Genomic DNA, 84,781 nt, shown 5'->3' with positions numbered 1-84,781 from the left:
CGGGAGGCCCCAGAGGGTGGGGGGGCGGTGCGGGGCGCCGGGTGCGCGGGGCGTCCGGGGGACGGGGCCCCGCCCGAGGCGTTCCCGGGGGGGGGGGCCCCCTTCCCCGCACACCTCAGACGCCGTGCGGAATGGCGTCCCAGCCCTCTACCTCCTGCGGCTTGCGCGAGGCGGGGCCGACGTACGTCGCCGAGGGGCGGACCAGCCGCTGCAGCTTCTTCTGCTCCAGGATGTGCGCGGACCAACCGCCCATCCGGGCGCAGGTGAACATCGAGGTGAACATGTGCGCCGGCACCTCGGCGAAGTCCAGCACCACGGCCGACCAGAACTCGACGTTGGTGGCGAGGACCCGGTCCGGGCGGCGGGCCTGCAGTTCGGCCAGCGCGGCCTTCTCCAGCGCCTCGGCGACCTCGAAACGCGGCGCGCCCAGCTCCTTGGCGGTCCGCCGCAGCACGCGGGCGCGCGGGTCCTCGGCCCGGTAGACCCGGTGGCCGAAGCCCATCAGCCGCTCGCCCCGGTCGAGGACGCCCTTGACGTACCCCTCGGCGTCGCCGCTGCGCTCGACCGCCTCCAGCATGCTGAGCACCCGGGACGGGGCGCCGCCGTGCAGCGGGCCGGAGAGCGCGCCGATGCCGGAGGAGATGCAGGCCGCGGCGTCCGCGCCGGTGGACGCGACGATCCGGGCGGTGAAGGTGGAGGCGTTCAGGCCGTGTTCGGCGGCCGAGATGAAGTAGGCGTCGACGGCCTTGACGTGCCGCGGGTCGGGCTCACCCCGCCAGCGCTTCATGAACCGCTCGACGATGGTCTCGGCCTTGTCGATCTCCTTCTGCGGCACGGCCGGCAGGCCCAGCCCGCGCGCCGACTGCGCGACGAAGGACAGCGCGGTGACCGAGACCCGGGCCAGGTCCTCGCGGGCCTGCTCGTCGGAGATGTCGAGAAGCTGGCTGAGCCCCCAGTACGGGGCCAGCATGGCGACCGCGGACTGCACGTCGACGCGGATGTCGCCGGAGTGCACGGGCACCGGGAACGGCTCGGCCGGCGGCAGGCCCGGCCCGAACCGGCCGTCCACCAGCAGCGCCCAGACGTTGCCGAAGGAGACCTGGCCGATCAGATCCTCGATGTCCACGCCCCGGTAGCGCAGCGACCCGCCCGCGCGGTCGGGCTCGGCGATCTTGGTCTCGAAGGCTACGACGCCCTCCAGGCCCGGTTTGAAATCGGACATGTAGTCTCCTGCTTCGGCTCGGTGCGCCCGGCGGGCTGATCGAGCCCCGCAGCTCAGGCGACCCTCAGGGTGTGTGGTTCGGAACATCTTGCCCGGTCGGTAACAAGCTGCGCGACCCACAGCCACTGTGCGCCACACGACATCCGCGCCGGTGCGCGGTGGTGCGGGTGGGTGAAGACTGGGTGCCGGGGCCTGGCCAGCGTCGGGGGACGCCGGCACACCCGGGAGAGGGGCGAGCACAGTGACAGGCGACACACCCGCCCCGGCCGGTATGCGTAACGAGTACGCCGCCGACCTGGGCCTGACCGAGACGGACCTGGCACCGGACTGGCACACCCAGTTCGCCCGCTGGTTCGCCGACGCGGTGGCCCGTCCGCTCCCCGAGCCGAACGCGATGGTGCTCGGCACGGCCGACGCGGCGGGGCGGCCCAGCGGACGCACCGTGCTGCTCAAGGGGTACGACCCGGACGGCTTCGTCTTCTTCACCAACCACGGCTCGCGCAAGGGTGCCGAGGTGACCGCGAACCCGTGGGCCAGCCTGGTCTTCCCCTGGTTCTCGATGCAGCGTCAGGTCACCGTGACCGGCCGGGTCGAGCCGGTGGACCGGACGGCGACGGAGGCGTACTTCGCCAGCCGACCGCGTGGTTCCCAGCTCGGCGCGTGGGCCAGCACCCAGTCGTCGGTGGTGCCGGACCGGGCCGCCCTGGACGCCGCGTACCGGGCGGCGGCGGAGAGGTTCGCCGGCGTCGACCCGATCCCCGCGCCGCCGCACTGGGGCGGCTTCCGGGTGCGCCCGGAGACGGTCGAGTTCTGGCAGGGGCGGGCGAGCCGGCTGCACGACCGGCTGCGTTTCCGGCGTACCGGCGACGGGGTCTGGGCGGTCGAACGGCTCGCACCGTGACGCAGGCCAAGCAGGCCCGGCCGCGCGGGCCGCGCGGCTGGGCGATCGACCTGCGCCCGTTGGGCGTGCCCGCGTACCGGCGGGTGTGGCTCGGCAACGCGGTGGCGATGTTCGGCTTCCAGTTCACCGCCGTGGCGGTGCCGGTGGAGATGTTCGACCTGACCGGCGGCTCGCTCTGGGTCGGTCTGCTGGGCATCGCCGGGTTCGTGCCGCTGCTGGTGTTCGGGCTGTGGGGCGGCGCGGTCGCCGACGCCCGGGACCGCCGCCGGGTGCTGCTGGCCGGCGGCTGCGTGCTCTGGGCCTCGACGCTGGGGCTGCTGGTGCAGTCGCTGGCCGGGGCGCGCAGCCCGCTGCTGCTCCTGCTGCTGGTGGGCCTCCAGTCGACCGCCTTCGCGATCACCTCGCCGGCCCGCAGCGCGATCCTGCCCCGGCTGGTGCCGGCCGAGCTGGTGCCGGCGGCCACCACGCTGAACTTCACCACGTTCACCGCCGCCGCCGTCTTCGGCCCGCTGGCCGCGGGGCTGATCTTCGCCGGCTGGCAGGTCGAGACGGCGCTGCCCATCGCGTACGGGGTGGACGCGCTGCTGTACACCGCGGCGCTCTGGGCGACGCTGCGGCTGCCGGCGATGCCGCCCGCGGCGGACCCGGACGGGGGCGTCCGCAAGGCGGGCCTGGCCAGCATCATCGACGGTTTCCGCTACCTGGCCACCACACCGGTGCTGCTGCTGTCCTTCGCCATCGACCTGATCGCGATGATCCTGGCCATGCCGCGGGCGCTCTTCCCGGAGCTGGCGCAGGACCGGTTCGGGGGCGGTGCGGCGGTCGGCTGGCTCTACAGCTCCATCGCCATCGGCGCGATGCTCGGCGGCCTCACCTCCGGCTGGATCGGCCGGGTACGCCGGCAGGGGCTGGCGCTCACCGTCGCGGTGGTCGCCTGGGGTGTGGCGATCGCGGGCGCCGGTCTGGCCGGGCAGCTCTGGCCGGTGGTGGTGCTGCTCGGGGTGGCCGGCGCCGCCGACCTGGTCAGCGCGACGCTGCGCCAGTCGATGCTGCTGGTCTACGCGCCGGACCGGATGCGTGGCCGGCTCCAGGGCGTGAACACGGTGGTGGTGGCCGGCGGGCCGCGCCTGGGCGACCTGCGGGCCGGGGCGATGGCCGCCGGCTTCGGCACCGGATTCGCCATGGTCGGCGGTGGTCTCGCCGCCGCGGTGCTGGCGGTGCTGCTGGTGACGGCGTTCCCCGCGTTGCTGCGCTATCGCGCCACCGTCACCGCCGAGGACCGGCGGTGACGGTAGGGTCGCCGAATGGGGATCGACGTGCAGGCACCGTCCGGGACACAGTGGACCATCTCCGGTGACGGCCACCAGGCCGTCGTGGTCGAGGTGGGCGGTGGGCTGCGGGCCTACCGGCACGACGGGGCGGACTACCTCGACGGGTACGCCGACGACGAGGTCTGTCCCGGCTCGGCCGGTCAGGTGCTGGCGCCGTGGCCGAACCGGATCCGCGACGGCGCCTACTCGTTCGGCGACCGCTCGTTCCAGCTCGACCTCACCGAGCCGGACCGGCACAACGCCCTGCACGGCCTGGTCAACTGGGTGCGCTGGCACCTGGTCGAGCAGTCCCCGCAGAGCGTGACGGTCGGCTACGACCTGCCGCCCACCCCCGGCTACCCGTGGGCGCTGCGGCTGCGGACCCGGTGGAGCGTCGGCCCGGACGGCCTGCGCGCCGAGCACGAGGTCACCAACGTCTGCGCGGAACCCGCGCCGTTCGGCTTCTCCGTGCACCCCTACCTGCAACTTCCGAAGGTCGGTGTGGACGAGATGACGCTGCGCGTCCCGGCCCGGCGGCGGGTGCTCGTCGACGGTCGGCTGCTGCCCGTGGCGGTGTCCGAGGTGGCCGGCTCCGAGTACGACTTCACCACCGCCGGCCCGATCGGTGACCTGGTCATGGACACCGCCTTCGGCGACGTGGTCCGGGACCCCGACGGCGGTTCGGCGGTGGCGCTCGGCGCGCCGGACGGCTCGGCCGGCCTGCGGATCTGGGCGGACCGCGAGTTCGGCTGGTGGCAGGTGTTCACCGGCGACACGTTCGACGGCGAGCGGCGCCGCCGTTCGGTGGCGGTGGAACCGATGACCTGCCCGCCGGACGCGTTCCGCTCCGGGCGGGACCTGATCACGCTGGAGCCGGCGCAGACGTGGCGGGGCGCCTGGGGCGTACGGCCGGGGGTCTGAGCGTGGAGTTCGCCGAGGTGGTCCGGCGACGCCGGATGGTCCGCAACTACGACCCGGGCCGCCCGGTGCCGCCGGAGGTGGTGGACCGGCTGTTGGCACACGCGGTCCGGGCACCGTCGGCCGGGTTCGCCCAGGGCTGGGGTTTCCTGGTGCTGGAGGAGCAGGCGGACCGGGACCGGTTCTGGGCTGTGGCCACACCGGACGGCGGCGGCCGGGAGCGGTGGCTGGCCGGGATGCGCCGGGCACCGCTGATCGTGGTGCCGCACGCCAACCGGGACGCCTATCTGGACCGGTACGCCGAGCCGGACAAGGGCTGGACGGACCGCGCCGAGGACCGCTGGCCGGTGCCGTACTGGTTCGTGGACGCCGGTTTCGCGGCGCTGTTGATGCTGCTCACGGCCGTCGACGAGGGGTTGGGCGCGTGCTTCTTCGGCATTCCCCCGCAGCGGCTCGGGGCGTACCGGGAGGCGTTCGGGGTGCCACCGGAACTCCGGCCGGTCGGTGCGATCACGGTCGGCTACCGGGCGGTCGACCACAGGTCACCGTCGCTGCGCCGGGGGCGTCGCCCGGTGCAGGATGTAATCCGGCGGGGGCGATGGAGTTGAGCGCTCCGCAGCGTACGGAAACAGACACCCGGGAGTAAAACGAGAGGTGCCGGCTGCGGCTAGGCTGGCATCCACATGTCAGCTCGGCCTGGGGGAGGAGAGCACGCCGTGATCTTCAGGGCGGTCCGGGACGGGCGTCCCTACCCGGAGCACAACCTCACGCTGAAGCAGTGGGCCGAGATCCCGCCGCGACCGCTGCGGTTGGACCAACTCATCACCACCAAACGGGAGTTGGCGCTGGACAAGTTGCTCGCGGAGGATTCCACCTTCTACGGTGACCTCTTCCCGCACGTGGTCCAGTGGCACGGTGGCCTCTACCTGGAGGACGGCCTGCACCGGGCGCTACGCGCGGCGTTGCAGCAACGCAACCAGATCCACGCCCGGGTGCTGGTCCTCGGCGACCCGGGCGAGTGACGGCTGCCTGAGTCTTGGTTAAGGTGACGCCATGACTGCTCTCGACCTGCTCGACATCGATGCGTCGCTGAGCGAGGAGGAGCGGCAGATCCGTGCCGTCGTGCGCCAACTCGTCACCGACCGGGTGCGCCCGCACGTCGCCGGCTGGTACGAGGACGGCGAGGTGCCGGCCCGCGAACTGGCCCGCGAGTTCGGCAAGCTCGGCCTGCTCGGCATGCACCTGACCGGGTACGGCTGCGCCGGCGCGTCCGCGGTCGCGTACGGGCTGGCCTGCCTGGAACTGGAGGCCGGCGACTCGGGCGTGCGCTCCCTGGTGTCGGTGCAGGGTTCGCTGGCCATGTACGCGATCTGGCGGTTCGGCAGCGAGGAGCAGAAGCAGCGCTGGCTGCCCGCCATGGCCACCGGCGAGGCGATCGGCTGTTTCGGGTTGACCGAGCCGGACCACGGCTCCGACCCGGGCTCGATGGCCACCCGCGCCCGCCGCGACGGCGACGACTGGATCCTCAACGGCAGCAAGTTGTGGATCACCAACGCGCCGATCGCCGACGTCGGCGTGGTCTGGGCGCGTACCGAGGAGGGGGTGCGTGGTTTCGCCGTACCCATGGACACGCCGGGGGTGACGGCGCGGGAGATCCGCCGCAAGATGTCGCTGCGCGCGTCGTTGACCGGCGAGATCGCCCTCGACGACGTGCGGCTGCCGACGGACGCCCTGCTGCCCGAGGCGATCGGGCTGAAGGCGCCGCTGGGCTGCCTGACCGAGGCCCGGCACGGCATCGTCTGGGGTGCGCTCGGCGCGGCCCGTGACTGCCTGGAGACCGCCCTGGGGTACGCCACCACGCGCACCCAGTTCGGCCGGCCGCTGGCCGGTTTCCAGCTCACCCAGGCCAAGCTCGCCGACATGGCGGTGGAGTGGAACAAGGGCCTGCTGCTGGCGCTGCACCTGGGCCGGCTCGCCGACGCCGGGCGGCTGCGCCCCGACCAGGTGAGCGTGGGCAAGCTGAACAACGTGCGCGAGGCGCTGGCCATCGCCCGGCAGTGCCGCACGATCCTCGGCGCGAACGGCGTGTCCGGCGAATATCCGGTGATGCGGCACGCCAACAACCTGGAGAGCGTGCTCACCTACGAAGGCACCTCGGAGATCCACCAGCTGGTCATCGGCCAGCGGCTGACCGGGCTCTCCGCGTTCGCCTGACCTGCCGTTTCACCCAATCGGGTCGCTCGGCGCGCGACTGTCGCACGGTAGCCGTACCGTCATTGGCAGTCGATGTGTCGGACGAGGACGGTGAGGGCGATGGCCCGCGACGGTGACATCAACGAGCCCACGAGGGAATTCCCGGATTACCCGACGACCGGGTCCCTGCGTGACCGGGCGGAGGAGGCCCCGGCCGACCCCACCCCGGGCGCCCCGGCGTCGGGCGGTGGTGCCGCGCGGGGTCTGCTCTGGGTGCTCGGCGCGGCCGCGCTGGCGGTGGTGGTGCTGCTCGGCGTGCAGGCCACCGGCCTGCTGCCCGACTTCCGCAACCCGTTCGCCAAGGAGCAGACCGACCGCAGTCAGCCGCCGCTGCTCAAGTCGATCCGCGACCTGAGCCGGTACGTCGCCGCGGAAGGCAACTTCCAGGTGGTGGTCGACGTGCAGAAGGACCGGCGCAACGTGCCCGACTTCCTGCTCAACGAGCGCACGCTGTTCGTCGGGGCGGGCCGGGTCGAGGCGTACGTCGACTTCACGAAGATCGCCGACGGGGCGGTGGTGGTCTCCGAGGACGGCAAGTCCGCCGAGATCAAGCTGCCCGCGCCGCAGCTCGGCGAGACCGACCTGGACATGGACAAGAGCTACGTGTTCGCTGAGGAACGCGGGCTGATCAACCGGCTCAACGACCTGGTCGCCGGTGATCCCAATCGGCAGCAGCAGGTCTACAAGCTGGCCGAGGACCGGATCACCGCCGCGGCCCGGGACAGCGGGCTCACCGCCCGCGCCCAGGAGAACACCCGCAAGATGCTGGAGGGGCTGCTGCGGTCCCTCGGCTACGAGAAGGTGACAGTCACCTACGCCGCGCCCTGACCCCGCGTGCGCCGCGCGCCCGCCCCGATCGTCGGGGCGGGCGCGTCGGTGTCTCGGCGCTCAGCGGGTGGCGAGGTAGCGGTCCTCGTTCGGCATCAGCACCCACAGGACCAGGTAGACGATCACCTGGGTGCCGGGCAGCAGCAGCGACAGCAGGAACAGCAGCCGGACCATCCCGGCCGACATGCCGAACCGCTGCCCCAGGCCGGCGCAGACGCCGGCGATCATGCGCCCCTGACGGGGCCGGACCAGTTTGCGACTCATCGTCGTCTCCCACTTCTGCGGCGATCCGCCGCGCTGATTCCACGGTAGAGAGGGGTGCGCGCCGCGCCCTCGGCCCCGAGGAGGATCGGCGACCCGGGCACCCGTAGGTGCTTACCCCGGAACGCCCCAACCGACCCCCGCCTGCCCGCGCGATCATGAAGTTGACGATGTCGATCCCGGACATGCCAGCGCCGAGATCTTGGTAGGAAAGCGCCCCGGTGAGGGCCGTTTCCCACCACGATCTCGGCGGGCTTCGGGAGGACGGGGCGGGGGTACTGGGAGGGGGTCGGTGGACAGAGGGCGAGGTAGGCTCGCCTGTCGGGCACCCACATCCCGGGTGCCGGCCGTCGACCCGCCCGGCGGGCGCGGCACCTGCGCACCGGTCGGATCCGCACAACGGGGACGACGGCGAGGAAAGCAGACCCATGATCAGTGTGTTTGACCTGTTCAGCGTCGGTATCGGGCCGTCCAGCTCGCACACCGTCGGTCCGATGCGGGCGGCCCGTACGTTCGTGGCGGGTCTGAAGGCCGACGGGCTGCTCGCGGACGTGACCCGGGTCCGGGCGGAGCTGTTCGGCTCGCTCGGCGCGACCGGCCACGGCCACGGCAGCGACCGGGCGGTGCTGTTGGGGCTGGAGGGCGAGGTTCCGGAGACGGTCGACACCGACACGGTCGGGGCGCGGGTGCGGCAGATCCGGGCGCGGCGGCGGCTCGCCCTGTTCGGCAGCCAGGAGATCGACTTCGACCCGGACCGGGATCTGACGCTGCACCGGCGGCGCTCGTTGCCGTACCACCCGAACGGGATGACGTTCACGGCCTTCGACGCGGCCGGCGACGAGGTGCGGGCGCGCACCTACTACTCGGTCGGCGGCGGGTTCGTGGTGGACGAGGCGGCGGCCGGCGCGGACCGGATCAAGCCGGACGGCACGCGGGTCCGGTATCCGTTCCTGACCGGGGCGGAACTGCTGCGGGTCACCGCCGACACCGGCCTGTCGATAAGCGAGGTGATGCTCGCCAACGAGCTGTCCTGGCGCGCCGAGGCCGACGTACGGGCGGGGTTGTCGGAGATCTGGCGGGTGATGCGCGAGTGCGTGGAGAACGGCTGCACCCGCGACGGCGTGCTGCCCGGTGGGTTGAAGGTGCGGCGGAGGGCGGCCGAGCTGCGGCGCAGCCTGGAGGCGGAGACCGGCGCGGGTGACCCGCTGCGTGTCATGGACTGGGTCACGTTGTTCGCGCTGGCGGTCAACGAGGAGAACGCGGCGGGCGGCCGGGTGGTGACCGCGCCGACGAACGGCGCCGCCGGGATCATCCCCGCCGTCCTGCACTACTACACCCGGTTCGTGCCGGGCGCCTCCGAGGACGGGGTGGTCCGGTTCCTGCTGACGGCCGGCGCGATCGGCGTGCTGTTCAAGGAGAACGCGTCGATCTCCGGGGCGGAGGTCGGCTGTCAGGGCGAGGTCGGTTCGGCCTGCTCGATGGCGGCGGCGGGGCTCGCCGAGGCGATGGGCGGCACACCCGAGCAGGTGGAGAACGCCGCCGAGATCGGCATGGAACACAACCTCGGCCTGACCTGCGACCCGGTGGGGGGCCTGGTGCAGATCCCGTGCATCGAACGCAACGCGGTGGCCAGCATCAAGGCGATCACCGCCGCCCGGCTGGCGCTGCGCGGCGACGGGGTGCACGCGGTGTCCCTGGACAAGGTCATCAAGACGATGCGGGAGACAGGCGCCGACATGAAGGTCAAGTACAAGGAGACGGCGCGGGGCGGGCTCGCGGTCAACGTGATCGAGTGCTGACCCCGTTGGGGTGACCCGGCGCGTCCACCGGCCGGCACGGGCCGGGCCGGGCGAGGATGGTCCGGTGACGTCAGGCGTCGGGGCGCTCTGGTCGGCCCGCACCTCGCTGCGCATCCTGGTCCGGCGGGACCTCGCGGTGAAGTACCAGCAGTCGGTGCTGGGCTACCTGTGGTCGTTGATCGAGCCCCTCGGCATGGGCCTGATCTACTGGTTCGTCTTCGGCGTGCTCTACTCCGGCGCCACCCGGCGGCACCTCGGTGAGGCGGCCGGTTCGTACCCGCTGTTCCTGATCACCGGGATCTTCGCCTGGATGTGGGCGAGCTCGGCGCTGACCGAGGCGGCCAACGCGCTCACCGGCCAGGCCCGGCTGATCACCACGATGAACCTGCCCCGCCCGATCTTCCCGATCGGCCGGGTCGCCGGGCGTTTCGCCGAGTACCTGGCCGGCCTGCCCATCCTGGTCGCCATCGCGGCGCTCTACGCCGGCCGGGGGAAGGTCCACCCGGGTTGGCACCTGCTGGCCCTGCCGCTGGCCGTGTCGGTGCAGTTCGTGCTGCTGGTGGGCCTGGCGCTGCTGCTGTCGGCGAGCAACGTGCTGATGCGCGACATCGAGCGGACCATGCGCCTGGTGATCCGGCTGCTGTTCTACGCCACGCCGATCATCTATCCGCTCGGCCTGGTGCGGGAGTCCGGCATGCCGGGCTGGCTGAAGATCGCGTACGAGATGAACCCGCTGGTCGGGATCTTCCAACTGCACCACGCGGTCTGGTACCCGGACGAGTTCCCGGACGCCCGGCTGCTCACCGTCACGGTGGTGGGCAGCGTGCTGGTGCTGACGGTGGGCTGGTGGGCGTTCCGCCGTCTGGAACCGGCCGTGCTGAAGGAACTCTGATGCCGCCGATCATCGAGGCGGACGGGCTGGGCATCCAGTTCGTCCGCAACCGGCGTCGCCAGTTGCGGCTGCGCGAGCTGATCGTGCACCGGGGCGCTCGCGACCCGGACGCCGGCCGGTTCTGGCCGCTGCGGGACCTGTCGTTCCGGATCGAACCGGGTGAGACGGTCGGTGTGGTGGGGCGCAACGGCACCGGCAAGAGCACGCTGCTGCGGCTGATCGCCGGCGTGCTCATCCCCGACGAGGGTGCGATCCGGGTGCACGGGCGGGTCGCGCCGCTGCTGGAGTTGTCCGCCGGGTTCTCCGGCGACCTGACCGGCCGGGAGAACCTCTATCTGGTGGGCGGCCTGCACGGGCTCTCTGCGGCGTACCTGCGCAGGCACTTCGACGAGATCGTCTCGTTCGCCGGTGAGCAGGTGGAACGGGCGATCGACACGTCGGTGCGGCACTACTCGTCGGGGATGAAGGTGCGGTTGGGTTTCGCGGTGATCGCGCACCTGCCACACCCGTTGCTGTTGGTGGACGAGGTGACCGCGGTTGGGGACGCCGAGTTCCGCGCGAAGTGCTATGCGACCATCGAGCGACTTCTCGCGGAGGGACGCACGCTGGTGCTGGTGTCACACAACGACAAGGACCTCACCCGGTTCTGCCGTCGAGGGCTCTACCTCGACGCCGGACGGCTGATCGTCGACGGGCCCATCGACGAGGCGCTGGCGGCCTATGCCGACGCGGCGCAGCGGTGACGCTCGCGATCGTGCTCGCCGCCGAACCGGCGGCGGGCCGGCTCACCGGGGCCCGGGCACCGCTCGCCGACCGGCTGGCCGCGCAGTGGCGGCGGGCCGGGGCGGACGACGTGCGGACCGTGGCCGACCTCGGGGAACTGGCCGACCTGGCGGCCGGCGCGACCGGGCCGGTGCTGGTCAGCGGCGTCGACCTGGTGGCGCACACGGCCGTACTCAGGCATCTGGCGACCAGCCCGGTCGGGCCGACGGTGGCGTTGGTGCTGACCGACGCGCCCGCCGCCGGGCAGGCGGTGGTGCGGGAGGAACGCGGCCAGGTCGTCGCGGTCGGCGACGCCGACGCCACCGGCGTGTTCGGGGGCGCGCTGCGGGTGGGCGCGGCCGATCTGCCGGCGTTCGCCGAGGCGGCGCGGCGCGCGGCCGACGTCCCGCCCGGCGCGCGCCCGCTGGACCCGGTGGACCGGCTGGTGGCGCAGTTCGCCGCCGGCGGCTCGCTGATCTTCGCCCAGCGGGTGCGCCTGCTTGTGGCGCGCCGGGTCGGCGACGCGGCGCAGCGGTCCGCCGCCGAGTCCGCGGTGGCTGCGGTGGACGAGGACCGGGCCGAGTTGAGGCTGTCGGTGAAGGAGCGCGACGACTTCTTCACCACGTACTTCGTCAGCACCTGGTCCCCCTACGTGACGAAGGCGGCCGCCCGGATCGGCATCGGGCCGACCGGGGTCACCATGGTGTCGGTGGCGTTCGCGGTGGCCGCGGCGGTGCTGTTCGGTGTGGGTGGCCGGCCCGCGCTGGTGGCCGGCGCGGTCCTGCTCTACCTGGGGTTCGTGCTCGACTGTGTGGACGGGCAGTTGGCCCGCTACACCCGCAACTTCAGCGCCTGGGGCGGCTGGCTGGACACGATGGCCGACCGGTTGAAGGAGTACGTGGTCTACGCCGGCCTCGGGTACGGCGCCACCCACGCCGGGTTCCGCTACGGCTGGGCGTTGGCGCTGGCCGCGATGACGTTGCAGACCGTGCGGCACATGACCGACACGTGGTACGGCGCGCTGCACGACGAGGCGGCCCGTCGGCCGAAGGCGGCGACCGGGGATGCGGGTGGCATCGGCGGGAAGCTGAACGCCGCCTCGACGCGGGTGCAGGCGGACACCGGCTCGGTGTCGTACTGGCTGAAGCGGACGGTGGTCTTCCCGATCGGTGAGCGGTGGGCGTTGATCGCGTTGGCCGCCGCGTTGTTCGGGCCGTTCGTGGCGCTCTGCGCGGTGTTGGTGTGGGGCACGTCGGCGTTCGCCTACACCTGTGGGTTGCGCACGCTGCGGGCGCGGTGGATGCGGGTGCCGGTGCTGACCACGGTGGACGCGGGTCTGCACCGCGACGACGGGGTGGCGGCGGTGCGGTCGTTGCCCGTGGTGCGCCGGCCGCTGGCGCTGGCGCTGCTCGGCGCGTTCGGGGCGACGGCGTTGCTGGTGTGGGCGTTGTCGGCGGTGCACGGTGGCAGGGACCTGCCGCGGTGGGCGGTGGTCCCGGCGCTGGTGGTCCTGTTGGGCGCGGCGCTGGGGGCACGCGCGCCGCACGCCGGTGCGTTGGACTGGCTGGTGCCGGCCGCGTTGCGGGCCGGAGAGTATCTGTTCGCCATCGCGGTGGGGGTGGCCGGCCGGGTGCCCGCCTGGTTGATCTTCGGGTACATCCTGGTGCTCACGCTGCACCACTACGACCTCACTGCCCGGCTGGAGAAACGGCAGTCGGCTCCGCCGTTGCACGCGGCCACTCTGGGCTGGGTCGGAAGGTCGACACTGCTGGTGATCGGCTCAATTGTCGGGTTTGCCGAGATGATCATGGCTATACTCGGGACGTACCTTCTTGTCGTTTTCGTTGCGAGTGTGGTCCTCGCCTGGGTGGTCGGGCCGGCCCGCGCCCACGGGGGTGAGCGTTCTCGCTGAGCTGACCGAGGGTGGACCCGAGTGGCCTTGATCAGTTTCGTCGTGCCGGCGTTCAAGGTGCAGGGCTACCTGCGGGAGTGTCTCGACTCGATCCTTGAGCAGCCGTTCGGCGACTTCGAGGTGATCGGGGTCGACGACGCCTCCCCGGACGGCAGCGGCGAGATCCTGACCGAGTACGCGGCGCGTGACGCCCGGGTCCGCCCGGTCCGCCTCACCGAGAACGTCGGGCTCGGTCCGGCCCGCAACATCGGGCTGGACCGGGCCGTCGGCGACTATGTCTGGTTCGTCGACGGGGACGACTGGCTGGTGCCCGGCTGCCTCCCGCACGTCGCCGACCGGCTCCGTGACACCACCCCGGACGTGCTGATCGTCGACCATGTCCGGGCACATTGGAACAACGTCGGCACCCGCAGCGCCATGCGGGACGTCTTCCCGGCGCCGCCGGACCCGGCGACGTTCACGCTGTGGGAGCGGCCGGATGCGCTGCGGTTGCTGCACACCGCCTGGAACCGTGTGGTGCGCCGGGAGTTCCTGCTCGTCAACGGGCTCCGCTTCGAGTCTGGCTGGTACGAGGACGTGTCGTTCACCTACCCGGCGCTGATGGCCGCCGAGCGGATCGGCGTACTCGACCGGGTCTGCCTCAACTACCGGCAGCGCCGCACCGGGGCGATCACCCGGACCCGGGGCGACCGGCACTTCGAGGTCTTCCCCCAGTGGCACCGGGTGTTCGCGATGATGGACCGCTGGGGGCCGGCGGTGGCCGGACTGAGGCCCGCGGTCTTCGAACGGATGATCTGGCACTACCTGACCGTGCTCGGCAACGGCGACCGGATCGCGCCCGAGCTGCGGGCGTCGTTCTTCGCCCAGATGCACGCCGACTACGTCCGGTTCCGGCCGCCCGAGGGCTGTCCGGTGCCGCCCGGCGCGGAAGGGCTCAAGCACCGGCTGGTGGCGGCCGGCCGCTGGCGGACGTTCAGCGCGTTGCGCGAGGCGCACCAGGCCAGGGAGGTGGCGCGGCGGGCCGCCCGGACGGCTCGGCGGCGCGTGGTGCCGGCGGCCCGGGGTGCCGCGCGGCGGGTCCGCAACACGGCGCTGCGCGAGTACTACCGGGCCGAGCTGCGCCGGCCGATCGACCCGACCCTCGCCGTCTACGCCGCGTACTGGTACCGGGGCTACTCGTGCAACCCGGCCGCGATCTACGAGGCGGCCCGCCGGCTCGCCCCCGAGATTCGCGGCGTCTGGATCGTCCGGCGGGACCGGGTGGACACGCTGCCGCCGGGCGTCGAGTACGTCGTCGCCGGCACCCGTGAGTACCACCGGGTGCTGGCCCGCGCCCACTGGCTGATCAACAACGTCAACTTCCCGGACTTCGTCCGCAAGCGCCCCGGCTCCGTGCACGTGCAGACCCACCACGGCACACCGGTGAAGGTGATGGGGCTGGACCAGCAGCGCTACCCGGTGGGCGCGATGGGCATGAACTTCGCCGACCTGCTGCGCCGGATGGACCGCTGGGACTACAGCATCAGCTCCAACCGGTTCTCCACCCAGATGTGGGAGCGGGCTTACCCGGCCGACTACACCACCCTGGAGGTCGGCTACCCGCGCAACGACCGGCTGGTCCGCGCCACAGTCGAGGACTGCCTCCGAGCCCGTGCAGGGCTGGGGATCGGTCCCGACGAGCACGTGGTGCTGTATGCGCCGACGCACCGGGAGCACCTGCCCGGTTGGTGGCCGCCGTTCGACCCGGACCGGTTACGCGACGTGCTCGGCCCACACGGTCGGGTGCTGATGCGCAGCCACTACTTCCACGACCGGGACCGCAGGCCCCGGGGGCCGGCCGCGGGCGCGGTGCTCGACGTGAGCGAGTACGAGCGGGTGGAGGATCTCTACCTCGCTGCGGACGTGCTGGTGACCGACTATTCCTCGGCGATGTTCGACTACGCCGTGCTGGACCGGCCGATAGTGGTCTACGCCCCGGACTGGGACGCCTACCGGGTGGCCCGGGGCGTCTACTTCGACCTGCTGGCCGAGCCGCCGGGCGCGGTCGCGCGCGATTTCCCCGGCCTGCTGGAGGTCTTCCGCTCCGGTGCGGTCCGCGACGAGGCGGCGAAGCGGGCGCGTGCGACGTTCCGGGAGCGGTTCTGCGCACACGACGACGGGCACGCGGCCGAGCGGGTGGTGCGGCGGGTCTTTCTCGGCGATCCAGGCTAAATCGGGTGGGCGCCGGTCGATTACCCCGCGTGTCGGCGCAAATATCGCTTAATAGGGCTGTCACGGGCCGAACATCGCACGTTTACCCGATGTGCGAAGCGCAGGAGGCTGGTCACAGTCATTCCCGAGTTCAGGCGAGGAACTGGGGAGGTGACGGTGGCCACCGTCGCGCTCAAGGATGTCACCAAGGTGTTCCAGGACGGAACGGTCGCGGTCGACACCATCAATCTGGACGTCAACGACGGCGAGTTCATGGTGCTGCTGGGCCCCTCGGGCTGCGGCAAGTCCACCGTGCTGCGGATGGTGGCAGGGTTGGAGGACCCCACCTCCGGCGCAATCCTGCTCGGCGGTGAACTGGCCAACGACCTGCCGCCACGGGATCGGAAGATCGCTATGGTCTTCCAGGACTTCGCGCTCTATCCGCACATGACCGTGGGAGACAACATCGGTTTTCCGCTGCGCCTGTCCGGAATCGAGCCGGCGCCGCGCGGTGAACGTATTCAGGATGTGGCGAGCGCGTTGGGCATCGGCGACGTGCTGGCACGCAAACCCAGCCAGCTCTCCGGCGGCCAGCGGCAGCGGGTGGCCATGGGCCGAGCCATCGTGCGCCGCCCCGGCCTGTTCCTGATGGACGAGCCGCTGTCCAACCTGGACAGCGGCCTGCGCGCCGAGCTGCGCGCGGAGATCTCCGGGCTGACCCGCGAGTTGGGCGTCACCACCCTCTACGTCACCCACGACCAGGCCGAGGCGCTCACCATGGCCGACCGGGTGGCGATCATGCGCAAGGGCGTGCTCCAGGACGTGGGCACCCCCACCCAGGTGTACGGTCGGCCGGCCACGCTCTACGTCGCCGCCTTCCTCGGCAGCCCTCGGATGAACCTGCTGGAGGCGTCGGTCTACGTCCACCTCGACCGGTACGTCACGTTGAACCTCGGTGATCAGGCGCTCTACCTGCCGTGGGACGACATCCGCAGCCGCGCGGTGGCGCACTACCACGGCGAGCGGATCGTCGTCGGCATGCGCGCCGAGGCCCTCACCCCGGTCGCCCCGGACACCGCCGGGGACGTGCTTCACGGCCGCATCCGCTACCTGGAGCACCACGGGCACGAGTCGCTTGCGTTCCTGGACATCGGCGCCACCGCGATCGTGGTCGACGAGATGAGCAGCCCGGTCGAGCAGGCCGCCCCGGGCCAGCGCGGCCTGCGCCGGTTCGGTCAGGTGATGCAGCGGCTCACCGGACGCACGGCGGAGGGGACGCCCTCCGACGCCCCGGAGGCGGGCCCCGGCGGCAACCGCACAAGCGTGCTGCCCGACCCGGGCCGGCACCACCGCCGGCCGGCGGAGCTCGCGGTACGGCTGGCCCCGTACCCGGCGGTGTCGTCCGGGCACCCGCTGGCCGTGCAGGTGCGGATGGACGCGCTGCACTTCTTCGACGAGCGCGGCGACCGCATCGACGTCGGCTGGCGCTGACAGGAAGGGCCCCCTGTTAACGCATCCGGTAGAGGAGGGGGCCCTTCTTGACGCCGCCGTTCACCGGGCCCGCGCCTCCCAGGCCGGCCGCCGGGGCTCGTCGTTGTGCACGATGATGTCGACGTGATCGGCCGGCCGGACCGTGGCGAAGTAGAGCTGCTGGGCGGGGAGGTAGCGCTCGCGCCAGCGCCGTTCGACGTCGGCCCGGGACGACACTCGACGCTCCCGCACCACGGCGCGGTCGACGGTCCTGTCGAGCGCGGTGGACACGAAGATCCGCAGGTCCCACCGGTCGACCAGTTCCGGGCGCATGAGGAAGACGCCGTCGAAGACCAGGACGGCGTCGGCGGGGACGGTCCTGACCGATGGGGACAGGACGGCGTCGGCGGTGTGGTCGTAGACCGCGTGTCGGATGCGTCGGTCTCCGCCCGGGCCGAGCGGATCGAGCAGGACCCGGTTGAGCGCGGCGTGGTCGTGGGCGTCGAAGTAGCAACCTTCGGCCGAGTATTCGCCGCGCGGGTAGCGCTGCGCGCGGGGGAAGAGGAAATCGTCGACCGAGGCGCGGACGACGTGGCGGCCCCGGGCGCGCAGGACGGCGGCCAGTTCGTCGGCGAGTGTCGTCTTGCCGGCGGCGGGCGGTCCGTCGACGGCGACCCGCGTCGGGTGGGTGACGGTGCTGCCGCCGACTGCCGCCGCCAGGCGGCCGAGCAGTTCGTCGCGGGTGCCGTGGTCCATGTCCTGCCCGTCGTGGTCTCGGTCGGGTCCGGCCGTGGGAGCCGTTGACGAGGATAAATGGTTTGCGCGGACGCGGGGTGCCGAGCTTGACTCCTCGCCATGCCGATCCCCCCACCGATCTTCGTTGCCGGCACGGGTCGTTGCGGCACGTCGCGGATCGCGGACATCATCGGCGAACATCCGCTGATCCACCGGATTCCGATGGAGACCAGGTTCCTGGTCGACCCGGGTGGCCTGCGGGACCTCGCCGACGCGCTCACCTGTCGATACGACCCGACCGTCGGTGAGGACGCGCTGCACCGGCTGAGTGACTTCCTCACCGTACGGGTGCCGGACCGGCGCGACGATCGCGGCAAGACCGTTCCCGAGTTGGTCGGCGGGCGGCGCTACCGGGACGCGGTGCACAAGCTCTGGCCGCAGCTGACGGCGTACATGTTCGACGAGCCCGTGCCCGCGGCCGGCTTCGGTGACGCCGCCCGGCCGGCCGGGCCGTTCCAGCCGCCGAGTCGCCGACGCGTCGTGCCCAGGTACTTCCGCGACCGGGCGGAACTGATCGGGATCCTGCGGGGCCTGATCGACAGCCTGTTCGGCGGCGCGGCCGCCGACGCCGGCAAGCCGACCTGGTGCGAGAAGACACCGTTCAACCTGCTGTCCATGGAGTTCCTCTGGGAGTTGGTCCCCGAGGCGACGATCGTGCACATCAAGCGTCACCCGGTCTCGGTGCTCGCCTCCCACCTGGTCCAGCCGTGGGCGCCTTCCACCGTCGAGGGAGCGCTCGCCTACCTCGAACCGGTCTACCGCCGTTGGCTCACCTGGAAGAACACGGTCGACCTGACGGGCCGGCGATACGTCGAGGTGAAGGCGGAGGATCTCGCGGCGGACTGGACCGGGCAGCGCCGTGCCCTGTTCGAACGGCTCGGGGTCGGCGACGTCGCCACCCGGTCGGCGTTCCAGGCGCAGCGGCTAACGAACCGCACCGACCAGTTCGATGCAGAGACCCGCCAGTTCATCGAAGAGGCACTCGGTGACATCATCCCGGCCATGGGATACGAGTGCCAGCGCCGCCGCGGCGACGCTGGTAGGTCCGGCCGGTGAGTAGGGCTTCCAGAGGTGGCGCGAGCTTCCGCACGCTGTACCACGGGAGCGCGGCCGACGGCGGAGGTGGCTACGGCCTGTTCCTGATCCGCCGGTCCGGCGGCTGGGCCCGGCACTGGGCATCGATCAACACGGGAATGCACCCGGTGCCGCCCCCGCCGTTGATAGACCTCGCGCACGAGACTGTCGTCACGCTCGCCGTGGGCAGGCGACCCACTCTTGGCTACGACGTCACGATCGAGGACGTGACTGTGCGGGACGCGACTCTGGTGGTGACCGGCGTGGAGAGGCGCCCGGTGGGTGGCGCGACGCTGGACATGGTGTGTTCACCGATTCACGTGGTCGCGGCGCGGATCGGGCCGGACGCCTTCGAGGACATGGTGCTGAACCTGCACATCAAGGCTCAGGACGTCGAGTGAGGGGACGGCCGCCCGACCATGCCTTGCCGGTCAAGTTACCGGCGAGTAGCGTTCGGGTATGACCATCGACTCCCGCCAGGTGGCGGCCGGCCTCCTCGACGCCGTGCCGTTCGCCCGCACACTCGGAATCGAGTTCGTCGAGGTGGCACCCGAGGCCGAGGGCGGGGTCCGGGTCGTGGCCCGGCTCCCCGACACCCCGGCGCAGCACAACCACCTCGGCGGGCCGCACGCCGGCGTCATGTTCACGCTCGGCGAGAGCGCATCGGGGGCGGTCGCCCTGGCCGCGTTCGGCGAGGTGCTCGACCGGGCCGTACCCCTGCCCGTGACGGCGAGCATCCACTTCCGCAAGGTGGCGATGGGGCCGGTGCTGGCGACCGCCCGACTCGGCCGGGCGCCGGCCGAGGTGCTGGCCGAGCTGGACGCCGGCCGGCGACCCGAGTTCCCGATCGAGGTGGAGATCCACACCGAGGACGGCACCCTCACCTCCTCGCTCACCCTGATCTGGACGCTGCGTCCCAATCGCTGACCGGCGTACGGGTTTGCCCGGCGAGACACCCGGATAGATTCAGGCAATGTTGGGCCTACCCGCGCACGTCACCGCGTGCCTCTTCGACCTGGACGGCGTACTGACGCAGACCGCCAGGGTGCACAACGCCGCCTGGGCCGAGACGTTCGACGCGTTTCTGCGACGTCGGTCGGCCGAAACCGGCGAGCCGTTCCACCCCTTCGACCCCGGACCGGACTACAACCGTTACGTGGACGGCAGACCGCGCGCCGACGGGGTGCGCTCATTCCTGGCCTCGCGGGGCATCGCCCTGCCCGAGGGAACACCCGACGACCCCCCGGAGGCGGACACCGTCAACGGCGTCGGCAACCGCAAGAACGTGGTCCTGCTCCAGCGGATCGAGCAGGACGGGGTCGACGTGTACGACGGTTCGGTCCGCTACCTGGAAGCCGCCACCCGGGCCGGCCTGCGCCGCGCGGTCGTCTCGGCCAGCGCCAACTGCGCCGCCGTGGTGCGGACCACCGGGCTGGACCACTGGCTCGAAGCGCGGGTCGACGGCGTCGTCGCCCGCGAGCGCGGCCTGCGCGGCAAGCCGCACCCGGACACCTTCCAGGAGGGCGCGCGGCTGCTCGGCGTGGAACCCCCGCAGGCCGCCGTGTTCGAGGACGCGCTCGCCGGGGTCGCCGCCGGGCGGGCCGGCGGCTTCGGGTACGTGATCGGCGTCGACCGGGTCGGCCAGGCCGACGAGTTGCTCGCGAACGGAGCCGACGTGGTCGTCACCGACCTCGCCGACCTGCTGACCCAGGAGCCGGCCGCGTGATCCGGGAACGGTCCTACCCGGTCGAGCCGTGGCACGTCCGCGAGGTGCGCCTCGACATGGACGTGCTGGCCCAGTCCGAGTCGGTGTTCGCGCTCTCCAACGGCCACGTCGGGCTGCGCGGCAACCTCGACGAGGGCGAACCCCACGGCCTGCCGGGCACCTACCTGAACTCGTTCTACGAACTGCGCCCCCTGCCGTACGCGGAAGCCGGCTTCGGCTTCCCCGAATCCGGGCAGAGCATCGTCAACGTCACCAACGGCAAACTCATCCGGCTGCTCGTCGACGACGAACCACTCGACGTCCGCTACGGCGAACTGCTCGCCCACGAACGGGTCCTCGACCTGCGCGCCGGCACCCTGCAGCGGGAACTGCACTGGCGTTCCCCGGCCGGCCGGGAGGTGCGGGTCCGCAGCACCCGGCTGGTGTCGTTCACCCAGCGTTCGGTCGCCGCCGTCCACTACGAGGTGGAGGCGGTCGACGGGCCGCTGCGGCTGATCCTGCAGTCCGAGCTGGTCGCCAACGAGTCGCTGCCGCCGCAGAGCCGCGACCCCCGGGTCGCCGCCGTGCTGGAGTCGCCGCTGCAGGCCGAGGAAGAACTGACCACCGACGACGGCGGCCTGCTCATTCACCGGACGAAGGTCAGCGGGCTGCGTGTCGCCGCCGCCATAGGCCACGACGTGCACGGTCCCGAACGGACCACCATCGAGTCCGAGGGGTACGAGGACTGGGTCCGCACCACCATCGGCTGCGTGCTCAAGCCCGGCGAGAAACTGCGGGTGGTCAAGTACCTCACGTACGGCTGGTCCAGCCGGCGGTCCCTGCCGGCGCTGCGCGACCAGGTCGGCGCCGCGCTGGCCGCCGCCCGACTCGACGGCTGGGACGGACTGCGCCGCGCCCAGCGGGAATACCTGGACACGTTCTGGGACGCCGCCGACGTGCGGGTGGAAGGCGACCCGGAGGTGCAGCAGGCCGTCCGGTTCGGGCTGTTCCACGTGCTCCAGGCCGGGGCCCGCGCGGAACGGCGGCCCATCTCGGCCAAGGGCCTCACCGGCCCCGGGTACGACGGCCACGCGTTCTGGGACACCGAGATGTTCGTGCTGCCGGTGCTGACGTACACCCAGCCGAGCGCGGTGCGCGACGTGTTGCAGTGGCGCTACGACACGCTGGCCCAGGCGCAGGAACGGGCCCGTACGTTGAACCTGGCCGGGGCGGCCTTCCCGTGGCGCACCATCGACGGCGCCGAGTCGTCGGCGTACTGGCCGGCGGGCACGGCCGCGTTCCACATCGCCGCCGACGTGGCCGACGCCCTGCGCCGATACGTGCTGGTCACCGGCGACGAGGCGGCGGAACGCGAGATCGGGTTGGAACTGCTCGTCGAGACGGCCCGGCTGTGGCGCTCGCTCGGGCACCACGACCGCGCCGGCCGGTTCCACATCGACGGCGTGACCGGCCCCGACGAGTACACCGCGGTGAAGAACGACAACATCTACACCAACCTGATGGCGCAGCGGAACCTGCGTACCGCCGCCGACACCGCGATGCGCCACCGGGACCAGGCCCTCGACCTGGGCGTCACCGAGGAGGAAGCCGCCGCGTGGCGGGACGCCGCGCACGACATGCACCTCCCGTACGACCCGGAGACCGAGGTGCACGAGCAGGTGGAGGGCTTCACCCGCTTCCAGGAGTGGGACTTCGAGCACACCCCGCCGGAGAAGTACCCGCTGCTGCTGCACTACCCGTACTTCGACCTGTACCGCAAACAGGTGATCAAGCAGGCCGACCTGGTGCTCGCCATGCACTGGCGGGGCGACGCGTTCACCGACGAGGAGAAACGCCGCAACTTCACCTACTACGAGCGGCGCACCGTACGTGACTCGTCGCTGAGTGCCTGCACCCAGGCGGTCCTGGCGGCCGAGGTGGGCTTCCCCGAACTGGCCCACCGCTATCTGCGCGAGGCCGCGCTGATGGACCTGCACGACCTCAACGAGAACACCCGCGACGGGGTGCACATGGCGTCCCTGGCCGGTGCCTGGATCGCGCTGGTCGCGGGCTTCGGCGGGCTGCGGGACCACGACGGGACGCTCTCCTTCGCGCCCCGGCTGCCCAGCCGGCTCAGCCGCCTGGAGTTCTCCCTCCAGTGGCGGTCGATGCGGCTGCGGGTCGACGTCCGGGCGCACCAGACGACCTACTCGCTGCGCAACGGCGGGCCGGAGAGCAGCCTGGAGCTGCTGCACCACGGGCAGCCGCTGCGGGTCACCTCCGCGCGACCGGTCACCGTGCCGGTCCCGCCGGCACACCCGAGCGGGCCGCAGCCGGAGCAGCCACCGGGCCGGGCACCGTTGATGCACCTGCCGGAGAACACCGGCTGAGTCGCCCGACCACCTGTCGAGCGGTCCCGCCCGTGCGGGCGGGACCGCCCGGTGCGGGCTCAACCGTCCAGGTGGCGGGCGAAGCTGCGCCGCAGGTGGTCCTTCGGGCGGGACCCGACGATCGACCCGACCACCTGGCCGTCGCGGAACACCAGCATGGTCGGCGCGGACATCACCCGGTGGGCGCGGGCGGTCGCCGGGTTCTCGTCGATGTTGAGGGTGACGAAGCGCAGCACGTCGCCGAACTCCTCGGCAAGCTCGGCCAGGTGCTTGGACACCACCCGGCACGGCGGGCACCATTCCGCCCAGAAGTCGACAACCACCGGCCGGTCGGCGGCCAGCACGGTGGCCGCGAACGTGGCCTCGGTGACCGGGGTCAGTCGGCCTGTCGACGTGTCCTGAGACATGTTTCCTCCCGTTGGGTGATCGCGCGGGCGAGTTGGTCGTGCAGCCGGCGGCGGACCGCGCCGAGCCGGTCGAGACAGTCGTCGACCTCGGCCAGCTTTCGCCGCAGCACCGCGACCGAGTCGGGGCAGACGTCGCCGGAGTCGTGGCCGGCGCGCAGGCAGGCGACGAACGGCCGGATGTCCTCCAGTCCGAAGCCGATCGCCAGCAGGGACCGGATCTCGCGTACGACGCGCAGTTCCGCGTCGTCGTAGACCCGGTAGCCGTTGGCCGACCGGCCCGGGCGGACCAGGCCCTGGGCCTCGTAGTAGCGCAGGGTCCGGGTGCTCGTACCGGCCCGTTCCGCCAGCTCCCCGATCCGCATCCGCGCCCCCTGCCGACTGTCCCTGCACGCGACGCTAGACCTTGCCGCCGACGTCAAGGCAAGCTCGCGCGCCGCGTGGACGGCCGCCATTTGTCGCTTCCACGCAAAGGTTGCGAGTCCCGGATCTAGGTTGCGAGCGATCTTGCGAGGTTCGGATCTACCTTGCGAGTCGCTGTCACACCCTTAACCGTCGAGAGGAGACAATGCTCGCCATGACGATGCGGCGGGGCGGTTCCTGGCGGTGCGGCCGGGTGCCAGCCCCGGGTCAGTTCGAGGTCGGGTACGTCGTCGAGGACGGTTCCGAGCACCGCGCCCTACTGAGTGAGGTATGGCCGGTACGGTTCGAGCGGTGCCAGGCGGTACGGCGGTTTCCGCAGCACAAGGGCCAGCCACACTTCCCGGGTCGGTACTGATGGCTGGACTGTCCCCGTTCGACGGCACCTATACCGGCTTCCGTCCGAAGCGGGACTGGCCTGCTCTCCGGCCTGCCGATAGTCCCGAATTCCCGCTGCATCGCCTAGCGTGACCTCTCGATCTCGGTGGCGATGAGGCCTTGTCGATCAATGTCTTCGAACGGAGCACCAAGAGAATCGTGACCACCACAACCTTCGACGATCATGAGCGGCAGCAGTGGGCCGGCAAGGCAGCGGCATTCCAGGACAGTTTCGCTTCCCTCTGCGCCTATCCGGCCGGCCCGCTCCTGGACGCCGCCGCCGTCGGCGCAGACGTCCGGGTTCTCGACGTGGGAACCGGCACAGGAACCGTCGCCGCCCTGGCCTGCGCACGGGCCGCGAAGGTTACCGCCGCGGACGCCGAACCGAGCATGCTGGAGATCGCACGCCGTCGAGCCCCGGACGCCGAAACCCGCCACGCAATCCTGCCGCACTTGCCGTTTCCCGACGACTACTTCCACGCGGTCGTCGCGAACTTCGTGCTCAATCATGTCGGCGACCCCGCAGCCGCCATCCGGGAGATGCGCCGGGTCGTGCGACGAGATGGACGCCTCGCGGTGACGATCTGGCCCTACCCGCAGCCGGCCGCCCAACAACTCTGGGGCGTGGTCTTCGACGCCGCTGGCGTTCAGCGCCCCACCGACCTGCCCCGAATCGCACCGGACAAGGACTTCGCCCGCACCCAAGGTGGCCTCGCCGCACTGCTCGACCATGCGGGCCTCGTCGACGTCCACTGCGACACGATCACTTGGACCCATCGCACACACCCTGAGACATGGTGGGCCGGCCCTGCCAATGGGCTCGGTACTCCCGGCATGCTGATGCGCCGCCAGGACCCGGCCACGATTGCCCGCATCAGGCACCACTACGACCAGCACACCGCGCCCTACCGAGACGCCGACGGCCAGCTCGGACTTCCCACTGCGGCCCTGCTCGCCTCCGCAACCGTCAACTGACGAGAGTCGAATATCCGCTACAGGATTTTCGCAAGGGTAAGTCCGAACGAAGCATGCCCAACACCGTTCGGATCCACCTTGCGAACCACTGGTCAGCACCTTGATCATTCGCGACCTTGAGACGGACGCGACACCTTTCATGATCGCCGTCGTCGGGGGTATGCGGGCGGGTGGAGGTGAGGGGTGTGGGTGAGATTTCGGTGCCCGTGGTGCCGGGCGGCCTGGTCGCGGACGTGACGGTGCCCTACGCGGCCCGGGGAGTGGTGTTGTTCGCGCACGGCAGCGGCAGCTCACGGCACAGTCCGCGCAACGTCGCGGTCGGGCGCGCGCTGCACGCGCGTGGGCTGGGCACGGTCCTGGTCGACCTGCTGACCATCGACGAGGAGGCCCGGGACGAGGTCACCGCGGCGCTGCGTTTCGACATCGGGATGCTCGCCGACCGGCTGGCCGGGATCGTGGACTGGATGGCCACCGAGCCGGAGTTGGGCCGGTTGCCGACCGGCATCTTCGGCGCCAGCACCGGTGCCGCCGCCGCGCTGGTCGCTGCGGCGGCCCGGCCGGACCGGGTGGGCGCGGTGGTCTCCCGCGGCGGTCGGCCCGACCTCGCCGGCCGCGCGCTGTCCGGGGTACGCGCACCGACGCTGCTGCTCGTCGGCGGGCTGGACGAGCAGGTGATCGCGCTCAACGAGCAGGCCCGAGGCGTGCTGGGCGAGGTGGCGGAGCTGCGCGTCGTGCCGGGTGCCGGCCACCTGTTCGCCGAACCCGGCACGCTGGAGGAGGTGGCCGAGCAGGCCGGCACCTGGTTCCGCACCCACCTGCGCCAACCGCATCCGGTCTGACCGGCCGCCTCAGGCCGGGGCGTCGGCCGCCCGCCCGGACCGGTGCTGCTGGACGGTGTCCAGCACCCGCCAGAGGACCGCCGCGATGGGCACCGAGACGAACGCGCCGGCCACCCCGGCGATCAGCGTGCCGGCGGTGACCACCACCAGGATGACCGCCGGGTGCAGTTGCACCTGGCGCCGCATCACCAGCGGTTCCAGCAGGTTGCCCTCGATCTGCTGGACGGCGATCACGGCGAGCAGCGTGAACAACGCGGTGGTGGGGCCGTTGGCGGCCAGCGCGACGAGCACCGCCACCGCGCCGGCCACGGTCGCGCCGATGATCGGCACGAACCCGCCGAGGAACGTGATCAGCGCCAGTGGCAGCGCCAGCGGGACGCGCAGCACGACGAGCGCCAACCCGATACCGATCGCGTCGATGGCCGCGATGAGCATCGTGCCGCGGCTGTACGCGCCGAGCGTGCGCCAACCGGCCCGGCCCGCCTCGGCGGTGACCGCACGGCGTGGGCCGGTCAGCCGGCGCAGCACCCACTGCCACATGGACCGGCCGTCCTTGAGCAGGAAGAACAGCAGCACGAGAGCGAGCAGGAGCGCGCCCACCACCTCGGTGGCCTTCTGTGCCCCGGCGACCGGGTCGGGCGCGCTGCCGCTCAGGCCCTTGCTGACCTGCTCGACGAGCCGGTCGAGCTGCTGGTCGGTGACGGGGAGGCTGGACGTGACGAAGTCCCGGGTGCGTTGCAGCCCCTCGTCGAGTTGCTGGCTCAGCTCACCGAACTGGCTCGCGGTGAGGTTCCAGACCAGCACGCCGGCACCGACCAGGATGCCCAGCAGCAGCAGGACGCTGAGTAGGGCGGCGAGCCCGGCCGGCACCCGCAGGCGGCGCAGCCGCACCAGCACCGGGTCGAGCAGGGCGGTGAGAAACAACGTGCCGGCCAGCGCCACGGCCAGTGGTGCCAGCAGCACCGCGATCTGTCCGAGCAGCCACAGGCCGGCCGCCACCACGAGGAGGCAGGCGCTCCAGGTGACTGCCGTGCGTACCGGCCAGGGCAGCCCGGCCCAGGTCTCTCGCGGCCCGGGTCGGGTGGGCACAGCAGCGTCGTCGTCCACGTCGCCTCCTCGGTCGGGCGGTTGGTACCCGACGCGGGGGAATCCGACACCCGGGCGGGTATCGCCCGTTCCGGGTTTGCGGCCGCGGTGCGAGGGAAGGCTTCACGGTATCGAAGGGAGAACCGGCATGAGTGACTTCATGGACAAGGCGCAGGACTTCGCCGACAAGCATGACAAGAAGGTCGACCAGGGCATCGAGAAGGCCGGTGACGCGGCCGACAAGCGCAGCGGCGGCAAGTACGACCAGCAGATCGACAAGGGCGTGGACGCGGCGCAGCAGCGCACCGGCGAGGGCGACACCGGTCGCTGACCAGGCGGATGCGGACGGCCCGACCCCCTGCTGGGGGCCGGGCCGTCGCGGTCAGGAGCTGTAGCCGCGGCCGGCGATCCAGTCGGCCATCGCGGTCACATCCATCCAGTACGTCGGCGCGTCCGGTCGGGCCGGGTCGGCGACCAGCACGGTGTCGCCGTCCTCGGCGTACCGCACGACCGTCACGTAGTGGCCGGGGTAGCTGTGCCGCACCCCGTCCACGTCCACGGCGCTGCCCAGGACGTTCGCCACCACCGGCCGGTCGGCGTCCACGGCTGCCCGGACGTCCGCGCGCAGGCGATCCACCTGTTCCCGGGTGGCCACCTCGTCCCGGATCTCGGTGGTCCGGTACTTGCCACCGGTGTACTCGTTGAGCACGCGGGTGATGTCCAGGGCCGAATCGGTGCCGTTCTCGGTGGTGCCGAGCTTCGCGGCCAACTCGTCCTGGCTGACCTTCCTGCCCTCGGCCGTCAATGCGATCCGGGCCGACGCCGGTCCACAGTAGAAGTAGTTCGGCTGCGCCTGGTACTCGTAGTCGGCGGCCCGGTCGTTCTTCCCCTTGACCGGGGCGGAGTGGGCCGCCACGGCCGGACCGGCGACCGCGCCACCGGCGGCGGCCAGACCGGCGACGGAGAGCAGACACCTACGCAGGATCGGGTTCATGTCGAGGCTCCAGTCGGGGGTCGGTGGCCTCCGCACGCGGAGGCTCGGCACCGGGAGTGGCGCTCGGCTTACCGACGGTGCAACAGCCCTGCTCGCGGAGCCATTTCCGGGCGTGACCCGGACCACCGGGGAACCGGACAGGCGGGCGGCGAAGGTGCGTCAGTCGGGCAGGTTGCCGAGCAGGCGGGTCACCGCGATCTCGATGACCGCACGCTCCGGGTTGGGTCGTGGCGTGCGGTAACGCCGCGCGTACCACCGCTCCGCCTCGGCCACCGCCACCGGCTCGCGGCGCAGCGCCGCCCGGCCCTCCACGGTCAGCCACCAGCGGCCGTCGACCTGGCACACCGCGACCGGTATCCCCGCCGGCCCGGCCGCCGCGACATGTCGGGCCTTGGCCGAGCCCGCCGAGGTGATCACCCGGGCCAGCCCGGTCGACGGATCGAACGTCACCCCCACCGGTACGACGTGCGGCGTGCCGTCGGCGCGCAGGGTGGTCAGCGTGGCCAGATGCCGGTCCGCGAAGAACCGGGCCACCCGAGGGTCGTGCGGGTCCAACCGGCGCCGCCCGGCCATCGGCGTCTCCTCGCTCGTCGCGTACGGGTGGCGAGGCCGGTCACCCGCGGGGCGGGCCCGCCGGCAACGTCGGCGTTTCCCGGGTGGCCCGCTGCGCCGCCCGATGCTTGACGGCCAGCCGACCCAGATAGAGCGCCGCGCCGGCCAACACGCCCATGTCGTCCAGGTAGATCGGGTCGGGCAGCAGGTCCACCGGCAGAATCGTGTAGATCAACGCGCCGTAGAACGCGACCTTGCCGCCGGCCCCCAGCGCGCCGAGCATGCGTCGGGTGCGGACCAACCGGATGGCGAGCAGCACCGCCCCGACGAGCGTGGCCGCCGCGATGACGGCGGCGATGACGACGAGCACCCAGGCTTCACGGGACACGCCACCACGCTAGCGGAGCCGGGGCCCCGTCGCCGGGTCAGAACGCCGCGACAGCCGCCCGTCCCCGCGCCACCGCGGGCAGCTCCCGGGTGACGTCGGTGGCCGCCGGTGCGACAGGCAGCTCCCGGCCGAACCCGACCAGGTCGAGAGCGGCGACCGACTGCTCGGCGGCCGGGTGCAACGCGGCGTACACCTCGCCGCGCAGGCTCCGCGCGGCGGTCGCGGCCCGCTCGGCGGCCTGCCAGGCGGCCTGCTCCCGGTCACTGGCCGCCCGGTGCAGGGCCCGCAGGTTGTCCCGCACCAGCCGACGGAGCAGCAGCTCCTGCTCCACCGGGTGCCGGCTCGGGTCCCAGCCCCGCCCGGCCAGGATGTCGCTCAGCTGCGCCAGCGTGATCTCGTTGCGCCACTGCGCCTCCCGCGCCGCGCGGTGCAGCCAGCGCTCCCGGTCGGCGTACTCGGCCGGGGTGCGGGCGGTCCGGGGCAGCGGCAGCGCGGCGGCGGCGGCCAGCCGCGCGACGTCCTCCTCCGCCACCTGGTATGCCTGCCAGGCCGCCTCCGACTCCTCGTGGGCGGCCAACCACTCCGCCCGGCTCCGCTCGGCGGTCGTCGTGGCCCGGGACGCGGCCACGGCCACCTCGTCGGCGAACCGGTTGCGCTCGCTCGCCCGGAGGCGGTCCCGTTCGGCCCGGTCGATGCTGCTGGGCCGGGCGGCCTCGCTGATCCGGCCGACGAGTTCCGAACGGAACCGGGTCGGGCGGACGACGAGCGCGGCGATCACGATCGCCGCCACGGCCAGCAGGGCCAGCCAGATCACGGCGGCAGCGGGAATGTCGGGCAGGACGGTGGCGAAGACGGTCTGCATACCAGCACCTCAGGACGAAACGAACAACGATCAACGGTGGGGGCCCGATGGCGGGCGGACGCGTCGCGGCGGCGGCGACGCGGGGCGGCCGGCAGGGCCGCGTCGGGGCGTACCGAAAGGTGGCCCGGTCAGGCGCGGGGCGGCCCGCGGCGGGCGATGGCCGCCTCGCTCGGGTCGGCGACGACGACGATCGCGACGCCGGCCACCGGCGCGGCGGCCACGGCGCGGGCGGGACCGGTCACGCCCGTGTCCGGCCCGGTGGTGACCGGCTGGGTCGTCTCGACCGCGCCCCGGGTGCCCTCGGTCGGGGCCTGCCCGGCGAACGACGCCGCCGTGGCGGACGCGAGCCCGCTGGGGCTCGGCGCGTGACCCGTGACGGTGACCTGAGGACCGACCTCGGCCGCCGAGATGCCGGCGGGACGCGGGTCCGCCGCGGCCTGGGCGGGCGCGGCGGGCAGGGCATGCAGGCCGGCGACGAGCACCAGGCCGGCGAGGGCCGTGCGGGCGATCCGGCGCAGCGTTGCCGTCCAGGCGGACGGGGTGAACGCTACGGGCAGCATCGTCTCAACCTATCGGTTGATGCCGGATCCCGCAGCTCGACGATCTTGCGGGTTACGTGAGCCGCCCCACGGGTCGCAGTGGACGGATCCGGCATCCGTCGACTCACTCGACCCGCAGTCCGTCCGGTCGGGCGAGCCGCCGCAGCGTCGGCAGGGTAGACGGTCGGGAAGAGGTCGAACGGCGCGGCACCCCGGTGGGTGCCGCGCCGTTCGTCGCTTGTCTGGAGTCAGTTTCCGCCGAGCACGGGCGGAGGCGCGCCGTTGCCGTCGCCCCACACCATCTCGTCCTCGGTGAGCCACGTCAGCCGACCCTCGGCCGTGTCGTCGTCGTGGCCGCCACGGCCACCCAGCACCCCGGCCCGGCCGGCCATCGCGGGCCGCCCGGCGGCGCTGTTGCCGCGGTTGGCGGCCTTGCTCTCCGTGTCGACGGTCAGGCCACGCCCGGAGGTGAGTCGCCCGGAACCGGCAGCCGACCTGTTCTCCGCGCCCGACATGCCGCCCGGACGCGCGGCCGCTGTCGAGTTCGGGCTCGTGCCGGCGAGCGCTCCGGTGCTGAGCACGCCGGGAGCGCCGTAGAGGCTGCCACCCGCCGGCACCGTCGTCGGGCCGCCTGCTCCGGGGCCGAAGCCCGGACCGCCACCGATCGTCGTCGGCATCCCGGTGGTGGGCACCGGGGTGGCGCCGGCCAGCGAGGTGCCGGTCGGGTCGATGGTGCCAGTGGTCGGCACCGAACCCGGAGTGCCCAGGCCGGGGTTGCCACCCGGGGTGCCGCCACCTGGGGTGCCGGTGCCCGGTGTGCCGGTGGTCGGCGGCGTGTGGTGCCCGACCGACGGGGTCGTGCTGCCACTCGCCCCGGGGCCGAAGCTGCCCAGGCTCGGCGCGGACGACGGCGTCTTCACCGACGGGCCGTTCTGCAGCGACGGGTCGCTCTGGTCGGCGTGACCGGGAAGCGGTGTGGGCGGCGGCTCCGGTACGACGATCCGGCCGTACGCCGAGAAGTCGTAGCCCTCGGCGAGCTTCGAGACGACCTGCACCATCCGCTTGTGCGCCTTCTCCTGCTCGGCCTTGTCCTGCTGATGGCCGATGACGCCGCCGACCACCGCGCCGGCCACCCCGAACACCGCACCCTTGCCGGCGCCGGAGAGCAGCTTGTCGTTGTCGTCGGTCTCCTCCGGGCTCTCCGCCTTGGTCTGGGCGACACGCAGCTCGCTGGCCATCATGTCCAGCCCTTGCCGGATGCCGGTCATGCCATCGGCGAGGTCGCCGGAGTAGCTGACGACCGTGCCCAGCCGGCGCTGGAACTCCTGCGACGCGTCACCGGTCCAGTCCTTGGCCAGGGCTTGCAGGTCGGCGGAGAGGTCACGGCTGAGGTCGTCGAGAGTGGCCTTGAGCGAGGACCACTGGGCGCTGAGCGCCTCGATCTGCCCCGGGTCGCCGGCGTTGACGCCCTGGTAGAGCTCCTCGTGGCTGACGTGCGCGTAACGCTGGGTGTACTCAGACACGCGGATCCTCCTTCGGCTGCGTCATCGCCTTGTTGAGCCCGGACAGGGCCGAGGCGATGTCGGCCGCGGCGGCGGCGTTTCGTGCCTCGGCGGTCTGGTAGTTCGTCATGATCTTCTGGGTCGCCTCGCGGGCGGCCAGGATCGCCCGGCGCAGCCGGTTGACATGATTGACATAGCTCTGGTGCGTCTCGGAGTAGCGACGAGCGTTGTCGGCCGCGTCGGTGAACGTGCCGAGCGCCGGCGGACGGCACTGCATCTCGTTGTTGAGTTTGCGCAACACGGACTCGGCCTCGTGCAGACGCCGCTCAAGCCGCTGGTGGAAGTCCTCCAAGGACAGTACGTCTACTGTCGTGCGCCCCGTCATGGCTGCATCCCCGTAGTGATCGTCGATACCCGTCTGCCGTGCCTCAGATTAGTCGAAGCGTGCCAGCCCGGGCGACCCGTGCACCGCAAACCCTCCATTCCGGATCACCAGGTCACTCACTCGCCCGGCGCCTGGGCGGCCCCGCCGCCCACCGGGGGTGACACGGTGGTCCCCGGGACCGCCGCCACGTCGAAGTACGACATCGCGTCCTCGCGCGCCAGCGTCGGCCCGGTCGGCACCAGAGCCAGCAGCGAGGCGGGCACCGCCAACGGGGTGACGTCGCCGTAACCGAGCGCGCTCTTCGCGTCGCCCCCGGCCGTGCCGAGCGGGTAGCGGATGCCCTGAGCGGTGATCAGGTAGATGGTGGAACCGACCGCCGGTTTGCCGGCCTCGCCGGCCGTGGCCTGCACCAGTGCGCCCTTGCCGCCCGGCAGCAGCACGTTATCGGCGGTGTGCACCGCGTCCCGGGCGCCCTGCCGCGTCGGCATCGCCGTCGCCGAGGTCAGCTCGGCCGGTGGGGAGTCGAAGACCTCAAGCGTGGTGGTCGGCGGTGCGCCCGCCGGGCCGGACCGGTAGGTGGCGCAGACGACCGTGCGTCCGGGGCGGACCTCGTGCGGCGTCGGCAGCCGGGCGGGCAGGCCCTCCGGCTCCAGGCGCTGGTCGGTGAGCAGCCGGCCGGCCTCGTCCGGAGTGATCTCCGCCACCGCGCCGCCGCGACCCAGCAGCAGCAGCGCGGTGACCTCCCGGATCGTCGCCAACCCCTGCCGGGTCAGCACGTAGTACTGGCCGACGGCCTGGTAGACCTGGCCGATCCGGGCGGGCTTGCCGGCCAGCGTGTGCCCGCTGGCGTCGCCGTCCCCCTCGATCGTGGGCTTGCGCAGATCCGGGCCCGCCGGCACCGCGTTGAGCAGTTGCTGCCCGACCGTGAGGTTTGTGGCACCGGCCATCTTCAACGCCACGAGCGCCTGCTCGTCGCCCGCCACGCGCAGCCGGGAACCTCCGGTGAGCAGATAGCGGGAGTCGCTCGTGCGTACCACCACGGCCCGGTCGGTCAGCGGTGTGCCACCGGGCAGCGCCCGGTCGATGACCAGGTGGGTGGTGGAGCGCTGCGGGTCGTTCGGGTCGGGCACGTCGCAGACCGACCAGGGGAGCCCGACCAGGGACCTGCGGTCGGGAAGGTCGTCCGGCGCGCCCACGATGCCGACCATCCGCCCCCGTGGCCGGTCCCTGATCGACGCCTGGGACATGGTGCGCGGCTGCGCCGCGGCGTCGTTGACGATCAGCCGGGCCGAGGCGAAGTTGAGGGTCGGACGCAACACCTTGTCCTCGCCGAAGTAGTACGTCGCGCCGGTCTCCCGCTCGATCACCAGCGTGTTCGCATCCAGCGGCGCGGAGTTGCTGGTGAGCTGCCCGTACGCGCCGACGCCACCGAGCACCACCGCGGCGGCGACGACGCTGCCGAACACGGCCATGCCGAGGCGACGCATCGGCAGGTCGTTGGTCTCCGGGTCGCCGGAGAGCAGGGCGGAGACGATGCGGCGGGTGACGAAGCGGTACGCCTGCACCTGATCGCGGCGGGTCCGCATGACTAACCTCCGGCGGGGATGGGTCCGCGGCGATCAGGTCCGAACAGCGCCGCGGGCTTCCCTACGATAAGGGGCCGTCGGGGGTGCGCCGGGACCCCGCCCGCCACCCGGACGACACACCCGCCGACGGAAGTGCCCAGGATGTCCAGAAGGGACGCGCACCGATGACGCAGCTCCAGGCGCCACCCGGCCGTACGGCGACCGCCCCCGCCGTGCCCGAGGACCGGCCGGTCACCCCGGTCGACAAGCGCCGACGGGGTCGGCTCGGTCCGGTCGTCGTCGGCCAGCTCGTGGTGGTGGAGTGCGCCGCGCTCGCGGTCTGGTTCGCCACCGCCGGCCCGGACTGGCTGCTCCCCGCCGTCGGCGGGTTGGCCCTGGTGGCGGTGGGCGCCGCGTTCGCGCGTCGGGGCGGCCGCTGGTGGTACGAGGACCTGACGCTGCGCCGGCGACTGCGGCGTCGCCGCGACCGGGCCCGCGGCGCGACGCCCGGCGGTGACCCGCGACTGGCCGCGCTCGCCCCGGACCTGACCGTGGTGGAGTTGACCGAGCGGGGCACCCGGCTCGGGATCGGGCAGGACGACCGTGGTTGGTTCGCCGCGCTGGCGTTGACCGGTCGCCCCGGCGCGCCCGCGGGCTCGATCGAGGCGGGCCTGGTGGACCGGGTGCTGGCGGTGCTCGCCGACTTCGCCGGCCCGGTCACCCAGACCCAGGTCGTCTCGCACACCCTGGTCTGGTACCCGGCGCCCGGCGCGCCACCGGCCGCGTACCGGACGGTGTGGGTGGCGCTGCGCCTGTCGGTGGCCGATGCCCGCGCCGAGACGGTGAGCCGGGGCGGCGGCGTGCGTGGCGTGCACCGGACGGTGGCGGCCGGGATGGGCCGGCTCGGCAAGGCGCTCAACGCCGCCGGCCTGGGCCACCGGGTGCTCGGCCGCGACGAACTGTACGCCGCGGTGGTCGCCGGGGCCGGGCTCGACCTGGCCCCGCAGTCCCCGGTGGAGACGTGGACCAGCCTGCGCGGGGGTGGCTGGACCCAGCGCTGCCTGGCGCTGCGGGTACGCCCCAACGGCTCCCTCGGTGCGCTCGTGGACGCGGTCACGTCCACCTCCGCGCCCTCGCACACGGTCGCCGCCGTGGTGCTGCCCGGCGGCCGGCGGGTCCCGCCGCTGCTGCGGGTCGCCGCGATGGACGGGCACGCCGAGGCGCTGGTGAAGGCCGTCCGGGAGATGGCCCGGCGGGCCGGGGTGCCGGCCCGGCCGCTGGACGGCCAGCACGGTCCGGGCGTCTACGCCACCGCCCCGGTGGGCACCGCGATGGGCACGGTCACGGTCGAAGGTTGACGATCCAGCCGTACATGCCGCAGACCCAGACGGCCAGCGGCACCAGCGCGATGATCAGCAGGATCTCGACGATGTCGAGGGTGCGGCCCCAGACCGGCGAGATCCGCTTGCCGGCCACCGTGAGCCCGTAGACCAGGCTGATCACGCCGACCACGGCCAGGCCGCCCAGCACCAGTCCGAGTCGCACGGTCAGCGAGCCGTCGGCGAAGGTGGCCACGGCGACCAGACCCAGCCCCACGGTGCCGGCCAGCAGCACCGGCGTCCGCTGGCCGCGGCCGAGGAACGGGCGGGCCCGCAGCAGCGACAGCAACGCCAGCACCAGGCAGAGCAGGACCGCCGGGAGCCGGCCGTCGACGGCGAGCACCACCTCGCTGCCGAGCACCAGCAGCGACACCGTCCAGAGCAACCCGGTGAGGAACGCGTCGGCACGCTCGCTGTTACGCAGCACCGACGGACCGTCCACCGACTCGGTGTCGGTCTTCAGGTCCTCCGGGCCGGTGGGGATCGACGGCACCGGCAGCCGGGCGAGGCGGTAGGCGAGCATCGGCAGCGCCGGCAGCGCGCCGAACGCCACGGTCGCCACCACGGCCGAGGCGGCCGCAGCGCCGATGCCGAAGGCCAGGCTGAGCGCCGCGCCGAGGACGACCGCCGCACCCACGCCCACCGCGCCGAGGAACAGCGGCAGGCGGTCACCGACGGCGAGCGCGGCGATCGCGCCGAAGAGCACCACAGCGGTCCCGGCGACCAGGACGTGCGGGCCGCCCAGCTCGCCGAGCGTGCGGTCGCCGGCGAGCACCAGCAGGCCGCCGACCGCTGCATAACCGACGCCGACCAGCGCGAGCAGCGAGCCGGTACGACTGTCGCCGACCGCCCGCGACAGCACCGAGGCGCCGATCAGCAGCGCCACCGCGACCACGAGCGCGGCCAGCGCACCGGGCAACTGCGGCGGGCCGGTGAACAGCGCGGCCACCGCGCCGCCGGCCAGCGCCGACGCGGCCAGGAGTACCGCGAACGACCGCGTGGTGCCGACCTGCCAGGCGCCGGCGCGCTGCGTGGTGGAGGTCGCGACCGCGTCCACCACGTCGTCGAAGACGATCTCGGGTGCGGTGGCGGCACGCGGGTTGAAGTAGAGCACCTCGCCGTCGCGGACACCGAGCTGCGCGGCGGTACGGCCACCGTCGAGCGGCTGCCCGCCCAGCCGGGACAGACTCCAACCGCCGTGCCGCACACCCTCGTCGGCGAGGTCCTCGCCGGCGTATCGCAGCAGCGTGGGCAGCAGGTCGGCGAGCGGCACGTCGGACGGCAACGCCAGGTCCATCCTGGTGCGCGGCGCCACGATGGTGATCCGGCTCAGCCCGCCGGTCGCCGTCTTCGTCGCCACTGTGGCCTCCTCGTGCTCGCCTACGATCCACCCGGCCGTCGGCGTCGTTCGCCCACTGGGTCCACGTCGCCTCCGGGAGATTACCTACGATGGCGGTCGCACAGGTTGCCCACCCGACGCTCGGGCGGTGGCAGACCACGATCAGGGCCGCTTCTGGGAAGGGGAGAGCCGTGAGTACGGTGGTGTTCCGCCGACTTCCGCGTCAACCGGGGCCCGCGCTGCCGCGCGGCGAGGTGCTGCTGGAATCCCCGCCCGAGTTGCCGGAGCCGCAGTCCAAGGGCATGGGGCAGGTGCTGATGATCCTGCCGATGCTCTGCGGCGTCGGCGCGATGGCCTTCCTCTACGCCGGCCGCGGCGGCGGCATGATGACGTACGTGGCCGGTGGCCTGTTCGGTGTGTCCATGCTCGGCATGGCGATCGGCACGCTCAGCAACGGCGGCAACAGCAAGGCCGAGCTGAACGCCGAGCGGCGTGACTACATGCGTTACCTGGCGCAGATGCGCAAGCGCACCCGGCGGGCCGCCGAGCAGCAGCGTGCCGCGATGACCTGGCGGCACCCGGAGCCCGACGCGCTCTGGTCGATCGCCGCCTCCCGTCGCCTCTGGGAGCGGCGGATCACCGAGGACGACTTCGGCGAGGTGCGCATCGCCCTCGGTCCGCAGCGCCTGGCCGTGGAGATCGTGCCGCCGGAGACCAAGCCGGTGGACGACCTGGAGCCGATGAGCGCCATCGCGTTGCGCCGGTTCGTGCGGGCCCACTCCAGCGTGCCGGAGCTGCCGACCGCGTTGTCGCTGCGCGCGTTCAGCCGGATCGCGCTGCGCGGCGCCCGGGAGCCGGTGCTCGACCTGACCCGGTCGGCGCTGGGTCAGCTCGTCACGTTCCACGCCCCGGAGGACCTCCTCGTGGTCGTGGTGGCCGCGCCGGACCGGCAGCCCGACTGGGACTGGGTGAAGTGGCTGCCGCACGCCCAGCACCCGGGGCGTACGGACGCGGCGGGCGCCCGCCGGCTGGTCTTCGCCGCGCTCGACGAGGCGGAGTCGGCGCTCGCCAACGAGCTGGGCGGACGTCCCCGGTTCGCGCCGGAGGCCAAGCCGCTCACCACCGCCCCGCACGTGGTGGTCGTGCTCGACGGCGGCGAGGTCTCGGCGACCTGCGCGCTGACAGGGCCGGGCCTGCTCGGCGCCACCGTGTTCGACCTGTCCGGCACCGTGCCCCGCGACGCCGGTCGCTGGCTGCTCTGCCTGGACACCGGCGACGGCGAGGGCCTCGACCTGGTCCGTGGCGCCACCGCATCTCGGCTGGGCCGGCAGGACCGGCTGTCGTTGACCGCGGCCGAGGGGTTGGCCCGGCAGATCGCCCCGTACCGCCTCTCCCAGCAGCAGGGCGCGACCGCGGAGGAGCCGATGGCCCGCAGCTCGGAGCTGCCGGACCTGCTCGGCATCGGCGACGCGGCCACGGTGGACGTGCGGCAGACCTGGCGTCCGCGCAGCAGCCGGGACCGGCTGCGCATCCCTCTCGGCCTGGGACCGGACGGCAACGTCGTCGAGCTGGACTTCAAGGAGTCCGCGCACGAGGGCATGGGCCCGCACGGCCTGGTGATCGGCGCGACCGGTTCCGGCAAGAGCGAACTTCTGCGTACGGTGGTCGCCGCCCTGGCCGTCACGCACTCCTCGGAGGAACTCAACTTCGTCCTCGTCGACTTCAAGGGTGGGGCCACCTTCGCGTCGCTGGACGCGTTGCCGCACACCAGCGCGGTGATCACCAACCTCTCCGACGAGCTGCCGCTGGTCGACCGGATGCGCGACGCGCTGGCCGGTGAGATGAACCGCCGGCAGGAGGCGCTGCGCGCGGCCGGCAACTACGTGTCCCGGTACGACTACGAGAAGGCGCGGGCCGCCGGTGAGCCGCTGGAGCCGATGCCCAGCCTGCTGATCATCTGCGACGAGTTCTCCGAACTGCTGGCCGCCAAGCCGGACTTCATCGACCTGTTCGTCATGATCGGGCGGCTCGGCCGGTCACTCGGCGTGCACCTGCTGTTGGCCTCGCAGCGCCTGGAGGAGGGCAAGCTGCGCGGCCTGGACGTGCACCTGTCGTACCGGATCGGTCTGCGTACCTTCTCGGCGGTGGAGAGCCGCATCGTGCTCGGTGTGCCCGACGCCTACGAGCTGCCGAGCGCCCCCGGTCACGGCTACCTGAAGACGGACACCGCCACCATGCTGCGGTTCCGCGCCGCGTACGTGTCCGGGCCGTACCGGGCGCCGGGCCAGGCGCAGCGGTCGGTCCGGGCGCAGGTGCAACGCCGGATCGTGCCGTACGGCATCGGCTACGTGGCGGCGCCGGCGCTGCCCAGCCCGGCGGAGACCGCGCCGGAGCCCGAGCAGCCCGGCGACGGCAAGGCGGCGGCGATGCTGGACGTGCTTATCGACCAGCTCAGGGGCCAGGGCCGGCCGGCGCACCAGGTCTGGCTGCCGCCACTGGCGGAGCCGTCCGGGTTGGCGGAGCTGCTGCCGAAGCTGAGTGTGCATCCGACGTTCGGGCTGACCACCGCCGACTGGCCGGGCCGCGGCCGGCTCACCGTGCCGGTGGGCATCGTGGACCGGCCGTACGAGCAGCGTCGGGATCCGATGATGGTCGACCTGGCGGGGGCCGGCGGCAACGTGGTGATCGTCGGCGCGTCGCTGAGCGGCAAGAGCACCATGCTGCGGTCGATGCTGGCGTCGCTGGCGCTCACCCACACCCCGCGGGAGGCGCAGTTCTTCTGCCTCGACTTCGGTGGTGGCGCGCTGCGCAGCCTGGGCGGGCTGCCGCACACCGCCGGTGTGGCCGGGCGGCGCGACGTCGAGGCGGTCCGGCGGACCGTGGCCGAGGTCGTCGCGGTCATGGACGACCGGGAGAACCGGTTCACCCAGCACGGCATCGACTCGATGGCGGGCTACCGGCGGCGGCGGGCGGCCGGCGAGTTCGCCGACGACCCGTTCGGCGACGTCTTCCTCGTGGTGGACGGGTGGAACACGCTGCGCCAGGAGTACGAGGAGCTGGAGCAGACCATCACCACCCTGGCCAACCGTGGCCTGGGCTTCGGCGTCCACGTGGTGATCACGGCGGTGCGCTGGGCGGAGGTCCGGATCAACATGCGGGACCTGCTCGGCACCAAGCTGGAGCTGCGACTCGGTGACCCGTCCGAGTCGGAGATCGACAGGCGGGCGGCGCAGAACGTGCCGCTCGGCGCGCCCGGTCGGGGCCTGACCCGCGACAAGCTGCACTTCCTGACCGCGATCTCGCGGATCGACGGCAAGCGCGACATCGAGGACCTGACCGAGGCGTCGGTGGCGCTGTCCGCCCACGTGGCGTCGAACTGGCCGGGCCGGCCGGCGCCGAAGGTCCGGCTGCTGCCGCGCAAGCTGACCGTCACCGAGCTGGCCAAGGTGGTGGACCGTGCCGCGCCGGGTCTCCCGATCGGCGTGAACGAGTCGGCGCTCGCCCCGGTCTACCTGGATCTGGCAGGCGAGCCGCACCTGACCGTCTTCGGCGACGCGGAGTGCGGCAAGACCAACCTGCTGCGGCTGATCGCCCGGGGGATCGCCGAGCGGTACACACCAGCCGAGGCGCGTCTGGTCATCGCCGACTACCGGCGTGGCCTGCTGGGCGCGGTCGAGGGCGACCACCTGCTCGACTACGCGCCGTCCAACCAGGTGTTCAGTCAGGGCCTCAACTCGATCCGTTCGGCTCTGCAGAACCGGCTGCCCGGCCCGAACGTGACGAACGCGCAACTGCGGGACCGGAGCTGGTGGAAGGGCCCGGACCTGTACGTCCTGGTCGACGACTACGACCTGGTGGCCTCCGGCGGCAGCAACCCGCTCAGCGCGTTGCACGAGCTGCTGCCGCAGGCGCGGGACATCGGCCTGCACCTGATCGTCACGCGGCGGGTCGGCGGTGTTGCCCGGGCCCTGTACGAGCCGGTGTTGCAGCGTCTGCGCGAGCTGGACTCGCCAGGCCTGCTGATGTCCGGCAGTCGGGAGGAGGGTGCGGTCTTCGGCAACCTGCGGCCGAGCCCGCAGCCGCCGGGTCGGGGCACGCTGGTCCGCCGCCGGGACGGTCAGCAGCTGATCCAGACGGCGTGGACCGAGCCGGTCTGACGGGACGGACGAGGGCTGCGGGCGTCCGGTAGCGTCTGCCCGGCGGTCGCGTGTGAGGGAGGACACCTGGTGAGTAACCCGTCCGGAATCGGTGGCGCGTTGGAGGGCCTGCTGCGTCAGGCGCAGGAGCAGCAGCGCCGCATGGCCGAGCTCCAGCAGCAGCGCGCCCAGCTGCGGGTGACCGGGGAGAGTCCGGACGGTCTGGTGCGGGTCACCGTGGACGGTGACATGAAGGTGGGTGGCATCGAGCTGAACGCCCGGGCGATGCGGCTGGACAGCTTCACCCTCGCGGAGTCGCTGCAGGCCGCGATCGACGTGGCGTACGCCGCCTTCGCCGAGCGGCAGCAGGAGATGTTGCAGGACCTGATCGGCGACCCGGATCTGGTCCGTCGGGCGCAGGACGGCTCGCTCACCCCGGAGGACTGGTTCCGCCGGTTCGGGGTGGACACGAACGACCCGACCCGCGGCCTGCGGCGTTGAGTGGAGGGATGACGATGGCGAACACGGTCGACGTCGAGGCGATCCGGAAGGCGAGCCGGATGCTCAAGGCGCCGGACGGCCCGATGCAGTATCTGCGCAACGTGCAGGAGCTGCTGGCGGAGGTGGAGTTGCCGTCCGGTTCGCTGAGTTGGTTCGGTAACGGTGCGGTGGAGCGTCACAACGCCTCGGTCGGCGGGCACCTCGACAACATGCGTACCGGTGTCGAGCATCTGGGCAGGGCGGCCGAGCAGCTCGAACAGACCGCCAGGAACTGGGAGAAGTCGGATCAGCCGTGGGTGGTCAAGTGACCGGCCGGGGGGAGCACGCCTGATGTCACAGTTGTTCATCGCCAACGCCGCCGGGAGGGTGACCGGCACGGTCACGGTCGCCCAGACGACAGCGCCGGTGCGGTCGGCGGCGGCCATCGCCCGGGGCAACTGGGTCTGGATCACCACCTCCGCGGCCCTTGTCGCCTTCATCATCTACCTGGAGTCGTTCGACAACGACCAGGTCAACGAGTCCATCAAGAAGTGGGACGAGGCGGCCCGCCTGCTCGGCGCGGACCAGTTCGGGGCCGCGATGGCGGCGGTGTCGCCGGACGCGGCGGCGTGGGATTTCGACGACCGGGACGCGTTCGACAACTTCCTGCGCAAGCTCGGTGCGGAGATCGATTCGTTGGCCGACGCGTTCGCCGCGAACCGGGACATCCTCGTCGCGGCCCGGGACGCCTACAACGACGCCGTTTCCGGGATGGCCCAGGCGCTCATGCCGATCCTGGTGGCGGTGATCGCCTCGATCGCGCTCCAGTTCTTTCCCGCCACCACCGCACTGGCCCAGGCCATCGGCATCGCCGGGATGACCGCCGCGGCGGCTGTCCTGGCGCTGGTCTTCGGGGACATCAGCGCGTTGCTGCACGCGGTGGCGGCGGCGTTCCGGACGGACGACCGGTTCACGTTCACCGCGGACTCCCGCCCCGGCTGGGCGCCCTCCGGTGCCGACCCGGACATCCAGGACATCACCATCGACTGGGTGCGGGACGCCACGTTCTACAAGTGACGGGAGCGAGCGCGTGGCCACGCTGATGCTCGGGCTGACCGGGTACGTTCTGCTGAGCATTCCGGTCTTTCTCGTCCTGATGCTCTTCGCGGGGTTGACCCGTTCGACGAGACTGCGGCGGGCCGCCGAGGTGCTGGTGTTGAGCGCCTGCGCGGCACTGTTGGTGCTGGTGTCCGAGCGCGCGCTCGAGAAACCGTTGTTGTGGGCGGTGGCGGTGATGTTGGTCGCGGTGCTGGTCTTCGGGGCGACGCGGGTGGTCAAGACGTGGCGTGACACGTACTGAGACCGGGTAGAACCGTCCACACCGCACCCTCGTGCGACGATGGATGGGCAGGGCTGCGCGGACTGGACGTCGTCCGCTACGGTTCGGGTGAGTGTCCGTCGGTGGGGTGTCACGCCTTGCCGCGGGGGAGAGGCGCGGCGGAACCGCCGCCACAAATTGACGGAAGGGTGTGAGCATGGCGTTCGAGGTCAGTGCAGCGACTCTGCACACCGCCGCGAGTGACGTGCGGTCCACGCGCAGCGAAGTTGACGGCGAGCTCAAGAAGCTGTGGAACGTGGTCGACGACCTGGCGATGGCCTGGAAGGGGCAGGCGTCGACGGGCTTCCAGAGCCTGATGACGCGCTGGACGGAAGACACGAGCAAGCTGCTGACCGCGATGGACAACATCGCCGACCTGCTCGACAAGTCCGGCACCACGCACCAGGTCAACGACGAAGAGCAGCAGCAGATGCTGGACAAGTTCCACTCTGCTCTCAACCCGTGATCCGCGAAGAAAGGCAAAGGGGGAATTCATGAGCATCAAGGTTGATTACGCTGTTCTCGAGAGCAGCAACCAGCAGATGCAGGCCATCTCGCGGATCATCGACGAGAAGCTGGACACGCTGCGGTCGATGCTGACCAAGCTCGAGTGGGAGGGCCAGGACCGGGTCGCCTACCAGCAGCACCAGGCGCAGTGGGACGCCGCCGTCAAGGACATCAACCAGGTCCTGAACCAGATCGGTGGCGCGGTGGGCATCGCCCGCGAGAACTACATGACCACGGAGATGAGCAACTCCAAGGTCTGGGGCTGAACCCCTTCGACCGGTCCACCACGGCCCCGTTCCGGCTCACGCCGGGCGGGGCCGTCGTGCGTCCCGGTGCCGACGTCGGGGCGCGGTGATCCCGGGGACGAGCCGGCGCTCGGGCAGCGGTCAGGCGTCCTGGGGCACGTCGCGCCGGCCCGGTCGCCAACCGCGCTGCCGGCCGCGTACCAGGATGGGGCGCAGCGTGAGCAGAACGGCGGCCAGAAGCCCGCCGACGACCGCGACCCAGATGGCGACGGTGCGCTGCCGGCCCAGGGGGTCGTTGGGCGGCGCCGGCGGCGGCATCGCGCCCAGCGGCGGGTCGTCCCGCGTGCCCAGCAGGTTGGTCACCGCCCGGTAGGGGTTGACCATTCCGTAGCCGACCTCGGCGTTGTGCCCGTCGGGCGGGTTGTCGGCGGTACGGGTCAGCCGATAGGCGACCTCGGCGGGGTCGAGATCGGGATGCGCGGCCCGGACCAGCGCGGCGACGCCGGAGACGTACGCGGTCGCGAAGCTGGTGCCACCCTGCGGTTCCGCCCGGTAGCCCGGTCCCTGGGGCGCGGGGCCGACGATGTTCAGGCCGGGGCCGGCGATGTCCACATAGTCCCCGCTGACCGAGCTGCCGACGTGCGCGCCCTGCTCGTCGATGCCGGCGACGGCGATGACGCCCGGGTACGCCGCCGGATAGGCCGGCCGGTCCTCCCGGTTCTCCTGCCGGTTGCCGGCGGAGGCCACGATGACCACGCCCTTGTCGAGGGCGTACCGGACCGCCGACTTGAGCACCGGGTCGTCGAGCGTGACCAGGGAAAGATTGATCACGTCGGCGTCGCGGTCGGCCGCCCAACGGATCGCCCGCCCGATCTCGGCCGGCACGTTCGGGTCGAAGTTCTCCTTGTTCTCGGCCAGCACCCGTAGCGGCAGGATGCGGGCCTCCGGCGCGATGCCGGTGTAGGGGGTGCCGCTGATCTCCCGGCCGGCGATGATGCCCGCGACCATGGTGCCGTGGCCGACCAGATCGCAGCGCCCCTGGAGGTTGACGAGCTGGTTGAAGTCCGCGCCGGGCAGCACCCGGCCCTGGAGCAGGGGATGGCTCGGGGACACCCCGGAGTCGATGACCGCGACGGTGACGCCCGTGCCCTTGCTGATCCGCCACGCGGACGCCGGGTCGAGTCGGGTCAGCGCCCACGGGACCTCGGTCGGGGTGGGCCCACCTGTGGGACCGCATTTCGGTGCCGCCACGGCGGGTGTGGGCACGGCCAGTGCCCCTCCGAACAGAACGGCCGCTGCCGCGGCGGAGAGGACGGACCTGATCCGGTGTCCGGCCCGGACGCGCCCCGTCGTGCCGCCCGGCCGCAAGCTGTCGCGCACCCGCTGAGATTACCGGTGCGGTCGCTCGCGTGGGCACACGCGGTCTCCGACGTGCGTCAACGTTCGGCGGCGCTGCCCCCGGCGGGCTCGGCGAACAGCTCCAGCAGTGCGCCGACCTGCTGGTCGGCCTCCGCCGGATGCCGGAAGCGCCCCTTGGGGTTGATCGTGTACTTGTTGCGGCGGCCCACCCGGGTGCGATGCAGGTAACCGCCGGCCTCCAGGTCGGCGACGATGGCCTGGGCCGCGCGCTCGGTCACGCCCACCTCGTCGGCCACGTCCCGCAACCGTGCCGTGGGGTCGCGGGCGATGGCCAGCAGCACGTGCCCGTGATTGGTGAGGAAGGTCCAGTTTCGGCGGCTCCCGTCCTCGCCTGGTGTGGTCGCCATGAGCGCCATGCTAGGGCCATCTCCGCGGTGTCTCCGAACGGGGCGTGGGGCGGGCCGGGAAAGTATGAAATGCGTATCACGAATCTTGACGGACCCCGGGTGCCGTGTGACGGTGGGTCGCGAGGCGGCCAGCCGGGTCGTTCGCCAGGTAGACGAGGTGAGGAACATGACGCCGAGCACTCCGGAGCAGGCGCTCGCCGAACTGCGCGCCGGTAACCATCGTTTCGTCACCGGCGTCCCGCAGCATCCGAACCAGGACGCCGGGCATCGGGCCGCGGTCGCCGACGGCCAGCACCCCTTCGCGGTGATCGTCGGCTGTTCCGACTCGCGACTCGCCGCCGAGATCATCTTCGATCGCGGCCTCGGTGACCTCTTCGTGGTGCGTACCGCCGGGCACACCGCCGGGCCCGAGGTGCTCGGCAGCGTCGAGTACGCGGTCACCGTGCTGGGCACCCCGCTGGTGGTGGTGCTCGGGCACGACTCGTGCGGCGCGGTCCAGGCCGCCCGGGAGGCGGTCCGCACCGGCGCGGCCCCGGTCGGGCACCTGGGCGCGGTGGTCGACGCGGTCGCGCCGAGCCTGCTGCGGGCCGCCCGGCAGGGCCGGGACGAGATCGACAGCATCATCGACGTCCACATCGTGCAGACCGTCGAGACGTTGCTGGCCCGGTCCGCCGTGGTGGCCGAGCGGGTGGCCGCGGGGCGGTGCGCGGTGGTCGGCATGTCGTACCGGCTCAGCGGCGGCGAGGTGCGGACCGTCGCGCAGTCCCCGGTTCCGCTGCCCGCCCCGGCCGACCCGGCGCTCGCCGGCTGAGTGGGGCACAAGAACGCGACAAGGGGCCGCCCGAGGGCGGCCCCTTGTTGACGTGCCGACGTCAGAGCATCGACATGTGCACGTGGTCGGTGTGGTTCGACGGACCGCTGTAGGAACGCCAGCCGGTGGCCGGGAACCAGATCTGCCGATTCCAGATGACGTAGTAGATGCCCAGCCGGTCGGCGTTACGGATGAGGAACGCGGCCACCTCGTTGCCGTACCGTCGGGTGTCGTTGTTGTGCCAGGGCTTGAAGTCGCTGTTCTCCAGCGACCAGTCGCAGGCCTTGCCCTTCGGGTGTTCCCACGGCCCGCCCGACCGGTAGCAGCCCACGAACCGTTTGAAGCCCGCGCGCCGCACCTCCTTGTAGGCGTGCAGCGTGCGCGGCGTGACGCAGCCCCCGGTGGTCGGGTCGTCCTCGCTGCACGACTCGGCCTTCCAGCCGCCGTCGCCGGTGCGACCGGGGCCGATCTTCGCCACCGGCGAGGTGGCCGAGACCAGGCCGCCGGTGAAGCCCAGGCCGCCGACCAGCTTCAGGGCGCGTTCGGCCTGCACCTTCTCGCGCTCCATCGCGTTCTTCTGCTTCTCCTGCTCGCGCACCTCGGCGTCGAGTGCGAGCTTGGCCTGCTCGGCGCGGTTCTTCACCGCGTTGATGGCGGCGAGGCGCTGCGCGTTGAGGAGGTTCAGTTCGTCGAGGGCGTTGGCGCGGCGGACGAACGAGTCCGGCGAGTTGCTCTCCAGCAGCATGGCCATCGCGCCCATCCGGCCGGTCCGGTAGGACTGGGCGGCGATCTGGTTGATCTGCGGGCTGAGCGCGTCGAGTTGGCGCTGGGCCGCGGCCACCTCGGCGCCCAGCCGCCGCTGGCGGTCCTGCGACTTGGCCAGCTTCGCCTTGGCCTGCAGGTAGCCCCGGTTGGCGGCGTCGATGGCCTCGGTGATCAGCGGCGGGTCGTCGTCCTCCTCGTGCCCCGAGGGGTTGGGCGTGGTGGGGGCCGCCATCGCGGGCGTCGGCCCGGCCAGCAGGGCCAAGGAGGCGAGCACGGCGACCACGGGTGTCAGCCAGCGGCGCAGGGGTGCCGTCACAGTGTTCCCTTCCGTCGGCCGCCGACCGGGTTAGCTGACGGGTTCGGGACGGAAGTGGCCCCTACCGCTGGCGCGGATTCACCCCTGGTGCGTGGTTCCCCGGCTCGCCCGTGGGCGATTGGGCGGCGGCACCGCTGGCGCCGGTGCGCGCCTTCGGCGGTGACCGGCAGCGAGGTTACCCGAGATCGCTACCCGGGATCTACGTCCGGAAGCCGACCAACTGCGAGATTTCGCCGCGACCCAGCGTGACCAGTGTCGCGTTTGACGCCGGTCGTCACGCTCCGGAGTCTCGCCATGCGGAGTCCGTGCTCCTTGCGCCGCCGAGCGCCTTCAGCGCGTCGTCCCCTCCGTCGCGCGGCCGGGGTGCCGGCGGCGGGTCCACGGGGGACCGATGCCGCCCGGCGGTGGCCACCGCCGCGGCCAGTCCGGTGGTCAGCGGTACGGCGGCGATCAGGCCCAGGGTGGCTACCGCGCTGCGGACGATCTCCTGGGCGAGGAACTCGCTGGTGAGGATCTGGCTCACCGGACGGGAGTCGGCGACCAGCAGGAGCAGCAGGGGCAGTGAGGCGCCCGCGTACGCCAGCACGATGGTGTTGACCGTGGACGCGATGTGCGCCCGGCCGACCCGGGTGGCCGCCCGGTAGAGCTGCCGCCGGGACAGCGCCGGGTTGGCGTGGGCCAGTTCGGTGACGGTGGCGGCCTGGGTGACCGTGACGTCGTCCAGCACACCGAGCGAACCGATGATGATGCCGGCGAGGAGCAGTCCGTGCAGGTCCACGTCGGCCTGGAACATGGACAGCGTGGTGGCGTCCTCGCTGCCGAAGCCGGTGAGGTGGGTGGCGGCGGTGGCGAGCGTGCCGAGCACGCCGGTGATCACCAGGCTGCCGAGCGTGCCGAGCACCGCCACCGAGGTCTGTGCGGTCACCCCGTGCGTCAGGTAGAGCACCACGAACATGATCAGGGCGGCGCCCACGATCGCCACCGGCAGCGGCGGCTGGCCGGCGCCGATGCCGGGCAGCACGAACCCGAGCAGGATGGCGAAGCTGGCCGCCAGGCCGCCCAGCGCGGCCAGGCCGCGCCAGCGGCCGAACGCCACGATGGCGGCGGCGAAGAGCACCATCAGCCAGATCAGCGGCGTGCCGCGCTGGTGCTCGGCGATGGCGTAGGACGTCACCGCCGGGTCGGCCGGGTCGGTCAGCTCCACCAGGATGATCTTGTCGCCGACCTCGACCCGGGGTGCGCCCGGGCCGGCCGGGATCGGCGTCTCGACCTCCCGGCCCGCGTCCGGGCCCTGCTCGGCGGCGACCGTGGCGGTGCCGCAGGGGCCGTCGGTGCCGCCCTCCGGGGCCTCGGGGGTGGGCGGGCAGGGCTCGGAGACGACCCGGGTCACCGTGCCGTGGTAGCGGGGGACGTCCGGGCCGCCTGCCGGCTCGCGGCCGTGGCCGGGCCAGAGCACGACCGCCGCGACCAGGGTGAGCAGGAACAGCGGCACCACGACGGCGACGAGGAGCCGGCGTACGGCCGGCGGCGCGGACGGTGCGGGACTGGTGTGGCCGGCGCCCACGGTCCACTCAGCCGCGCTTCATCAGTCGGCCGACGGCAGCCATCATCTCGGTCGCCATCTCGTCGGCCCGTCCGTCGGCGGCGCCCTCGTGCATGCAGTGCCGGGCGTGCCCGTCCAGCAGGCCCAGGGCGACCTTGTCGAGCGCGGCCTGGATGGCCGAGATCTGGGTCAGTACGTCGATGCAGTAGCGGTCGTCCTCGACCATCTTCTCGATGCCCCGGACCTGGCCCTCGACGCGGCGGAGCCGCGCGAGGAGCTGGTCCTTGCTGGCGGTGTAGCCCCGGGTCGGGCTGGACGGCGCGGTCATGGAAACCAGGATAGCGTACCCCTTGGGGGTATGTTACTGTTCCACCTGTACCCCCAGGGGGTATCGGATCGGAGGGCGACATGGAGAGCACCTACCAGGTCAGCGGCATGACCTGCGGCCACTGCGTCAACTCGGTGAGCACCGAGCTGGGCGCGCTGCCGGGCGTCACCGACGTCCAGGTCGACCTGGCCACCGGCCGGGTCACCGTCAGCAGTCAGCAGCCGCTGGACGCGGACGCCGTCCGTGCCGCGGTCGACGAGGCCGGTTACGACCTCGTCGGGGCGTGACGGGTCCACGGACCCGCGACAACCGAGGAGGCACCATGAACACGGCGACGAAGCTCAGCGGCTTCGCGCTCGGCCTCGTGACGGTGTTCGGCGCGGCGTACGGGGTCGGCAGCCTGGCCGATCCCGTCGCCCCCGCGGCCGAGACCCGGCACGACGACAATGGCAGCGGTCACGGCGACGAGGGCCACGACGAGCAGGGCGGCGCGCCCGCGCACCTGCCCGGCGGGCTGCTCGTCTCCGAACGCGGCTACACACTCCAACCGGCCGCCGCGCCGGCCGGACAGTTCGCCTTCCGGATCGCCGGCCCGGACGGCCGGTCGGTCACCCGCTACGAGGTGGCCCACGACAGGCTCATGCACCTGATCGTCGCCCGCCGTGACCTCTCCGGCTTCCGGCACGTGCACCCGGAGATGGCCGATGACGGCACCTGGCGGGTGGCGTCGCCGCTCGTCGGTCCCGGCGCCTGGCGGGCGTTCGCCGACTTCACCCCGGCCGGCGGGGAACCGCTGACCCTCGGCCTCGACGTCACCGTCCCCGGCCAACTGACCGAGCGGCCGCTGCCCGAGCCGGTGACCAGCACCACCGTCGACGGCTACACGGTCACCCTCAGCGGCTCCCCGGAACCGGGCCGGACCAGCCGGCTGACGCTCTCCGTCAGCCGTGACGGCCGGCCGGTCACCGACCTGCAGCCCTACCTCGGCGCGTACGGACACCTGGTGGCGCTGCGTCAGGGCGACCTGGCTTACCTGCACGTGCACCCGGAAGGCGCACCCGGCGACGGGCGCACCCCGGCCGGGCCGACGATCACGTTCTCCACCGAGGTCCCCTCGGCCGGGGCGTACCGTCTTTATCTGGACTTCCGGCACGGCGACGCGGTGCGCACCGCCGAGTTCACCGTCCTGGCCGGTGACCGGACCGCGCCGACGCCCACCGCGCCGACGCCCACCGCGCCGGCATCCACCACCGCACCGACCCCGGACGCCGGACACGGCACGCCGGGTCACGGGCACAGTTGACCGCCGGAGGGGCCGCGATGACTGCCACGGGAAAGGCGCCGCCCACCGCGCCGAATCTGATCGAGCTGGCGATCGGCGGCATGACCTGTGCGTCCTGTGCCGCCCGGATCGAGAAGAAGCTCAACCGGATGGACGGCGTCGAGGCCACGGTGAACTACGCCACCGAGAAGGCCACCGTCCGCTACGCCGATCAGGTCGCGCCGGCCGATCTGATCGCCACCGTGGAGAAGACCGGCTACACGGCCGTGGTGCCGCCCCCGCCCGACCGGTCCGGGACGGCCCCGGACGGTGAGCCGGTGGACGAGCTGCGCGTCGCGCGTACCCGACTCTGGGTCTCCGCGGTGCTGACCCTGCCGGTGATCGTGCTCGCCATGGTGCCGGCATGGCAGTTCGACTACTGGCAGTGGGCCTCGCTGACCCTGGCCGCCCCGGTGGTGGTCTGGGGCGGACTGCCGTTCCACCGGGCCGCGCTGATCAACCTGCGGCACGGCGCGGCGACCATGGACACGCTCGTCTCCCTCGGCACGCTGGCCGCGTTCGGCTGGTCGCTGTGGGCGCTCTTCCTCGGCGACGCCGGCATGCCCGGCATGAAGCACCCGTTCCGCTTCGACATCACCCGCGGTGACGGCGCCGGCAACATCTACCTGGAAGCCGCCGCCGGGGTGACCGTCTTCATCCTGGCCGGGCGCTACTTCGAGGCGCGCGCCAAGCGCACCGCCGGCTCGGCCCTGCGCGCCCTGCTCGAACTCGGCGCCCGGGACGTGGCGGTGCTGCGCGGCGGGCAGGAGACCCGGATACCCGTCGACCAGCTCGCGGTGGGGGACCGGTTCGTGGTCCGGCCCGGCGAGAAGCTCGCCACCGACGGCGTGGTCGAGGAGGGCACCTCGGCGGTCGACGCCAGCATGCTCACCGGCGAGTCGGTGCCGGTCGAGGTCGGGCCGGGCGACGCCGTGGTCGGCGCGACCGTCAACGCCGGCGGCCGGCTGGTCGTCCGGGCCACCCGGGTCGGCGCGGACACCCAGCTCGCGCAGATGGCGCGGCTGGTGGAGCAGGCGCAGACCGGGAAGGCGGCGGTGCAGCGGCTCGCCGACCGGATCTCCGGCGTCTTCGTGCCGATCGTGATCGCCCTGGCCGCAGGCACGCTGGGCTGGTGGCTGGGCACCGGCTCCGGCCCGACCGCCGCGTTCACCGCCGCGGTGGCCGTGCTGATCATCGCGTGCCCGTGCGCGCTCGGCCTGGCCACCCCGACCGCGCTGCTGGTCGGCACCGGGCGTGGCGCGCAGCTCGGCGTGCTGATCAAGGGGCCGGAGGTGCTGGAGAGCACCCGCCGGGTGGACACCGTGGTGCTGGACAAGACCGGCACCGTCACCACCGGCCGGATGGCGCTTGCCGAGGCGCTGCCCGCGGACGGCGAGGACGCCGCCGAGCTGCTCCGGCTGGCCGGCGCGCTGGAGGCGGCCTCCGAGCACCCGATCGCCCGGGCGGTCGCCGAGGCCGCGGCCGAGGCCGGGCCGCTGCCCGCGGTGACGGGTTTCGCCAACACCGAAGGGCTGGGCGTGACCGGAGTCGTCGACGACCGGTCCGTGGTGGTCGGCCGGGCACGCCTGCTGCGGGAGCAGGGCCTCGACGTACCCGAGGCGGTGGCCCGCGCCGCGACCGGCGCGGAGGCCGCCGGCCGCACGGCGGTCCTGGCCGGCTGGGACGGACGCGCGCGGGGCGTGCTCGCGGTGGCCGACGCGGTGAAGCCGACCAGCCGGGCGGCGGTCGCCCGGCTGCGCGGCCTGGGGCTCACCCCGGTGCTGCTCACCGGCGACAACACCACCGTGGCGAAGGCGGTGGCTGCCGAGGTCGGCATCGACGAGGTGATCGCGGAGGTGCTGCCCGCCGAGAAGGTGGCGGTGGTCGAGCGCCTCCAGGGTGAGGGGCGGGTGGTCGCCATGGTCGGCGACGGGGTCAACGACGCGGCCGCACTGGCCCGTGCCGACCTCGGGCTCGCCATGGGCACCGGCACCGACGTGGCCATCGAGGCCGCCGACCTGACCCTGGTCCGGGGTGACCTGCTGGCCGCCGCGGACGCGATCCGGCTCTCTCGGCGCACACTGACGATCATCAAGGGCAACCTGTTCTGGGCGTTCGCCTACAACGTGGCGGCGCTGCCGCTGGCCGCGGCCGGTCTGCTCAACCCGATGCTCGCCGGGGCGGCGATGGCGTTCTCGTCGGTCTTCGTGGTGGCGAACAGCCTGCGCCTGCGGCGCTTCCGCCCGATCGGGTGAGTGGGTTGGACCGGCGGTCGACGGGGTAACCAGTTGTCGTCAGGTAATCGCACCAGTGGAGGTCAGCATGGGTCTCGACGACAAGATTGACAACGCGTCCCAGGACACCACCGGCAAGGTCAAGGAAGGCGTCGGTCGGGTCACCGACAATGAGCGCCTCGAGGCCGAGGGCCGCAACGACCAGTCCGGTGCCAAGCTCAAGCAGGCCGCTGAAAAGATCAAGGACGCCTTCAAGAGCTGACGTTACGCGACGCACATCCACCGGGCCGGCCATTGTGCCGGCCCGGCGTGCTGCGTGGGACCGACCACGGTCCACATCGTTCCCCCGGGCCCACCCGGATCGGCACCGGTGCATAGGATGCGAAGCGACCTCAACTGCGGAGGAGCTTTGTCGATGGCCGATCCCGCTGACCCGTCCGGCTTCGGCCGGGTGTTGTCCGAAACCATGTCCGCGCTGCGGCGGCAGGCCGCGGAGGGCCACGACGAGCAGATCACGCCGCCGGAGGGCGTCGGTGAGGCCGCCGACGGCATGATCCGGGTCACCGCCGGCCCGCCCGGGCGGGTCACCGCGTTGACGCTCGACCCCCGGGTGATGCGGATGGCCAGCGAGGCCCTCGCCGAGGAGATCGAGGCGGCGGTCAACGCCGCGCTCACCGACCTGCAGGAACAGGCCACCGCCGCCGTCGCCGGCGAGGTCGACCTGGGTTCACTCGGCGAGCAGCTGCGCCGGGTCCAGGAGGACGCCGGGCGTCAGTTCAGCCTGTTCACCGACGCCCTGATCCAGGCGCAGGACCGGCTCTCCCGCCAGGGCGGGCGCTGATGCCTGTCGACGTCGACCCGGATCGGCTCCGTGCCTCCGGGGCGACGCTGGACGGTGTCTCCACCCGGTTCGGTCAGGCGCTGGCCGCCTTCCGGGCCGAGCTGGCCGGGTTCGGCCGACCGTGGGGGTCCGACGACATCGGGTCGCTGATCGGTGCCGCCCACGACGAGGTCTCCGCGTTCGCCTTCGAGTGTTTCGACACCGCCCTCGACGAGATCGCCGCCGCCGGCGCGGATCTCGGCAAGATGGCGACCCGCTACGCCGAGACCGAGGCGGCCATCACCCGCAACCTCGACAGCCTCCGGCGGATGCTGGGCGGCTGACCATGGGCATGGAGCTACCCGGCGAGTTGCGTTCGCTGCTCAGCATCCTCGGCTACACCTGGCCCGAGGCGGACGAGACCAAACTCTTCGAGATGGGCAACGCCTGGATCCGGTTCTCCGACACCCTCTCCGGCGTGGTGACCGAGGCGAGCACCGGTGCGGCGACGGTCTGGACGCAGCAGACCGGCCAGGACATCACCGCGTTCCAGAACTGGTGGAACCAGGAGGACAGCCCCGCCGACAGCCTGCGCGACGGCGTCACCGCCGCGATGCTCACCGGCACCGGCCTGATCATCTGCGGTGCGATCGTGCTCGCTCTCAAGGTCGCGGTCATCGTGCAACTTGTCGTCCTGGCCATCCAGATCGCCCAGGCGATCGCCACCGCGGCGGTCACCTTCGGCGCGTCGCTGCTGGAGATCCCGATCTTCCAGCAGTTGGCCCGAACCATCGTCGGCAACCTCGTCCAGGAAGCCCTCTGGAAACTCGTCGACGGGTGAGGTGACATGAGCGGGGGCAAAGCAGGCGGCCGGTTGATGCGGGCCGCGTTGCGCTTTCTCAAGCGGACCAAGACGCGCAACCGACCCGACCGGATGAACCCGCACTTCACCGAACACGTGTTCCGCGGCCACCCGAAACCCGGCGCGCCCAAGGGATCCGGCTACCACTACCGGCCCGGCGGCCAGGACTTCCCGGGGCGTCGGCTCCAGCCCGGCACCGTCGTCAAGGACCCCAGGACCGGGGCCTACACCGGCAAACCCGAGTTCTTCGACCCCACGATGAATCCCCCGCACGGGGCGTGGAAGCCGAAGAAGGGCAACGGCGGGGAAAGTTCCTTCTTCCCCGACGACTGGACGCCCGCCCAGGTGGACAACGCCATCACCGGAGCCTTCCAGAACGCGAAGCCGGTGCCGGGCACCAGCATGTGGCGTGGCACGCACAAGGGCCTGGTGATCGAGGGTTTCTACAATGGCTCGGGCGGCTTCACCCACGGATGGCCGGTCGTCATCCCATGATCCGAAGGACTTCCGTTGGCGTTCATCAGTTTCACCGTCGATGAGTTCCGGCTCCCGCTGTTCACCGTGACCGACCAGCACTACCGAGCCCTCGGCGCGTGGCTGATCACCGACATCTCCGTCTCCTACTCGGCCTGCCTGGACGCCCTGGCGATGATCGACGACGTCGCGCACGGCCGCCCGCCGGAGGACGAGTGGGACAGCGACAAGTACGAGGTCCGATTCACCCCCACCGGGCTGGAGTTCGTCAACGAGTGGGTCGCGGACGAGCGTGGCCGTTACTCGCTGGACGAGGCCCGGGAAGCGGTCGAGGCCTACTGGAGGTTCCTGGCCAACCGCCCGGAGAACCGCGAGCTGATTCGCGAGTACCGGCCCGACCTGCCGCGGTGGCAGGCGGAACTGCTCCAGTGGGAGGAGCGGTGGGGCCGGCCGCACCCGTACCGGGGACGGCTCTTCTGACCGCGCCACCCGTGCGACGTCATGCCGGGTGGGGGCAGAAGTGAAATCGATGTCCTTCTCCGTCGATGACGGCAGGCCGGCCTACCACGTGGACGATCCCCGTTGTGTGGCGCTGGGGGTGTGGCTGATCACGGATATCCGAAACAGTTTTTTTGCCTGCCTGGACGCGCTTGCCCTGATCGACGACGCCCTGCACGGCAGGCCGTCGATGGGGAAGTGGGAGGGCGAGGGGTTCGACATCCACGTGGCCGCCGATCGGGTCGTGCTCCGCAACATCTGGCTGGACGGCCAGCGCGGCGAGTACCCCGTTCCGGAGGTCCGCGACGCACTGGAGCGGTACTGGCACTTTCTCGCCGGCCTGCCGGCGTCTCCCCGCGTCACCCGGGTGCATCGCCGTGACCTCCCGGCGATCCAGGCCGACCTGCTCGACTGGGAGGAAACCTGGCATCGACCGCACCCGTACCGGGGACGGCTCTTCTGACCGTGGCCCCGTGGGGGTCAGCGGCCCCCGCCTAGCCGACCCGCCGGCCGGCGCGGGTCGAGCGAGGCGTCGTCCGCCGCGCTGGTGCCGGAGGCCCACCCCTGTTCGTCGCGCACCTGGAGCCGGTGCCGGGTGGTGCCGGGGAAAAGCTGCTCCAGGTGCCCCCGGACGGCGTCGGAGCGGGCCGCGAGCACCGGCAGCAGCCGATCGTCGTCCCGCTCCTCGGCCGCCGCCGCGCTGGCCGTCCGCAACCGGTCACCGATCCGCAGCGCGAACGCGTTGAGGAACGACTCGTCGTAGCCCTTGGTGCGCCGTCCGCTGCCGCTGCGGCGCTCCCCACGCCCACGCAGCATCGCGGCGGTGGCCTGCACCAGCAGCGACGTGTGCAGCAGCTCCACCGCCGCCAGGTCGGCGGGGAAGCCGAGCACGGTGGCGAACCCCAGGTCGTCGGACCAGACCGACTCGCACCGGTTCGCCGCCGCCACCTCCTGGATCAGCAGCGCCTTCGCCGCCGCGTACGGGGCGTCGACGCCGATCCGCACCCCACCCGGGCCGCCGGCGCGTACCGCCCCGGCGTCGAGCAGCGCGGCGTCGATGCTGTGCCGGGCCATCAGCTCCTGCGCCTTCGCGGTGAACGCCTCCGCCTCGGCCGGGTAGCCGGTCGACTCGGCCTTGGCCAGCAGCGCGCGGACCCGGTCGAGCATCCGGGAACCGGTGGCCGGGGCGGCGGCGTACGAGGCGCCGGCCGAGCCGGGCGGCGGGCGCAGCACCGCGACCGGCGGTAGCTCCTCGACCAGGACGACCGCGTCGACCGCGTCCCGCAGCGCGGTGATCCGGTCACCGTCGGCACGCCGGTCCAGCCAGCCCGCGTCGGTGTCCCACCGGGCGCCCGTGGCGGCGAGCTGCTCGTCGAACCAGGCCGGGACCGGCGCGGGCAACGCGCGTCGCTGGGCGGCCACGGCGTCGCGCAGCAGCCGCGCGCCGCGCGGGGTCAGCCGGCGCAGGGCGAGCCGCTCCAGGTCTACCGGCTGCCAGCCACGCGGCCAGAGCCGGCCGACGGACCGGGTGAGCCGGGCCAGCAGGGCCGCGTCCACCGCCGCGCCGTCGCCCACCACCAGGCCGTCGAGGGCCCGTTCGGCGGCGCGCACGTCGCTGCCCCGCGCGGTCGTCACGGCGGCGTCGAGCAGCTGCTCGGCTGGTGGCACGGGTGGCTCCCTCGGCTCCGACAGGCGGCCGGTCGCTCACCCCGGCACCGACGGTACCCGGTCGGCCCGTTCAACCGTCCGGGCGTGCCATCCGTACCCCTGTCCGGGAGCGGCGCGGCGCGACGGACGGAGATCGACGTGGGCGGGTACGGCCGAGGACTGCACCGACGGAGGTCGCGGGCCGGCCTACCGCTTGTGGTGGCGGGCCTGGTCGTGACCGGCCTGGCAGCCGGCGGCGGGTATCTCGTGCGCCACCCGGACCTGCGGGACCGGATCCCGACGCAACAGGCCGTCCGGGCGGTGGCACCGACCGCACGCCCGACGGTGCGGACCGTGCCGACGCCCGTGCGGGTGGCCGGCCGGGTGCCGCCCGGCATCAGCTACCCGGCCCGGGGCACGGGCACCTTCCGCACCGCCGACACGGTCGGCGCGGTCGCCGGCCGTTCCGGAGAGCTGATGCGCTACCGGGTCGCGGTCGAGGAGGGCATCCGCGAGGTGGACGTGGAACGCTTCGGCCGGCAGGTCGCGGCGACGCTCGCCGACCGGCGTGGCTGGACCGGCGACGGCCGGTGGCGGCTGCAACGGGTGGGTCGGGACGACCCGGCCGACTTCACCGTGCTGCTCACCACCCCGGTGACCCGGGGGCGGCTGTGCGGCGACCCGACCGACCGCTACACCTCCTGCCGCAACGGCGACCGGGTGGTGATCAACGTGGCCCGCTGGGCGCACGGCGTGCCGCACGTCACCGACCTCGACCTCTACCGGCGGTACCTGCTCAACCACGAGGTGGGTCACCGGCTGGGCCACGGGCACGAACACTGCCCGCGGGCCGGCACCCCGGCGCCGGTGATGGTCCAGCAGACGCTCGGGCTGCACGGGTGCACCCCGAACCCGTGGCCGCTGGTGGACGGGGAGCCGCTGGCCGGGCCGCCCGGCCAGTACGACGACCCGGTCCCGGCCGGCGACCGCTGACCCGGCAGTCAGGTCAGGTCAGCGCGGGAACGACGCCCAGATGTTCTTGGTGCCCCCGGTGGCGTACCAGCCGACGTCGAGCGAGACCGACTGGGCCAGGAACAGCCCGCGCCCACCCGAGTCCGTCGGGCTGATGTCGGTCAGCTCCGGCACCGTGCCCACGTCGTGGTCGGCCACGTCGAGCAGGAACAGGTCGTCGGCGGCGAGCAGCGTGACGATGGTGGGCGGGCGCGCGTGCCGCAGCGCGTTGCTGGCCAGTTCGGTGGCGACGAGCACCACCAGGTGCGGCACCTCGTCCAGGTCCTCGCCCTGCACCAGACCGTGCCGGTTCAGTGCGTCACGCAGCGAGGCGCGCAGGGCGTGCAGGTCCTCGGGGCTGTCGAGCACCCACTGGTCCAGCTCGGTGGCCTGCGGCGGCGGCGGCGAGGTGCGCAACTGTCCCATGATCCCGCCTTACCCTGCGTAGCTGCCCGCTAAGCCGGTCACCGCCGCAGCAGCGCGAACACTCCCCATCCCAGATGTTCGCGCTGGTAGCGGACGTAGCGCAGCGGGTCCTCGGTCAGCTCCCGCCGCAGTTCGGGGGCGAGTTCGTCGTCCGGGTTCGCGTCCAGCCAGCGGCGCAGGTTCAGCCAGTGCGCGGCGGCGTACCGGTCCCAGCTGTCCCGGTCGGCGAGGACCATCTCGACCAGGTCCCAGCCGCACTCGCCGAACGACTCGACCAGGCCGGGCAGGTCGCGGAACTCGTCCCGGGAGCGGGCGTGCGACCCGATGACCGTCGCCTCGTCCGGCGGGTCGCGCCGCCAGTAGGGCTCGCCGACGAGCGCCATGCCGCCTGGCCGCAACGCCCGGCCGAGCAGGTCCAGGGTGCCGGGCACCCCGCCGCCGATCCAGGTCGCGCCGACGCAGGCGGCCACGTCGACCGGACGCTCCGGCGGGTACGTCGCGGCGTCGCCGTGCACGAAACGTACCCGGTCGGCCACGCCCAGTTCGTCGGCGCGCTCGCGGGCGGCGGCGGTGAATGTGCTGCTGATGTCGACCCCGGTGCCGGTGATCCCGTGGTCCCGGGCCCAGGTGCAGAGCAGTTCGCCCTTGCCGCTGCACAGATCGAGCAGTTCGTCGCCGGGCCGCAGCCGGATCGCGCGGCCCAGCGTGGCCAGCTTGAGCTGGTCGAACGGGTTGAGGATGCGCAGGTCGCCCTCGCGGATGGAGAAGGCGCGCGGCACGTCCGGTGCGGTCATCCGGGTAGCTTTCCGCCGATCGGCGGGGCGGGCAACCGGTTTGCGGCCTGGGCCGGGGCGGGTGGACTGCGGTACCGTCACGACATGGTGGTCGAGGAACACTGGTGGAACGGCGTCAACAACCCCCGCGGACGGCGTGACGTCTACATCCGCACCGACGGGAGCCAGTGGCAGGTCCAGGCTCAGATCGGCGGGGCATCCGGCCGGTCCAAGATCCAACAGTGCCCGAGCCGTGGCTCGGCGAGCATCCTCGCCGGGGCGTGGCGGGCGAGTGGCTCCGGCTGGCGGGCGATGCCGCGCTGACCTCACGCTCAGTCACGAGGGCCGTGCACCGCGCGGTCGACGAGTGACTCGGCGACCTCCCGCAACTTGCGGTTGGAGTCCTGCGACACCCGCGCCAGGATGGCGAACGCCTCGTCGGCCGAGCAGCGTCGCTGGCCAATGATGATGCCTTTGGCCTGCTCGATCACGGCCCGGCTCTGCATCGCCTCCTGCATCTGCTGTGCCAGCGTCGCGGTGCTCTCGTAGAGGTGGACGTTCGCCAGGGCCATGCCCGCGTACCCGGCCAGCGTCTGCGCCAGGTCGACCTGCTCGTCCAGCACACCGGGCGCCGCGCCGTAGATGTTCAGCGCGCCGACCGTAGCCTCCTGGATGGGCAGGCCGATGGACAGGGAACTGGCGGCACCCGCCTCGTGCGCCCGGGCCGCCCACTCCGGCCAGCGGCCCTCCGTGGCCATGTCCGGCACCAGCATGGCGGTGCCGGTGGTGGCGGCGTCCAGGCACGGGCCGCGGCCCTGCGCGTACTGACCACTGGTCGAGGGTGAGCGCCAGTTCGCCGGTGTAGGCGGCGGTGTGCGCCTCGGCGCCCTGGACCAGGGTGACCGAGACCTCGGCGGTGCCGCGGATGGTGTCCTTGGCGACCTGGGCGATGATCGACAAGACCACGTCGAGGTCTGCCTCGCCGTATTTGATCCGCCCGAGTTTGATCAAGGCTGCGGCGAGGTCGGGGTGTGCCTGCGGCATGCTGGGACGTCCGTGCGCGAAGCGAGGCCGCCGACCCGGGACGGTGGGCGGCGGCTGGCGGACGGCTCGCGGTCGCGAACCGTTGGCCCGATCCAGACAGGACCGGGCCCCGCGCCGCTTCTTGACGCTCGTTCCTGACGCCCCGACCGGGACGTCAGCTACCGGGCGATTTTACGTCCTGCCGGCGAGCGGGCACGACCGGACGTGCCGCCCGTCGGCCGGGGTGCGGGCGGACCTGTCGAGGACCTCGAACGCGGCGAGCGTGCCGGTGACATCGAGGACGCGGCGGACGATGGGTGCGGGACGGTGCAGCGTCAGCCGACCGCCCCGTCCGGTCAGCAGCTTCCGGGCCCGCACCAGCGCCTCGGTGCCGTGCGCGCCGAAGAAGGTGACCTCGGAGAGGTCCACCACCACCGTCGGCGCCCGGCCCGCGACCAGGTTCTCCAACAGTTCGGTGAGCAGGTGGGCGTTGCTCAGATCGACCTCCCCGGCGACCGAGACGTGCGTGACGTCACGGTCGACGGTGCAGCTCAACCACAGGATGGGCTCGTCGGGCCGGAACCAGCCGGCCGCGGTCGGGACATGATGGCAGCCGAACCCGGGCAGCCTCTCGGACATGGCGCCTCCCACCTCACCTGGAGGGACGCTCCGGCCCATGTGGCCGGAGTCGGAGGGCGCATGTCTTGACCCGTGCCCTCGACATTACGCCCCGCCGGCCGTTGCCGCACGTCCGAGGTCCGTGTCGCGGGGAGGCCGCCGGGGTAGGTTTGTCGATGCTCGACGTCCCACCGCCGGCCGACAAGGAGCCGTCCATGACAGCCCCGCACGCGGACCCCGGCGCAGCCCTCGCCGAGCTGAGCCGGATCCGGCTCGACGAGACGGACCTGGAGGACGTGCTGGGCCGCGTCGCCGAACTGGCGAACCAGACCGTCCCGGGCAGCGCCCACGTCACCGTCACCATCGCCCAGGGCGGCCACAACCAGAGCGCCGCCTGCACCAGCGACCTGGCGCGCAAACTCGACGAGTGGCAGTACCGGCAGGAGCGGGGCCCCTGCCTCGACGCCTCCGCCAGCGCGGCCAGCCTCTCGCTGCCCGACCTGGTCGCCGAGGAACGCTGGCCGGAGTGGGCGGCGCTGGCCCGCGAGGCCGGCATCGGCAGCTCCCTGTCGATCGGCCTGCCGATCCAGGAGGCGGTCACCGGCGCGCTCAACCTGTACGGCGTCACCCCGGGCGCCTTCGACCGCGAAGCGATCCGGATCGCGGAGAGCTTCGCCGCTTACGCCGCCGTCGCCCTGGCCAACGCCCACCTCTACGACAGCACCGCGACGCTGGCCCGGCAGATGCGCGAGGCGATGCGGAGCCGGGCCGTCATCGAGCAGGCCAAGGGCATCCTCATGGGCCAGCGGCGGTGCTCGGCCGACGAGGCGTTCGCGCTGCTGTCGAAGCTCTCGCAGGACTCCAACCGCAAGGTGCGCGAGGTCGCCGAGGCGCTGGTCGCCAAGGCCGCCAACCGCTGACCGCCGGGCCGCGCCCGGAGGGCGTGAAACCGTGGTGAAACCGGGCCGAGCCCGGTAGCCGCCACGGTCGGTGCATGACGACGACAACCCCCGGCGCGATGATCGAGGCGACCGGGCTGCGCAAGGCGTACCGGAAACAGGTGGTGCTCGACGGCGTCGACCTTCGGGTCCCCGAGGCCACGGTCTTCGCCCTGCTCGGGCCGAACGGCGCCGGCAAGACCACCGCCGTGCAGATCCTGTCCACGCTGATCCGCGCCGACGGCGGCACCGTGCGGGTCGCCGGTCACGACCTGACCGCCGAGCCGGACCGGGTACGTGCCGCGATCGGCGTGACCGGCCAGTTCTCCGCCGTCGACGCGCTGCTCACCGGCGCGGAGAACCTCAAACTGATGACCGACCTGCGGCACCTGGGCCGGGCCGCCGGACGGCGGGTCGTCGACGACCTGCTGGCCCGCTTCGAGCTGACCGACGCGGCGGACAAGGCGGTGGCGGCGTACTCGGGTGGGATGAAGCGCCGGCTGGACCTGGCGATGACGCTTGTCGGCAACCCCCGGCTGATCTTCCTGGACGAGCCGACCGCCGGTCTGGACCCGCGCAGCCGCCGGACCATGTGGCAGATCGTCCGCGACCTGGTGGCCGACGGCGTCACCGTGTTCCTCACCACCCAGTACCTGGACGAGGCCGACCAGCTGGCCGACCGGGTCGCCCTGCTCGACGGCGGTCACCTGGTCGCCGAGGGCAGCCCGGCCGAGCTGAAGCGGCGGGTACCGGGCGGACACGTACGCCTGCACTTCACCGACCCGACGCAGCTGGCCGCGGCGGCCGGGCTGTTCCCGGCGGCCACCCGGCACGACGAGGACCTGACGCTGCGGGTGGCCGGCGACGGGCGGGTCAGCGGGGTGCGGGACCTGCTCGACCGGCTCGACGCCGCCGGTGTCGCGGTCGAGTCGCTCAGCCTGCACACCCCTGACCTCGACGATGTCTTCCTGGCCCTCACCGGCCGCCCGACCGAGGAGAAGGTGACCGCATGAGCACGCTCGCCCACACCGTCGCCGACTCGGCAACCATGCTGCGTCGCAATCTGAAGCACGCGGTGCGCTACCCGTCGCTGACGTTCACGGTGATCGCCCTGCCGGTGGTCTTCCTGCTGCTGTTCGTCTACGTCTTCGGCGGCACCCTCGGCAACGGCCTCGGCGCGATGGCCGGAGGGCGATCCGCGTACGCCGACTACGTGACCCCCGGCATCCTGTTGCTCGCCATGGCCGGCGCGGCGCAGGGCACCGCCATCGCGGTGGCCATGGACATGACCGAGGGCATCGTGGCCCGCTTCCGCACCATGTCCATCGCCCGCGCGGCGGTGCTCACCGGCCACGTCGTCGGCGCGGTGACGCAGACGTTGCTCGGACTGGTGGTGGTGGTCGGGGTGGCGCTGCTCGTCGGTTTCCGGCCGGACGCCGGCCCGATGCGGTGGCTCGCCGCCGTCGGGCTGCTCACCCTCACCGCGTTCGCGATCACCTGGCTGTCGGTGGCGCTGGGCATGGTGCCCAAGAGCGTGGAGAGCGCCAGCAACCTGCCCATGCCCCTGATGTTGCTGCCGTTCCTGGGCAGCGGGTTCGTGCCGACCGAAACGATGCCCGGGTGGCTCGGCTGGTTCGCCGAGCACCAACCGTTCACCCCGATCATGGAGACGCTGCGCGGGCTGCTCCTGGCCGGTCCGGTCGATGGCGGCGACGCGCTCGCGGCGGTGGCCTGGTGTTCCGGCATCAGCCTGCTCGGCTACCTGTGGGCGCGCCGGTCGTACAACCGGGACCCGTCCCGCTGATCTGCGCCAGGGCCGCGAGCCGAAGCTCGTCGTGGTCGAGGGCGGCGTACGAGGCGCGAGCCGTGTCGTACGCCGCCCGGTCGGCGTCCCGCGCCGCCCGCCGGGCCGCCGCCGAGGACATGGTGGGTTGGAAGTTGCGCAGGTAGCCGAGGTGTTCGGCGAGCGCGACCAGCCGGGCGCCGGACGCACCGGCAGCCGGATCGCCGGTGCGCCGGGCCCGGTCCAGCTCGGCCAGGGCGTTGGCGAGCAGCAGCGACCCGTGGATCGGCAGCTGCACGACGAACCCGGGCGCGTCGACGATCGGGTCGGCCAGCAGCGCCGCGCACCTGTCGCGCAGCGCGTCGGCGAGCCCCGGCACCAGGTGCAGCCGGCCGTGCCGGGCGTGCGCGGCCAGGGCAGCGGCGCGGATCTCCAGGTGCCACGGCGCGTCGCCGGGCGGACCGGACCAGACGAACGGGTCGGTCGGCTGCCGCAACCTGTCCAGCGCCTCCCGCCAGCCGGCCAACCCGGCGTCGACGTCGCCCCGGGCCAGCGCGAACTCGGCCCGAATGCAGTGATCGTAGACCCGCATTCCGTACTGGTCGTCCTCGACGGGCGGGGCGTCGTACCGGCCGTCGAGGCTGTCGGCGGTGGCCAGCCGCAGCCAGCGTTCCGCCTCGTCGACCTCACCGAGCGCCAGGTTGACCAGGACCAGGCTCCAGCGGATCTGGAACCGGTCACGCGCCGGGCCGGACTCGGCGAGCAGGTCCAACGCGGCGGTCAGGTTGTCCCGGGCCTCGGCCGCGCGTTCGGCCTGCATGCACAGTTCGCCGACCCGCGAGTGGGCCAGCACCCGCAGCCACCGCAGCGGCTGGTGCGCCAGTACGTCGCGCATCCGCCGGGCCGTGTCGAGCGCGTCGTCCGGCCGCCCGGCCTGCTCCGACAGGTAGCTGGCCAGGCAGTTCGCCACCGCCGCGACAAGCGGCTCGGGGTGCGTGCGCAGGGTCGCGAGCACGGACGCGTCGGCGCTGATCTCGGGGAACGCGCCCAGCACCACGGCCATCGCCCCGACCACTGTGTCCGGTGGTGGCGGCGGCAGCCGGCGCAGCACCACGAGCGAGCGGGTCGCCCGGCGTCCGACGATCATCAGGGTGTGCGCCAGGCCGAGCACGGCGACGGTACGGGTCGGCACGACGAACTCCGCCGCCGGCCGGTAGTGGGACAGCAGGAACTCCGTGTCGGCGACAAGCGTGAGCATCCGGGTGTAGCTGGTGTCCACCGTCCACACCGCGGCCAGCGCGGCGGCGACGGCGACCACGGTGGGCGCGTCGGACCGGGCCAGCGCCAGGCGCAGCGCCACGACCAGGTTGTCCTGCTCGGCCCGGATCGCCGCCACGGCGACGAACGGGTCGGCGTCGGCAAGCGCGTGGTGACCGCCCAGGCCGAACTCGCGCGCCCAGGCGAGGAAGGCCGTCACCACCGCCTCGGTCTCGCCGGCCTCGGCGCGGCGGGCCGCGCCGAACTCCCGCACCGTCTCCAACATCAGGAACCGGATCGCCTCCGGCGTCTCCTCCACCCGCAGCAGCGACTGGTCGACCAGATGCTCCAACACCGGCAGCGCGTCGCCGCCGAGCACCCGGTCCGCCGCCGCCGCGTCGAACCCGGCGGGGAACACCGACAGTGCCCGCAGCGCCGTCCGCCCTTCCGGCCGCAACAGGTTCCAGCTCCAGTCGACCACCGCGTGCAGCGTGTGGTGCCGCGGCGGCGCGTCCCGCGGGCCGCCGCGCAACAGCCCGAACCGGTCGTCCAGGCGGCGGGCCAGCTCCGGCACGCTCATCGCCCGGACCCGGGCGGCGGCCAGCTCGATCGCCAACGGCATCCCGTCCAGATGCCGGCACACCTCGGCCACCTCGTCGGCCGGCAGCACAACGCCCGGCCGGGCGGCGCGGGCCCGCTGGGTGAACAGCTCCACCGCCGTGGGCGGCGGCAGCTCCGGCAGCGGGTGCACCGCCTCCGAGGTCAACCCCAACGGGGTACGGCTGGTCGCCAGCACCCGCAGCTCCCGGGTCGCCGCCACCAACGCGCCCACGAGTGCGGCGACGCCCCGTACCACCTGCTCGCAGTTGTCCAGCACCAACAGCACCGGCCCCGGGCCGAGCGCCGCCACGATCGCGGCGACCGGGTCGGCGGGCACCGGCAGCGCGGCCACCGGACCGGCCACCGGCTCGCCGACGCCCAGCGCCGACGCCACCGCGCCCGGCACGTCGGTGTCCGCGTCGACCGAGCCGAGCACGACCAGGCGTACGCCGCGCTGCGGCGCGCGCCGGGCCACCGCGTACGCGAGCCGGGTCTTGCCCAGCCCGCCCGGACCGACGACGGACACCACCCGGGAAGCGGCCAGCAGGGCTTCCACCGCGTTCAGGTCGTCGTCGCGGCCGAGCAGCGGGTTCGGCTCGTACGGGATGCCGGGCCGGGTCACCCGGCTCTCCCCGTCCAGCAGTTCCCGGTGCAGCTCCCGCAGCGTCGGACCCGGATCGGCGCCCAGTTCCTCGCGCAGCGCGCGACGGTGGTCCTCGTACCGGGCCAGGGCCGCCGGCCGGCCGCTGACCACCGCCTCGCCGCGCAGCAGTTCGACGAGCAACTCCTCGTCGTGTGGCGCCTCGGCGGCAAGCGCGGTGAGCGCGGGCAGCGCCTCCGCGTACCGGCCGAGGCGGGACAACGCGACCGCCTGCGCCCGGCGCAGCGCCCGGTACGTCGCCGCCCGGTCGGCGCGCAACGCCGCGAGCGGGTCACCGACGCCCGCGTCGTCGTCCGGTGGGCCGCCCCAGTACGCCAGCCCCGCCTCCGCCTCGGCCAGGGCGGCCGCGTGTTCGCCGGCCCGGCCGTGCCGGGCGGCCGTCGCGGCGTGGCGCAGCACCGCCGCCGCGTCGACCTGACCGTCGGTGAGCGTCAGTCGGTAGCCGGTGGCGGTCCGCACGATCAGGTCGGCGCCCAGTTCGGCGCGTGCCCGGGAGACCAGGATCTGCAACGCCTTCACCGGATGTTGGGGCGGATCGTCCGGCCACAGCCCGTCGACGAGCGCGCCGGTGCGGCAACCCGCGCCGAGCCGACCGGCGAGCAGCGCGAGCAGTCCGCGCAGCCGCGCCCCGCCGACCGGCACGCCCCGGCAGGCCACGTCGGACAGCAGGGTCAGTTCGGCCGTCACCCGCACAGCGTAGGCGGCGTACCGCCGGGCGTGGTCGCCGCGACGGTGGCCGGCGGTGGTCACGGGCGGCCGCGCCGTGAAAAGCGCGTCAAGAAACCACGGCCCGGCGTGATGGTCGCGTTATAGCCCCTGTCCGACGGCCCCGACCTGGCGTTTTGATTGCCCGGCGCGGCCGGTGGGCGGTCGCGCGGACAACGTCCGGTAGGAGAGGTAAGCCGTGTCCGACGTGCTGTTCGTGTTGCTGACGGTGGGGCTGTTCGTGGCTCTCGCCCTCGTGGTGCGGGGTGTGGAGAAGCTGTGAACGTCGTCAACGCCGTCGGCTTGGTGCTGGCGATCGGCCTGGGTGTGTTCCTGGTCGTCGCCCTGCTGTTCCCGGAGCGTTTCTGATGAGTACGACGACAGCCGGCGTGCTCTTCGTCCTCTCGCTCGTGGTGGCGCTTGTCGCCGTCCACCGGCCGTTCGGCGACCACATGTACCGGGTGGTCACCGGCACCCGGTCGTCCCGGGTGGAGCGGGGGATCTACCGCCTGGTCGGGGTCGACCCGGCCGCCGAGCAGACCTGGGGCGTGTACGCCCGCAGCGTGCTGGCCTTCTCGGCCGTCTCCCTGCTGTTCCTGTACGCGTTGCAACGCGTACAGGACAAGCTGTGGCTCTCGCTGGGTTTCGACCCGGTGGTGCCGCACGGCGCGTGGAACACCGCCGTGTCGTTCGTGACCAACACGAACTGGCAGTGGTACTCGGGTGAGTCGACCATGGGGCACCTGGTGCAGATGGCCGGTCTGGCCGTGCAGAACTTCGTCTCGGCCGCGGTGGGCATCGCCGTCGCGGTGGCGCTGGTCCGGGGTTTCGCTCGTAGCCGCACCGGCGAACTGGGCAACTTCTGGGTCGACCTGACCCGGGTCACGCTGCGGATCCTGCTGCCGGTGGCGGTGCTCGGGGCGTTCGTGCTGATGCTCGGCGGGGTGGTGCAGAACCTTTCCGGCGGCACCGACGTGACCACGCTCACCGGCGGCACCCAGACGATCACCGGCGGGCCGGTGGCCAGCCAGGAGGTCATCAAGGAACTGGGCACCAACGGCGGCGGCTTCTACAACGCCAACAGCGCCCACCCGTTCGAGAACCCGACCGCGTGGACGAACTGGTTGGAGATCTTCCTGATCCTGGTGATCCCGTTCAGCCTGCCCCGGGTCTTCGGCCGGATGGTGGGGCAGGCCCGGCAGGGCTACGCGATCGTCGCCGTGATGGCGATTCTCGCACTGGCCAGCGTCGCCCTCACCAACGTGTTCGAGCTGACCGGCCACGGCACGGTGCCGCAGGCGGTCGGCGCGGCCCTCGAAGGCAAGGAGGTCCGCTTCGACGTGTCGAACTCGGCCACGTTCGCGGCGGCCACCACGCTCACCTCCACCGGGGCGGTCAACTCGTTCCACGACTCGTACACCGCCCTGGGCGGGATGATGACGATGGTCAACATGATGCTCGGCGAGGTCGCGCCGGGCGGCGTCGGCGCCGGCCTGTACGGGCTGCTGATCCTCGCCGTGATCACGGTGTTCGTCGCCGGTCTGATGGTCGGCCGCACGCCGGAGTACCTGGGCCGGAAGATCGGGGCCCGCGAGATCAAGTTCGCCTCGCTGTACTTCCTCGTCACCCCGGCGCTGGTGCTCACCGGAACCGCCGCCGCGTTCGCCACCGGCAACGCCTCGACCGCGCTCAACGTCGGCCCGCACGGGCTGTCCGAAGTGCTCTACGCGTTCACCTCGGCGAGCAACAACAACGGCTCCGCGTTCGCCGGCATCACCGTGAACACGCCGTGGTGGAACACCGCGCTGGGGCTGTGCATGCTGCTCGGCCGGTTCCTGCCGATCATCTTCGTGCTCGCGTTGGCCGGTTCGCTGGCCCGCCAGCAGCCCACCCCCGCCTCCGAGGGCACCCTGCCGACCCACCGGCCGCTGTTCGTCGGCATGGTCGTCGGCGTGACCGTGGTCCTCGTCGCGCTGACCTTCCTGCCCGCGCTCGCGCTCGGCCCGCTGGCCGAAGGGCTGTGACCACCGTGAGGGACAAGGACATGACCGCACCGCTGGACACTCTCGACGCGCCGGCCGCCGACGCGACGCCGCCCGCCGCGCCGGCCCGCCCGGGCAACCGGGTCGGTGGCGGGCTGCTCGACCCGCGCCTGTTGCTCGCGTCGCTGCCCGACGCGCTGCGCAAGCTCGACCCGCGCCGGATGTGGCGCAACCCGGTGATGCTGATCGTCGAGATCGGCGCGCTCTTCACCACCGTGCTCGCGGTGGCCGACCCGTCCGTGTTCGCCGTCTCGATCACCGTCTGGCTCTGGCTCACCGTGCTCTTCGCCAACCTGGCCGAGGCCGTCGCCGAAGGGCGCGGCAAGGCGCAGGCCGACACGCTGCGGCGGGCCCGGCAGGACACCATCGCCACCCGCCTGGTCGGCTGGCGGCCCGGCGCGCCGGCCGACAGTTGGCGGGACGAGGCGGTGCCCGCGCCCCAGCTGCGCCAGGGCGATGTCGTGCTGGTCGAGGCGGGACAGGTCATCCCCGGCGACGGTGACGTGGTCGAGGGCATCGCCAGCGTCGACGAGTCGGCGATCACCGGCGAGTCCGCCCCGGTGATCCGGGAGTCCGGCGGCGACCGCAGCGCGGTCACCGGCGGCACCCGGGTGCTCTCCGACCGGATCGTCGTCCAGATCACCCAGAAACCCGGCGAGAGCTTCGTCGACCGGATGATCGCCCTGGTGGAGGGCGCGAACCGGCAGAAGACGCCGAACGAGATCGCGCTCACCATCCTGCTGGCCGCGCTGACGATCATCTTCCTGCTCGCGGTGGTCACGCTCCAGCCCATGGCGATCTTCGCCAAGGGCTACCAGGCCGCCGCCCCGGACAGCGCGGCGATCACCGACTCGGGCGTCACAGGCGTGGTGCTGGTCTCCCTGCTGGTCTGCCTCATCCCGACCACCATCGGCGCACTGCTGTCGGCGATCGGCATCGCCGGCATGGACCGGCTCGTGCAGCGCAACGTGCTGGCGATGAGTGGCCGGGCGGTCGAGGCGGCCGGCGACGTCAACACCCTGCTGCTGGACAAGACCGGCACCATCACGTTGGGCAACCGGCAGGCCGCCAAGTTCCTGCCGGTGACCGGCGTGGACGCGGCCACGCTCGCCGACGCGGCCCAACTGTCCAGCCTGGCCGACGAGACACCCGAGGGCCGCTCGGTGGTGGTGCTGGCGAAGAACGAATTCGGCCTGCGGGAACGCGAACCCGGCCTGATCCCGCACGCCACCTTCGTACCGTTCACCGCGCAAACCCGGATGAGCGGCGTCGACCTCGACACCGGTGGCGGGACCCGGCGCATCCGCAAGGGCGCCGCCGCCGCGGTGCTGACCTGGGTACGGGAGAACGGCGGGCACCCCGCCGCGCGGGTCGGCGAGCTGGTCGACGAGATCAGCGGCACCGGCGGCACGCCGCTGGTGGTGGCCGAGCACACCACCGGCTGCCCGGCCCGGGCGCTGGGCGTCATCCACCTCAAGGACGTCGTCAAGGACGGCATGCGGGAACGCTTCGCCGAGATGCGCCGGATGGGCATCCGCACCGTGATGATCACCGGCGACAACCCGCGTACCGCCCGGGCCATCGCCGACGAGGCCGGTGTGGACGACTTTCTCGCCGAGGCCACCCCGGAGGACAAGCTCGCACTCATCCGCAAGGAGCAGGCGGGCGGCCGGCTGGTGGCGATGACCGGCGACGGCACCAACGACGCGCCCGCACTCGCCCAGGCGGACGTCGGCGTGGCCATGAACACCGGCACGTCGGCCGCGAAGGAGGCCGGCAACATGGTCGACCTCGACTCCGACCCGACCAAACTGATCGAGATCGTCGAGATCGGCAAGCAGCTGCTGATCACCCGGGGCGCGCTGACCACGTTCAGCATCGCCAACGACATCGCCAAGTACTTCGCGATCATCCCGGCCATGTTCGCCGGCATCTATCCGAGCCTGGACACGCTGAACGTCATGCGGCTGTCCAGCCCCACCTCGGCGATCCTGTCCGCGGTCGTCTTCAACGCCCTGGTGATCGTCGCGCTCATCCCGCTGGCCCTGCGCGGTGTGCGCTACCGCCCGGCCAGCGCGTCGGCGCTGCTACGCCGCAACCTCCTGCTCTACGGCCTCGGCGGCATCGTGGTGCCGTTCGTCGGCATCAAGCTCGTCGACCTGCTCGTCCAGTTCATCCCGGGGGTCTCCTGATGCGCCTGCCCAACTGGCTCTCCCCGCACCTGGCCGCCCTGCGCGCGGTGCTCGTGTTCACCGTCCTGCTCGGGCTGGCGTACCCGCTCGCCCTGGTCGCCGTGGGCCGGCTGCCCGGCCTCGACGGCCGGGCCGACGGCTCCCTGGCCACCGCCGGCGGCCGGACGGTGGGCAGCGTGCTGATCGGGCAGTCGTTCACCGACGCCGACGGCAACGCCGTACCCCGCTACTTCCAGTCCCGCCCGTCCGCCGCCGGTGACGGCTACGACCCGAGGGCGACGGCCGCCGGCAACCTCGGCCCGGAGAGCGTGGTCGACGCGCTCACCGGCGACCCGGAGACCTCGACGCAGAGCCTGCTCACCCAGGTCTGCGCGCGCAGCAGGGCGATCGGTGAGCGCGAGGGCGTGGACGGGCGACGCCCTTACTGCACGCCGGACGGGGTGGGGGCGGTGCTGGCGGTGTTCCGCGCCGACGGGCTCACCGGCCGGGTCACCCGGGTGGTGAGCGTCAACCAGGCCGCGCCCGCGACGCCGTTCGTGACCACCTGGGCGGGGGTGGCGGTGGAGGTGGGCCGGCCCGGTCACGACTACGTGGCCGAGGGCGGCGTCGTCACCCCGGTCCGCGGCGACGCGCCCGCCGAACCGGCCGTGCCCGCCGACGCGGTCACCGCCGGCGGCAGCGGCCTCGACCCGCACATCTCCCCGGCGTACGCGCATATCCAGGTGGGCCGGGTGGCGCGGGAGCGCGGCGCGGACCCGGCGGCGGTGCGGCGGCTGGTCGCGGAGCACACCACCGGTCGGGTGCTCGGGTTCATGGGTGGGCCGGCGGTGAACGTGCTGAAACTCAACCTCGCGCTGGACGAGGCGTTCCCGGCGCGCTGACGGAAGTGTTAAGAAGGGCCCCCTCCACCTCACGAGGCGTTAACAGGGGGCCCTTCCTTGCACTCAGGGAGGATGGACGCTGTGGGTCGGGGTGAACTGCGGATCTACCTCGGGGCGGCCCCCGGGGTCGGCAAGACGTACGCCATGCTCGAAGAGGCCCGCCGCCGCGCCGAACGCGGCACCGACGTGGTCGTCGGCCTGGTCGAGACGCACGGCCGCCCGCACACCGCCCGGATGATCGGCGACCTGGAGGTGGTGCCGCGCCGGCCGATGACCTACCGGGGTGTCGGGTTCACCGAGATGGACCTCGACGCGGTGCTGGCCCGCCGGCCCGAGGTGGTCGTGGTGGACGAACTGGCGCACACGAACGTCCCCGGCTGCCGGCACGAGAAGCGCTGGCAGGACGTGCGGGAACTGCTCGACGCCGGGATCAGCGTCCTCTCCACGGTCAACATCCAGCACCTGGAGTCGCTCAACGACGTGATCACCCAGATCACCGGCACCACCCAGCGGGAGACCGTGCCGGACCAGGTGGTCCGGGCCGCCGAGCAGGTCGAACTGGTGGACATGACGCCGGAGGCGCTGCGCCGTCGGATGGCACACGGCAACATCTACCGGCCCGACCGGATCGACGCCGCGTTGGGCAACTACTTCCGGATCGGCAACCTCACCGCGCTGCGCGAACTGGCGCTGCTCTGGCTCGCCGACAAGGTCGACGAGCAGCTCGACGCGTACCGGGCCCAGCAGGGCATCTCCGACACCTGGGAGGCGCGGGAACGGGTGGTGGTCGCCCTCACCGGCGGCCCGGAGGGCGAGACGCTCGTCCGCCGGGCCGCCCGGATCGCCGCCCGCAGCAAGGGCGCCGACCTGCTCGCCGTGCACGTGACCCGCAGCGACGGCCTGGCCGGCGCCGACCCGGCCCAACTCGCCCGCCAACGGGTGCTGGTGGAGAGCCTCGGCGGCACCTACCACCAGGTGCTCGGCACCGACATCCCGGCGGCCCTGCTCGACTTCGCCCGGGGCGTCAACGCCACCCAACTCGTGCTCGGCGCGAGCCGCCGCGGCCGGTTCGCCCAGGTGCTCGCCCGGGGCGTCGGGGTGACCACCACCGCGCTGTCCGGGCCGATCGACGTGCACCTGGTCACCCACCCGCAGGCGGGACGCGGACGCCGAGCGGGCGCCGTGCCCGCAGCGCTGTCCCGGCGCCGCCGGCTGCTCGGGTACGCGCTCGCCGTACTCGGCATGCCCCTGCTGACGGTGCTGCTGCTCGCGCTGCCCGACCTCACCCTGACCAACGACATCCTGCTGTTCCTCACCTGCGTGGTCGGGGTGGCGCTGGTCGGCGGGCTGTGGCCGGCGCTGGTCGCCGCGCTCGGCGGTTCGCTGCTGCTCAACTGGTTCTTCACCCCGCCGTTCCGCACGCTCACCATCGCCGAGGGGGACAACCTGCTCGCCCTCGGCGTGTTCGTCGGCGTCGCCATCGCGGTGAGCGGGGTGGTCGACGTGGCCGCCCGGCGTACCCGGGAGGCCGCGCGGGCCTCCGCCGACGCGCAGACCCTGGCCGCCGTCGCCGGCAGCGTGCTGCGCGGCGAACGACCGCTGCCCGCGCTGCTGGACCGGCTGCGGGAGACGTTCGGGCTGCGCGCGGTCAGCGTGCTGGAACTGACCGCCGACGCGCGGGGCCGGCCCGACCGGGCCCGGGAGGAGGGCGCCTGGCGCGTGGTGGCCGGCGTCGGCGACCGGCCGCCGGGCAGCCCCAGCGCCGGCGAGACCGTGGTGCCGGTCGACGACCGACTCGCCGTGGTGCTCGCCGGCCGGCGTCTGGAGGCCGCCGACCGGCGGGTGGTCGAGGCGTTCGCGGCGCAGGCGGCCGTCGCGCTGCGCCAGGAACGGCTGGCCGAGGAGGCGGCCACCGCCCGCCCGCTGGCCGCCGCCGACCGGATGCGCACCGCGCTGCTCGCCGCGGTCAGCCACGACCTGCGTACGCCGCTGGCCTCGGCCAAGGCCGCGGTGAGCAGCCTGCGCAGCCCCGACGTGGAGTTCGACGCCGACGACCGGGAGGAACTGCTGGCCACCGCCGACGAGTCGCTGGACCGGCTGGGTCGGCTGGTGGCGAACCTGCTCGACATGAGCCGGTTGCAGGCCGGCGCGCTCGGCGTCACCACCGCCGCGATCGGGCTGGAGGACGCCGTACCCAGGGCGTTGGACGAGTTGGGCCCGGCGGCGGCCGAGGTGGGCACGGACATCCCGGCGGACCTGCCGGCGGCGCTGGCCGACCCGGGCCTGCTGGAGCGGGTGTTGGTCAACATCGTCGCCAACGCGCTGCGGTACAGCCCGCCGGGGAGGCCGCCGACGATCACCGCGAGCGCGCACGCCGGCCAGGTGGAGCTGCGGGTGATCGACACCGGTCCGGGCATCCCGGCCGACCAGTGGGAGCACGTCTTCCTGCCGTTCCAACGCCTCGGTGACCGGGACAACCAGACCGGCGTCGGCCTCGGGCTGGCGCTGTCCCGAGGGCTTGCCGAGGCGATGGGTGGCAGCATCAGCCCGGAGACCACGCCCGGCGGTGGTCTGACCATGGTGCTGCGCCTGCCGGCCGCCACACAGGGGGAGGGCCCACCGCGATGACCCGCGTCCTGGTCGTCGATGACGAGCCGCAGATCCTGCGGGCGCTGCGGATCAACCTGCGGGCCCGAGGCTACGACGTGGAGGTGGCCGACAGCGGCGTCGCCGCGCTGAAAGCCGCCGCCGGCCGCCCGCCCGACCTGGTGGTGCTCGACCTCGGCCTGCCCGACCTGGACGGCACCGAGATCATCCGGGGCCTGCGCGGCTGGACCGCCGTGCCGATCATCGTGCTCTCCGGCCGGGCCGGCAGCGAGGACAAGGTGGCCGCGCTGGACGCGGGCGCTGACGACTACGTGACCAAGCCGTTCGGGATGGACGAGCTGCTCGCCCGCATCCGCGCGGTGACCCGCCGCCTCGCCCCGGCCACCCCTGCCGTGCCGGCCCTGCGGATCGGCCGGAACACCGTCGACCTGGCCGATCGGACCGTCACCGGCGACGACGGCGTCGAGGTGAAGCTCACCCCCACCCAGTGGGCGATGCTGGAGAAGCTGCTGCGCAACCCCGGCAAGCTGGTCAGCCAGCGCCAGCTGCTGCACGAGGTGTGGGGGCCGGAATACCACCACGAGACCAACTATCTGCGGCAGTACATGGCCCAGCTGCGCCGCAAGTTGGAGGACGACCCGGCCCGGCCCCGGCACCTGATCACCGAGCCGGGGATGGGCTACCGCTACCGCCCCTGAGGTTTGCGCCGCCGCCCGCCGGGGACTCGCCGAGCCGGCCGAGCAGCGGGGGAGGGGCATGGCGGACGACCGGTTCGCGACGCCGCCGGACGGGTTCGGCCGGCGCCTCAACGAGCACGCCGTCGACGCCGGCCCGGCGGGGTCGGAACGGCCCGCCGCCCTGGTGGACAGCGGCGTCTACGTCGGCGGGGTCCGCCGGGCGTCGCCGGTCAGCCTCGCCGACACGTTCCGCTGCCTGCAACAGCTCGACGGTGGCATGGCCTGGATCGGGCTCCGCCAGCCCAGCGCGGAGCAGATCGCCTCGCTGGCCGACGCGTTCCAACTGCCCGACCTGGCCGTCGAGGACGCGATCAACGCCCACCAGCGGCCGAAGCTGGAACGGTACGGCGACACCCTGTTCGTGGTGCTGCGCGCCGCCCGCTACCTGGACGCCCGGGAGGCGGTCGAGTTCGCCGAACTGCACCTGTTCCTCGGCCCCGGCTTCGTGATCACGATGCGGCACGGCGGCACACCCGACCTGGCCACGGTGCGGCGGCGGCTGGAAGCGGAGCCGGCGGTGCTCGCGCTCGGCCCGGAGGCGGTGCTGCACGCGGTGCTCGACCGGGTGGTCGACGGCTACGCGCCGGTGGTTGCCGGGCTGGAGAACGACATCGACGAGATCGAGACGGAGGTGTTCGGCGGCGACCCGAACGCCAGCCGTCGCATCTACGAGCTGAGCCGGGAGGTGATCCAGTTCCAGCGCGCCGCCCGCCCGCTGCTCAAGGTCGTCGATGCGCTCCGCGACGGCTTCCACAGGTACGGCACCGACGAGGAGCTGTGCCGCCGGCTGCGCGACGTGGCCGACCACCTCACCCAGGTGGTGGAACGGGTGGACGCGTTCCGGCACCTCCTCCAGAACATCCTCACCGTCAACGCCACCCTGGTCTCGCAGGCGCAGAACGAGGAGATGCGCAGCCTGACCGCGGCCAGCTTCGAACAGAACGAGGAGATCAAGCGGGTCTCCGCCTGGGCGGCCATCCTGTTCGCGCCCACCCTGATCGGCACCGTCTACGGGATGAACTTCACCCACATGCCGGAGCTGGACTGGCGGTACGGCTACCTGTTCGCGGTGACGTTGATGCTCGCGGTCTGCGGCGCGCTCTACCTGCTGTTCAAACGCCGCGGCTGGCTGTGATCAACCTGGCTGTGGGAACCAATAGGGTTGCGGCATGGCTCCTCCCCGTCGTCCGCACGTTGCCGGGAACGCGTGTCGCGGGGGGAAACGCTGATCGGGGACACGGTGCCGGCGCCGCGCGGCGGGCGCCGGCGGAGCGACGGAAGGCACGGCCTGGCGGGCCACTGTGCCCGGATCGTCGCGTCCCGGCCGTTCGAGGTGGCGATCGTGGCGCTCATCATGGCCAACGGGGTGGTGCTGGGCGTCGAGACGTACCCGAACCTGGGCGCCGCCGAGCCGGTGCTGCGGTGGACGGAGTGGACGTTCCGGGCGGTCTTCGTCGTGGAGATCACCATTCGGGTGCTCGCGTACGGCCGCCGCCCGCAGGACTTCTTCCGGCACGGCTGGAACGTCTTCGACCTGCTGGTGACCGCGGCCATCTTCGTACCGGGCCTGCACGGCGACTCGGCGGTGCTGCGGTTCATCCGGGTCGCCCGGGTGCTGCGGCTGGTCCGCTTCTCGCCCGGCCTGCGTACCATCGTCGCGGCGCTGTGGCGCAGCCTGCCCGGCGTGGCCGGTTTCCTCGCGCTGGCCGCCGTCACGCTCTACGTGTACGGCATGGCCGGCTGGCTGATCTTCGGTGACCGCTATCCCGAGGAGTACGGCGACATCGGCCGCTCGCTTGTCACGCTGTTCGTGCTGCTGTCCCTGGAGACGCTGCCCGACCTGCTGGAACAGGGTCTGGCCGTGTCGCCGTGGACGCTGCTCTACTACGTCAGCTTCGTGATGATCGCGGTCAACCTGCTGCTGAACATCCTCATCGCGGTCATCGTCAACTCGATGGAGGAGGCCCGCCGCCTGGAGATGACCGAAGGGCTGTCCCCGGACTACGACTCCGACGGCGACGGGATTCCGGACGAGGTGGACCGGATCGCGATCAGCCGCCGCCTGGACGACCTGCGGATGGTGGTCGCCGAGTTGGAGCGGGAGTTGCGCATCGACCGGGAGGACCCGCCGGGTGCGCCCCGCCGCCGGCAGCCCGCCGAGCCTGACCCGTTCCGGTCATGACAGTTCCGTGACGAAAGAAGCAACCACGTTTCGCCCGGTGGTTGATCCGGGCAACTAGTGCCCGTCAACACCTCCGACGGAAAAGGACGGCTCTCGTGGAAGTCACGGGTTTCTTCACCGCGATCGTCATCGGCCTCATCATCGGTGCGCTCGGTCGTCTGGTCGTGCCGGGCAAGCAGAACATCCCGATCTGGCTCACCCTGCTCATCGGTGTGGTCGCCGCGATCCTGGGCACCCTGGTGGCCGGCGCGTTCGGCGTCGACGACACCGGCGGCGTCGACTGGATCGAACTGGCGCTCCAGGTGGTCTTCGCCGCGATCGGCGTCGCCATCTTCGCCGGGATGTACGGCCGCCGTCGGGTCTGAGGCATGCGGCGAGGGCCCTTCCGGTGCGAATCGCGCCAGGAAGGGCCCTCGCCGCACATCCGCGGCTACTCCCGCCAGCCGGCCAGCTCGACCCCCTTGGCCGCCTCCACCCGGAAGCCCAGGGTGATCTCGCCGCTGTCGCCCGGCGCGAGCGCCAGCCGCCAGGTCAGCTCGCCCAGCTCGGTACGCTCGGCCGGCGGCGGGGCCACCGTCGTCTCGCGCACCACCACCGCCTCGTCCCGTGACACCGGCACCTGGTCGCGCACCTCGACGCTCGCCGACCGGGGTGTGTGGTTGGCGACGGTGATCCGATACTCCACCTCCCGCCGCCGGGTCGACCCGAGCGTCGCCCTGGTCTCCGCGCGCCGGTGCAGTTTCCGCTCCACCCGCAGCCGGTCGTCCACACCGAGCGCCAGCTCGGTCTCCTCGCCCGGCGCCCAGGTGGCCAGCCGGGTGGCCGCCACGAAGTCCGCGCCGTGGAACACCGCCGCCGGGCCGGGGAGCAGCGTGTGGTCCGACGTGTTGCGTACGGTGGCCCGCAGGTGCGCCTCGGCGGCGCGCACCGGCACGGCCACGTGGTCCAGCCGGGCCGGCAGGTCCAGCACGGCGACGGTCACGCGGTGGGTGCTCCCGTCCGCCGGCACCGCCACCGGCCGCGCCGGCCGGTAGGTCGCCGCCACCGCCCCCTGTTCCACCTCGGCGACGCTCTCCCGCACCTTCGGTCGGGGCGCGCCGGGCCGCGCCGCGGCGGGTGGTGCGCCGCCGGGCGCCGGGGGCGGCGGCATGGCGCCGAACGCCGCCGCCGATCCGGCCATCGGCGGTGCCGGCCGCCGCCGGTCGAGATACCAGGGCGACAGTTCGGGTACGCCTGTCGTCGCCGCCGGCCGGGCGGTGGACAGCTGGAGGTCGCACTCCGGCCAGTCCTCTCCGGTGTCCTGGCTGACCAGCCCGAACCAGGTGACGGTCAGGGTGTCCCCGACCAGGCGCAGGTCGTAGGAGGGTTGCCAGCGGGCACCGTCCACCAGGTAGGTCAACTCCAGCTCCATCTCGCCGTCGGCCTGCACCGCGACGGACACCTCGGCGGCCAACCGGTCCGGCTCACGCTTGCCGCGCGCCGCGCCCAGCTCACGGTCGACCGCGGCCAGGCCCTCCGCCAGCTCGACGCGCCGCCGGGCCAGGCCGCGCCGCCGGGCCCGTGACTCGGCGAGCTGACCGGCCACCGACTCGGTGAAGGTCGCCACGTCGGTCGGGCCCGCGTCGCCGGAGGCCAACGCCCGGGCGTATGTGCCGCCGGCCCGCTCGGCCAACCGGGTGAGGAACTGGCCGCGCTGCTCCTCGATGCCGTCGGCGTCCTCGACCTCGGCCAGCTCGTCGGCCAGCTCCCGGCGCCGGTGCTCCAGACCGACGACCTGCGCGTCGGTGCTGCGGGCCTGCCGCCAGGCGGTCACGTCGACCCCGAGCACGGTGACCGCGCCCCGACCACCCACCCGGATCGAGTCCCGGCGCAGGCCCAGGGGGAGCGGGGCGACGCGTACCCGATGGTCACCGGCGGTCAGGCGGATGCCGCCACGGCGGGTGACCCGGGCGCGGTCCGGGTAGACGGTTACGGCGACGACCGGGGCATCGATCTCCAGAGTGTCCACGGCGGCGAGGGTAGTTCAGGCGTGCCGCCCGCCGTGGCCCGCTGACGTCGGGTGGGACCGTGGGCGGGGTCCGGTGACGTGCCGCGGCGGCCAACCGTCAACGGCGGACGGCGGCAAGCGCTCCGGCGACGACGGTGCCGAATCCGATCGCCATGAGTGGCAGCCCCGTCCCGACGGACAGGTTACCGACCCAGTCGACGCCGCTGCGTTCCGGCAGCGCCACCAGGCTCACCGCGACCACGGCACCGGCGAGGAACATCCCGGCCGTGGCCGCGCCGGCCGCGATCAGGGCCAGCCGCATCGCCCGACCGGCCCAGACACTGGCGCCGACGGCGATCAGAAGGAACACCACGACCCACCAGGTCCAGCCGCCCCCGGCCTCCAGATAGGTCCAGCCCGAATACCACCAGTGGTGGCGCCTGCTGACACGGAACCAGGGAACCAGGTAGCCGAACAGTGCGGTGACGGTGCCGATCAGGAGCAGCGTGTCGGGAGCCGGCCGATACCAGGGGTGGGAGTCGTCCATGGGTCAGGAACCTAACAGCCCTGGTCAACGGCGGGTGGGGCGCCGTCCGCCGGCGTCCCACCCGCCGTGCCCGGCGTCCAGTCGGATGCCGGGCACGTGCGTAAGGGTCGATCAGGCGCGGCGGAGCTGGAGCACCGCCACCCGGGCGTCGTGGCCGTCCACGTCCATGGGGACGACCTTGCGGCGAAGGAGCTTGATCTGCACCCCGTTGGTGCCCTGGAGCCAGCCGATCTGGTCGATGCCGGAGGCGAAGGCCCGTGTCTCCTTCGCCGGGAAGAGCTTCGGCATCGGGTCGCGGTTGGTGTCACCGGTCCAGATCACCGGATAGCCACGCCCGTTCCAGCTGGCGATCCGGTCGTGGAGGATGTCGAAGTGGCGGGCCCACCGGTCCCTGCGCCACGCCTCCTCCGGATCGGTTTTGCCGTTGAAGGCCCCCGCGACGAAATGCGTGTTGAGGACGGCGAACTGGAGGGCCGCGTCGTCGTTCGCGGCCAGGAGCACCTCGGAGATGACGCGGTTCGGCGAGACACCCGCCCTGCCCTCGTGGACGGGCGTGACGTCGGTGCCAAGCACGTCGTACACCCGGGGCACGGAGATGGGTACGCGGTGCCCGCCGTCGCTCAGGTGCACGTTGCGGTAGCGCGGGCCGAACTGGCCGTTGATCCAGCCCTTCTCCTTCGTGTCGCCGTCTCCCTCGCCGATCTCCTGCCAGCCGACGAGGGGAAGGTCCTCGGGGCCGGTCAGGCGCAGGGCGTTGCGGACGGCGGTGATCGCGGTCTTGCGCTGGCTGAGGTTGGCGCGGCCGATGTTGGCCGTGACGACACCGAGGGTGCGCCAGGCGGTCGCCGCGCCGGCCGGTGCGCCGAAGGTGAGCGCACCGCTGGCGCCGGCGAGGGCGACGCCACCGGCGAGGCCGAGGGCCCGCCGTCTGCTTATCGGATTCATCTCATCCTTTCTGCTGGGTTGCGGTGTGTCTGGCCGCGCGAGGTGCGGGATCCTCCGCTAGGAGACGAGGAATCCGCCGGAGGGGCGGGTCAGCACGCCGGTCATCGGGAACCGGGAGGTGCCGTCCCACCAGTGCCAGACCACGCGGGCGGTGCCGTCGGCGGCCTGGAAGACGTCCATTCCGCCGGGGCCCTGGTGGTCGCCGGGCAGGCCCCGGATCGGGTTCAGCCCGGCCGCGCCGGTGAAGCCGAAGAAGGGCCGGCTGGCACCGTCACGGATGGGCTTGCAGCGGGAGCCGGGCAGCGGCGTGGTGCCGCAGTCCGCGATGCCTGTGGCGTACCGGGCGCTGTCCCAGTTGTTGCCCGAGTACATCAGGTACCACCTGTCGTCGGCGGCCTTGAACATCGACGGGTTCTCGACCACGTGGGTGCCGTCGCCGTTGGTCTTGGCGGTGTCCCAGGTGATGTCGGTGCTCTTGAGCATGTCCCGTCGGGTGCTCCAGATCGCGCGGCCCTCGGCGTCGGTCCGGACGGTGGAGATGCCGGTCTCCGCACCGCTGGCGATGGCGTCGTCGCGGTAGGTGACGTACAGGTTCCCGCCGGCCGTGAAGGGGTTCGCGTCGATCGCCCACCGACCGGCGTCGGGGCAGGCCCATTCGCCCTGGTTCTGGAAGGGGCCGCGGGCGCTCGTGGCGATGGCCCGCCCGATGCACTTCTGACCGGAGCCCTTGCGGGTCGCCGTGTAGAACATGAAGAACCGGTCGCCGAAGCGCGCGACACCGGGTGCCCACACCGCCCCGCCCGGCTCCGCCCAGCCACCCGGGCCGGACGGAAGGGCGTCGTGCGACGCGCAGTTGGACATGCCCACGCTGTTGCCGGAACCGTGGACGAGGACGGGCACGTACAGCTCGCCGGTGGCGCCGCAGCGCTCACCCTTGCCGGCGCGCATGGTGGTGCCGTAGGTGACGTACGAGCCGTCCTTCGCCAGCAGGGTGTCCGGGTCGGCCAGCGGGAAGGTGGACGAGCTCGCCAGGGTGGAGAAGTCGCCCTCGGGTGCCGCACCGGCGGGCAGCGCCGCCGTGGTCGCGACCAGTGCGGCCGCCGCGACAGCGACGATCGCCGCGCCCGCTCGGAAAGATCTCATCGGTCAGTCCTTCTGCGAATTGGATGTGTGGTGATCGGCGCGGGCCGGCCGGAGCGCCCGGATGGGGTCACGGTCAGCACCAGCCGTTGATCGGTCCGTTGACGCCTGTGGAGAGGTAGGCGTCGGACACCCAGCTGCCGTCGGTGAGCCGGTCCCACAGCGCGGTGGTGCCGTACCGGCCGGTGTGCGAGCTGCCGCTGGCGGAGCAGGAGATGGTGACGGTGGCCCCGTCGGCGAGTGAGCCGAGCGCCCCGTATCCCGATCCGGGGCCGGAGCGCCGGGTCAGCGAGCCGCCGCCGTTGGCGTCGACGACGCCCTGATTGAAGCCGAGCGCGCCGTAGTTGTAGAGGCCGCCGCCCACGCCGACGTAGGCGGAACCGTGCCGGGCACCGCCCTGGTAGGCGGCTCCGCCGACGATGTCCCACTTGCCGATGCCGTGCCCGGCGATCGGGACGTAGGCGGAGTTCTGCCGCAGCCCGAAGTGCACGTGCCGGCCGGTGGCGGAGCCGCCGCAGGTGACGTCGGTGCCGGTGTAGCCGAGGTACGCGCCCTGGCCCACGGCGGCACCGTTGACGGAGATGCTGCTCCACAGGTGGTAGTAGTCGGTCGAGTAGCCCCGGTCGTGGATGACGCGGATCCATCCGGTGCACATCGTGTAGGCGGTCCCGGCCCGTGCGGCGCGGACCACCTGGTCGCCGCCGGAGAGGTCGATGGAACTCAACGGCGCGCCGCCGCCCCAGCCGTGTGGCCCGCCGGTGAGCGTCCACGTCTGCCCGACGGCGAACGGCAGTGCCATGCCGGTCCGGTAGTCACCTCCGGCGTACATCGGGGTGACGGGCGTGGTGAGCACGGCCTTCTCGTTTCCGCTCACCAGGGGTGACGCGGCGGCCAGATCGCCGAACGACGCCTCGCCATCGAAGGCGACCGTCCAGCCCTTGGCGTCGGACCGGGCGAGGAACACCGAGCCGGTGGGGTGCGCGTCCGCGGACCGGTCCGCGAGCAGGACTGCGGTGCCAAAGGCCCACCGGCCCTCGGTCCGGGTGACGGTGACCCGGGTTCGGTCCGCGCCGGCCCCTCGGGCGGTGGCCGTGCCGGCCTGGCCGAGGAGCTTCGCGGTCACCGCGTCGGTGACCGGCACCGGCGCCGGGCGGGGTGCGGCCGCGGCAGGTGTTGGTACCAGGGCCGATGCGCCGATCGCCGCCAGCGCACAGGAGAACATGAACCGTCGCATGGAGCCTCCTATCGACAACCATCACTATTACTGGGAGGTTATCGAAGGGTGTGAAAGTTGTCTACATCCTCGGGTGTGTCGATGAAGGATCTGTGCATCGATCACACTCGGAGTCGATCCGCGGCGGGCGGGCGGCGATTCATCCGCCGCTTGCCGGGTAGCTGAGGCGGTATGCGAGTACCTACCCTGCTCAAGACCGCCACGGCCGTCGCCGTGACCGCCGCCGCCGGCGCCGCGGTCACCTCCACCGGCACGTCCTCGCGCTGGTACCGCCGCCTGCGCAAGCCGGCCTGGCAGCCCCCGTCCGCCGCGTTCCCCCTGGTCTGGACGCCGCTGTACGCGTTGATCGCGGTGGCCGGCGCACGCGCGCTGGACCGCACCGACGGTGCCGAACGCGCGGCTCTCGCCCGCGGCTACGCGCTCAACCTGGCGCTCAACGCCGGTTGGACGGCCATGTTCTTCGGCGCCCGCAGGCCCACCGCGGCGCTGGCCGAGATCACCGCGCTCAACGCGTCCAACCTGGTGTTGCTCGGCCGGGCCGCGCGTGCGGACCGCCTGGCCGGCGCCGCCCTCGCCCCGTACGCGGCGTGGACCCTCTTCGCCACCGTGCTCAACGGTGCCATCGTGGGCCTCAACCGCGGCAGGTGAACCGGACGGCGGAGGGCAGTCCGCCTGCCTGGCCCCTGAGCGCCCGGCGCGCTCGGGCGAGCCGCGACATCAACGACCATCGCTTCCGCAGTGACGTGCCCGCGCACCTTGGCAGCGACGCCTACCTCCGTTACCGTCATGGGAACGCTCCCATGAACTTGGATACATCAATGTGATCAGGAGGAAACACGTCGTGGCTATCCTCTCCCTGCGCCGCAGATCGGCGGCCATCAGCGCGGCGGCCGTGGCGGTCACCGCCGCCGCGGGCGTCGGCCTCGCCGTCGGCGGCGCGTCCGCCGGCACGGTCTCCGGGTCGCTCTACCGCGACCCGAGTTCGGCGGTCGTCCGCTGGGTCGCCGCCAATCCCGGGGACTCCCGTGCCGCCGTCATCCGCGACAAGATCGCGAGTCAGCCGCAGGCCCGCTGGTTCGCCAATTTCAACCCGTCGACCGTGCAGTCCGAGGTCTCCGGGTTCGTCGGCGCCGCCAACGCGGCGCAACAGATCCCGGTGCTGTCGGTTTACGAGATCACCAACCGGGACTGCGGCGGGGCCAGTGCCGGTGGCGCGCCGGACCTCAACCAGTACCAGACCTGGGTGTCCAACTTCGCCCGCGGGCTCGGCAACCAGACGGTTCTGATCATTCTGGAGACCGACTCGCTCGCCCTGCAGACCTGCCTGAGCGCCAGTGAGCTCAACGCGCGCAACCAGGCGCTCACGACGGCCACCCAGACCATCAAGGCGGCGAACCCGAACGCCAAGGTGTACCTCGACGGCGGCCACTCCACCTGGAACAGCGCGAACGACACGGCCAACCGGCTCCGGGCGGCCGGCGTGCAGTACGCCGACGGCTTCTTCACCAACGTGTCGAACTTCAACCCCACGTCCAGTGAGGCGAACTTCGGTCGGGCGGTCATCGCCGCGCTCTCCGGTATGGGCATCCAGGGCAAGCGCCAGGTCATCGACACCAGCCGCAACGGGGGAGCCGCCGGGGACTGGTGCGCCGACGACAACACCGACCGGCGCATCGGGACGTACCCGACGACGAACACAGGCGACGCCAACATAGACGCTTACCTCTGGGTGAAGCCGCCGGGGGAGGCCGACGGTTGCCGCTACACGGCCGGTTCGTTCCAGCCCGACCTGGCCTACAGCCTGGCCAACGGCGCGCCGAACCCGCCGCCGACCACGGCTCCGCCGACCACCGCGCCGCCGACCACGGCTCCCCCCACCACGCCGCCGCCGACCACCGCTCCCCCCACCACGCCGCCGCCGACCGGTAACGGCTGCACCGCGTCGGTGGCGCTCAACCAGTGGTCCGGCGGCTTCACCGCGAGCGTGACGGTCACCGCCGGCTCCGCGGCCATCAACGGCTGGACCGTGACCATCGCGCTGCCCGGCGGCGCCGCGGTCACCGGGTCCTGGA

Annotated in this window: 86 protein-coding genes, 1 pseudogene and 1 riboswitch (1 of these 88 cut by a window edge); of the genes and pseudogenes, 56 read left to right on the top strand and 31 right to left on the bottom strand. The window is 72.6% G+C overall.

The genetic code is table 11. The annotated features are described in order from the left end of the window. Window positions 1-115: 115 nt before the first annotated feature. The gene (locus tag ACLQ2X_RS08080; protein WP_425680329.1) at window positions 116-1,222 is read right to left on the bottom strand and encodes a citrate synthase 2; all 1,107 of its coding nucleotides are present in this window, start codon (window positions 1,220-1,222) and stop codon (window positions 116-118) included. A 271-nt stretch (window positions 1,223-1,493) separates the two neighbouring features. Between ACLQ2X_RS08080 and pdxH the strand changes: the two genes are divergently transcribed. The 7 genes from pdxH to ACLQ2X_RS08045 all read left to right on the top strand — a co-directional run bounded on the left by pdxH (window position 1,494) and on the right by ACLQ2X_RS08045 (window position 7,432). Beyond that, a complete protein-coding gene (gene pdxH, locus ACLQ2X_RS08075) occupies window positions 1,494-2,123 on the top strand; it encodes a pyridoxamine 5'-phosphate oxidase (RefSeq protein ID WP_425680406.1) in 630 nt (209 codons plus the stop codon). Further along, complete coding sequence (locus tag ACLQ2X_RS08070; RefSeq protein ID WP_425680328.1) at window positions 2,120-3,412, top strand: MFS transporter; 1,293 nt, start codon at window positions 2,120-2,122, stop codon at window positions 3,410-3,412. Before pdxH ends, ACLQ2X_RS08070 begins: the two co-directional genes overlap by 4 nt. Window positions 3,413-3,427: 15 nt before the next feature. Continuing rightward, window positions 3,428-4,354 carry an aldose 1-epimerase family protein gene (locus tag ACLQ2X_RS08065; RefSeq protein ID WP_425680327.1) on the top strand — a complete coding sequence of 309 codons (927 nt, stop codon included), beginning with the start codon at window positions 3,428-3,430 and terminating at the stop codon, window positions 4,352-4,354. A 2-nt stretch (window positions 4,355-4,356) separates the two neighbouring features. Beyond that, window positions 4,357-4,959 (top strand): nitroreductase family protein, encoded by a 603-nt coding sequence (locus ACLQ2X_RS08060; protein ID WP_425680326.1) that lies wholly within the window; start codon window positions 4,357-4,359, stop codon window positions 4,957-4,959. A gap of 108 nt (window positions 4,960-5,067) precedes the next feature. After that, on the top strand, window positions 5,068-5,373 hold the full coding sequence (locus ACLQ2X_RS08055) for a type II toxin-antitoxin system VapB family antitoxin (protein ID WP_425680325.1): 306 nt from the start codon (window positions 5,068-5,070) through the stop codon (window positions 5,371-5,373). A 31-nt stretch (window positions 5,374-5,404) separates the two neighbouring features. Continuing rightward, complete coding sequence (locus tag ACLQ2X_RS08050; RefSeq protein ID WP_425680324.1) at window positions 5,405-6,565, top strand: acyl-CoA dehydrogenase family protein; 1,161 nt, start codon at window positions 5,405-5,407, stop codon at window positions 6,563-6,565. Between the two features lie 99 nt (window positions 6,566-6,664). Next, the gene (locus tag ACLQ2X_RS08045) at window positions 6,665-7,432 is read left to right on the top strand and encodes a DUF4230 domain-containing protein (protein WP_425680323.1); all 768 of its coding nucleotides are present in this window, start codon (window positions 6,665-6,667) and stop codon (window positions 7,430-7,432) included. 60 nt (window positions 7,433-7,492) lie between these two features. Here ACLQ2X_RS08045 and ACLQ2X_RS08040 read toward each other — a convergent pair whose 3' ends face one another. Beyond that, complete coding sequence (locus tag ACLQ2X_RS08040) at window positions 7,493-7,696, bottom strand: PspC domain-containing protein (RefSeq protein ID WP_425680322.1); 204 nt, start codon at window positions 7,694-7,696, stop codon at window positions 7,493-7,495. Between the two features lie 425 nt (window positions 7,697-8,121). Here ACLQ2X_RS08040 and ACLQ2X_RS08035 point away from each other — a divergent pair, with 425 nt between their 5' ends. The 6 genes from ACLQ2X_RS08035 to ACLQ2X_RS08010 all read left to right on the top strand — a co-directional run bounded on the left by ACLQ2X_RS08035 (window position 8,122) and on the right by ACLQ2X_RS08010 (window position 16,739). Further along, entirely contained in the window at window positions 8,122-9,492 is a 1,371-nt protein-coding gene (locus tag ACLQ2X_RS08035; protein ID WP_425680321.1) for an L-serine ammonia-lyase, read from the top strand. Window positions 9,493-9,556: 64 nt separating this feature from the next. Then, a complete protein-coding gene (locus ACLQ2X_RS08030) occupies window positions 9,557-10,384 on the top strand; it encodes an ABC transporter permease (protein ID WP_425680320.1) in 828 nt (275 codons plus the stop codon). Then, window positions 10,381-11,127 (top strand): ABC transporter ATP-binding protein, encoded by a 747-nt coding sequence (locus tag ACLQ2X_RS08025; RefSeq protein WP_425680405.1) that lies wholly within the window; start codon window positions 10,381-10,383, stop codon window positions 11,125-11,127. The genes ACLQ2X_RS08030 and ACLQ2X_RS08025 overlap by 4 nt, the downstream gene beginning before the upstream one ends. Next, entirely contained in the window at window positions 11,124-13,058 is a 1,935-nt protein-coding gene (locus tag ACLQ2X_RS08020) for a DUF5941 domain-containing protein (protein WP_425680319.1), read from the top strand. The genes ACLQ2X_RS08025 and ACLQ2X_RS08020 overlap by 4 nt, the downstream gene beginning before the upstream one ends. Window positions 13,059-13,079: 21 nt before the next feature. After that, on the top strand, window positions 13,080-15,269 hold the full coding sequence (locus ACLQ2X_RS08015; RefSeq protein WP_425680318.1) for a bifunctional glycosyltransferase/CDP-glycerol:glycerophosphate glycerophosphotransferase: 2,190 nt from the start codon (window positions 13,080-13,082) through the stop codon (window positions 15,267-15,269). Between the two features lie 156 nt (window positions 15,270-15,425). Further along, complete coding sequence (locus ACLQ2X_RS08010; protein ID WP_425680404.1) at window positions 15,426-16,739, top strand: ABC transporter ATP-binding protein; 1,314 nt, start codon at window positions 15,426-15,428, stop codon at window positions 16,737-16,739. A gap of 60 nt (window positions 16,740-16,799) precedes the next feature. On the opposite strand, the gene ACLQ2X_RS08005 is transcribed toward ACLQ2X_RS08010, so the two are convergent. Then, complete coding sequence (locus ACLQ2X_RS08005; protein ID WP_425680317.1) at window positions 16,800-17,474, bottom strand: uridylate kinase; 675 nt, start codon at window positions 17,472-17,474, stop codon at window positions 16,800-16,802. Window positions 17,475-17,573: 99 nt separating this feature from the next. On the opposite strand from ACLQ2X_RS08005, the gene ACLQ2X_RS08000 reads away from it, so the two are divergent. From ACLQ2X_RS08000 to ACLQ2X_RS07980, 5 genes are read left to right on the top strand one after another with little or no spacing between them, the layout of a single operon-like run. Further along, on the top strand, window positions 17,574-18,569 hold the full coding sequence (locus ACLQ2X_RS08000; RefSeq protein WP_425680316.1) for a sulfotransferase family protein: 996 nt from the start codon (window positions 17,574-17,576) through the stop codon (window positions 18,567-18,569). Further along, window positions 18,566-18,988 carry a hypothetical protein gene (locus ACLQ2X_RS07995; RefSeq protein ID WP_425680315.1) on the top strand — a complete coding sequence of 141 codons (423 nt, stop codon included), beginning with the start codon at window positions 18,566-18,568 and terminating at the stop codon, window positions 18,986-18,988. Before ACLQ2X_RS08000 ends, ACLQ2X_RS07995 begins: the two co-directional genes overlap by 4 nt. Window positions 18,989-19,046: 58 nt before the next feature. Then, the gene (locus tag ACLQ2X_RS07990) at window positions 19,047-19,514 is read left to right on the top strand and encodes a DUF4442 domain-containing protein (RefSeq protein ID WP_425680314.1); all 468 of its coding nucleotides are present in this window, start codon (window positions 19,047-19,049) and stop codon (window positions 19,512-19,514) included. A gap of 46 nt (window positions 19,515-19,560) precedes the next feature. Further along, window positions 19,561-20,313 (top strand): HAD family hydrolase, encoded by a 753-nt coding sequence (locus ACLQ2X_RS07985; protein ID WP_425680313.1) that lies wholly within the window; start codon window positions 19,561-19,563, stop codon window positions 20,311-20,313. Continuing rightward, window positions 20,310-22,682, top strand: a complete 2,373-nt coding sequence (locus ACLQ2X_RS07980; RefSeq protein WP_425680312.1) for a glycoside hydrolase family 65 protein — start codon at window positions 20,310-20,312, stop codon at window positions 22,680-22,682. The genes ACLQ2X_RS07985 and ACLQ2X_RS07980 overlap by 4 nt, the downstream gene beginning before the upstream one ends. A gap of 59 nt (window positions 22,683-22,741) precedes the next feature. On the opposite strand, the gene trxA is transcribed toward ACLQ2X_RS07980, so the two are convergent. Both trxA and ACLQ2X_RS07970 read right to left on the bottom strand, forming a co-directional pair. After that, window positions 22,742-23,089 (bottom strand): thioredoxin, encoded by a 348-nt coding sequence (gene trxA, locus ACLQ2X_RS07975; protein WP_425680311.1) that lies wholly within the window; start codon window positions 23,087-23,089, stop codon window positions 22,742-22,744. Then, a complete protein-coding gene (locus ACLQ2X_RS07970) occupies window positions 23,059-23,451 on the bottom strand; it encodes a MerR family transcriptional regulator (RefSeq protein ID WP_425680310.1) in 393 nt (130 codons plus the stop codon). The genes trxA and ACLQ2X_RS07970 overlap by 31 nt, the downstream gene beginning before the upstream one ends. A 553-nt stretch (window positions 23,452-24,004) precedes the next feature. On the opposite strand from ACLQ2X_RS07970, the gene ACLQ2X_RS07965 reads away from it, so the two are divergent. Further along, complete coding sequence (locus ACLQ2X_RS07965; protein ID WP_425680309.1) at window positions 24,005-24,859, top strand: class I SAM-dependent methyltransferase; 855 nt, start codon at window positions 24,005-24,007, stop codon at window positions 24,857-24,859. A 176-nt stretch (window positions 24,860-25,035) separates the two neighbouring features. Beyond that, entirely contained in the window at window positions 25,036-25,698 is a 663-nt protein-coding gene (locus tag ACLQ2X_RS07960; RefSeq protein WP_425680403.1) for a dienelactone hydrolase family protein, read from the top strand. A 9-nt stretch (window positions 25,699-25,707) separates the two neighbouring features. Here the strand turns inward: ACLQ2X_RS07960 and ACLQ2X_RS07955 are convergent, their stop codons facing one another. Next, on the bottom strand, window positions 25,708-26,805 hold the full coding sequence (locus ACLQ2X_RS07955; protein ID WP_425680308.1) for an AI-2E family transporter: 1,098 nt from the start codon (window positions 26,803-26,805) through the stop codon (window positions 25,708-25,710). A gap of 127 nt (window positions 26,806-26,932) precedes the next feature. On the opposite strand from ACLQ2X_RS07955, the gene ACLQ2X_RS07950 reads away from it, so the two are divergent. Further along, the gene (locus ACLQ2X_RS07950) at window positions 26,933-27,115 is read left to right on the top strand and encodes an antitoxin (protein WP_425680307.1); all 183 of its coding nucleotides are present in this window, start codon (window positions 26,933-26,935) and stop codon (window positions 27,113-27,115) included. 51 nt (window positions 27,116-27,166) lie between these two features. On the opposite strand, the gene ACLQ2X_RS07945 is transcribed toward ACLQ2X_RS07950, so the two are convergent. The 8 genes from ACLQ2X_RS07945 to eccB form a co-directional block, all read right to left on the bottom strand. Next, window positions 27,167-27,778: a C39 family peptidase gene (locus ACLQ2X_RS07945; RefSeq protein WP_425680306.1), complete on the bottom strand. Its 612-nt coding sequence runs from the start codon at window positions 27,776-27,778 to the stop codon at window positions 27,167-27,169. A 159-nt stretch (window positions 27,779-27,937) separates the two neighbouring features. Next, a complete protein-coding gene (locus ACLQ2X_RS07940) occupies window positions 27,938-28,351 on the bottom strand; it encodes a pyridoxamine 5'-phosphate oxidase family protein (RefSeq protein ID WP_425680305.1) in 414 nt (137 codons plus the stop codon). A 40-nt stretch (window positions 28,352-28,391) separates the two neighbouring features. After that, window positions 28,392-28,718, bottom strand: coding sequence for a hypothetical protein (locus ACLQ2X_RS07935; protein ID WP_425680304.1), 327 nt, complete (start codon window positions 28,716-28,718; stop codon window positions 28,392-28,394). Between the two features lie 37 nt (window positions 28,719-28,755). Then, entirely contained in the window at window positions 28,756-29,580 is an 825-nt protein-coding gene (locus ACLQ2X_RS07930; protein ID WP_425680303.1) for a hypothetical protein, read from the bottom strand. Window positions 29,581-29,708: 128 nt separating this feature from the next. Then, complete coding sequence (locus ACLQ2X_RS07925; RefSeq protein ID WP_425680302.1) at window positions 29,709-30,140, bottom strand: hypothetical protein; 432 nt, start codon at window positions 30,138-30,140, stop codon at window positions 29,709-29,711. A 227-nt stretch (window positions 30,141-30,367) separates the two neighbouring features. After that, window positions 30,368-31,642 carry a WXG100 family type VII secretion target gene (locus ACLQ2X_RS07920; RefSeq protein ID WP_425680301.1) on the bottom strand — a complete coding sequence of 425 codons (1,275 nt, stop codon included), beginning with the start codon at window positions 31,640-31,642 and terminating at the stop codon, window positions 30,368-30,370. Further along, on the bottom strand, window positions 31,635-32,006 hold the full coding sequence (locus ACLQ2X_RS07915) for a hypothetical protein (protein WP_425680300.1): 372 nt from the start codon (window positions 32,004-32,006) through the stop codon (window positions 31,635-31,637). Before ACLQ2X_RS07915 ends, ACLQ2X_RS07920 begins: the two co-directional genes overlap by 8 nt. Before the next feature lie 116 nt (window positions 32,007-32,122). Next, entirely contained in the window at window positions 32,123-33,592 is a 1,470-nt protein-coding gene (gene eccB / locus ACLQ2X_RS07910) for a type VII secretion protein EccB (protein ID WP_425680299.1), read from the bottom strand. A 164-nt stretch (window positions 33,593-33,756) separates the two neighbouring features. Between eccB and ACLQ2X_RS07905 the strand changes: the two genes are divergently transcribed. Then, window positions 33,757-34,929: a type VII secretion protein EccE gene (locus ACLQ2X_RS07905; protein WP_425680298.1), complete on the top strand. Its 1,173-nt coding sequence runs from the start codon at window positions 33,757-33,759 to the stop codon at window positions 34,927-34,929. Here the strand turns inward: ACLQ2X_RS07905 and eccD are convergent. Next, a complete protein-coding gene (eccD, locus tag ACLQ2X_RS07900) occupies window positions 34,913-36,310 on the bottom strand; it encodes a type VII secretion integral membrane protein EccD (RefSeq protein WP_425680297.1) in 1,398 nt (465 codons plus the stop codon). The two genes, ACLQ2X_RS07905 and eccD, sit on opposite strands and share 17 nt — an antisense overlap. A gap of 170 nt (window positions 36,311-36,480) precedes the next feature. On the opposite strand from eccD, the gene eccCa reads away from it, so the two are divergent. From eccCa to ACLQ2X_RS07865, 7 genes are all read left to right on the top strand, one after another. Further along, window positions 36,481-40,446 (top strand): type VII secretion protein EccCa, encoded by a 3,966-nt coding sequence (eccCa, locus tag ACLQ2X_RS07895; RefSeq protein WP_425680296.1) that lies wholly within the window; start codon window positions 36,481-36,483, stop codon window positions 40,444-40,446. 69 nt (window positions 40,447-40,515) lie between these two features. Further along, on the top strand, window positions 40,516-40,926 hold the full coding sequence (locus tag ACLQ2X_RS07890) for a YbaB/EbfC family nucleoid-associated protein (protein WP_425680295.1): 411 nt from the start codon (window positions 40,516-40,518) through the stop codon (window positions 40,924-40,926). Between the two features lie 8 nt (window positions 40,927-40,934). Beyond that, on the top strand, window positions 40,935-41,234 hold the full coding sequence (locus ACLQ2X_RS07885; protein WP_425680294.1) for a hypothetical protein: 300 nt from the start codon (window positions 40,935-40,937) through the stop codon (window positions 41,232-41,234). A gap of 22 nt (window positions 41,235-41,256) precedes the next feature. Continuing rightward, on the top strand, window positions 41,257-41,982 hold the full coding sequence (locus tag ACLQ2X_RS07880; RefSeq protein ID WP_425680293.1) for a hypothetical protein: 726 nt from the start codon (window positions 41,257-41,259) through the stop codon (window positions 41,980-41,982). A gap of 13 nt (window positions 41,983-41,995) precedes the next feature. Next, on the top strand, window positions 41,996-42,265 hold the full coding sequence (locus tag ACLQ2X_RS07875; RefSeq protein WP_425680292.1) for a hypothetical protein: 270 nt from the start codon (window positions 41,996-41,998) through the stop codon (window positions 42,263-42,265). A gap of 175 nt (window positions 42,266-42,440) precedes the next feature. Continuing rightward, window positions 42,441-42,749, top strand: coding sequence for a WXG100 family type VII secretion target (locus tag ACLQ2X_RS07870; protein ID WP_425680291.1), 309 nt, complete (start codon window positions 42,441-42,443; stop codon window positions 42,747-42,749). A 28-nt stretch (window positions 42,750-42,777) separates the two neighbouring features. Then, window positions 42,778-43,056 (top strand): WXG100 family type VII secretion target, encoded by a 279-nt coding sequence (locus ACLQ2X_RS07865; protein ID WP_425680290.1) that lies wholly within the window; start codon window positions 42,778-42,780, stop codon window positions 43,054-43,056. A gap of 120 nt (window positions 43,057-43,176) precedes the next feature. Here the strand turns inward: ACLQ2X_RS07865 and mycP are convergent, their stop codons facing one another. Continuing rightward, window positions 43,177-44,301: a type VII secretion-associated serine protease mycosin gene (gene mycP / locus ACLQ2X_RS07860; RefSeq protein ID WP_425680289.1), complete on the bottom strand. Its 1,125-nt coding sequence runs from the start codon at window positions 44,299-44,301 to the stop codon at window positions 43,177-43,179. Window positions 44,302-44,471: 170 nt separating this feature from the next. Next, on the bottom strand, window positions 44,472-44,810 hold the full coding sequence (locus tag ACLQ2X_RS07855; protein WP_425680288.1) for a helix-turn-helix transcriptional regulator: 339 nt from the start codon (window positions 44,808-44,810) through the stop codon (window positions 44,472-44,474). Window positions 44,811-44,967: 157 nt separating this feature from the next. Here ACLQ2X_RS07855 and ACLQ2X_RS07850 point away from each other — a divergent pair, with 157 nt between their 5' ends. Then, window positions 44,968-45,612 carry a carbonic anhydrase gene (locus tag ACLQ2X_RS07850; RefSeq protein ID WP_425680287.1) on the top strand — a complete coding sequence of 215 codons (645 nt, stop codon included), beginning with the start codon at window positions 44,968-44,970 and terminating at the stop codon, window positions 45,610-45,612. A gap of 61 nt (window positions 45,613-45,673) precedes the next feature. Here ACLQ2X_RS07850 and ACLQ2X_RS07845 read toward each other — a convergent pair whose 3' ends face one another. The 3 genes from ACLQ2X_RS07845 to ACLQ2X_RS07835 all read right to left on the bottom strand — a co-directional run bounded on the left by ACLQ2X_RS07845 (window position 45,674) and on the right by ACLQ2X_RS07835 (window position 48,564). Beyond that, complete coding sequence (locus ACLQ2X_RS07845) at window positions 45,674-46,693, bottom strand: coiled-coil domain-containing protein (protein WP_425680286.1); 1,020 nt, start codon at window positions 46,691-46,693, stop codon at window positions 45,674-45,676. 4 nt (window positions 46,694-46,697) lie between these two features. Next, a riboswitch (cyclic di-AMP (ydaO/yuaA leader) is annotated at window positions 46,698-46,828 on the bottom strand. A 139-nt stretch (window positions 46,829-46,967) separates the two neighbouring features. Continuing rightward, window positions 46,968-48,257 (bottom strand): YibE/F family protein, encoded by a 1,290-nt coding sequence (locus ACLQ2X_RS07840; protein ID WP_425680285.1) that lies wholly within the window; start codon window positions 48,255-48,257, stop codon window positions 46,968-46,970. Between the two features lie 7 nt (window positions 48,258-48,264). Continuing rightward, entirely contained in the window at window positions 48,265-48,564 is a 300-nt protein-coding gene (locus ACLQ2X_RS07835; RefSeq protein WP_425680284.1) for a metal-sensitive transcriptional regulator, read from the bottom strand. Between the two features lie 80 nt (window positions 48,565-48,644). On the opposite strand from ACLQ2X_RS07835, the gene ACLQ2X_RS07830 reads away from it, so the two are divergent. The 10 genes from ACLQ2X_RS07830 (at window position 48,645) to ACLQ2X_RS07785 (ending at window position 55,236) form a co-directional block, all read left to right on the top strand. Continuing rightward, on the top strand, window positions 48,645-48,851 hold the full coding sequence (locus ACLQ2X_RS07830; protein WP_425680283.1) for a heavy-metal-associated domain-containing protein: 207 nt from the start codon (window positions 48,645-48,647) through the stop codon (window positions 48,849-48,851). A gap of 35 nt (window positions 48,852-48,886) precedes the next feature. After that, complete coding sequence (locus tag ACLQ2X_RS07825; protein WP_425680282.1) at window positions 48,887-49,867, top strand: hypothetical protein; 981 nt, start codon at window positions 48,887-48,889, stop codon at window positions 49,865-49,867. 17 nt (window positions 49,868-49,884) lie between these two features. Next, on the top strand, window positions 49,885-52,140 hold the full coding sequence (locus ACLQ2X_RS07820) for a heavy metal translocating P-type ATPase (RefSeq protein ID WP_425680281.1): 2,256 nt from the start codon (window positions 49,885-49,887) through the stop codon (window positions 52,138-52,140). Between the two features lie 67 nt (window positions 52,141-52,207). Then, window positions 52,208-52,381, top strand: a complete 174-nt coding sequence (locus ACLQ2X_RS07815; RefSeq protein ID WP_425680280.1) for a CsbD family protein — start codon at window positions 52,208-52,210, stop codon at window positions 52,379-52,381. Window positions 52,382-52,534: 153 nt separating this feature from the next. Then, window positions 52,535-52,960: a YbaB/EbfC family nucleoid-associated protein gene (locus ACLQ2X_RS07810; RefSeq protein ID WP_425680279.1), complete on the top strand. Its 426-nt coding sequence runs from the start codon at window positions 52,535-52,537 to the stop codon at window positions 52,958-52,960. Beyond that, window positions 52,960-53,283, top strand: coding sequence for a hypothetical protein (locus ACLQ2X_RS07805; RefSeq protein ID WP_425680278.1), 324 nt, complete (start codon window positions 52,960-52,962; stop codon window positions 53,281-53,283). The genes ACLQ2X_RS07810 and ACLQ2X_RS07805 overlap by 1 nt, the downstream gene beginning before the upstream one ends. A 2-nt stretch (window positions 53,284-53,285) precedes the next feature. Beyond that, window positions 53,286-53,780, top strand: a complete 495-nt coding sequence (locus ACLQ2X_RS07800; protein WP_425680277.1) for a hypothetical protein — start codon at window positions 53,286-53,288, stop codon at window positions 53,778-53,780. A gap of 6 nt (window positions 53,781-53,786) precedes the next feature. Then, window positions 53,787-54,296 carry an EndoU domain-containing protein gene (locus ACLQ2X_RS07795; protein ID WP_425680276.1) on the top strand — a complete coding sequence of 170 codons (510 nt, stop codon included), beginning with the start codon at window positions 53,787-53,789 and terminating at the stop codon, window positions 54,294-54,296. A 15-nt stretch (window positions 54,297-54,311) separates the two neighbouring features. Beyond that, complete coding sequence (locus ACLQ2X_RS07790) at window positions 54,312-54,755, top strand: hypothetical protein (RefSeq protein WP_425680275.1); 444 nt, start codon at window positions 54,312-54,314, stop codon at window positions 54,753-54,755. 28 nt (window positions 54,756-54,783) lie between these two features. Next, window positions 54,784-55,236, top strand: coding sequence for a hypothetical protein (locus ACLQ2X_RS07785; RefSeq protein ID WP_425680274.1), 453 nt, complete (start codon window positions 54,784-54,786; stop codon window positions 55,234-55,236). Window positions 55,237-55,253: 17 nt separating this feature from the next. Here the strand turns inward: ACLQ2X_RS07785 and ACLQ2X_RS07780 are convergent, their stop codons facing one another. Further along, on the bottom strand, window positions 55,254-56,441 hold the full coding sequence (locus ACLQ2X_RS07780) for a DUF2786 domain-containing protein (RefSeq protein ID WP_425680273.1): 1,188 nt from the start codon (window positions 56,439-56,441) through the stop codon (window positions 55,254-55,256). 84 nt (window positions 56,442-56,525) lie between these two features. On the opposite strand from ACLQ2X_RS07780, the gene ACLQ2X_RS07775 reads away from it, so the two are divergent. After that, a complete protein-coding gene (locus tag ACLQ2X_RS07775) occupies window positions 56,526-57,413 on the top strand; it encodes a DUF3152 domain-containing protein (RefSeq protein WP_425680272.1) in 888 nt (295 codons plus the stop codon). 18 nt (window positions 57,414-57,431) lie between these two features. Here ACLQ2X_RS07775 and ACLQ2X_RS07770 read toward each other — a convergent pair whose 3' ends face one another. Both ACLQ2X_RS07770 and ACLQ2X_RS07765 read right to left on the bottom strand, forming a co-directional pair. Further along, a complete protein-coding gene (locus ACLQ2X_RS07770) occupies window positions 57,432-57,857 on the bottom strand; it encodes an ATP-binding protein (RefSeq protein ID WP_425680271.1) in 426 nt (141 codons plus the stop codon). 38 nt (window positions 57,858-57,895) lie between these two features. Then, window positions 57,896-58,651, bottom strand: coding sequence for an SAM-dependent methyltransferase (locus ACLQ2X_RS07765; RefSeq protein WP_425680270.1), 756 nt, complete (start codon window positions 58,649-58,651; stop codon window positions 57,896-57,898). Between the two features lie 84 nt (window positions 58,652-58,735). Here ACLQ2X_RS07765 and ACLQ2X_RS07760 point away from each other — a divergent pair, with 84 nt between their 5' ends. Further along, the gene (locus ACLQ2X_RS07760; protein ID WP_302904391.1) at window positions 58,736-58,954 is read left to right on the top strand and encodes a hypothetical protein; all 219 of its coding nucleotides are present in this window, start codon (window positions 58,736-58,738) and stop codon (window positions 58,952-58,954) included. Window positions 58,955-58,962: 8 nt separating this feature from the next. Here ACLQ2X_RS07760 and ACLQ2X_RS07755 read toward each other — a convergent pair. After that, window positions 58,963-59,674, bottom strand: a pseudogene (locus ACLQ2X_RS07755) (GAF and ANTAR domain-containing protein). Between the two features lie 171 nt (window positions 59,675-59,845). Continuing rightward, on the bottom strand, window positions 59,846-60,292 hold the full coding sequence (locus ACLQ2X_RS07750; RefSeq protein WP_425680269.1) for an STAS domain-containing protein: 447 nt from the start codon (window positions 60,290-60,292) through the stop codon (window positions 59,846-59,848). A gap of 194 nt (window positions 60,293-60,486) precedes the next feature. On the opposite strand from ACLQ2X_RS07750, the gene ACLQ2X_RS07745 reads away from it, so the two are divergent. The 3 genes from ACLQ2X_RS07745 (at window position 60,487) to ACLQ2X_RS07735 (ending at window position 63,013) form a co-directional block, all read left to right on the top strand. Beyond that, on the top strand, window positions 60,487-61,191 hold the full coding sequence (locus ACLQ2X_RS07745) for an ANTAR domain-containing protein (RefSeq protein ID WP_425680268.1): 705 nt from the start codon (window positions 60,487-60,489) through the stop codon (window positions 61,189-61,191). A 74-nt stretch (window positions 61,192-61,265) separates the two neighbouring features. Next, entirely contained in the window at window positions 61,266-62,222 is a 957-nt protein-coding gene (locus ACLQ2X_RS07740; protein WP_425680267.1) for an ATP-binding cassette domain-containing protein, read from the top strand. Beyond that, window positions 62,219-63,013 carry an ABC transporter permease gene (locus ACLQ2X_RS07735; RefSeq protein ID WP_425680266.1) on the top strand — a complete coding sequence of 265 codons (795 nt, stop codon included), beginning with the start codon at window positions 62,219-62,221 and terminating at the stop codon, window positions 63,011-63,013. The genes ACLQ2X_RS07740 and ACLQ2X_RS07735 overlap by 4 nt, the downstream gene beginning before the upstream one ends. Here ACLQ2X_RS07735 and ACLQ2X_RS07730 read toward each other — a convergent pair. After that, entirely contained in the window at window positions 62,955-66,197 is a 3,243-nt protein-coding gene (locus ACLQ2X_RS07730; protein ID WP_425680265.1) for an ATP-binding protein, read from the bottom strand. The two genes, ACLQ2X_RS07735 and ACLQ2X_RS07730, sit on opposite strands and share 59 nt — an antisense overlap. A 297-nt stretch (window positions 66,198-66,494) precedes the next feature. Here ACLQ2X_RS07730 and kdpF point away from each other — a divergent pair, with 297 nt between their 5' ends. The 9 genes from kdpF (at window position 66,495) to ACLQ2X_RS07685 (ending at window position 77,221) form a co-directional block, all read left to right on the top strand. Beyond that, a complete protein-coding gene (gene kdpF, locus ACLQ2X_RS07725) occupies window positions 66,495-66,584 on the top strand; it encodes a K(+)-transporting ATPase subunit F (RefSeq protein WP_425680264.1) in 90 nt (29 codons plus the stop codon). Further along, window positions 66,584-68,239 carry a potassium-transporting ATPase subunit KdpA gene (gene kdpA, locus ACLQ2X_RS07720; protein ID WP_425680263.1) on the top strand — a complete coding sequence of 552 codons (1,656 nt, stop codon included), beginning with the start codon at window positions 66,584-66,586 and terminating at the stop codon, window positions 68,237-68,239. Before kdpF ends, kdpA begins: the two co-directional genes overlap by 1 nt. Before the next feature lie 20 nt (window positions 68,240-68,259). Continuing rightward, complete coding sequence (gene kdpB, locus ACLQ2X_RS07715; RefSeq protein ID WP_425680262.1) at window positions 68,260-70,449, top strand: potassium-transporting ATPase subunit KdpB; 2,190 nt, start codon at window positions 68,260-68,262, stop codon at window positions 70,447-70,449. Continuing rightward, window positions 70,449-71,330: a potassium-transporting ATPase subunit C gene (locus tag ACLQ2X_RS07710; RefSeq protein WP_425680261.1), complete on the top strand. Its 882-nt coding sequence runs from the start codon at window positions 70,449-70,451 to the stop codon at window positions 71,328-71,330. Before kdpB ends, ACLQ2X_RS07710 begins: the two co-directional genes overlap by 1 nt. A gap of 81 nt (window positions 71,331-71,411) precedes the next feature. Further along, window positions 71,412-73,958 carry a DUF4118 domain-containing protein gene (locus tag ACLQ2X_RS07705; RefSeq protein ID WP_425680402.1) on the top strand — a complete coding sequence of 849 codons (2,547 nt, stop codon included), beginning with the start codon at window positions 71,412-71,414 and terminating at the stop codon, window positions 73,956-73,958. Then, window positions 73,955-74,635, top strand: a complete 681-nt coding sequence (locus tag ACLQ2X_RS07700) for a response regulator (RefSeq protein WP_425680260.1) — start codon at window positions 73,955-73,957, stop codon at window positions 74,633-74,635. The genes ACLQ2X_RS07705 and ACLQ2X_RS07700 overlap by 4 nt, the downstream gene beginning before the upstream one ends. Window positions 74,636-74,693: 58 nt before the next feature. Continuing rightward, window positions 74,694-75,809: a magnesium and cobalt transport protein CorA gene (locus tag ACLQ2X_RS07695; RefSeq protein ID WP_425680259.1), complete on the top strand. Its 1,116-nt coding sequence runs from the start codon at window positions 74,694-74,696 to the stop codon at window positions 75,807-75,809. A gap of 72 nt (window positions 75,810-75,881) precedes the next feature. Next, entirely contained in the window at window positions 75,882-76,856 is a 975-nt protein-coding gene (locus ACLQ2X_RS07690) for an ion transporter (RefSeq protein ID WP_425680258.1), read from the top strand. 95 nt (window positions 76,857-76,951) lie between these two features. Then, window positions 76,952-77,221, top strand: a complete 270-nt coding sequence (locus tag ACLQ2X_RS07685) for a GlsB/YeaQ/YmgE family stress response membrane protein (RefSeq protein WP_425680257.1) — start codon at window positions 76,952-76,954, stop codon at window positions 77,219-77,221. Between the two features lie 65 nt (window positions 77,222-77,286). Here the strand turns inward: ACLQ2X_RS07685 and ACLQ2X_RS07680 are convergent, their stop codons facing one another. From ACLQ2X_RS07680 to ACLQ2X_RS07660, 5 genes are all read right to left on the bottom strand, one after another. Next, the gene (locus tag ACLQ2X_RS07680; RefSeq protein WP_425680256.1) at window positions 77,287-78,864 is read right to left on the bottom strand and encodes a mucoidy inhibitor MuiA family protein; all 1,578 of its coding nucleotides are present in this window, start codon (window positions 78,862-78,864) and stop codon (window positions 77,287-77,289) included. Window positions 78,865-78,961: 97 nt separating this feature from the next. Then, on the bottom strand, window positions 78,962-79,390 hold the full coding sequence (locus tag ACLQ2X_RS07675) for a hypothetical protein (RefSeq protein ID WP_425680255.1): 429 nt from the start codon (window positions 79,388-79,390) through the stop codon (window positions 78,962-78,964). A 111-nt stretch (window positions 79,391-79,501) separates the two neighbouring features. Beyond that, entirely contained in the window at window positions 79,502-80,335 is an 834-nt protein-coding gene (locus ACLQ2X_RS07670; RefSeq protein WP_425680254.1) for a hypothetical protein, read from the bottom strand. A gap of 57 nt (window positions 80,336-80,392) precedes the next feature. After that, on the bottom strand, window positions 80,393-81,478 hold the full coding sequence (locus ACLQ2X_RS07665; protein ID WP_425680253.1) for a family 43 glycosylhydrolase: 1,086 nt from the start codon (window positions 81,476-81,478) through the stop codon (window positions 80,393-80,395). 73 nt (window positions 81,479-81,551) lie between these two features. Further along, the gene (locus ACLQ2X_RS07660; RefSeq protein WP_425680252.1) at window positions 81,552-82,709 is read right to left on the bottom strand and encodes a peptidoglycan DD-metalloendopeptidase family protein; all 1,158 of its coding nucleotides are present in this window, start codon (window positions 82,707-82,709) and stop codon (window positions 81,552-81,554) included. A 171-nt stretch (window positions 82,710-82,880) separates the two neighbouring features. Between ACLQ2X_RS07660 and ACLQ2X_RS07655 the strand changes: the two genes are divergently transcribed. Further along, on the top strand, window positions 82,881-83,357 hold the full coding sequence (locus tag ACLQ2X_RS07655; RefSeq protein ID WP_425680251.1) for a TspO/MBR family protein: 477 nt from the start codon (window positions 82,881-82,883) through the stop codon (window positions 83,355-83,357). A gap of 193 nt (window positions 83,358-83,550) precedes the next feature. Next, on the top strand, window positions 83,551-84,781 hold the 5' portion of the coding sequence (locus tag ACLQ2X_RS07650) for a glycoside hydrolase family 6 protein (protein WP_425680250.1). It continues 143 nt past the right edge of the window; the window shows 1,231 of its 1,374 coding nt (coding positions 1-1,231); the start codon lies at window positions 83,551-83,553; its stop codon lies beyond the right edge, outside the window.

Source organism: Micromonospora sp. DT31 (assembly GCF_049841795.1).
Taxonomy (GTDB): Bacteria; Actinomycetota; Actinomycetes; order Mycobacteriales; family Micromonosporaceae; genus Micromonospora.
The sequence above is the reverse complement of the archived record's forward strand: the minus strand, read 5'-3'. Positions and strand labels throughout refer to the sequence as shown.

What these genes read in the sequence shown, in the direction of transcription:
- ACLQ2X_RS07865 (WP_425680290.1), top strand. Translation starts at nt 42,778, where the DNA reads ATGAGCATCAAGGTTGATTACGCTGTTCTCGAGAGCAGCAACCAGCAG.
- ACLQ2X_RS07770 (WP_425680271.1), bottom strand. Translation starts at nt 57,857, where the DNA reads ATGGGACAGTTGCGCACCTCGCCGCCGCCGCCGCAGGCCACCGAGCTG.
- ACLQ2X_RS08040 (WP_425680322.1), bottom strand. Translation starts at nt 7,696, where the DNA reads ATGAGTCGCAAACTGGTCCGGCCCCGTCAGGGGCGCATGATCGCCGGC.
- ACLQ2X_RS07930 (WP_425680303.1), bottom strand. Translation starts at nt 29,580, where the DNA reads ATGCAGACCGTCTTCGCCACCGTCCTGCCCGACATTCCCGCTGCCGCC.
- ACLQ2X_RS07655 (WP_425680251.1), top strand. Translation starts at nt 82,881, where the DNA reads ATGCGAGTACCTACCCTGCTCAAGACCGCCACGGCCGTCGCCGTGACC.
- ACLQ2X_RS07905 (WP_425680298.1), top strand. Translation starts at nt 33,757, where the DNA reads ATGACGCAGCTCCAGGCGCCACCCGGCCGTACGGCGACCGCCCCCGCC.
- ACLQ2X_RS08005 (WP_425680317.1), bottom strand. Translation starts at nt 17,474, where the DNA reads ATGGACCACGGCACCCGCGACGAACTGCTCGGCCGCCTGGCGGCGGCA.
- ACLQ2X_RS07915 (WP_425680300.1), bottom strand. Translation starts at nt 32,006, where the DNA reads ATGACGGGGCGCACGACAGTAGACGTACTGTCCTTGGAGGACTTCCAC.
- ACLQ2X_RS07940 (WP_425680305.1), bottom strand. Translation starts at nt 28,351, where the DNA reads ATGGCCGGGCGGCGCCGGTTGGACCCGCACGACCCTCGGGTGGCCCGG.
- ACLQ2X_RS07880 (WP_425680293.1), top strand. Translation starts at nt 41,257, where the DNA reads ATGTCACAGTTGTTCATCGCCAACGCCGCCGGGAGGGTGACCGGCACG.
- ACLQ2X_RS08050 (WP_425680324.1), top strand. Translation starts at nt 5,405, where the DNA reads ATGACTGCTCTCGACCTGCTCGACATCGATGCGTCGCTGAGCGAGGAG.
- ACLQ2X_RS07760 (WP_302904391.1), top strand. Translation starts at nt 58,736, where the DNA reads ATGGTGGTCGAGGAACACTGGTGGAACGGCGTCAACAACCCCCGCGGA.
- eccB (WP_425680299.1), bottom strand. Translation starts at nt 33,592, where the DNA reads ATGCGGACCCGCCGCGATCAGGTGCAGGCGTACCGCTTCGTCACCCGC.
- ACLQ2X_RS07820 (WP_425680281.1), top strand. Translation starts at nt 49,885, where the DNA reads ATGACTGCCACGGGAAAGGCGCCGCCCACCGCGCCGAATCTGATCGAG.
- kdpB (WP_425680262.1), top strand. Translation starts at nt 68,260, where the DNA reads ATGACCGCACCGCTGGACACTCTCGACGCGCCGGCCGCCGACGCGACG.
- ACLQ2X_RS07700 (WP_425680260.1), top strand. Translation starts at nt 73,955, where the DNA reads ATGACCCGCGTCCTGGTCGTCGATGACGAGCCGCAGATCCTGCGGGCG.
- ACLQ2X_RS07800 (WP_425680277.1), top strand. Translation starts at nt 53,286, where the DNA reads ATGGGCATGGAGCTACCCGGCGAGTTGCGTTCGCTGCTCAGCATCCTC.
- ACLQ2X_RS07990 (WP_425680314.1), top strand. Translation starts at nt 19,047, where the DNA reads ATGACCATCGACTCCCGCCAGGTGGCGGCCGGCCTCCTCGACGCCGTG.
- trxA (WP_425680311.1), bottom strand. Translation starts at nt 23,089, where the DNA reads ATGTCTCAGGACACGTCGACAGGCCGACTGACCCCGGTCACCGAGGCC.
- ACLQ2X_RS08035 (WP_425680321.1), top strand. Translation starts at nt 8,122, where the DNA reads ATGATCAGTGTGTTTGACCTGTTCAGCGTCGGTATCGGGCCGTCCAGC.
- ACLQ2X_RS07950 (WP_425680307.1), top strand. Translation starts at nt 26,933, where the DNA reads ATGAGTGACTTCATGGACAAGGCGCAGGACTTCGCCGACAAGCATGAC.
- ACLQ2X_RS07740 (WP_425680267.1), top strand. Translation starts at nt 61,266, where the DNA reads ATGACGACGACAACCCCCGGCGCGATGATCGAGGCGACCGGGCTGCGC.
- kdpA (WP_425680263.1), top strand. Translation starts at nt 66,584, where the DNA reads ATGAGTACGACGACAGCCGGCGTGCTCTTCGTCCTCTCGCTCGTGGTG.
- ACLQ2X_RS07750 (WP_425680269.1), bottom strand. Translation starts at nt 60,292, where the DNA reads ATGTCCGAGAGGCTGCCCGGGTTCGGCTGCCATCATGTCCCGACCGCG.
- ACLQ2X_RS08080 (WP_425680329.1), bottom strand. Translation starts at nt 1,222, where the DNA reads ATGTCCGATTTCAAACCGGGCCTGGAGGGCGTCGTAGCCTTCGAGACC.
- ACLQ2X_RS08000 (WP_425680316.1), top strand. Translation starts at nt 17,574, where the DNA reads ATGCCGATCCCCCCACCGATCTTCGTTGCCGGCACGGGTCGTTGCGGC.
- ACLQ2X_RS07925 (WP_425680302.1), bottom strand. Translation starts at nt 30,140, where the DNA reads ATGCTGCCCGTAGCGTTCACCCCGTCCGCCTGGACGGCAACGCTGCGC.
- ACLQ2X_RS07765 (WP_425680270.1), bottom strand. Translation starts at nt 58,651, where the DNA reads ATGACCGCACCGGACGTGCCGCGCGCCTTCTCCATCCGCGAGGGCGAC.
- ACLQ2X_RS07805 (WP_425680278.1), top strand. Translation starts at nt 52,960, where the DNA reads ATGCCTGTCGACGTCGACCCGGATCGGCTCCGTGCCTCCGGGGCGACG.
- ACLQ2X_RS07815 (WP_425680280.1), top strand. Translation starts at nt 52,208, where the DNA reads ATGGGTCTCGACGACAAGATTGACAACGCGTCCCAGGACACCACCGGC.
- ACLQ2X_RS07945 (WP_425680306.1), bottom strand. Translation starts at nt 27,778, where the DNA reads ATGAACCCGATCCTGCGTAGGTGTCTGCTCTCCGTCGCCGGTCTGGCC.
- pdxH (WP_425680406.1), top strand. Translation starts at nt 1,494, where the DNA reads ATGCGTAACGAGTACGCCGCCGACCTGGGCCTGACCGAGACGGACCTG.
- ACLQ2X_RS07855 (WP_425680288.1), bottom strand. Translation starts at nt 44,810, where the DNA reads ATGGCGCTCATGGCGACCACACCAGGCGAGGACGGGAGCCGCCGAAAC.
- ACLQ2X_RS07670 (WP_425680254.1), bottom strand. Translation starts at nt 80,335, where the DNA reads ATGAATCCGATAAGCAGACGGCGGGCCCTCGGCCTCGCCGGTGGCGTC.
- ACLQ2X_RS08065 (WP_425680327.1), top strand. Translation starts at nt 3,428, where the DNA reads ATGGGGATCGACGTGCAGGCACCGTCCGGGACACAGTGGACCATCTCC.
- ACLQ2X_RS07885 (WP_425680294.1), top strand. Translation starts at nt 40,935, where the DNA reads ATGACGATGGCGAACACGGTCGACGTCGAGGCGATCCGGAAGGCGAGC.
- ACLQ2X_RS07825 (WP_425680282.1), top strand. Translation starts at nt 48,887, where the DNA reads ATGAACACGGCGACGAAGCTCAGCGGCTTCGCGCTCGGCCTCGTGACG.
- ACLQ2X_RS07695 (WP_425680259.1), top strand. Translation starts at nt 74,694, where the DNA reads ATGGCGGACGACCGGTTCGCGACGCCGCCGGACGGGTTCGGCCGGCGC.
- ACLQ2X_RS07835 (WP_425680284.1), bottom strand. Translation starts at nt 48,564, where the DNA reads ATGACCGCGCCGTCCAGCCCGACCCGGGGCTACACCGCCAGCAAGGAC.
- ACLQ2X_RS07745 (WP_425680268.1), top strand. Translation starts at nt 60,487, where the DNA reads ATGACAGCCCCGCACGCGGACCCCGGCGCAGCCCTCGCCGAGCTGAGC.
- ACLQ2X_RS07870 (WP_425680291.1), top strand. Translation starts at nt 42,441, where the DNA reads ATGGCGTTCGAGGTCAGTGCAGCGACTCTGCACACCGCCGCGAGTGAC.
- ACLQ2X_RS07735 (WP_425680266.1), top strand. Translation starts at nt 62,219, where the DNA reads ATGAGCACGCTCGCCCACACCGTCGCCGACTCGGCAACCATGCTGCGT.
- ACLQ2X_RS07985 (WP_425680313.1), top strand. Translation starts at nt 19,561, where the DNA reads ATGTTGGGCCTACCCGCGCACGTCACCGCGTGCCTCTTCGACCTGGAC.
- ACLQ2X_RS08045 (WP_425680323.1), top strand. Translation starts at nt 6,665, where the DNA reads ATGGCCCGCGACGGTGACATCAACGAGCCCACGAGGGAATTCCCGGAT.
- ACLQ2X_RS07660 (WP_425680252.1), bottom strand. Translation starts at nt 82,709, where the DNA reads ATGCGACGGTTCATGTTCTCCTGTGCGCTGGCGGCGATCGGCGCATCG.
- ACLQ2X_RS07675 (WP_425680255.1), bottom strand. Translation starts at nt 79,390, where the DNA reads ATGGACGACTCCCACCCCTGGTATCGGCCGGCTCCCGACACGCTGCTC.
- ACLQ2X_RS07830 (WP_425680283.1), top strand. Translation starts at nt 48,645, where the DNA reads ATGGAGAGCACCTACCAGGTCAGCGGCATGACCTGCGGCCACTGCGTC.
- ACLQ2X_RS07710 (WP_425680261.1), top strand. Translation starts at nt 70,449, where the DNA reads ATGCGCCTGCCCAACTGGCTCTCCCCGCACCTGGCCGCCCTGCGCGCG.
- ACLQ2X_RS07850 (WP_425680287.1), top strand. Translation starts at nt 44,968, where the DNA reads ATGACGCCGAGCACTCCGGAGCAGGCGCTCGCCGAACTGCGCGCCGGT.
- ACLQ2X_RS07665 (WP_425680253.1), bottom strand. Translation starts at nt 81,478, where the DNA reads ATGAGATCTTTCCGAGCGGGCGCGGCGATCGTCGCTGTCGCGGCGGCC.
- ACLQ2X_RS07970 (WP_425680310.1), bottom strand. Translation starts at nt 23,451, where the DNA reads ATGCGGATCGGGGAGCTGGCGGAACGGGCCGGTACGAGCACCCGGACC.
- ACLQ2X_RS07810 (WP_425680279.1), top strand. Translation starts at nt 52,535, where the DNA reads ATGGCCGATCCCGCTGACCCGTCCGGCTTCGGCCGGGTGTTGTCCGAA.
- ACLQ2X_RS07795 (WP_425680276.1), top strand. Translation starts at nt 53,787, where the DNA reads ATGAGCGGGGGCAAAGCAGGCGGCCGGTTGATGCGGGCCGCGTTGCGC.